At 72.7% G+C, this 102,156-nt stretch carries 50 protein-coding genes and 2 pseudogenes (1 of these 52 only partly in view); 22 read left to right on the forward strand and 30 right to left on the reverse strand.

The annotated features are described in order from the left end of the window. The 7 genes in view from AB0A63_RS34475 to AB0A63_RS34505 are tightly spaced (at most 33 nt apart) and all read right to left on the reverse strand, a layout consistent with a single transcriptional unit that may run on beyond the window. Nucleotides 1-1,409 carry the 5' portion of a DUF2264 domain-containing protein gene (locus tag AB0A63_RS34475; protein WP_360398721.1) on the reverse strand. It extends 298 nt beyond the left edge of the window, so only the first 1,409 of its 1,707 coding nucleotides appear in the window; the start codon lies at nucleotides 1,407-1,409; its stop codon lies beyond the left edge, outside the window. Beyond that, nucleotides 1,406-2,356, reverse strand: coding sequence for a hydroxyacid dehydrogenase (locus tag AB0A63_RS34480; RefSeq protein ID WP_360398724.1), 951 nt, complete (start codon nucleotides 2,354-2,356; stop codon nucleotides 1,406-1,408). Before AB0A63_RS34480 ends, AB0A63_RS34475 begins: the two co-directional genes overlap by 4 nt. Then, nucleotides 2,353-3,186 (reverse strand): carbohydrate ABC transporter permease, encoded by an 834-nt coding sequence (locus AB0A63_RS34485; RefSeq protein WP_360398727.1) that lies wholly within the window; start codon nucleotides 3,184-3,186, stop codon nucleotides 2,353-2,355. Before AB0A63_RS34485 ends, AB0A63_RS34480 begins: the two co-directional genes overlap by 4 nt. Continuing rightward, nucleotides 3,183-4,061, reverse strand: coding sequence for a sugar ABC transporter permease (locus AB0A63_RS34490; protein WP_360398730.1), 879 nt, complete (start codon nucleotides 4,059-4,061; stop codon nucleotides 3,183-3,185). The genes AB0A63_RS34485 and AB0A63_RS34490 overlap by 4 nt, the downstream gene beginning before the upstream one ends. After that, a complete protein-coding gene (locus AB0A63_RS34495) occupies nucleotides 4,058-5,356 on the reverse strand; it encodes an extracellular solute-binding protein (RefSeq protein ID WP_360398733.1) in 1,299 nt (432 codons plus the stop codon). Before AB0A63_RS34495 ends, AB0A63_RS34490 begins: the two co-directional genes overlap by 4 nt. Nucleotides 5,357-5,389: 33 nt before the next feature. Next, entirely contained in the window at nucleotides 5,390-6,421 is a 1,032-nt protein-coding gene (locus tag AB0A63_RS34500; RefSeq protein WP_360398736.1) for a substrate-binding domain-containing protein, read from the reverse strand. Between the two features lie 7 nt (nucleotides 6,422-6,428). Beyond that, nucleotides 6,429-7,619 carry an MFS transporter gene (locus AB0A63_RS34505; RefSeq protein WP_360398739.1) on the reverse strand — a complete coding sequence of 397 codons (1,191 nt, stop codon included), beginning with the start codon at nucleotides 7,617-7,619 and terminating at the stop codon, nucleotides 6,429-6,431. Between the two features lie 48 nt (nucleotides 7,620-7,667). On the opposite strand from AB0A63_RS34505, the gene AB0A63_RS34510 reads away from it, so the two are divergent. The 4 genes from AB0A63_RS34510 (at nucleotide 7,668) to AB0A63_RS34525 (ending at nucleotide 9,312) form a co-directional block, all read left to right on the forward strand. After that, nucleotides 7,668-8,111, forward strand: a complete 444-nt coding sequence (locus AB0A63_RS34510) for a helix-turn-helix transcriptional regulator (RefSeq protein WP_360398742.1) — start codon at nucleotides 7,668-7,670, stop codon at nucleotides 8,109-8,111. 89 nt (nucleotides 8,112-8,200) lie between these two features. Next, a complete protein-coding gene (locus AB0A63_RS34515) occupies nucleotides 8,201-8,452 on the forward strand; it encodes a hypothetical protein (protein WP_360398745.1) in 252 nt (83 codons plus the stop codon). Further along, nucleotides 8,445-8,729, forward strand: coding sequence for an SH3-like domain-containing protein (locus tag AB0A63_RS34520; RefSeq protein ID WP_360398748.1), 285 nt, complete (start codon nucleotides 8,445-8,447; stop codon nucleotides 8,727-8,729). Before AB0A63_RS34515 ends, AB0A63_RS34520 begins: the two co-directional genes overlap by 8 nt. Continuing rightward, entirely contained in the window at nucleotides 8,722-9,312 is a 591-nt protein-coding gene (locus AB0A63_RS34525) for a nitrile hydratase subunit alpha (protein WP_360398751.1), read from the forward strand. Before AB0A63_RS34520 ends, AB0A63_RS34525 begins: the two co-directional genes overlap by 8 nt. Nucleotides 9,313-9,320: 8 nt before the next feature. Here the strand turns inward: AB0A63_RS34525 and AB0A63_RS34530 are convergent, their stop codons facing one another. The 3 genes from AB0A63_RS34530 to AB0A63_RS34540 form a co-directional block, all read right to left on the reverse strand. Further along, nucleotides 9,321-9,869 carry a hypothetical protein gene (locus AB0A63_RS34530; RefSeq protein ID WP_360398754.1) on the reverse strand — a complete coding sequence of 183 codons (549 nt, stop codon included), beginning with the start codon at nucleotides 9,867-9,869 and terminating at the stop codon, nucleotides 9,321-9,323. A gap of 111 nt (nucleotides 9,870-9,980) precedes the next feature. After that, nucleotides 9,981-10,442: a hypothetical protein gene (locus AB0A63_RS34535; RefSeq protein ID WP_360398757.1), complete on the reverse strand. Its 462-nt coding sequence runs from the start codon at nucleotides 10,440-10,442 to the stop codon at nucleotides 9,981-9,983. A 58-nt stretch (nucleotides 10,443-10,500) separates the two neighbouring features. Then, nucleotides 10,501-12,201 carry a heme peroxidase family protein gene (locus tag AB0A63_RS34540; RefSeq protein ID WP_360398760.1) on the reverse strand — a complete coding sequence of 567 codons (1,701 nt, stop codon included), beginning with the start codon at nucleotides 12,199-12,201 and terminating at the stop codon, nucleotides 10,501-10,503. Between the two features lie 248 nt (nucleotides 12,202-12,449). Between AB0A63_RS34540 and AB0A63_RS34545 the strand changes: the two genes are divergently transcribed. Both AB0A63_RS34545 and AB0A63_RS34550 read left to right on the forward strand, forming a co-directional pair. Continuing rightward, nucleotides 12,450-12,794: an STAS domain-containing protein gene (locus tag AB0A63_RS34545; protein ID WP_360398763.1), complete on the forward strand. Its 345-nt coding sequence runs from the start codon at nucleotides 12,450-12,452 to the stop codon at nucleotides 12,792-12,794. A gap of 66 nt (nucleotides 12,795-12,860) precedes the next feature. Then, on the forward strand, nucleotides 12,861-13,220 hold the full coding sequence (locus tag AB0A63_RS34550) for an RNA-binding S4 domain-containing protein (protein WP_360398766.1): 360 nt from the start codon (nucleotides 12,861-12,863) through the stop codon (nucleotides 13,218-13,220). Here the strand turns inward: AB0A63_RS34550 and AB0A63_RS34555 are convergent. Both AB0A63_RS34555 and AB0A63_RS34560 read right to left on the reverse strand, forming a co-directional pair. Further along, a complete protein-coding gene (locus tag AB0A63_RS34555) occupies nucleotides 13,209-14,087 on the reverse strand; it encodes an NAD-dependent protein deacetylase (RefSeq protein ID WP_360398769.1) in 879 nt (292 codons plus the stop codon). The genes AB0A63_RS34550 and AB0A63_RS34555 overlap by 12 nt on opposite strands. A gap of 1 nt (nucleotide 14,088) precedes the next feature. Then, complete coding sequence (locus AB0A63_RS34560) at nucleotides 14,089-15,432, reverse strand: endoglycosylceramidase (protein ID WP_360398772.1); 1,344 nt, start codon at nucleotides 15,430-15,432, stop codon at nucleotides 14,089-14,091. Nucleotides 15,433-15,482: 50 nt separating this feature from the next. On the opposite strand from AB0A63_RS34560, the gene AB0A63_RS34565 reads away from it, so the two are divergent. The 10 genes from AB0A63_RS34565 (at nucleotide 15,483) to AB0A63_RS34610 (ending at nucleotide 29,881) form a co-directional block, all read left to right on the forward strand. Then, a complete protein-coding gene (locus AB0A63_RS34565; RefSeq protein WP_360398775.1) occupies nucleotides 15,483-18,020 on the forward strand; it encodes a hypothetical protein in 2,538 nt (845 codons plus the stop codon). Beyond that, nucleotides 18,017-18,466, forward strand: a complete 450-nt coding sequence (locus tag AB0A63_RS34570; protein WP_360398778.1) for a DnaJ domain-containing protein — start codon at nucleotides 18,017-18,019, stop codon at nucleotides 18,464-18,466. Before AB0A63_RS34565 ends, AB0A63_RS34570 begins: the two co-directional genes overlap by 4 nt. After that, entirely contained in the window at nucleotides 18,466-19,194 is a 729-nt protein-coding gene (gene grpE, locus AB0A63_RS34575; RefSeq protein ID WP_360398781.1) for a nucleotide exchange factor GrpE, read from the forward strand. The genes AB0A63_RS34570 and grpE overlap by 1 nt, the downstream gene beginning before the upstream one ends. Before the next feature lie 7 nt (nucleotides 19,195-19,201). Next, nucleotides 19,202-21,142, forward strand: a complete 1,941-nt coding sequence (locus AB0A63_RS34580) for an Hsp70 family protein (protein ID WP_360398784.1) — start codon at nucleotides 19,202-19,204, stop codon at nucleotides 21,140-21,142. 2 nt (nucleotides 21,143-21,144) lie between these two features. Beyond that, on the forward strand, nucleotides 21,145-22,566 hold the full coding sequence (locus AB0A63_RS34585; protein WP_360398787.1) for a tetratricopeptide repeat protein: 1,422 nt from the start codon (nucleotides 21,145-21,147) through the stop codon (nucleotides 22,564-22,566). Next, nucleotides 22,533-24,470 (forward strand): hypothetical protein, encoded by a 1,938-nt coding sequence (locus AB0A63_RS34590; protein WP_360398790.1) that lies wholly within the window; start codon nucleotides 22,533-22,535, stop codon nucleotides 24,468-24,470. Before AB0A63_RS34585 ends, AB0A63_RS34590 begins: the two co-directional genes overlap by 34 nt. Before the next feature lie 4 nt (nucleotides 24,471-24,474). Continuing rightward, entirely contained in the window at nucleotides 24,475-24,690 is a 216-nt protein-coding gene (locus AB0A63_RS34595; protein ID WP_360398793.1) for a hypothetical protein, read from the forward strand. Nucleotides 24,691-24,697: 7 nt separating this feature from the next. Then, nucleotides 24,698-26,251, forward strand: coding sequence for a tetratricopeptide repeat protein (locus AB0A63_RS34600; protein WP_360398796.1), 1,554 nt, complete (start codon nucleotides 24,698-24,700; stop codon nucleotides 26,249-26,251). A 389-nt stretch (nucleotides 26,252-26,640) separates the two neighbouring features. Further along, nucleotides 26,641-28,914, forward strand: a complete 2,274-nt coding sequence (locus AB0A63_RS34605; RefSeq protein WP_360398799.1) for a M4 family metallopeptidase — start codon at nucleotides 26,641-26,643, stop codon at nucleotides 28,912-28,914. Between the two features lie 220 nt (nucleotides 28,915-29,134). Beyond that, nucleotides 29,135-29,881: an alpha/beta fold hydrolase gene (locus AB0A63_RS34610; RefSeq protein WP_360398801.1), complete on the forward strand. Its 747-nt coding sequence runs from the start codon at nucleotides 29,135-29,137 to the stop codon at nucleotides 29,879-29,881. 6 nt (nucleotides 29,882-29,887) lie between these two features. Here AB0A63_RS34610 and AB0A63_RS34615 read toward each other — a convergent pair whose 3' ends face one another. From AB0A63_RS34615 to AB0A63_RS34630, 4 genes are all read right to left on the reverse strand, one after another. Beyond that, nucleotides 29,888-30,532, reverse strand: a complete 645-nt coding sequence (locus AB0A63_RS34615) for a response regulator transcription factor (protein WP_360398804.1) — start codon at nucleotides 30,530-30,532, stop codon at nucleotides 29,888-29,890. After that, nucleotides 30,496-31,797, reverse strand: coding sequence for a sensor histidine kinase (locus AB0A63_RS34620; protein ID WP_360398807.1), 1,302 nt, complete (start codon nucleotides 31,795-31,797; stop codon nucleotides 30,496-30,498). Before AB0A63_RS34620 ends, AB0A63_RS34615 begins: the two co-directional genes overlap by 37 nt. A gap of 83 nt (nucleotides 31,798-31,880) precedes the next feature. Beyond that, complete coding sequence (locus AB0A63_RS34625) at nucleotides 31,881-34,379, reverse strand: ABC transporter permease (protein WP_360398810.1); 2,499 nt, start codon at nucleotides 34,377-34,379, stop codon at nucleotides 31,881-31,883. Next, on the reverse strand, nucleotides 34,379-35,170 hold the full coding sequence (locus AB0A63_RS34630; RefSeq protein WP_360398813.1) for an ABC transporter ATP-binding protein: 792 nt from the start codon (nucleotides 35,168-35,170) through the stop codon (nucleotides 34,379-34,381). The genes AB0A63_RS34625 and AB0A63_RS34630 overlap by 1 nt, the downstream gene beginning before the upstream one ends. A gap of 316 nt (nucleotides 35,171-35,486) precedes the next feature. Between AB0A63_RS34630 and AB0A63_RS34635 the strand changes: the two genes are divergently transcribed. Beyond that, nucleotides 35,487-35,738 (forward strand): hypothetical protein, encoded by a 252-nt coding sequence (locus AB0A63_RS34635; RefSeq protein ID WP_360398816.1) that lies wholly within the window; start codon nucleotides 35,487-35,489, stop codon nucleotides 35,736-35,738. Nucleotides 35,739-35,779: 41 nt separating this feature from the next. Here AB0A63_RS34635 and AB0A63_RS34640 read toward each other — a convergent pair. The 4 genes and pseudogenes from AB0A63_RS34640 to AB0A63_RS34655 all read right to left on the reverse strand — a co-directional run. Continuing rightward, nucleotides 35,780-39,616, reverse strand: a pseudogene (locus AB0A63_RS34640) (beta-ketoacyl synthase N-terminal-like domain-containing protein); the annotation flags it as partial. Nucleotides 39,617-39,659: 43 nt separating this feature from the next. Then, entirely contained in the window at nucleotides 39,660-55,172 is a 15,513-nt protein-coding gene (locus AB0A63_RS34645) for a type I polyketide synthase (protein ID WP_360398819.1), read from the reverse strand. Between the two features lie 44 nt (nucleotides 55,173-55,216). Next, on the reverse strand, nucleotides 55,217-60,022 hold the full coding sequence (locus tag AB0A63_RS34650; RefSeq protein WP_360398822.1) for a type I polyketide synthase: 4,806 nt from the start codon (nucleotides 60,020-60,022) through the stop codon (nucleotides 55,217-55,219). Beyond that, entirely contained in the window at nucleotides 60,022-65,334 is a 5,313-nt protein-coding gene (locus AB0A63_RS34655; RefSeq protein WP_360398825.1) for an SDR family NAD(P)-dependent oxidoreductase, read from the reverse strand. The genes AB0A63_RS34650 and AB0A63_RS34655 overlap by 1 nt, the downstream gene beginning before the upstream one ends. A gap of 608 nt (nucleotides 65,335-65,942) precedes the next feature. Here AB0A63_RS34655 and AB0A63_RS34660 point away from each other — a divergent pair. Next, nucleotides 65,943-68,726 carry an AAA family ATPase gene (locus AB0A63_RS34660; RefSeq protein WP_360398828.1) on the forward strand — a complete coding sequence of 928 codons (2,784 nt, stop codon included), beginning with the start codon at nucleotides 65,943-65,945 and terminating at the stop codon, nucleotides 68,724-68,726. Between the two features lie 69 nt (nucleotides 68,727-68,795). Here AB0A63_RS34660 and AB0A63_RS34665 read toward each other — a convergent pair whose 3' ends face one another. From AB0A63_RS34665 to AB0A63_RS34710, 10 genes are all read right to left on the reverse strand, one after another. Then, on the reverse strand, nucleotides 68,796-79,256 hold the full coding sequence (locus AB0A63_RS34665) for an SDR family NAD(P)-dependent oxidoreductase (protein ID WP_360398831.1): 10,461 nt from the start codon (nucleotides 79,254-79,256) through the stop codon (nucleotides 68,796-68,798). A gap of 64 nt (nucleotides 79,257-79,320) precedes the next feature. Then, nucleotides 79,321-89,844 carry a type I polyketide synthase gene (locus tag AB0A63_RS34670; RefSeq protein WP_360398834.1) on the reverse strand — a complete coding sequence of 3,508 codons (10,524 nt, stop codon included), beginning with the start codon at nucleotides 89,842-89,844 and terminating at the stop codon, nucleotides 79,321-79,323. Nucleotides 89,845-89,933: 89 nt separating this feature from the next. Next, the gene (locus tag AB0A63_RS34675) at nucleotides 89,934-91,199 is read right to left on the reverse strand and encodes a methylaspartate mutase (RefSeq protein ID WP_360398837.1); all 1,266 of its coding nucleotides are present in this window, start codon (nucleotides 91,197-91,199) and stop codon (nucleotides 89,934-89,936) included. After that, nucleotides 91,196-91,678 (reverse strand): cobalamin-dependent protein, encoded by a 483-nt coding sequence (locus tag AB0A63_RS34680; RefSeq protein ID WP_360398840.1) that lies wholly within the window; start codon nucleotides 91,676-91,678, stop codon nucleotides 91,196-91,198. The genes AB0A63_RS34675 and AB0A63_RS34680 overlap by 4 nt, the downstream gene beginning before the upstream one ends. Then, a complete protein-coding gene (locus AB0A63_RS34685) occupies nucleotides 91,678-92,910 on the reverse strand; it encodes a type III PLP-dependent enzyme (protein ID WP_360398843.1) in 1,233 nt (410 codons plus the stop codon). The genes AB0A63_RS34680 and AB0A63_RS34685 overlap by 1 nt, the downstream gene beginning before the upstream one ends. Continuing rightward, on the reverse strand, nucleotides 92,907-94,433 hold the full coding sequence (locus AB0A63_RS34690; protein ID WP_360398846.1) for an AMP-binding protein: 1,527 nt from the start codon (nucleotides 94,431-94,433) through the stop codon (nucleotides 92,907-92,909). The genes AB0A63_RS34685 and AB0A63_RS34690 overlap by 4 nt, the downstream gene beginning before the upstream one ends. 32 nt (nucleotides 94,434-94,465) lie before the next feature. Then, entirely contained in the window at nucleotides 94,466-96,040 is a 1,575-nt protein-coding gene (locus AB0A63_RS34695) for an AMP-binding protein (protein ID WP_360398849.1), read from the reverse strand. 3 nt (nucleotides 96,041-96,043) lie between these two features. Further along, nucleotides 96,044-96,295 carry a phosphopantetheine-binding protein gene (locus tag AB0A63_RS34700; protein ID WP_360398852.1) on the reverse strand — a complete coding sequence of 84 codons (252 nt, stop codon included), beginning with the start codon at nucleotides 96,293-96,295 and terminating at the stop codon, nucleotides 96,044-96,046. A gap of 21 nt (nucleotides 96,296-96,316) precedes the next feature. Next, complete coding sequence (locus AB0A63_RS34705; protein ID WP_360398855.1) at nucleotides 96,317-97,273, reverse strand: ACP S-malonyltransferase; 957 nt, start codon at nucleotides 97,271-97,273, stop codon at nucleotides 96,317-96,319. 3 nt (nucleotides 97,274-97,276) lie between these two features. Next, nucleotides 97,277-98,233, reverse strand: coding sequence for a proline iminopeptidase-family hydrolase (locus tag AB0A63_RS34710; RefSeq protein WP_360398858.1), 957 nt, complete (start codon nucleotides 98,231-98,233; stop codon nucleotides 97,277-97,279). 314 nt (nucleotides 98,234-98,547) lie between these two features. On the opposite strand from AB0A63_RS34710, the gene AB0A63_RS34715 reads away from it, so the two are divergent. The 4 genes and pseudogenes from AB0A63_RS34715 to AB0A63_RS34730 all read left to right on the forward strand — a co-directional run. After that, nucleotides 98,548-99,789: a cytochrome P450 gene (locus AB0A63_RS34715; RefSeq protein WP_360398861.1), complete on the forward strand. Its 1,242-nt coding sequence runs from the start codon at nucleotides 98,548-98,550 to the stop codon at nucleotides 99,787-99,789. 28 nt (nucleotides 99,790-99,817) lie between these two features. After that, nucleotides 99,818-101,059, forward strand: a complete 1,242-nt coding sequence (locus AB0A63_RS34720; protein WP_360398864.1) for a cytochrome P450 — start codon at nucleotides 99,818-99,820, stop codon at nucleotides 101,057-101,059. Nucleotides 101,060-101,082: 23 nt separating this feature from the next. Continuing rightward, nucleotides 101,083-101,283 (forward strand): ferredoxin, encoded by a 201-nt coding sequence (locus tag AB0A63_RS34725; protein ID WP_360398867.1) that lies wholly within the window; start codon nucleotides 101,083-101,085, stop codon nucleotides 101,281-101,283. 302 nt (nucleotides 101,284-101,585) lie between these two features. Then, a pseudogene (locus AB0A63_RS34730) lies at nucleotides 101,586-102,156 on the forward strand (methylmalonyl-CoA mutase); the annotation flags it as partial.

The raw sequence follows: 102,156 nt of genomic DNA on the forward strand, positions 1-102,156 counted from the left end.
CCGACCACCCGGTGGATGCGCAGCTCCTGGTCGTCCCACACGGCGGTGACGCTCTCGACCCGCAGGCCGGGCACCATCGGCTGGTGCGCGTCGAACACCGGGCGGTGCGCGGAGGCGGCCCAGTTGTCCCGCGCGCCGAGCGGCTGGATGCGGCGGCGGACGCTGCGGTCGCCGTTGACCGTGAGGCAGAGGTGGTTGTCGGCGGTGTTGTGCCGCGCGGTCGGGCCCGTGGCGGTCGAGTAGGCGAAGCGGCCGTAGAGCGGGTCGTCGTCGGTCGCGTGCTCGCCCTCGAACGGGCGGACGTGGTCGCTGCCGTGGTTGTGCAGCCGGGTGATGCCGTTGTGCCGCTGGACGAGCAGCCCCGGTCCCGGGAGTGCGAGCACGCGGTCCTCCTCGTCGGCCTGCTCCTCCGGTGCGGTCCACAGCGGGTGGTCCGGTCCGGCGAGCAGGCAGACGAACGCCTTGCTGGCCCAGTACGGGGAGGCGGGACCGGAGTAGGGCTGCAGCGACGCCTCGTGCGGGCCGTGCCAGCCGAGGCTGAGCAGGCCGTCGGTGAGGGCGCCGCGGTCGAGGAAGTAGCGGAGGTTCCGGCCGATCAGGTCGCGGGACCGGCCTGGGCTCAGCGGCGTCTCGCCGGTGACCGCGCCGAGGGCGATCGCGGCCGAGGCGGCGAAGCGGTAGGTGAGCGACCGTCCGAAGTAGACAGGGGCGCCGTCCGCGCCGAACAGCAGGGCGAAGCTCTCCAGGTGCTCCCCGAGGTGGGTGGTGACCGGTGTGCCGCCGAGGTGCGCGTCCAGCGCCGGGTAGAGGTGCAGCGCCCAGCCGTTGTAGTGGTCGAACGCGCGGCCGTCGCCGTCGGAGTACCAGCCGTCGCCGACGTACCAGCCTTCGAGCAGCTCCATCGCGCGGTGCCGCGCCTGGCGGGTCTCGGCGTCTCCCCTGCCCACGGCGTCGAGGAACGACGCGACGGTGTACGGGAAGAAGTACCAGTTGTTGGCGGCGGGCACGTGCCGGAGCGCTTCCCGCAGCCACGCCTCGGCGCGGTCCTGCTGGGCTTCGCTCAGCCCGTCCCACAGCCACGGCTTGGTGAGGCGCAGGCCGAGTGCGACCGACGCCGACTCGACCATCGGCTGACCGACGTCGGTGATCGCGGGCCACTCCCCCGCCGTTCCCGCGGTGAGGCCGGCCGCGTAGCGCTCCAGCAGGTTGTCCGGGTCCTCGCCGTGGGCGGTGCGGAAGGCGGCGGCGAGGAACGTCCGCGCGTAGCCCTCCAGGCCGTCGGAGCGGACACCGCTGCGCGAGGGCCGTCCGGGCAGGTCGAGGAAGGCGTTGTCGGGTGAGGCGTGCCGCCAGGCGGCGGCCAGCAGGTCGTCAGCGGTGCGGACCCAGTGCTCGCGGCTGAGGCTCACGCGATGTGCTCCCGTCGTTCGGCCGGTACCGGTGTGGCGAAGGGTTCGCCGCCCGCCCACCTGCGGACCTCGGCGACGGCGTGCTCGGCGAGGCGGCCCCACTCGTTGCCCTGCGACCCGGCGAGGTGCGGGGTGATCAGCACGTTCTCGTTGTGCCACAGCGGGTGCTCCGGCGGCAGGACCTCGGGGTCGGTCACGTCGAGCACGGCCCGGATGCGGCCGGCCTCGTCGGCGAGCGCGTCCTGGTCGACGACGGCGCCGCGGGCGGTGTTGATGAGCACGGCGTCGTCGCGCAGGAGGCCGAGCAGCTCGCGGCTCACCAGTCCCCTGGTCTCGTGCAGCAGCGGGGTGTGCACGGTGACGACGTCGCTGCGGCGGAACAGGTCCGTGAGCGACACGGACTCGGCACCGTCCACGCAGGACACGAACGGGTCGTGCACCAGGACGTGGAAGTCGTGCGGCCGCAGCAGTTCGACCACCCGCCTGCCGACCAGCGACGCGGACAGGACGCCGACGGTGGTGCGGAAGTTGCCGACGGTGCCCGGGACGTCGTAGAGCCCCATCTGCCCGGTCTCGCGGTAGTCGCGGGCGCGTTCGAGCACGCGTTTGCCGCTCAGCAGGATCATGGCGAGCGCGTACTCGGCGACCGGCACGGCGTTGGCGGGCGCGGCGCTGGACACGGCGATGCCGCGGTCCCAGCAGGCGTCGGTGACGAAGCCCTTGACGGACCCGGCGGTGTGCACGATCGCCTTCAGGCTCGGCAACCGGCGCAGCACCTGTTCGGTGATCGGCGGGCAGCCCCAGCCGGTGACGAGCAGGTCGACGTCGGGCAGCTCGTCGAGGTCCCCGGTGACCGGCCCGAAGTCGCAGAGCTGCCGGAGCCGGTCGAGCACGGGCGCGAGGACGGCGGCCTGCGCCTGCGCCGACATCGCGGCCGCGGCCCTCACTTGACGGCTCCCGCGGTCAGGCCGGCCCGCCAGAACCGTTGCAGCAGCAGGAAGGCGACGATCAGCGGCAGGACGGCGAGCAGCGATCCCATGATCACCACCGGGAAGTACTCGGGGCTGACGGTGGCGGAGCTGTTCCACTGGTAGAGGCCGAGGCTGACCGGGTAGAGCTTCTGGTCGGACAGCATGACCATGGGGAGGAAGAAGTTGTTCCAGATCGCGGTGAGCTGGAACAGGAAGATCGTGACCGCGCCGGGGCCGAGCATGCGCAGCGCGACCTTGAAGTAGGTGCCGAGGTCGCCGGCGCCGTCGATGCGGGCGGCCTCCAAGACCTCGTCGGGAACGTAGCCCTGGCTGAAGATGCGGCCGAGGTAGACGCCGAAGGGGTTGAACAGCACCGGGATGAACACCGCCCAGAACGTGTTGACCAGCCCGGCCTCGGACGCCATCAGGTAGAGCGGCAGCGCGAGCACGGTCTGCGGCACCATGACGGCGGCGAGGACGAGGGCGAACAGCTTCTCCTTGTGCCGGAACGCGTACTTGTCGAACGCGTAGCCGGCGGCGATGGAGACGAACGCGCTGACGGCGGCACCGACGACCGCGTACAGGACGCTGTTCAGGTACCAGCGGCTGTAGAGGCCCTTGTCCATCGCGAAGAGCTCCTTCACGTTGTCAGCGAAGGAGAAGTCGCTGAGCGAGAGCAGGTCGCTCTGGAACAGCGCGTCGACGTTCTTCGTGGCGGCGAGGACGAGCCACAGCACCGGCAGCAGGGTGTAGAGGACCGAGATGCCGACGACCGCGTTGACCGCGGTGCGGCCGAGGAGGGTCATCGGGCCGCCTTCCTGTTGGTCCAGCGGGTGATGGCGTAGGACAGCGCGACCGTGAACGCCAGCAGCACCACGGACGCGGCGGCGGCGAGGCCGTAGTTGTTGCGGGTGAAGGCGGCGTCGTAGATGTACATGCTGGGCGAGAAGCGGGCGCTGATCACCGGGGTGGACTGGCTGAGCAGCACCGGTTCGGTGAACAGCTGCAACGCCCAGATGAGCGTGAACATCGAGACGGTCACGATCGCGGCCTTGACCAGCGGTGTCTTGATCCGGATGGCCTGCTTGACCGGTCCGGCGCCGTCCACGACGGAGGCTTCGAGCACCTCGCGCGGCACGGCCTGGAGCGCGGCGTAGAAGATCACCATGTTGTAGCCGAGGTTCGACCACAGGGCGATGTTCACGATGGACGGCAGGACGGTGTGGATGCCGAGGAAGTTGATCCGGACGTCGGCGTGGGCGAACAGGTCGATGATGGGGCTGAGGCCGGGGGTGTAGAGGTAGAGCCAGATCAGCGCGGCGATGATGCCGGGCACCGCGTGCGGCAGGTAGAGGCCCATCTGGGCCCAGCCGCGCAGCTTCGCGACGCCGGAGTCGAGCAGGAGCGCGAGGGTGAGCGCGCCGACGACCATGACCGGGAGGTAGATCAGGCAGTAGAGGACGACGGTGAGCAGACCGGAGCGGAAGGTGGGGTCGCTGAGCACGGCGGCGTAGCTGCGCAGGCCGACGAACACGGTGCTCTCGGGGCCGAAGCCGAGGCCGGGCTGGTCCTGGGCGAAGAAGCTCAGCCAGACCGCGGTGCCGGTGGGGATGAGGAAGACGGTGGTCAGCAGCAGGAAGAACGGCGCCATCAGGACGGCGCAGGCGAGCTTGCTCCTCACCGGTCGACCTCCTCTGTGGACAGTCCGAGCGCCTTGAGGTCGGGCATGGTGCCGCTCTGCGCTTCCCTGACGGCGTCGAGCAGGGTGCCCTCGCCGGCGCCGGCCCTGGCGAAGCCGTCCTGCATGACCTTCTGGGTGGCGGTCATCCGCGGGCCCCACACCCAGCCGTCGAGGATCTTGTCGGCTTCCTGCTTGAAGAGCCGGTAGACGTCCTGGCCACCGTAGTAGTCGCTCGGGAACGCCTTGGCGCCCGCCTCGACCAGGCCGGGTGCCACCGGGTACTGGCTGCTGGTGCCGCTCTTGAGGCGGGCGGTGAGCGCGTCGGGGTGGGTGGTCTGCCACTCGATGAACTCCATGGCGGCCTCGGGTTCCCGGCAGTCCCTGGTGACCGCGAACGTGGAGCCGCCGTGGGTGCCGACGTGCGGCCGGTCCCAGACCGGCATGGGGGCGATGCGCCACTTGCCCTTCTGCCCGGGGCGGGCGCGCATCTGGGCGCCGGCGTCCCAGGCGCCGCTGAGCCGCGTCAGCACGAGGTCCTGGCCGAGCTGGGCGTCGTGCTGCTTGCTGTCGGCGGCGTTGCGGAAGACGAGGTCCTCGTCGATGAGGCCCTGCCAGTAGCCGGCGACCTTGCGGGTGGGGCCGTCGGCGAGGCTGACCTGCCACCTGCCCGCGCTGGTGTCGAACCACTTCGCACCGGCCTGCCAGGCGAAGCAGGCGAACTGCGTCGCGCCGTCGGTGGGGAAGAGCGCCAGCCGTCGGTTCGGGTGGCCGGCCCTGACCTTCCGCGCCAGTGCGGTGAACTCGTCCCAGTCCCGCGGCGGCTGGTAACCGCTTTCCGCGAACAGGTCGGCGCGGTAGTGCAGGACCATCGGCTCGACGTCGAGGGGAACGCTGAACACGCGGTCGTCGAACGTGGTGAGCTTGAGGGCCTGGGGCAGCAGCTTCCGCTTGACGCGGTCGGTGACGAGGTCGGTGATGTCGCGGGCCACGCCGTCGATGGCGTAGCCGGGGACCTGCGGGTACTCGATGGTCGCGACGTCCGGTGCGTTGCCCGCGCGGGCGGCGTTGCTGAGCTTCGCGTAGCCGCCCTGACCGCCGGAGGGGATCTGCTGGAAGACCACCCTGATGCGGTTCTGCGAGGAGTTGAACGCGTCGACGACCTGCTGACTACCGCGCAGTGCCGACCAGAAAGTGATCTCTACCGGACCTCCGGCACCGCGGCGTTGCGGAGTGGAGCAGGCCGCCAGTGGTGCCGCGAGACCCGCCGCGAGGAGCGTGCGACGACTCAGGCGCATACGACGCATCCTGATCGCCTGATCGCTTTTGCGTCAAGAAACGGTCAAACGCTCAGTCGATGACCGGACCTTCAACTCGGGCAGCAGCTCGATCCGTTCGCCGGTCGTGCTCTCCCCGCGCAGCTTCCTCAGCAGCAACTCAGCGGCCACCCGCCCGACCTCGGTCTTCGGTGGCGCGACGGCGGTGAGCGGGATGCTGCCGAGCGCCGCGACCACGTCGTCGTAGGCGACGACGGAGACCCCGCCCGGCACGCTCACACCGGCGTCGACCAGCTGTTGAACCAGGATCAGCGCGTCCACGTCACCGTGCAGGATCATCGCGGTCGCCTTGCGGGCCTTCACGACCTCCACCAGGCCGAGCCCGGGGTCGCTGCCCATCGCGACCGCCAGGTCGAGCCCCTCGCGGGTGATCTCGGCAAACGCTTTCCGCAACGCCCGCGCCGTCGGGCTGTCGTCCCGCGCCGCCAAGACGACCCGCCGGTGCCCGAGCGCCCTGAGGTGCTCGACGGCGAGCTGCATGCCGTACCAGTGGTCCGAGCACACCGAGCTCATGGCCCGCAGCGCCCCGCCCGGCCGCCGTTCCATGAGGACGGTCGGCACGCCGGTCCCGGCCAGCCACGAGTCAGCGAGCTCCTCCTCGTGCGTCCGCCACCGCGGCGCGATCAGCAGGCCCTGCACGGGTTCCTGCAGCGCCCGTTCGACGATCGGCCGCTCCGCGCCCCTGACCTGCGGCGCGATGTGCAGCACCACCCGCAGGCCGGCCTCTTCGAGGGCTTTGCGGGCACCGTTCATCGTCTCGTACAGGTAGGTGTGCCGTTCCGGGACGACCAGCGCGACCGCGCCGTTGACCTGCTGGTGCACCACCGGTTGCGCGACCGGCACCAGTGACCGCACCACGCCGTGCCCGCGCCGCAGCCGCCCGCTCTGCGCGAGCTCCTCGACGTCGCGCCGCACGGTGACGACCGAGACGTCCAGCTCGGTCGCGAGGTCGCTCACCCGCACCGCACCGCGTGAGGCGACCACGGCCAGGATTCGCTGCCTGCGCACTTCGCCGACCTCGCGCATGGGCCTCCTACCGCGCCACTTTCCTGATCGTTTGACCGTTTGCCGGGAGCATAACCCGCGGTGTCGCGACCGCACCGGCAACCGCGCCGGCCGCCGTGACCCCGGCCGCCACGAACGCCGCCGTCCGCACGGACGTGCCCTCGGCGATCAACGGCCCCGCGACCGCACCCACGACCGTCGCAAACGCTTCCACCACCAGGAAAACGGCGCCGATCCGCCCGAGGAACCCGTTGGGCACGACTCGTTGCAGCACTGTCTGCGGCACGACCAGCGCCACCGACCCGCACACCCCGACCACCACCGCCGCCCCGGCCGCGCCCACCGTCCCGCCCGCCGTGAACAACCCGACGAACCCCGCCGCAACCCCGAGCTGCGCCACCGCCAGCACCGTCCGCGGCTGCACCCGGCCCACCCACCGGTTGACCACCGCTCCGGCGAGGAACCCGATCCCCAGCGCCGACAACACCACCCCGACCTGCGCCGCACCTCCCAGCTCCCGCACCCCGAACGGCACCAGCACGGCCGACAACGACGCGTTGGCCGCGAGGAACACCCCGCTCAACGGCAACAGCACCCGCGCCACCGGCACCCCGGCAAGCACCCTGATCCCCTCCCGCAGCCCAGGCTTCGCCGCCTCCGCCACCGACCGCGCCCTCGTCAACGCGATCGCACCCGCCGACACCAGGTAACTGGCGACGTCAACGACCACCAACGCCTCGAACCCGGCCCACAACAACAACACTCCACCCAGCGGCGGCCCCACCAACCGCACGACGCCGTCGGTGGCGGCGTTCCACGAGTTGGCACTCGTCAGCCGCTCCCCCACCCCGACCACCGCCGGCACGAAGGCCTGCGCCGCAGGCCGAAAGGCCACCGCCCCGGCACTTTCCACGACCACCGCCGCGTAGATCGCGGCCGGCGTGCCCACCACCATCCCCGCAACCGCACCGGCCCGCACAAGATCGGCCACGACCATGACCCGCCGCCGATCCCACCGGTCGACCACCATCCCGGCCCACACGCCGAGCAGCAACGCCGGCAGGTGCTCCGCCGCCAACGCCAGCCCGGTCGCGACCACCGACCCGGTCACCGCGTACACGTGCGCCGGCACCGCCACCACCAACAGCCACGACCCGAGCAGGCTCACCGCACGCCCACCCCACAACAGCCGGAAATCCCGAAGCCCCCAGGCGCTCATACTCACAAGATAGAGACAGCCCTGGAGTGTTCTGTCAAGATAGGCAGTGTGAACGCTTCTTCCGCGGACTCGTCGGACTCTCCGGGCTCTCTGGGCTCAACCCTGCGCGCCCTTCGCCAGGCCACCGGCCGCACGGTCGCGTCGGTGGCCGCCGACGCCGGCCTCTCGGTGCCCTACATCGCGAACCTGGAGAACGACCGCGGCAACCCCACAGCCGGCGCGCTGACCCGGCTGGCCACGGCGCTGGGCACCACGCTGCGGATCGAGTTCGGCGCCCCGGCCCCGGCAGCTCCGGGGCCGGCCGCCCTGCCAGCGTCACTGGTCCGGTTGCGGCGCACCGAGCGGTTCCGGCGGGCGGTGGCCGAGCTCGACGCCGATCCGGGTGACGTGATCACGGCGTTGGCGGGGCTTGCGCGGGTGGTGGACGGCGGTGAGCAGGACTGGTGGCGGGTGCTGGATGCGCTGGTGCTGATTGCGCGCCATCCGGCGTGAGCGGGTGTCACCTCGCTCGACACAGCTCCCACTTCCCCAACACGACTCCAACAGCGCAGAATCGCCCCCAAGCCCAGGAGGGAGCACAGATGCCGAGGCTCAACGACGTCGGCGGCCAGACCACGTTCGGCCCCGTCGAGGAGGAACTGGACGAACCGCCGTTCCACCACGACTGGGAGGCCCACGTGCTCGCCATGAACCGGTCGCTGATCGGGCGCGGCATCTACAACCTCGACGAGTTCCGGGACGCGGTCGAGCGGACGATGTCGCACGAGTCGTCCTACTACGAGAACTGGTTCCGGGCGATCGGGACGTTGCTGCGGGAGAAGGGCCATGTCTGAGCGGCACAGGTCTGAGCGGTACGGGATGGGCGCGCGCGTCCGCACGTCCACAGTGGACCCGGACCACCACACGCGGCTGCCGCACTACGCGCGCGGCAAGCGGGGGACGGTGGTCGGCAGTGAGGGTGCGCACCCGTTGGCCGATGACCGGGCGCGGGGGTTGGACGTGCCGCCGCAGCCGGTGTACGCGGTGCGGTTCACGGCGCGGGAGTTGTTCGGGCACGGCGATCACACGGTGACGCTGTCCTTGTGGGAGGACTACCTCAGCGATGACTGACCATCACGACGACGCCCCGATCGCGGCGCAGGTGCGCGAGCTCGAAGCGCTGCTGGAGGAGAAGGGGTTGCTGGACGCGCGGGAGCTCGACCGCGCGTTGGAGGCGTTCACGGCGAACGCCTCGCCGGCCAACGGGTTCCGGGTGGTCGCCAGGGCGTGGGTCGACGAGGACTTCAAGGCGAGGCTGCTCGACGACGCCAACGCCGCCCTGCCGGCGATCGGCCTGTCCATGAGCAGTGGTCTTCAGGTGCAGGCGCTCAAGGTCGTCGAGAACACGCCGGACGTGCACAACGTGGTCGTCTGCACGCTGTGCTCGTGCTACCCGATCGCGCTGCTCGGGCCGTCGCCCACCTGGTACAAGAGCCCGGCCTACCGCTCGCGAGTCGTCACGCACCCGCGTGAGGTGCTCGCGCAGTTCGGGTTCGTCCCGCCCGACGACGTCGAGATCCGGGTGTGGGACGCGACCGCCGAGACGCGGTACCTCGTGCTGCCGCGGCGCCCTGCGGGTACCGAGCACCTCGGCGAGGACGAGCTGCGGGCGCTGGTCACGCGCAACGGCCTGATCGGCACCGCAGCCGTCTGAAGTCCGCTCTAGTGCGACACGGGCTCGACGCAGCTGCCCTCACCGGTGGTGCCCTGCACGAACAACCGGATCACGCCCGCCGACAGGTCGCCGTTCAGGCACGTGACCCGTTGTCCCGCCCTGGTCTCCATCGAGAAGAACACCAGCGTCGGCCGCTGTTCGACGTGGGGCCGGTGCTCGGCGAGCGCCTTGCGGACGGGAGCGGCGGACAGGTCTCCGGCTGCGCAGATCGGTTCGAGTGCCGGGAGGACCCGTTTGATCAGGTCGCGGCCGGCCTGCACCCCGTCGGCGGGCAGCGACTTGCGCTGCTTCCACCTGTTGTTCTCCGCGTTGTGCGGTGCGACGTCGGGGCCGACACCCGCGGTCGGCCCGTCGAGGGGCGCGGCGGGCGGCTGCTCGACGACCGGTTCCGGGATCTGCTCCTCGACCTTGCACGGCCCGGTCACCGCCACGGTCAGGCCGGGCGGGTCCGGCGGTGGTGTCGGCACGACCTCCACCGTCGGCGCGCACGCGGCGCAGCACAGCAGTCCGACCAGTGCCCCCAGCACTTTGCCCATGACCGCAGACTCTTGCACAAAACGCCGGCGCGCGCGTCCGATCGCCGCAAAGCAGTCCCCCGGCCCGCAACGCGAGGAGCCGCCCGGCCCCTGCGGCCGAGCGGCTCCGCGTCACCGCACCCGCGAGTGCGATGAGGCGATGACCACCGCGGCGGCGACGGTCACCAGGTTCTTGAGGACGTACTGGGCCTCGAACGTCGGCTGCACCGGTCCCGCCCACATCTCCGCGGGGAAGAGCACCAGCGGTGTCGACACCACGACGACGTGACCGACGAGCAGTGCCGCGCTCACGAGGGGAACGCGGAAGCTCAGCAGCACCAGCGCGATCGCGATCTCCGTGAGGGCGGCCGTCACCCTCGCGAGGTCCCCGTGGACGATCCCGAACGTCAGTGCGGACACCGTGCGTTCAACGAGGTCCTGTGCGGGACTGCCACCGGGGAAGAGCTTCAGCACGCCGAACCAGAGGTACACGATCCCCAGTCCGATGCGCAGCAGCGGTGTGCCGGCCTCACCCGCGAACCGGGTGAGCCTTTCCTCCGCGCTGTGCCGGCGGGTCATTCCTGGACGCAACATCGATCTCCCTCTCCTGTCTGGCTGCCACCACCCGGCCAGACAGGAGGAACGAGGGGGATCAGGCGCCGGCCGGCCCGGCGACCGGGTCGCCCAGCGGGTTCAGCAGGTCCGCCTTGCCCTCGAACGCGAACAGCAGCAGGTCGACCATCCGGAACGTCGAGCTGTCCGGTCCGAGCGTGGGCCGCCAGTACGGCGAGCGCACGATCGAGATCCGGCTGCCCTCGATGGCCCGGTGGAACACCTCGGCGGTGATGCGGCCTCCGACGGGTCCCAGCCGCCCGCTGTTCAGCTCCGCCTCGCGCAGCACGTAGAACCACAGCGGCGTCGCCTCGACGAGCTCCGCCTTCTGCTCGTCGGTCAGCGCGTCGAGCGACACGCCTCCCGGTCCGCCGGTCAGGAGCTGCTCGGCGGTGAGCGGTTCGACGCCCATGAGCCCGGCCATCTGCTGGCCGCTCGCGAGGTCCATCATGCCGGCGCGGGTCAGGTTCCGGAACGCGAGGTTGCGCTCGACGTCCCGGAACTGCGTGCCGCGGCCGCCGAACGTGCCCGCCGGCAGTGCGGTGAGCGGGTTGACCAGCAGCGTGTCGATCTCCTTCGCGACGTTGCCGCCACCGATCTCCGCGGGCGGCACCAGGTCGTCGCGCCCCGCCTCGGCGAAGTCGTAGAGCCGCCGGAAGTCCGCGATCCAGTTGCTGGGCAACGTGAAGATCGGGCCCCGGTTGACGTCGTCGAGGTCGGCGGGCGTCTGCGAGCTCGGGTCGAAGTTGCCCGCCACGCCGGTGAACGTGAACAGCGCGAACAGCGTCGCGATCCCGCCGGGACCGGTCGAGTTGAACACCCGGTTCCACTGGTAGGCGCCGCGGATCATGCTGTGCCCCAGCCGGTACGACGCGACCGAGAACTCGATCGGCATCGTCGGCGTGTTGTCGCGGCCGTGGCAGCGGCCGGGCACCTCGAAGAACCGGCGACCGTTGGTGAAGACGTCGTCCACGATCGCCGGGTCGACGATGCGCGGCAGGAAGTCCGTCTTCAGCATGTACTGGTAGTGCCGCACCACCAGCTCCTTGGCCGCGCGGAACAACCGCTCCCCGGTCAGGCCGGTGAGCGCGAGCTCGTCGACCACCCGGTTGTGGAAGCGGATGAACGCCAGGTGCGTCTGCGCCACCACCAGGTTCTCGTCGTTGCGCGCGTCCGGGATCAGCGGCAGCCGCCGGTCCGCCGCCGTGCCCGCGTCCCCGCCGCGGCGCGGCAGGTCGAAGCCCTCGAACGGCACGTTGGTGCCCTCGTCCGGGAACGGCACCGGCGTCGTGGTGCCGACCTTGAGCTTCACCCCGTCCTCGGCGTAGAACACCCGGTCGTCGCGGTCACGCGGCCCCCGCCCGTAGACCGAGTCGAGGTCGAGCGCCGGCGAGCGGCCCTGCAACAGCTCGTCCAGGTTGACCTCGCTGCCCAGCTGCGCCTCGGTGCGGTCCATCGTGAGGTCGTGGTCCACGAACTGCCCGAGGTAGGTGAACCCCGCCGGCACGGCCGGGTCCTCCGAGTCGGGCTGCGCCACGGCCGGGCCGGGCGCCATCGCGGTCGCGAGCGCCACCCGCAGCTCCTCGCTCGTCCCGGTGCCCTTGGGCCCCAGGCGCGAGAACCGGAACCGCCGCAGCTCCTCCGTCGTGGAGGGCCGGCGGGTGGTGGCCTCGCCGTTCTCGCCGAATTCCAGCACACCTTCGCCCACGACGAAGAAACTGTCGCGCGAATGCCTTTTCATGTCTCCCCCTGTGTTCCCCTGATCCAGGCGACCTGTTCTCCCCAACAAGCACCTGCCCCAACGCCAGTCTCCAGACGGTGGAAAACACCGTCGAAGCTTTCGAGGAAAACCAAAACGTCGTCACGCAGCGGATACGAGGCGGTCGGAATGACTTTTTTCGAAAAGATCTTCCGACGGCCGCGCCGGGCGACCTGGAATCTTTTCAGTGAATGGGGATTGGGAGCCCGCGGCACGGGGTACCCACCAGAATGCTCTCTGTCACGACCACGGCGTCGTCCGGTGTCTCCACGCTGCTCACGGTGGCCGGGGTGCTCGACAAGAACGGCGCGGAACGCCTGCTGTCCCGGCTCGACCGGCTCCTCGACCAGGGGCACCGGCGGCTGGTGCTGGACCTCGGCGGCGTCGAGTTCTGCGACTCCAGCGGCGTGAGCGCGCTCGTCCGCGGGCACGCGCGGGCGTCCTCGGCGGCGGGCGGGCTGCGGATCTCGGAGGCCTCGCCGCAGGTGCTGAAGGTGCTGGAGATCTCCGGTCTGGCGCGGATGTTCGGACTTCAGTCCACTGTGGACGAACAGGCGGCGGCCGTCCGGTCCTGACCGCCCGGCTGGCGGGCCGGGAGCGGACCGCGCACATCGGATCGGCCGGGATGCCATGATGGCGGGGTGGAGTCCACGCGCATCGACCGCTGGCTGTGGGCGGTCCGGCTGACGAAGACCCGTCCCGACGCCGCCGCCGCGTGCCGTGGCGGGCACGTGCGCATCAACGACAAGTCGGCCAAGCCCTCCACGGTCGTCGTGCCCGGTGACGAGGTGCGGGCCCGCGTGGGCGACCGGACGAAGATCGTCGAGGTCGTGCGGGTGATCCAGAAACGGGTCGGTGCCGCGGATGCCTCGACGTGCTTCATCGACCGCACGCCGCCTCCGCCGAAGGACGTGCCGGTGGTGGCGCAGCGCGAACGCGGTGCCGGGCGGCCGACGAAGCGTGAACGCCGGGTGCTCGACCGCTTCCGGTCACAGGGCTAGGCGCTCCACCGCGTCGGCGAGCTCGGTGAGCGCTGCGCCCAGCGGCAGGTCTACCCGCACGGTGGCGTACCGGTCGCCGCGGGTCTCGCCGCGGTTGATGATCGCGACCGGCAGCCCGGTTTCGGCTGCGCGGCGGACGAACCGCAGGCCCGACATCACGGTCAGCGAGGAACCCAGCACCAGCAGCGACTTCGCGACGGCGACGAGGTCGTAGCACTGCTCGACGCGCGGGCGCGGGACGTTCTCGCCGAAGAACACGACGTCCGGCTTGAGCACACCGCCGCACGCTGAGCAGTCGACGACCGCGAAGCCGCGCACCTGCTCCTCGGGCAGGAACACGTCGCCGTCGGGGTTGATCTCGGTCGTGGTGGCGGCGAAGTCCGGGTTCGCCTCGCGCAGCCGCCGGTCGAGCTCGGCGCGCGGCGACAGCAGGCCGCAGCCCAGGCAGACCACCCGGTCCAGGCCGCCGTGCAGCTCGACGACGTCGCGGGTGCCCGCCGCCTGGTGCAGGCCGTCGACGTTCTGGGTGATCACACCGGACAGCCGCTCGCCCAGCCGGGTCACGGCGCGGTGGCCCGCGTTGGGGTGGGCGCGGGCGATGGTGCGCCAGCCGACGTGGCTGCGCGCCCAGTAGCGCTGCCGGCCCGCGGCGCTGGTGGTGAACTCCTCGTAGGTCATCGGGGTGTGCCGGCGCAGGGAGCCGCCCTCGCCGCGGTAGTCGGGGATGCCGGACTCGGTCGACAGGCCCGCGCCGCTGAGCACCAGGACCCCGCCGCGTTCGACGAGACCCACGACCTCGGTGAGGTCGGAGGTGCGCGGCAACGGAGGGCCCGAAGGCGACCAGGTCAGCGTGGGCCGTGTCCGCACGTCACCAGCTTACGTGCCACTGGCGGAGCTCGGCCTCCGCTGCGGCCGTGTTGCCCGCCGACGGGGCCGTGACCAGCGCGAACTGCCGTCCGGGGCCGCCGGTGAGGAGCAGCTTGTCCCCGTTCACCGCGGCGTTCGCGGAGCTGACCACGAGCGGCGAGCGCAGCGACTCCGGCAGGTGCACCTCCGTCGGTGCGGGGCCGCCGGTCGAGTCCCAGACCAGGACCGCGAACGGCGCCGAGCCGACCAGCGCGCGCACGGCGGGCAACGGGATCTGCTGCCAGGTCTGGTGCACGCGGTCCTCGTAGGTGAACGCGAGCGTGGTGCCCGCGACGGCCTGCGGGTAGACGCGGTCCACGACCGCGCGGTCGACGGTGAACACCGGGGTGCCGGCCGCGTCGAGCCTGATCGCCGAGAAGTGCTCGTCGTTCATGGCGTCGCCCTCGGTCTTGACCTTGTCCGGGTTGTCGTTCATCAGCTCGTGGTGGCGGTCGTAGCCGGTGTCCCAGTGCCACTGGCTGCCCGAGACCACGGTGCCGCGCGGCGCCGACCACCACTGCGCGCCCGCCGCGGTCGAGTCGAGGGCCTGGTACATCGCCTTGAGCACCGAGGCGTTCTTGTCGGAGGTGAAGCCGGCGACCGGGTGCCCGAACTCCGACACGATGGCCGTGGTGCCGAGCGCCTGCGCGCGGGAGCGGATGGTGTTGAACGCCGAAACGTACTGACCGTCCGACGCCTTGCCGGGCATGAGGACGCCGGACTGCGCTTTGCCGTCGTAGAAGTGCGAGTTGAACACGAACCGCTCACCGAGGGCGGGCACGAGCGTGAGACCGCCGGGTTCGGCGAAGAAGTCGACGTTCTGGTTCCAGAACACGAGCGGTTCGACGAACGCCGCCTTGTGCGCCCAGCCCTCGGCGTCCATCTCCGCGCGGAACCGGCGGTAGAACGGCATCAGGAGGTCGCGCTCCCACGTCTGCGAGGTCTGGCCCTGGTCGTACCGGCCCGCGTACGGCTCGTTGAGCGGGTCGACGCCGGCGACGAGCTTGAACTCGGCGGCGGGCAACGCTTCCCGCACGTGTCGCAGCGCCTCGCCAGCGGCCGCGATGAACGAGTCCTGCACGCCGTTGCGGTTGTGCCAGAAGTCGTGGATGGCGGCGGTGACCGCGGTGTTGTTCTTCATGTTCTGCCCCCAGTGGAAGCAGAGGCCGCACGACTCCTGCGGGTACCCGCTCGCGGCCCACGCCGGTGCGCCGTCGCCGGTGTACCAGCTGCCGGGGTTGAACAGGTACCGCGAGTACAGGTCCTGGTGGAAGTCGAGGTAGACCCGGCGGTAACACGAGGACATCGCTGCTGGCGGCGATCGAGGCGCTGCGCGCCCGCGACGCCACACCGGCCGTGCGGATCGCGCTGGCAGAGGCCGAGTTCCGGCTGGCCGTCGCGGAGGACACCGAACCGGCGGAGGCGATCGACCGGCTGCGCGCCGCCATCGAGCAGGACCCGTTCTGCCCCAAGCTGTTCCTGCACCTCGGTCGGTTGTTGCACAGGTCCGGCGGCGCGGTGGCCGCAGTGCCCGAGTACCGCCACGCCATCCGCCTGGCACCGAACAGCCGCCGGGCGCACCTGCTGCTCGCGCTGGCACTGCTGGACATCGGGAAGCACACCCGTGAGCTCGGCGACCGGGTGCTCGCGGGCCTGAACAGCGGCAGCCCGCAGGACCTGAAGGCCGCCGTCGCCGAGGTGGACTCGTGGCTGGAGGACCAGGGCACCCCCGGCGGTGACCGGAAGTCCCGCCGTCCCGCCCCCAACCGCGGCGTGCAGGGCGCGCCGGCCGCCTGGCGGGTCGCGCTGCACGAGCAGATCACCCGTGGCAAGACGCAGGCGAGCCAGCTTTCCGCCCTCCTGCAGGCGGGACTGCTGCGCGTGGGCGAAGCCGGTGAGGTCGGCGAGTACGCCACCGCGTGCGCGTTGCTGCTGGCGAACGGCCAGAAACCGCGTTCGGTCCGGGAGTTCGCCAAGCCCGTCATGGCCGGGCACTCGGACCACCCGGCGGTCAGGATGCTCGCCGCGGCACTGGACCTCGCCGAGGCGGGCGGTCCGGCGGCGTTCGTCACGACGGCGGCCGAGCACGTCGAGAACGGCACGCTGCCACTGGAACTGGTGTGCTGCCTGCATCTGGACCGGTACGGACCGGACCACCACAGCTCTGCCGTCGAGGCGCTCGCACTGCTGGACACCTACCCGCGGGCGCTTCGGGACTCCGACGGCTTCGACGAGCTGAGGCTGGCCGTGCTGGACGGGCACGCGCGCAAGGCGTGGGCGGCCGAACGGTTCGACGAGGCCAGGTTGCTGTGGCAGGAGGCAGGCTCGATCGACAGGTTCCGCGTCCCGGTGGCGCTCAACCTCGCGTTGCTGGCCGCCAAGACGAAGTCGGAACAGGACTACGGCCCGGCCTGGGACCGGGCGAGCGAGCTGCTCTACCTGCACGCGGCCGGCGCCGGCGACGTCCAGCTGCTGCTGGAGGAGCGCCGGTCGTTGCACTCCGCCCTGACCCAGCAGGCCCACCAGCGGCACTGCGAGCGCACCGGACTCAGGGACACACCGAGTGCCGAGGAGATCACGGCGTGGATGGCCGATCCGGACGCGCTGACCGAATGGCTGCACCAGTGGGACCTCCACTACGTCAACGCACGCCTCGGTTTCCGGTCACCGGCCCACCTGCTCGGGGTTCCCGCCGACGCCGGCCAGGAGGACCACGTGGCGGCCGAGGAGGCGTTCGTCAAGCACCTGCGGCTGGCCTTGAGCGGGCGGGACTGGGCCGGTGTCGGCGTTTTCGCGACCCTGGCCGCCGGGCAGGCCCGGCGCGCCCGCCTGTCGATCGGCGAGACCAGAGACGCCTACTACGAGCCGGAGCGCCAGGAGGCACGGTCGCTGGCCGAGCTGGCGTTGCGCCGCGGGCTGATCCTGCGGGAGATGATGAAGGAGCTGCACAGGAGACCGTCCGGTGCGCAGCTCCGGATGGGCTACGAGCTGGCACGCCGGCAGCTGGTGCTGCCCTGGCGGGCGCTGCGGCCGATCTGCGTCGCGATCGGTGCGATCGCCGACGACTTCGACCTCGTCCGGATGTTCGAACAGGACCTCGTCGCGCTGGCGACCTACTGGGACACCCCGAAGCCGCGCACCGACGAGGAGTCGGCCGATCGGTTGTCCCTCTTGGACGGTTGCGTCGAGGTGGTGCCGCACGACCTGACGCTGCGGTTGATGCGGTGCCTGGCGCTGCGCGCCGTGAACCGGCATGACGACGCGTACGCGGCCGCGGTGGCAGCACTGGAGCTCCCGCCACCGCAGGACGAGGACGACAACCGGCAGGCGACGGTCGACGAGCTGGTCGCCCTGGTCGACCTCATCGGCATGGAGGGCATCCCGCGGAGCCTGCCGAGCCGGGAGGCGGCGATCGCGGCGGCCCGGCGGGAGCTGGAACGGTTCCCGCGCTGCGGGCAGCTGCGGCGGGAGCTGGTGAAGCAGCTGTCGGCGACGGGCCGCGTGGCGGAGACGAACGAGGCGATCGCCCTGCTGAGCGAGGGCATCGAGCTGGCGCTGAGCGCGGGGCAACGGGCCGACTTCACCGAGCGGCTCGTGGCGCTGGAGCCGGTGGCGGCGGCCGCGCCGGTCCGCGCGTCGCTCCGGCAGCTGGTGGAGCCCGCCCAGGAGGCGGCCAGTGCCGCGATCGCCGAGTACGTGCGCGACACCGGCGACGAGACGAGGAAGTCGGCGCTGACGGCCGTGCGCGTGGCCGTCGACAAGGTGACCGAAGGGCTGCGGATCGCGGAGCAGGCGGGGCTCGACGCGGAACGCGCGTCACTGGACAAGGCCCTCGCCAGGCTGCGGGAGATGGCGGCCCGGCTGGCAGGCGAGCCGGAAGACGCTGGGAGATGACGATGTTCATGATCGACCTCGGGGGTGACTCCCACTACTCGCGGCTGGGGGTGTCACCGGACGCCTCCGCAGAAGAGATCCGGCAGGCCAGGGACCGGTTGATCCGCGAGCTGCGGGAACGGGTGCGCCGCGAACCGGGGCGCAAGGACGAGCTCACCGAACGGCAACAGCAGATCAACGGTGTCGCGGACGTGCTGGTCCGTCCGGCGAAGCGGCAGCAGTACGACAGGGGGCACGAGCACCTGCGGTTCTTCACGATCCGCTCCGCGGCCGCGCCGGTGTTCACCAGCCAGGCGGACCGGATCGACGTGCTGCACCGGGTGATCAGCGCTCATCTGCGAGCGGCCGGAGTCGAGCTCCGTCCGCTGTCCGATGTGGACCGCAGCGACTTCGCGGCCGACGTGACCCCGAACACCCTCCTCGACGACCTGATCGGACAGTGCTGATGGACACGGCGCCGGACACCGACCGCACGACCGAACCGGAGCTCAAGACCGACCCGGAACCCACGACGGCCCCAGAGCTCACGACGGCCCCGGAGCACACGACGGACCACACCGCTGACCCGCCGGCCGGCACCGACCCCGCTGTCGAGCGGCTGGACCGGATCGGGGCGTTGCTGGAGGAGGTCGTCGACGACAACACCGCCGTCACGACGTCGATGAACCAGCTCGGCCAGGCCCAGCGCGCGCTGGGCGCCGACGTGCGGCGGGAGCTCGGCGAGCTGCGCCGGGACCTCGCGGCCGGCCTCGCCTACCGCACCCTCAAGGACCTGTGCGTCGAGCTGATCGGCCCGCTGGGCGCGATGGAGGCGATGCTGGACAAGGCCGACTTCACCGACACCGAGGCCGTGTCCGGGCACGTGCGCAGTCTCGTGATCACGTTGCACGGGGTGCTGAGCCGGATGGGTGCGGAGCGCATCGCCGTCTCGCTCGGCGAGGAGGCGTTCAACCCCAACCGGCACCGCTGCGTCAGCCTGGTGGCGCCGGACGAGTCGCCGTTCCCGGACGCCCCGCCCCGCACCGTCGTGCGCGTGCTCGAAGACGGCTACCTGCTCGATCAACGCCTGCTCACGCCCGTCGCGGTGGAGGTGCAGGCCGACCGTCCCGCCGCCGGTACCGAGCCGGAAACCGGCACGACCACGGACACCGACACCGACACCGCAGAGGCATAGGAGAGTCATGCCATTCCACAAGGTCATCGGGATCGACCTGGGCACCACCTACTCCGCGGTGTCCATCTACGACGGCAAGGACACCGTCGTCATCGAGAGCGCGCTCGGCACGAAGACGGTGCCGAGCGTCGTGGGGCTCGACCCGGAGGGTCAGGTGATCGTCGGGGCGCCCGCGCAGAACAACCTGGCCAGCGACCCGGAGAACACCGTCATCGAGGTCAAGCGCGACATGGGCGCGTACCTCAGGGAGCCGACCGGGCCGGAGGACTCCGGCGAGCCCAAGCGGGTCCGGTTCCGCGGCAGGGACTACCTGCCGCAGGAGATCTCCGCGTTCATCCTGATGGAGCTCAAGCGGCAGGCCGAGGAGTTCGTCGGCGAGCCGATCCACGACGCCGTGATCACGGTGCCCGCGTACTTCCGCGAACCCCAGCGCGGCGCGACCGAGGACGCGGCCAGGATGGCCAGGCTGAACGTGCGCCGGCTGGTGAACGAGCCGACCTCCGCCGCGGTGTGCTTCGGCGCGGACAAGATCGAGGACGACCAGACCCACACCTACGCGGTGTACGACCTCGGCGGCGGCACGTTCGACGTGTCGATCATCCAGGTCAGCCCCGGCAACATCAGCGTCGTCGGCACCGGCGGCGACCCCCGGCTGGGCGGCGGCGACTTCGACGACCTCATCACCGGCTACGTGCTCAACCACATCAAGGAGAAGCACGGCACCGACCTCTCCGGCGACCGCGCGATCTGGCAGCGGGTGAAGCGGGAGGCGGAGATGCGCAAGCGCGAGCTGTCGGTCGCCAACGCCGCGACGCTCAACCTGCCGTTCCTCACCAAGGACCTGTCGGTGAACGTGCCGCTGACCAGGACCGTGTTCGAGTCGCTGATCAAGGACCTGCTCGACCGCTCGCTCACCTGCCTCGACGAGGCGATCGAGTCGGCGCGGGAGAGCAACGGCATCGAGCGCGACGAGATCGAGCAGGTGCTGCTGGTCGGCGGGTCCACCAGGATCGCGTGCATCCGCGGGATGCTCGCCGAGCACCTGGGCCTGGAGCTCAAGGACATCCGATCCGACATCAGCCCTGACGAGGTGGTCGCCCGCGGCGCGGGCATGGTCGCGCGGGACTACCCCGCCGCCGACGGTTACGAGGGCGCCGACATCGAGATGGCCCCGGTGGAGGACGAGAACGGCCTGGTGATCGGCGGGGCCTCGCCGGAGGGCGGGATGATCGTCCTGCAGGACGTCACCAGCCACACCCTGGGCATCCTGGCGAACAAGACGGACTTCGTGCCGATCCTGCCCAAGGACAGCCGGATTCCCGGCAGCGAGACGAAGGACCACTTCACCAACTCCGGTCCCGGCAAGCTGCTGATGGTCCGCATCTTCCAGGGCGAGAACCCGGTCGCCTACGAGAACGACCTGATCGGCAAGCTGCCCATCGAACTGCCCGAGTCGCGGGAACAGGGCTACTACAGGTTCGCCGTGACGTTCTCGATCGACGAGAGCGGGCTGCTGGCCGTCGGCGTGCGGAACCTGAACGACAACCGGTTGTGGGAAACCAAGCTGCAGTGCGACGTGCGGGCCACCCGCGAGCAGATCGAGAAGAGCGCGGCGCACCTGAAGGAAGCGATGGCCGGTCATCAGGGCGCCGGGCTGCCGGAACCGCCCGGTGGCACCGAGGTCGTGCCGGACGGGCTGCCGAAACCCCCTGGGGCACCAGGGGACCAGAGCGACGCCGCGGCGCTGCCCCCGCCGCCGGACGACACCCCGGCCGAGTTCAAGAGCGTGGTGAGGCGGTCGTACAAGCTGATCCCGCAGCTGCCGGAGGCGCGGCGGGCGGAGCTCACGTCGGCGTACCTGGCGTTCGTGATCGCCGTGCGCAACGGCTCCGCTGAGCTGGAGGACCTCGGCGACCAGCTCAGCGACGTCTTCTACCGGTACAGGTAACCGTGCAGGGACCACCGGGGGTCGAGATGGTGGCCGCGGTCGGCAGCACCGGCCGCGGCACCCTGTGGCGCGCGAGCAGGCGGCAGCCGGACGACCGGATCGTGCGCATCGTCGAGCCGCGGTTCGCCGACGGCGTCTTCCGGCAGGCCGTCGCCGCGCTCGCCAGGCGGCAGCCGGCCGGGATGGTCGCGATCATCGGGCACGACTGGACCCCCGACGGCTGCTACTACCTCGAGTACGCCACCGGTGACGCCTGGCTGACGCTGGCCGAGCGGCTGGCCGGGCTCGCGGACTGGCAGGACCGGGTGGTGCTGCTGGAACGGGTCTGCTCGCTGTTCTCCCGCTGGCAGCGCAGCCCGGTGCACCCGCTCGGGCTGAGCCTGCACGACATCGTGGTGGTGGCGGAGGACGACCGCTGGCTGCCGTGGTTGTTGCCCTGCCCGGAGATCACCCCGGCCACGCCGTGCGACCTGTTCGGAGTGGACACCCCTGCGGTCGCGGCGCTGGCCCCGGAGATCGTGCGCGGGCTGCGGCCGGACCACCGGGCGGTGGACTGCTACGCCCTCGGCACGGTGGTGGCGCAGGCTTTGTGCGACGACGACGTGCCGTCGTCCGTCGCCGCCGAGGACCAGGTCGAGGCACAGGCGCGCGGCATGCTGTGGCCCGCGCTGCGGTCCCGGACGCGGATACCGAGCGCGCTGGCCGCCGTTCAGGAGGGCGAGGACCTGTTCCGCGCGGTCGAGCACTACCGCCACGCCGTGCCGAGCGCCCGGCCAGCGGACGCGGAGGAGCTGCGGTCGGCGCTGGCGGCGCTGGCGGATCCGGTGTCGATCGCGACCCGGCTCCGCGACACCGATCCGCTGCTCGCGCTGGACGTCCTGCGGTGGGTGCGGGAGGACGGCGGAGCCGCGCACGTCCGCGCGGGCCTGCTCGGGGCGGAGATCGCCGCCGGCCGCGGTGACGACGAGACGGCCCTGCGCCACCTGAACGGGGTGGTCCGGTCCGCGCCGTACCGGTTCGACCTGCGCCGCCGCCGGTACGAGGCCGCGTGGCGGGTGTTCGCGGCACGACCGGCGGATCGCGCGCTGGGCGAGGTGCTCCTGGACGACATCGCCCTGCTCAAGCAGACGAACCCCGAGGACGACGACTCCGCGCTGCACCAGCGGGCCGCCGAGGTGCACCTGCTGCTCGGCGATCCGGGCGCGGCCGCACGGGAGCTCTTCACCGTGCTCGCCCGTGACCCGGGTGACCTCGACGCGCTGGTGGCGTACTGCCGCTGCTGGCTCGAACTGGGCGATGTCCAGAACGCCAGGCGGACCGGGGCCGAGGCACGGCGGCGCATCGAGCGCATGGTCGACACACAGCTGCTCACGTCAGGGGAGGCACAGCAGTGGTACGAGCGGTTCGCCCGGCTGTTGTCCTGATCATCGCGGTCGTGGCCGTGCTGGTCGCGGCACCGGCCCACGGCGCTCCACAGGACCCCGTGATCGTCCTGCCCAGCGGCACCGTGCTGCCGCCCGGCCGCCACCAGGCCAGGATCGACACGGGATCAGGGGTCGTGACGGCCGAGGTCGTCGTGCCCGGTGCTCCCGCGGCCGGCACGACCCAGCCCGCTGTCCCCAGTGGACAGCCGACGACGAACGGTTCGGCCGCGCCTTCGTCGGCCACCACCGGCCAACCGGCCGCGTCGTCATCCGGGTCGTCGTCGTCCGAATCGTCATCGGGGTTCTGGACGACATTGCTCGCGGTTCTCGCCGTCGTCCTGCTGCTGATCGGTGTCCTGGTCGGCTACCGCAGGCTGGTCGCGCCGCGCCGCCAGGTCCGCGAGTACCGCGACGCGGTGGGCATGGTCAAGCGCGGCGACCACGTGAAGGCGTTGCCCGCGCTCGAACGGCTCGAACACCGGCTGCCGGAGAAGCACCGGGCCGAGGCCGGGTTCTTCGCCGCCTTCGCACTGGTCAAGGCCGGCCTTCCGGAGGAGGCGGAGTACCGGCTGGCCGCGCTGCACCGGGAGAACCCCCGTGACGTCGACGTCGCGTACCTGCTGGCCTACCTGCGGGTGCAACGCCAAGATCACGACGGCGCGGAGCCGTTGCTGGAGGCGATCGAGGCGGCGGGCGGGATGGGCGAACCGCGGGCGCGCCGGCTCTACGGCATCGTGGAGTTCCACCGTGCGCTGGCGGCGTTGCGCGACGGCCGGGTCGACGCCGCGGCCATGTTGTTCCAGAAGGTGGAGAGGCTCGGCGACTTCGCCGACCGGGTGCCTGCCGACCTGCGCAACCAGCACGCCGTGCTGGGCGCGCAGGCGTTGTTCGACCGGGACCTGGTCGTGGCTCGCGGCCAGTTCGAGGACCTGGCGCGGGCGGCAGCGGACGCGGACCCCGACCGGCGGGAGTCGATGCTGGCGTCGGCGAAGATCGGCCTGGCGCTGGCGGCGTGGCTGGAGCACACGGTGGCGTCGACGGGCCAGGTGGACGAGTTGCTGGAGAGCGCGGCGAAGCACCTCGACCCGGACGCGGAGACCGAGCGGGAGTGGAGTTGCGTTCCCGACGACGAGAGCGTCACGGAGCGACTGGCCGCACTGGTCGCCCGCCAGGGCAGGGCGGCCGAGATCACCGAACGCGACATCACGTTGCGCGCCGTCCACCTGCTGCGCGCCGCTGCCGTGCTGCGCCTCTGGGCGGCGGGCAAACGCACGCGCGAGGGGGACGCCAAGCGGCTGACCGAGGTGCTCGGCCGGCTGGCGTGCGCCCGCGAGTACGACCCGGAGCTCGGTGACCCGTACCTGGTCGCCGGTCTGCTCAAGTGCTACCTGGCGACGACGGCGCGGGAACGCGACGACGGGGTCGCCCTGCTGCGGCACGCCCAGCGACTGGGCGTGCGGGAACCGGAGGTCGTGCGCATCCTCAACGAGGAGGCCCGCCGGGGCCAGGCCCGCAGGGACGCGGCCGACCGGTACCTGCAGGTGCTCGACCAGTTCATCGAGGACCCGTCGGTCCGCCACGAGGTCCGGGTCAGCCTGCTCGAACGGTTGTCGCGGTTCAGCAAGGTGCGTTCGCTGGACCGCCGGCCGGAACTGGCCAAGGCGCGCACCGTGGCGCCGACGGTGGACGAGATGAACAGCCGCACCGAGCTGCTGCGGGAACGGGTGAGCCAGCTGATGAGCGCCCAGAGCGGCAACGAGAACCTGACCGCTGCCCAGCAGCTGGTGCACAACCTGGAGGACGACAGCCGGGTGCTGGCGGAGCAGGCGCATTCCGTGGAGGCGAAGGAAGCGGACCTGCTGGTGCTCATCGGGGACTGGCTGCTCGGCGACGACGAGAGGTGACCTGATGGCGAGAAAGCACATCTCCCCCGCCGACTGCCTGGACGAGCTGCCGGAGCCGGAGCTGGAGTTCACCGACGAGGCCATGGGCGACTCGATGCGGCGGATCGAGCTGCGCCGCTCGATCCTCGCGATCGCCGAGCTGGACCACCCCGCGGAGACGGCGCTCGTGACCGCGGTGGCGAAGAACCGCAAGGAAGGCAAGGCGAAGCGACGTGGATGACAACGGCGTGGACCACGGTGAAGACGCCGGTCTCGCCTTCCAGCCAGGCGAGGACTCGGACCTGAGCTTCGTCAGGAAGACGGCCGAAGCGTTCGAGCCACTCGATCTCGGCCGCCGAGGCGCGTTCGCACCGGAGCCCGAGATCGGCCGGAAGACCCGTCTCGGTGAGATCGGCGACCGGTTCGAGCCGACCGGCGACGGCCTGTGGATCGACGCGGACGACGACCGGTTGCGCGACGACCTGGCAAAGCTCGAGGAGCACCAGGCCGACCTGAGGCTGCGCGCCCTGCTGACCAACGCGGACCGCGCGCTGCGGGCCGGCCGTGCCGGCGAGGCGTGGGAGCACGTCGAGGCGGCGTTGCGGATCGCGCCCGCCAACGTGGCCGCACTCCTGCTCGGTGCCCGCTGCCACGACGCGCTCGAAGCGTTCGACAGCGCGCTCGACCTGCTGGCGACGGCACGGCAGCACGCCACCGACGCCGACGAGGTGACCGTCCTGCTGCGCCTGCGGGACGGCTGCCGGCTCAGGCTGACCAAACACGTCACCGTCCGCGCGGACGAGCTCCTGCGCGAGGGCCGCACGCCGGAGGCGGTCGAGTACACCGGGCAGCGACGGGCCAAGCACCCGGACGTGCTCGGACTGCACTACGTCCACGGTTCGGTGCTGCTCATCGCCGACCGGCCCGCACAGGCACGCGAGGTGGTCGAGGCGGCGCTGGCCACCGCACCGGACAGCGAGATGTTCGCCGAGCTGCACCGGGTGATCCTGTCCAGGCTGTGCAAACCCCAGGTGGACCGCGCCTGCCGGTCGTTGCGGGCCGGTCAGCCCAAGGCCGCCATCGAACACCTCGAAGTCTGCGGCGACGCACTGCACAGCGAGCCCATGCACGAGTGGCTGTGGTCCTACGCGCACGAGCGGTACGCGAAGAAGGTGCCGATCATCGGCTGGCGCCGCGCACGCCGCGCGAACGTCGTGCCGCTGGACGCGGACAGCCTCCAGGAGGTGCTCGGGCGGCTGCTGACCGAGGAGTTCACCGAGGTGATGAAGGCCTTCGAGCGCGGCGACTTCGAGGCCGCCGGCGAACACTGCGAACGCGCCGAGGCCATCGACGGGCGCTACGGCACCATCGCCTACCTGCACGCCACAGCCGAGGCCCTCGCGGCCGACAAGGCACTCAGGACGATCAACCTGCGCACGCTGACGATCGCCGAACGACATCTGTCCGCAGCCGCGCGGATCGCGCCGAAGATGGCCTTCGACCCCGAGCTGACCGCCCAGCGCGACAAACTGACGGCCAGGATCGACAGCGAGCTCGCCGAAGTGGCCCGGCTCAAGAGGTTCATCACCTGCGTGTCCCGGTTCAACGACCTGATGTCGCGCTACGAACATCAGAGCATCACGAGCCGCTACGAGCTCCAGAACGTCCGGAGCGAGCTGATCTCGATCCGGAAGGCGGCCCACAGGTCCAGGCAGGAGCACCCGCCGAACTCCCCCGCCCAGCAAACACTGGACCGGGTGATCATCGCGGTCGACTCCAACCTGCGGTCGTTGCCGACCTGACGAAGCAAAATCGCCCATTCGCGGACGACCTCGCTCGACGTGGGCCAAAAAAGGAACCAGCGGGCTGGTTCAGACCGCCGGACGCCAGGATTTGAACCTGCGGCCCCTCGCCCTCAGGACGATCTGCGCCGACCGGCAAAAACAGCGAACACGCACGCCCGACATGCGGCACAAGCTGGGGCAAACCGAACAAGCACGACGACAAAGGAATGTTCGGCAGCAAGCCCTGCAAATGCGCACAAACAAGTGGGTGTGAATAAGTTAGTCCTTGTTAACGGTCGGTTCGCAACCGATCCTTGCCGTGCTCCGTAAACACATTCACCTCGACGAACGTCCGGCTCTCCCTGCAACCGCAGAGCCGGGCCGTTCGCCCTGCAACGAGGAGAACGATGCAAGCGAGACGTAGTTTTGTGCTGGCCGCGGCCGGGTCACTGGCCGTCGCCGTGCTCACCCAGACAGGTGCGCACGCGGCCCCGCAGCCCCAACCCGGCCAGACCGCTGAGGCGCTGGCGGTGGACGCGGCCGCGAGCCTCGTCGACAGCCGGCCCAGCCAGCTGCACGCCAGCGCGAGCGACCAGTTCGTGCGGCACAACGTCATCTCGTCCACCAACGGCCTCAAGTACGTCCCCTACGACCGGACCTACAAGGGCATGCCGGTGGTCGGCGGTGACTTCGTCGTCGTCACCAACTCGACCGGGCAGGTGCTGCACACCTCGGTCGGCCAGAGTTCCACGATCGACCTGGCGAACACGACCCCGGCCGTCACCAAGGCGCAGGCCGAGAAGACCGCGCGGACCGCCCTGTCCACTGTGGATGGTGTCGGCGCGCCCGAGCAGGTCGTCTACGCGCTCGACTCCACGCCGAAGCTCGCTTGGAAGGTCTCGGTCACCGGCCGGGGCTCCGAGGGCCCGAGCAAGCTCGACGTGGTCGTGGACGCGACGACCGGCCAGGTGCTGCACACGCAGGAGCACGTCCTGCACGGCACCGGCAACAGCGGGTGGAACGGTCCCTCCGTCCCCCTCGCCACCACGCAGTCCGGGTCGACGTACTCCCTGAAGGACCCGAACCTCACCAACGTCAGCTGCCAGGACGCGGCGAACAACACCACGTTCACGAAGTCCTCCGACTCGTGGGGCAACGGCAACGCGACCAACCGCGAGACCGGCTGCACCGACGTGCTGTTCGCAGCGCAGACCGAGTCGAAGATGCTCACGCAGTGGCTGGGCCGCAACGGTTTCGACGGCAACGGCGGTGGCTGGCCGATGCGCGTCGGCCTGAACGACCAGAACGCCTACTACGACGGCAGCCAGGTCCAGATCGGCAAGAACACCAACGGGCAGTGGATCGGCTCGCTCGACGTCGTGGCGCACGAGCTCGGTCACGGCATCGACGACCACACGCCGGGTGGCATCTCCGGTGCGGGCACGCAGGAGTTCGTCGCGGACGTCTTCGGCGCCACCACCGAGTGGTTCGCCAACGAGCCGTCGCCCTACGACACGCCTGACTTCCTGGTCGGCGAGACGATCAACCTCGTCGGCAGCGGCCCGATCCGCAACATGTACAACCCGAGCGCCATCGGCCACGCGAACTGCTACAGCAGCTCGATCCCGAACACCGAGGTGCACGCGGCGGCCGGGCCCGGCAACCACTGGTTCTACCTGCTGTCGCAGGGCACGAACCCGACCAACGGCCAGCCGACCAGCTCGACGTGCAACAACACCTCGATCACGGGTCTCGGCGTCGAGAAGGCCGTCAAGATCTTCTACAACGCCATGCTGCTCAAGACCTCCGGCAGCTCGTACCCCAGGTACCGCACGTGGACGCTGACCGCGGCGAAGAACCTCTACCCCGGCAGCTGCGCGGAGTTCAACACCGTCAAGGCCGCCTGGGACGCGATCAGCGTGCCCGCGCAGACGGCCGACCCGACGTGCAGCGCGACCGGCACGGTCACCGTCAGCAACCCCGGCAACCAGTCCAGCACCGTCGGCACCGCGGTGAGCCTGCCGCTGTCGGCGAGCGGCGGCACCGCGCCGTACACGTGGTCGGCCACCGGCCTGCCCGCCGGCCTGTCCATCAACTCCGGCACCGGCACCATCTCCGGCACGCCGACCACCGCGGCCACGTCGAACGTCACGGTGACCGCCACGGACAGCGCGAACAAGAGCGGCACCGCGTCGTTCAGCTGGACCGTCGGCACGGGCGGCGGCAACTGCTCCGGCCAGAAGCTCGCCAACCCTGGCTTCGAGTCCGGCAACACCTCCTGGACGGCGACCTCCGGTGTCATCGGCCAGCACGGCAGCAACGGTGAGCCCGCGCGGTCCGGCACCTGGTCGTCGTGGCTGAACGGCTACGGCTCGTCGCACACCGACTCGCTGACCCAGTCGGTGACGATCCCGGCCGGCTGCAAGGCGACCCTCACGTTCTACCTGCACATCGACACCAACGAGACCGGCAGCACCGTGTACGACAAGCTGACGGTCACGGCCGGGAGCACCACCCTCGGCACGTTCTCGAACGCCAACGCGGCCTCCGGCTACGTGCTGAAGACGTTCAACCTGTCCTCGTTCGCGGGTCAGACCGTGTCGGTGAAGTTCAACGGCACTGAAGACGCCTCCCAGCAGACCTCGTTCGTCATCGACGACACGGCGGTCACGCTCAGCTGACGCGTGGTGCGGTTGCCGGCGCTGGAACATCAGCCCGGCAACCGCACACCCGTTTTGCGGTGGTGGGGAGCGGTCCACAAGCCGTGGACGGTCGCTTGGTCATCGCCGATGTCGACGGGCGATTGGAGAAGTCACCGGCCTCCGCCCGCGGACTGAAGCGTGCACTCGGCAGGGGGTGCCAGGGGTAGCCCCTGCCGAGACACGTTGCGAGATTCGTGGCATGAGCTCAGCTATCACCTCAAATGCTTGGTTGCGGCGGTTCCGGCCGCGGGACAGCGCCCCCGTGCGCCTGGTCTGCCTTCCGCACGCCGGAGGTTCGGCGACCTACTTCCTGCCCGTGGCAGCGGCGCTGGATCCCTCGGTGGACGTCCTGGCGGTCCAGTACCCCGGCCGCCAGGACCGGCGTACCGAGCCGTTCGTGCGCACCATCGACGAGCTCGCCGAGCTCGTCACCGAGCAGTTGAGCGGCTGGACGGACCGCCCGCTGGCGTTGTTCGGGCACAGCATGGGCGCGACGCTCGGCTTCGAGGTCGCGCGCAGGCTGGAGCGGGCGGGCACGGTTCCGGTGGCGTTGTTCGTCTCGGGCAGGCGGGCGCCCTCGTGCTTCCGCGACGAGCGCGTCCACCAGGAGGACGACGAGCAGCTGCTGGCCGATGTGCGCGCGCTCAGCGGCACCGACGCACGGCTCTTCGGCGACGAGGAGATCATGCGGATGGTGCTGCCCGCGCTGCGCGCCGACTACGAGGCGGCGGAGACCTACCGGTACGAGCCGGGAGAGCCTCTGCGGGCACCCGTCGTCAGCCTGGTCGGAGACGCCGACTCCAAGGTGACCGTGGACGAGGCGCGCGCGTGGGATCGGCACACGAGCGGGGAGTTCGACTTCCACGTGTACCCCGGCGGGCACTTCTTCCTCGACGAGCACGCCACCGCGGTGATCGGCATGATCAAGCGGCGGCTGCTCGGCTGAACGAGCTCAGGTGTTGAGGTAGGCCAGCACCGCGAGCACCCGGCGATTGGTGTCCCCGGTCGCCGGGAGCACCAGCTTCGTGAAGATGCTGGAGATGTGCTTCGCCACGGCGCCTTCGGTGACCGCGAGGTGCTGGGCGATCGAGGTGTTCGAGCGGCCCTCCGCCATCAGCTCGAGGATCTCGCGCTCGCGGGCGGTGAGCGCGGCCAGCGGTTCGTCCTTGGAGTGGCTGACCATCAGCTGTGCCACCACTGTGGGGTCCATGGCGGTTCCGCCGCCGGCGACCCTGCGCACCGCGTCGATGAACTGCACGTCGTCGAGGACACTGTCCTTGAGCAGATAGCCGATCCCTCCCTTGCCGTCGCTGAGCAGCTCCCGTGCGTACATCTGCTCCACGTGCTGCGACAGCACGAGGATCGGCAGCCCGGAGTGTTCACGCCGCACCCGCAGCGCGGCTTGCAGGCCCTCGGTGGTGAAGGTGGGGGGCAGGCGCACGTCCACGATCGCCACGTCCGGCCGATGCCGGGCGACGGCGGTCACGAAGTCGGCGCCGTTGTCGACCGCCTCCAGCACCGTGCACCCGTGCACCTCCAGCAGTTGAACAATGCCTTGTCTCAGGAGGAAGAGGTCCTCGGCGAGAACAACGCGCACGGCACCTCCATCTTTGTTCTCGTGGGACCGCCGGGCGGGCTGTCCAGGTCGAAACTTCCGTCGAACGCGGCAAGTCTGCGCCGGATCCCACCGAGTCCGCCCTCCTCGGTGAGGACCGCGCCGCCACGGCCGTCATCGGTGACCGTGACGTGGAACGTGCCCTCGTCGTACCCGCCGACGATGTCCACGTGGCGCGCATCGGAGTGCTTGAGCACGTTCGCCAGCAGCTCCGAGATCGAGAAGTACACCGCCGACTCCACCGGGTCGGGCAGCTTCCCCGGCAGGTCGAACGTCACCTCGACGGCCAGCGGACTGGCCAGCCCGAGCGCGCGCACGGCGTCGGCGAGGCCACGTTCGGCGAGCACCGGGGGGTGGATACCGCGCACCAGGTCGCGGAGCTCCCGCAGCGCCTGCACGGACGACGCACGGGCCTCGCGCAGCACCTGCCGCGCTTTCTCGGCGTCGTTGTTGCCGACGTGGCGGTCGGCCACGCCGAGCTGCAGGCCGAGGCTCACCAGCCGGGCCTGCACGCCGTCGTGCAGATCGCGCTCGATCCGCCGCAGCTCCGCCGCCTGGGTGTCCAGCGCGCCGGAACGCGTCTCGGCGAGGTGCCGCACGCGGGAGGCGAGCCGGCTCCGCTCGGTGGGGCCGAGCAGCAAGCGGACGAAGTGCGCATAGCCCGTGACGATCCACGGCGACAGCGTCAGCCACACCACGAACCCCACGACCGCGAGGCCCGCCACGGCCGCCGCGGAGCCCCAGCTGCCGACCTGGAAGAAGGCGTACCAGGTCGGAGAACCGTCCTCGGCCAAGGGAATCCAGAGGCCGCTCGCGAGCACGAGCCCGTGACCGACGTAGTAGAGCAGCGCCGCGGGCAGCACGGCCACGAGGCCGGCCACGCAGTTCAGCAGCAGCCACAGCAGGTCGCGCCAGGTCGCCGGGTCGGCGAGGATCCACTTGCAGCGGCGCGTCCAGCCGACGATGTCGCGCTCCACCTGCTCCGGCTGCGGGCGGTACGGGCGCTCGACCGGCACTCCGAGCCGGGTGGCCGCGCGGCGGTTGAGGTCGCACAACCACCGCACGGCCGCGGTCAGGTGCGGCAGCACGACGAAGCCGATGCCGATCAGGCACAGGATGGTGAAGTACGTCGTCGAGATGAACAGGACGATCGAGAGCAGCGCGCCGGCTCCGGCGGCCGCACCGATCGCGGTGTGCAGGACGGCACGGCGGAGCCAGGGGCGCCAGGAGGCCGCGATCGTGTGCACCCGAACATGATCCCATTCCCCGAGTGCGGCAGGCGGATCGCCCCAGTTCTGGAACGGGGGCGATCCGTGACCGGTGGTCGCGGTCATCCTTCCTTGACCGCCTCCACCGCCGGCGAGCGCATGCCCCGCCAGGAGGACGTCAGCGTCGCGCCGAACACCAGCAGCAGCGAGCCGGCGACGATCGCCAGGTAGATGCCGATGGAGCCGGACGGCAGCCAGTCGCCGGTCTTCACCAGGCTGTAGGGCACGATCGTGGTGGCCGACGCGATCGTGCCGAGCAGGATCGCCACCACACCGACCAGCACGCCCTCGGCCGTCAGCATCCCGAGCACCTGCCGCTTGGTCGCGCCGACCAGCTGCTGCAGCCCGAACTCGGCCTTCCGCTTGCGGGTCACCGCGATCAGCGTGTTGAGCACGGTGATCGCCGCGTAGCTCACGATCATCGCGACGATCGTGTAGTTGGCCGAGGCGAGGATCTGCTGGATCTGGTTGTTGCGAGCGGCCAGCGCGGAGCTGTCGACCAGCTCGGTGCCGGGCACGCCGGCGGCGAGGGTCGAGAGCCGGTCGCGCACCGCGCCCACCTGGCCCTCGTTGGAGCGAACCAGGATCTGGCTGACCACGCCTTCGGTGGTGTGCCGCGCGAGGGTGTCCGCGGGCAGCGTCAGGTAGTTCTGGTCGGGGTTGTCGGCGTACAGGGCGACCACGGTGGGCCGGACGCCGGTGCCGTCGCCGAGCTGCAGCGGCAGCCGGTCGCCGACCTTGACGCCCTGCTTCTCCGCGGTCTTGTCCGACAGCGCCACCGCGTCACCGGTCAGCCGGTCCAGCGAACCCGCGACCAGCGGCAGGTCGAGGTTCCGCGCCACGCCGTCCGCGGAGACACCGCGCAGCTCGACCGAGTCGCCGCCGCCCCCCAGGTAGCCCGTGCTGGTGACGAAGTCCGTGGCCGCCGCCACACCCGGTGTGGTCCGCACCCGGTCGAGCACCTCGGGGGCGAAGCCGCCGGAGGAGGAGACGAGCAGGTGGTCCGCGAGCACGTTCCGGTCGTACGAGGCCTGCGACACGGTGTCCTCGGTGGCCTGCATGTACAGCGTGCCCGTGGCGATGCCGACGAGCAGGATGATCGGCGCGATGGCACCGGCCGTCCGCACCGACGAGGTCATCGCGTTCCGCACCGCGAGCCTGCCCGACAGCCCGCTGAGCAGCCGGACCGGCCACCACAGCACGGCGATCAGCGCCTTGGTGATGCCGGGGGCGAGCAGCGCGATGCCGATGCAGAACAGCACCGAGGCGGGTCCCGCCGTGCTGGCCAGCGTGGGACCGTTCTCCATCAGCGTCGCGGTGGCCACGGCGAGCCCGATGCCGTTGGCGAGGAAGAACAACGCGAAGATCAGCCGCCACTTGCTGAACCACTTGGCTTCCGACGCGCTCTCCGCTGCGGCCACCACCGGTTCGGTGCGCGCGGACTTCCGCCCGGCGAAGCGGGTCGCGAGCGCCGCGGCCAGGACGGTGACCAGCGCGCCGACGGCCATGGGCGCCCAGCCCGCGTGGTAGACCACCGAGGAGGACACCACGCCGCTCGAGGACAGCACGGCGAAGAGCGCGTTGCCGAGCCAGTACCCGGGGAAGAGCGCCAGGAGCACGGCCAGCACCGACAGCACGGCCGTCTCGGACCCGATCATCCGCCGCAGCTGCCCCGGCGTGGCGCCGACGCCGCGCAGCAGTGCCATCTCGCGCACCCGCTGCTGCAGGGACAGCCCGAACGTCGAGGCGACACCGAACATCACGATGAGCACGACCGCCGTGCCGAAGACCGCGGCGAGGATGACGATCGTCTCCCGGCTCGCGAGCGTGCCCGGCAGCTCGGCGAGCCCGCGGGTGTCCCCGGTGAGGACTTCGGCGCCGGTACCGACCTTGGCGCTGATCGCGGCGGCGACCGCGGTCACGTCGGCGCCCGGAGCGAGCACGACGGCCACGGAGTCGATGCTGCCGCCCGCGAGCCGGCGTGCGGTGTCGTCGGTGAAGAACAGTGCGCCCGCGGGGTTCGCGTCGCCGTTCTGCCCGGCGACACCGGTGACGCGGAAGGTCTGGGTGACGCCGCGGACGGCGACCCGCACCGACGCACCCGGCTTGACCCCCGCGGCCGCTGCCAGACCGGAGTCGAGCACGACGTCGTCACGACCGGCGGGCGCCTTGCCGTCGGAGAGGGAGTAGGGCGTCAGGCCCGCACTCCCCCAGCCGTGGCCGTAGGAGGTGCCGCCCACGGCCTTGCCGTCGCGCAGCACGGCCGACTGGACCGAGACGTCGGGAACCACGCCTTCGACACCGGGCACCGACGCCACGGTAGCGGCCAGCTTCGGATCGAGGTGGCGGCGCTCGGTGAGCGCCCCCGCGTCGCCGGACTGCTGCCCGGTGACGACGATCGGCGCACCGCCGAGCCGCTGGGGCTCGGCGGACATCCGGATGCCGGTCTCCATCAGCGCGCCGCAGGCGATCACGATCGCGGCGCCGAGGAACATCGCGAGGAACGTCGCGACGAAGCTCGCCCTGCGGAACTTGAGCGTGCTCAGTGCCAGCCGGAACATCAGAACCCACCCCTCATGGGCGCGGCCGCCGTGTCGTCCTGCCAGGCGCCGAGCCGGGTCATCCGCGCCGCGACCGCGTCGGCCGTCGGCGACACCAGCTCACCCGCGATGGCGCCGTCGGCCAGGAACACCACGCGGTCCGCGTAGGACGCGGCGACCGGGTCGTGGGTGACCATGACGAGCGTCTGGCCGGCCTGGTTGACCGACTGGCGCAGCAGGGCGAGCACCGAGGAGGCGGTACGGGTGTCGAGGGCGCCGGTCGGCTCGTCGGCGAACACCACGGCGGGCCGGGTCACCAGCGCCCGCGCGATGGCGACGCGCTGCTGCTGACCGCCGGAGAGCTCCGACGGCCGGTGCTTGAGCCGGTCGGCCAGACCGACGCGGTGGACGACCTCGCTGATGAGCGCCTTGTCCGCGCGCTTGCCCGCCAGCTGCAGCGGCAGGGTGATGTTCTCCATCACCGTCAGCGCGGGCATCAGGTTGAAGGACTGGAAGATGAAGCCGATCCGGTCGCGCCGCAGCTCGGTGAGCTGGGTGCTGTCCAGACCGGACAGGTCGATGCCGCCGACGGTCACCCGGCCCGAGGTCGGCGTCACGAGCCCCGCCGCGCAGTGCAGGAAGGTGCTCTTGCCGGAACCGGAGGGTCCCATCACGGCGGTGAAGGTGCCGTCGCCGAAGTCGAGGCTCAGACCGCGCAACGCGGCGACCTGGCTGTTGCCCTTGCCATAGGTCTTCGACACGGACTCGAGCCGGACCGCCTTCGTGCGGCCGCGGATGGCAGTTGTGGTCACTGCGGTCTCCTGACTGGATTCCCGCGCTCCTAGCACGGCGTCTGGATTCGAGATTAGTGATCGGGCCGGGAGGCCACATTGGCTCTAACCCGCCGATTGAAGGTAGACTTTTCTCCACCTCGACACGCTCAGTAGCCGCGCGGGGAGGAACCTCCCCGTCGAACCTCCAGTTTTCTCCACTGTTTCCGCTCCGGTTCGTACCACCGCATGAATTGACCTCAGCACCAATGCATTCGCACTTCAGGTCCGGTAACCTCCAGATGTCAAGATCAGTGCGGAATCCGCGGCGACGGCCGCGGACTCGGAGGTTCACGCCATGACGGCGCATGATGAGGAATTCATCGCACGTGTGCTGCCCGACGGATGTCTCGAACTCTTCTGCCAGAGCGAGCAGACCTGGCACAAGTGCAGCCGGCGCGGTACCGCGATGTGGATCGCACTGCGGCGCAGCGACTGGCGGCCGGATCTGGCAGCACACGAAATTGCGTGGCAGTTGAATGTGGACGCCGACTCCGTGCGGTGTGACGCGGAAGCCTGGCTGGCACATTTTCGCATGAAGACGAACTGAGCAACCCCGTCGCCGTTTCCCGTCACTTCCGGCCGCTGCTCTCACCGGCTGACTTCACGGGACGTGCGCACCCAGCGGTCGACGGCTTCGGCCGTCGACGTGGCGAAATCCTCCAGCACGGTGAAATGCGTTCCGGGAACCTCGGTCAGCTCGTGGTCGCCGGGCCAGGTCGCCCGCCACTCGGAATCCCCCTCGGCGAAGGACTCGGAAGGCCGCACGAACAGGACGGGCGCGGTCAGCGCGCCAGGGGGGCAGTGCTGGATCAGGTCGCTGTAGCGGCTCATCGCCGCGAGCCGGGAGGTGCCGAACCCGCCGAACGCCGACTCGCGGTCCAGCATCCCGCCGAACATCTGCTGCCACAGGTCGTCCCTGCCCTCGCCGCCGGGCAGGTACGTGTCCACCAGCACCACACCGCCGGCAGGCAGACCGGCCCTCTCCAGGGCTTCGGCGGCGGCGTGCGCGAACTGCCCGCCGGAGGAGTAGCCCACGAGCACGTAGGGCCGGCCGTCCTCACAGGCGGCGCGAACGCCCTCGACCACCACGTCCACCACCGCGGCCACCGAAGCCGGCAGCGGCTCACCGGCACCGAAACCGGGCACGGCGGGCACGAGGACGTCGCGCACGCCGTGGAAGTGCCGGGCGAACCGCGCGTACTGGTGCGCGCCGCCGAGGGCCATCGGCGAGGGCACGCACACCAGCCGGACGGGGGCGTCCCCGGTGGAGAGCCGGACCGGCGGCGGCACCACGCCGAACTCCTCGACGCCGTCGAACGCGGGCAGGACGTCCGCGACGCAGCGCAGCAGGTCGATCGCCGCGGACATCCGGCCGTCCGCCGCGGCCCTGCGCACCAACCCGGCGACCGACTCGTCCTCGGTGAGACCGCCGGAAGCAGGCTGCTCCCCCGCGACCAGCTGCTCCTGCAGGTGCGCGGCGAGCGCGTACGGGGTGCCGTGGTCGAACACGGTGCCGGCGGGCAGCGTCGTGCCGAGAGCGCCGGCGAGGGAGTTGCGGAGCTCGGCGGCCGAGACCGAGTCCATGCCGATCTCCAGGAACACCGCGTCCTCGTCGACGTCGCCGGGACCCGCGTGACCGAGCACGGCGGCGGTGTGCGCGCGCACCGCGTCGGTCAGCCGCGCCAGCTGTTCCTCGCGGGGCAGTCCGGAGATCCTCGCCCACAACGCCTTCTCGGGCGGGGCGTCGTCGACGTGACCGGGCAGCGTGTCGAAGGTGAGCTGCGCCTGCGAGGCCAGCCAGTAGCGCTCGCGCTGGAAGGCGTACGTGGGCAGCGCCGCGCGGCGCGTGCCGGGGAACAGCCTCCGCCAGTCGAGCGCCACTCCGCTGACGTGCAGCCGCGCGAGACCGGCGGCCAGTGCCAGGGGTTCCTCGACCTGGCGACGTCCGAGGGCGATGAGCCCGGTCTTGCCGTCCTCGTCCAGACACTCGCCGGTCATGCCGGTCAGCACGGCGTCGGGGCCGAGCTCGACGTAGCGGGTGACACCGGAGGCGCGCAGGGTCGCCACCGCGTCCGCGAACCGCACGGTCTCGCGCACGTGGCGCACCCAGTAGCCGGGGTCGGTCAGCTCGGCCGCGGCCGCGCGGCCGGTGAGCGCCGAGACGATCGGGATGCGCGGCTCGTGGTACGTGAGCTTTTCCGCCACCACGCGGAAGTCGGCGAGCATGTCGTCCATCAGCGGGGAGTGGAAGGCGTGCGAGACGGTGAGCCGGCGGGTCTTCGCGAACCGTCCCGCGACCGCCAGCACGGCCGCCTCGTCGCCGGAGAGCACCACCGAACCGGGTCCGTTGACCGCCGCGACCGCCACGCGGCCGGGAGCGTCCGCCAGCAGCGGGAGGACGTCGTCCTCGCTCGCGGCCACCGCGACCATCACGCCGCCTTCCGGCAGCGCCTGCATCAGCTTGCCGCGCGCCACGACGAGCGCGCACGCGTCGGGCAGGTCGAGCACCCCCGCCACGTGCGCGGCGGCGAGCTCGCCGATCGAATGTCCCGTCAGGGCGGCCGGTTTCACCCCGAGCGAGGTGACCAGCCGGAACATCGCGACCTCGAAGGCGAACAACGCCGGTTGCGCGTACTCGGTCCTGCGCACCAGCTCGGGGTCCTCCGAGGCCAGCACCTCCGCGAGGCCGAGGCCGGACACGGCGTCGATCTCGTCGAACGCTTCCGCGAACACCGGGTGGTGCGCGCGCAGGGCCAGCCCCATGCCGGGGCGCTGGGCGCCCTGGCCGGTGAAGAGGAACGCCGTGCGGCCGCGGTTCTGCGCACGGCCGCTGACGGCTGCCGCGCTCGGTTCGCCCGCCTCGAACGCGCGCAACGCGTCGAGCAGCTGTTCCCCGGTGGAACCGAAGACGGCCGCGCGGTGCTCGAACGCCGACCGCGCCGTGCCGAGCGTCCGCGCGACGGCGGTGATCGGCTCCGCCTCCCGCTCCGCCAGGAAGGCGTGCAGCTTGCCGGCCTGCGCGGCGAGTGCGCAGGGCGACCGTGCGGACAACGGCCACACCACGACGGGTGCCGGGGGCTCGTCTCCCGGCTCGGGTGCCGCGGGAGGTGCTTCGAGCACCACGTGGGCGTTCGTGCCGCTGATGCCGAACGAGGAGATCCCCGCGCGGCGCGGACGGCCGGTCTCCGGCCACGCCCGTTGCCGGGTCAGCGGCCGCACGGCTCCCGCCGACCAGTCCACCCTGGTGGACGGGGTGCCGACGTGCAGCGTCCGCGGCAGGACCCCGTGCCGCATGGCGAGCACCATCTTGATCACGGCCGCCGCACCGGCGGCGGCCTGGGTGTGCCCGATGTTCGACTTGACCGAGCCGAGCCACAGCGGTTCGCCGCCCTCACGGCCCTGGCCGTAGGTGGCCAGCAGCGCCTGCGCCTCGATCGGGTCACCGAGGGTCGTTCCGGTGCCGTGCGCCTCCACCACGTCCACATCGGACGGTGCCAGCTCCGCCGCGGCGAGGGCCTGCGCGATGACGCGCTGCTGTGACGGCCCGTTGGGCGCGGTGATGCCGTTCGACGCGCCGTCGGAGTTCACGGCGGAGCCGCGCAGGACGGCGAGCACCTCGTGACCGCACCGCCGCGCTTCCGACAGCCGCTCCAGCACGACGACCCCGACGCCCTCGGCGAAGCCGGTTCCGTTGGCGTCGTCGGAGAACGACCGGCAGCGGCCGTCCGGGGACAGTCCTCCCTGCCTGCTGAACTCCACGAAGGTGCCGGGGGTGCCCATCACCGTCACACCGCCTGCCAGCGCCCGGTCGCACTGGCCGCCGCGGATGGCCTCGGCGGCGAGGTGCAGCGCGACGAGCGACGAGGAGCAGGCGGTGTCCACCGACATCGTCGGGCCTTCCAGGCCCAGCACGTACGACACGCGGCCGGAGACCATGTTGCCGGTGCCGAAGCTGCCGAAGTAGTCGTGGTACATCACGCCCGCGTAGACGCCGGTGCGGCTGCCCTTGAGCGAGTGCGGGTCGATTCCCGCGTCCTCCAGGGCCTCCCAGGAGGCCTCCAGCAGCAGCCGTTGCTGGGGGTCGAGCACGGCGGCCTCGTTCGGGCTGATGCCGAAGAACGCGGCGTCGAACTCCCCCGCGTCGTGCAGGAAACCGCCTTCCCAGGTGTAGGTGTGCCCTGCCTTCCCCGGTTCCGGGTCGTACAGCGCGGGGTCCCAGTCGCGGTCGGAGGGGAAGGCGGTGATGCCCTCCCGGCCCTCCACGACCAGCTGCCACAGCTCGTCCGGTGTCGTGACCCCGCCGGGGTACCGGCACGCCATGCCGACGAGCACCACCGGGTCGTCGGCCACCTCGGTGAGGGAGCGGTTGAGCTCGCGCAGCCGCTCGTTCTCCTTCAGCGAGGCACGCAGGGCCTCGACGAGTCTGGCGTCCGGTTTGCCGGCGTTGTCAGCCATCCGTGCCTCCATGTCACAGCCCTTCGCCGGCGAACTCGTCGCCGGTCTCGCCGAGGGCGAGACTGATGAGGGCTTCGGTGTCGAGATCGTCCAGCGCGTCGGCCACCGGGGCGTTCGTCCCGGTGGCGGCGGGACGGGGCTCGGCGAGCGCGAGCAGGGTGTCGAGCAGACCGGCCTCGCGGAGCCTGCCCACCGGGATCGACGCGAGCACCGCCCGGACGTCCGCTTCGGCGCCGTCGCCGCCACGCGGAGCGGGCGTCACGGGCTCGAGCTGTGCCGCGAGGTGCGCGGTCAGCGCGTCCGGGTTCGGGTAGTCGAAGACGAGCGTCGCCGGCAGCCGCAGACCGGTGGCCTCGTTGAGGCGGTTGCGGAACTCGACGGCGCTGAGCGAGTCGAAACCGAGGTCCTTGAACGACAGGCCCTCCTCGATCCGCTCGACGCCGAGCGCGTACCGCACCTCCTCCTCGACGAGCCGCACCAGCCGTTCCGCGCGGCCCTCCTCGTCCAGCGCCGCCAGCTCGCGCCGCAACGCCGCCGCCGCACCGGAGCCGGACGCCGCCGCCTGCTGCTTCGGCACCCTGACGAGCCCGCGCAGCAACGGGGCCACGTGAGCGGCATCGCGCGGAGCCGAGGTGTCGAGCACGGCGGCGAGCAGCAGCGCGGACTCCCCCGCCTCCCCGGCCGTCGCGGTGTCGAACAACGCGAGCGCGGCCTCCCGGGCGAGCGGGAGCACACCACCCCTGCTCATCCGGCCGGCGTCGCCGTCGTCCAGCGAGGCGGCCATGCCGGCCCCCTCCCACGGTCCCCAGGCGAGCGACACGGCGGGGAGTCCGAGCGCACGGCGGTGTTCGGCGAGCGCGTCGAGGAACGCGTTGCCCGCCGCGTACCCGGCCTGTCCCGGGCTGCCGAGCAGACCCGCCGCCGAGGAGAACAGCACGAACCGCCTCAGGCCCCGGTCACGGGTCAGCTCGTGCAGGTGCCAGGCCGCGTCCAGCTTCGGGCGCAGGACCTCGCTCAGCCGTTCGGCGGTCAGGGAGGTCAGCACGGCGTCGGCCAGCACACCCGCGGTGTGCACGACGGAGGACACCGGGTGTTCGTCGAGCACCCTGGCCAGCTCCGCGCGATCCGCGGTGTCGCAGGCGACGACGGTCACCTCGGCACCAGCCCCGGCCAGTTCGTCCCGCAGCGCGAGCGCTCCGGGGGCGTCGGGACCGCTGCGGCTCACCAGCACGAGCCGGTCGGCACCGTGCGCGGTGACCAGGTGCCGTGCGACGGCGGCGCCGAGCGCACCCGTGCCACCGGTCACCAGCACACCCCCGGACCAGTCGGCCGGGTCCGCGGCCCGCTTCGGGGCACGCACGAGCCGGGGGATGGCGACGTGGCCCTCGCGCACGACGAACTGCGGTTCGCCGGACGCCACGGCACCGGGCAGCGCTCGCCAGGAGCTCCCCGCGGTGTCGGGTGCTTCGAGGTCCGCGAGCACCACGCGGCCGGGGTTCTCCGTCTGTGCCGAGCGGAGCAGCCCCCACGCGGCCGCCTGACCAGGACGGGTCGGGTCCGGCCCCGCCGCGCCGTGCGTGACCACCACGAGCGTCATGTCGGCGAACCGGTCGTCCGTGAGCCAGTCCCGCACCAGGGCGAGCAGCCGTTCGAGGGCGGCACGCGCGGAGTCAGGACCGTCGCCGCCGGGCTCGGCGAGCACGACGAGCGTGTCCGTCGTGCTGTCCAGCTCGCGGAGGTCCCTGGCGAGGACCACCTCGGCGACGGCCTCCTCGAGCACGCTCGCGACCTCCTTGCACCGCGAGTCCGGCACGTCGCCCTGGCCGAGCACGGTCCACCGTCCCGCGCTCGGAGCGGACGGCACGGCGAGCGGCGTCCACGCGAGCTGGAACAGGTGCTCGTGCCCGCCGGACGCCGCCGCGGAGAGCTGCTCGGGCCGGATCTCGCGCAGGGCGAGGGAGTCCACGGTGAACACCAGGCGGCCGGTCGCGTCGGTGGCCACGACCCGCACGGCGTCGCCACCGCTCGGGCTGATCCTGACGCGCAGCGCGGTCGCTCCCCGCGTCGCCAGCTCCACGCCGTTCCACGCGAACGGCAGCCGGATCCGCTCCGGCTCCTCGCCGGAGCGCAGGCCGATGCCGTGCAGCACCGCGTCCAGCAACGCCGGGTACAGCAGGAACGGCTCCGGGGCGACCGGCTCGCGCGGCACCTCCACCTCGGCGTAGACGTCCTCGCCGCGCCGCCAGGCCGAACGCAGGCCCTGGAAGCGGGGACCGTAGTCCGCGCCCAGCTCGGCGAAGCGTTCGTACACGCCGTCGAGCGCGACGGGTTCCGCGGCCGGCGGAGGCCACGCACCGAGGTCGGCCGTCTGCCCGTGCGCGGGCCGCAGCAGGCCGGACGCGTGCAGCGTCCACGGCTCGCTCCCGACCGCCGCGTAGCAGCGGAACTCACGACGTCCGGCGTCGTCGGGCTCCCCGACGGTGCACTGCACCCGCACCGCCGCGTGGTCCGGCAGGACCAGCGGCTCGGTGACCAGCAGCTCGTCGATCCGCGCACAGCCGAGCCCGGCACCGGCGGCCAGCGCCAGCTCCACGAACGCTGCGCCCGCGAGCAGCGGCACGCCGCCCACGGCGTGCTCGGCGAGCCACGGCTGCTCGGCCAGCGACAGCCGTGCCGTGTGGACCACGCCCTCGCTGCCCGCGAGGTCGACGGCGGTGCCCAGCAGCGGGTGCCCGCCCCCGGACGAGGCCGCGGCGCCGCTGGTGAGCCAGAACCGCCGGTGCTGGAAGGCGTACGTCGGCAGGCCCGCGCCGTCGCGGTGCGGCAGCAGCGCCGTCCAGTCGACAGCGGCACCGTGCACGTGCAGAGCGGCGAGCGCGGACACCACCGACGCGGCCTCGTCGGAGTCCTTGCGCAGCAGGGGAACGACCGCGCTGCCGTCCTCCGGCAGGCATTCGACCGCGGCCGCGGTGAGGGCGTTGCCGGTGCCGACCTCGGCGAACCGGCGCACCCCCGCGTCGTGCAGCGCGCCGACCGCGTCGGCGAACCGCACCGCTTCGCGCGCGTGGCGCACCCAGTACTCGGGTGAGGCCAGGTCGGCGCCGGTGACCGCCGTCCCGGTCAGGCTGGAGACGAACGCGATGCGCGGCGTTCCGAAGCTCACCGACTCGGCGATCTCGCGGAACTCGGCGAGCATCGGGTCCATCAGGGACGAGTGGAAGGCGTGGCTGACCTTCAGCTCCCGTGTGCGGCCGAACCGCGCCGCGATCGCCCGCACCGGTTCCGCGGGGCCCGCCACGACCACCGACGACGGGCCGTTGACCGCGGCGATGCTCACGTCCCGGGTCAGCAGTGGCGCCACCTCGGCCTCGGTGGCCTTGATCGCGATCATCACGCCGCCCGCGGGCAGCTCCTGCATGAGCCTGCCGCGCGCGGCGACGAGGCGGCACGCGTCGGGCAGGTCGAGCACACCCGCGACGTGCGCGGCCGCGAACTCCCCGACCGAGTGCCCCGCGACGGCGTCCGGCCGGACGCCGAGCGCGGTGAGCAGCCGGAACAACGCCACCTGGTGCGCGAAGAGCGCGGGCTGCGTGTACCCGGTGCGGTCCAGCGCGGCGGCGTCGTCGAGCACGTCGTCCAGCGGCCGTTCGAGCAGCGGGTCGAGGTGCGCGCGGACCTCGGCGAAGGCCTCGGCGTAGACGGGGAACACCTCGCGGAGCCGCTTGCCCATGCCCGCTCGCTGCGACCCCTGTCCGGAGAACAGGAAGGCGAGCTTGCCCTCGGTGGCGGCGCCCGACGCGCCGGTGCGCGGCGACCGGCCTTCGGCGACCTCGCGCAGCCCGCCGGTCAGTTCCTCGACGGTGCCGCCGAGCACGGCGGCACGGTGCCGCAGCCGGGTGCGGGCGCTCGCCAGTCCACCCGCGAGCACCGCGATCGGTTCCCCGGTACCCCCGGTGACGTGGTCCAGCAGCCGGGCGGCCTGCGCGCGCAACGCCTCCGGTGTGTGGCCGGACAGCAGCCACGGGACGACACCGGTGTCCGGCGCGGCCGGTTCGATCGCCGGTACCTCGTCTTCCGGCGCGGCTTCGATGATCACGTGCGCGTTGGTGCCCGAGATGCCGAACGAGGACACACCGGCGCGGCGGGGACGGCCGGACGCGGGCCACGGGCGCGACTCGGTGAGCAGCTGGACGTTGCCGCCCTCCCACTCCACGTGCCGGGAGGGGGCGTCGACGCCGAGGCTCGCCGGCATCGTCCCGGCACGCATCGCCTCGATCATCTTGATCACCCCGGCGACGCCCGCCGCGGCCTGCGTGTGACCGAGGTTGGACTTCACCGATCCCAGCCACAGCGGCGTGTCCGCGGACCGGCCGGCGCCGTAGGTGGCCTGCAGGGCCTGCGCCTCGATCGGGTCGCCCAGCGTCGTGCCCGTGCCGTGCGCCTCCACCACGTCCACATCGGACGGTGCGAGTCCTGCGGCTTCGAGCGCCCTGCGGATCACGCGCTGCTGCGCGGGCCCGTTCGGAGCGGTGATGCCGTTGGACGCGCCGTCGGAGTTCACGGCGCTGCCCCGCACGACGGCCAGCACGCGCCTGCCGTTGCGCCGGGCGTCGGAGAGCCGTTCGAGGACGAGCACGCCGGAGCCCTCGCCGAAACCGGTGCCGTCGGCACCGTCGGCGAACGGCCTGCACCGGCCGTCCCGCGAGAGCCCGCGGTGCTTGCTGAACTCCACGAAGGTTCCCGGCGTCGCCATGACGGTCACGCCACCGGCCAGCGCCAGCGCGCAGTCGCCCTGCCGCAGCGACTGCACGGCGAGGTGCAGCGCGACGAGCGACGACGAGCACGCGGTGTCGATCGACAGCGTCGGCCCTTCGAGTCCCAGCTCGTACGCCACGCGGCCGGACACCACGCTGCCGGAACCGGCACTGCCGACGTAGTCGTGGTACATCACGCCCGCGAACACACCGGTGTCGGAGCCGCGCAGGGTCACGGGGTCGATCGACGCGCGTTCGAGCGCCTCCCACGAGGTCTCCAGCAGCAACCGCTGCTGGGGGTCGGTGGTGAGCGCCTCCTCGTCGTCCATGCCGAAGAAGCCGGGGTCGAAGTCGGCGGCGCCGTCGAGGAACGAGCCGTGCTTCGTGTAGCTCGTGCCCGGCCGGTCGAGGGTGGGGTCGTACAGGTTCGCGACGTCCCAGCCGCGGTCCTGCGGGAACTCGCCCACCACGTCACGGCCTTCGGCGACGACCCGCCACAGGTCCTCGGGAGAGCCGATCCCGCCGGGAAGCCGGCAGCCGATGCCGATGACGGCGATCGGCTCGTCCGAGGCCCCGCCCGCCTTCGGGCGCGGCGCGCTGACCGCCGTGGCGATCGTGCCCGCGAACTCGTCCAGCAGGTGCCGCCCGAGCGCGGCGGACGTCGGGTGGTCGAACACGAGCGTCGCGGGCAGCCGCAGGCCCGTCGCCCTGGACAGGCCGTTGCGCAGTTCCACCGCGGCCAGGGAGTCGAACCCGAGCTCGCGGAACGCCAGCGTGCGGTCGACCTCCTGCGCCGACCGGTAGCCGAGGATGGCCGCCACGTGCTCGCGGACCAGGTCGACCAGCAGTGGTTCGCGGTCCGGCTCGGCCACGGCGGCGAGCCGTTCGCGCAGCCCGCCGGCGCCGGTCGTGCTCGCCCTGCCCGCCGCGACGCGGCGGACCGGCACGAGGCCGCGGAACAACGGCGCCAGGTCCTCGCCCTGAGCGCGCAACGCGGCCAGCTCCAACCGGACCGGGAGCACGACGGGCTCGCTGCCGCGCAGCGCGGCGTCGAACAGCGCCAGACCGTCCGCTGTGGACAGAGGCGCGACACCCCCGCGCGCGATGCGCGAGCGGTCGGTCTCGTCGAGCGTGCCGGTCATGCCGCCCGACTGGTCCCACAGGCCCCACGCGAGGGAGCGCGCGGGCAGTCCGAGTCCGTGCCGGTGCCGCGCGAGCGCGTCGAGGTAGCTGTTCGCCGCCGCGTAGTTGGCCTGTCCCGGCGATCCGAGGGTGGCGGCCGACGAGGAGAACACGACGAACTCCGCCAACGCACTGCCCGCCGTCAACTCGTGGAGGTTCCACGCGGCGTCGACCTTGGGCCGGAACACCGCGTCCACGCGCTCCGGCGTCATCGACTCCAGCACGCCGTCCGCGAGCACGCCCGCGGCGTGGATCACCGCGGCCAGCGGGCGCTCCGGGGGCAGGCCCGCCAGCACGGCGGCGAGCGCGGCGCGGTCGGCGACGTCGCAGGCGACCGACGTCACCTCGGCACCGAGCGCGGTCAGCTCGTCGACGAACTCCGGCGCGGCGCCGCGCCGGCTGAGCAGCAGGAGGTTCCGGACGCCCCGCGCGGTGACCAGGTGGCGCGCGATCGCCGTGCCGAGTGCACCGGTGGCGCCGGTGAGCAGCACGGTCCCTTCCGCGAGGGACGCCGGTTCGGTGTCCTCGATCGTGCTCCTGGTGAGCCGCGGCGCGAACCACGCGCCGTCCCGCAGCAGCACGTGCGGTTCACCGATCGCGACGGCCTGGCTGATCCGGTCTTCCGTCACGTCCGCGCCGTCGCTCTCCACGAGCAGCACGCGGCCGGGGTTCTCCGACTGCGCCGAGCGCACGAACCCGGCGACCGCGGCGCCCACGGGATCGGACCCGGTCACGACCGCCAGCAGACCGTCCGCGGCGAGGGCGTCCCGCAGCTGGGCGCACACCTGGTTCACCGCGGCGCGCGCTTCGCCCGCACTGCTGCCTTCCGCCGCCCGCAGGACCGCCGCGACGGGTTCGCCGGTGGCGTCCGGTACGGCCACGGGTGTCCAGCCGACGCCGTACAGGGCGCCGTTCGCACCGGCCTGCTCGGCGGCGGCGAGTGCGTCGGTGCGCAACGGCCGCAGCGTCAGCGACTCGGCCGTCGCCACGACGCTGCCCGCGGGATCGGCGAGCACCAGTGAGACCGCGCCTTCGCCCAGCGGGCGGATCAGCGCGCGCAGGGCCGTCGCACCGGTGGCGTGCAGGCGCACACCGGACCACGCGAACGGCAGCATCGGGCCGGACCCGGAGCCGCCGAGCACCTCGCCGGCGAGCGCCACGGTGTGCAGTGCCGCGTCGGACAGCGCGGGATGCAGGCCGAACCCGTCGGCGGTGGCGCCGCGACCGTCGAGCACCAGGTCCGCGCAGAGGCCGTCCGCCGTGCGCCACGCGGCGCGCAGGCCGCGGAACAGCGGTCCGTAACCCAGCCCGATCTCGGCGAGCTCGTCGTAGAACCCTTCGAGCGGCAGCGGTTCCGCGTTCGCCGGTGGCCAGGCGGCCAGGTCCGCACCGGGGACGGCGGGCAGCGTGCCGGTCGGGGCGAGGACACCTTCGGCGTGCCGGGTCCAGCTCACCTCGTCCTCGCGGTCGGCCGGCCGCGAGTAGACGCCGACCTCGCGCGTGCCGTTGCCCGGGTCCGCGGCGCCGACCACCACCTGCAGCTGGACCGCGCCCTCGTCGGGCACCACCAGCGGGGCGCCGAGGGTCAGCTCGGCGACGTCACCGGCGCCGACCTGCTCTCCCGCGCGCAGGGCGATCTCCAGGTGCCCGGTGCCGGGGAACAGCAGCCGGCCGGCCACGCGGTGGTCGTTCAGCCAGGGCTGCAACGCGGGCGAGAGCCGTCCCGTGAACACGGCGCTGTCCTCGTCCGCGCGCAGGACCGCCGCACCGAGCACGGCGTGCTCCGTGGGCGCGAGGCCGAGCGAGGTCACGTCGGCGCCGGCGGCGGTGCTGTCGAGCCAGTACCACTCGCGCTGGAACGCGTAGCCGGGCAGCGCCACCCGCTTCGGACGCCCGCCGTGACCGTCGGCGACGGCGGCCCAGTCCACGGCGGCACCGTGCGCGAACGCCTCACCGAACGAGGCGAGGACCCGGTCGAGGCCTCCGTCGTCGCGGCGCAGCGAGCCGACAGCGGCCACCGCGGCGTCGGTCTCCTGGATTCCCACGGTGAGAACCGGGTGCGGGCTCGCCTCAACGAAGAGCGTGTGCCCGGCGTCGACCGCCGCGCGCACGGCCTGTTCGAACAGGACGGTGCCGCGCAGGTTCGTGTACCAGTAGCCGGCGCCCATCGTGGCGGTGTCGATCGGCTCACCGGTCACCGTCGAGTAGAACGGCACGCCGGTCGAGCTCGGCCGCAGGCCGTCGAGCACCTCGGCGAGGCGTTCGCGCAACGACTCGACGTGCGCGCTGTGCGAGGCGTAGTCCACCGGGAGCCGTTTCGCCCGGACGCCGCCGGCCACCAGCTGCTCGTACAGCTCGTCGAGCGCGTCACCGTCACCGGAGACCACGGTCGAGGCGGCACCGTTGACGGCGGCGACCGACAGCCTCCCCTCCCACGCGCCGAGGCGTTCCCGGACGTCGTCCACCCCGGCACCGACCGACATCATGCCGCCGGTGCCCGCGAGCACCTCCGCGATGGCGCGCGACCGCAACGCCACGACACGGGCGCCATCGGCCAGCGACAGCGCGCCCGCGGCGCACGCGGCGGCGATCTCCCCCTGCGAGTGGCCGATGAAGGCCGCGGGGGTGACACCGGCCGCCTGCCAGGTGTGCGCCAGCGACACCATCACCGCCCACAGCAGTGGTTGCACCACGTCCACGCGGTCCAGCGCGCCGGAGAGCTCGGAGTCGAAGTCCCAGTCGGTGTACGGCTTCAGCGCGGCCGCGCAGTCGGCCATGCGCGCGGCGAACACCGGTGAGGAGTCGATCAGCTCGGTGGCCATGCCCCGCCACTGCGACCCCTGGCCGGGGAAGACGAACACCGGTTTGGCCCTGCCCGCCGCGGTGGCGGAGGTGAGCGCGGCGTGGGTGCCGCCGGCCGCGAGCGCGGCCAGGGCCTCGCGCCGTTCCGCGTCGGTACCGGTGATGGACGCGCGCTGCGCGAAGCGTGCCCTGCCGTGGGCGAGCGACCAGCCGACTTCCGGCGTGCCGAGCCCGGGATGCGCGTTCAGGTGGTCGCGCAGGGCGGCCGCCTGGCCCGCGAGCGCGTCCGGCGTCTTCGCGGAGAGCAGCCAGGGCAGCCGCGCTCCTTCCCCGGCGGCGCTCGCGGCGGGCACGGCGGGCGCCTGCTCGACGATCACGTGCGTGTTGGTGCCGCTGATCCCGAACGAGGAGATCCCGGCGCGGCGCGGACGGGACAGCGCGGGCCACTCCCTCGCCTCGGTCAGCAGCCGCACCTCGCCCGCCTCCCAGTCCACCTTGGACGAAGGGGCGTCGACGTGCAGGGTCTTCGGCATGATGCCGTGGCGCAGCGCCTGGACCATCTTGATGACGCCGGCGACACCGGCGGCCGCCTGGGTGTGACCGATGTTCGACTTGATCGAGCCGAGCCACAGCGGTTCGCCGTGCTCGCCGCGTTCCTGCCCGTAGGTGGCGAGCAGCGCCTGCGCCTCGATGGGGTCGCCCAGGGTGGTGCCCGTGCCGTGCGCCTCCACGACGTCCACATCGGACGGTGAGAGGCGCGCGTTCGCCAGCGCGTCCAGGATGACGCGCTCCTGCGACGGCCCGTTCGGCGCGGTCAGGCCGTTGGAGGCGCCGTCCGAGTTCACCGCGGTCCCGCGGACCAGGGCGAGGACCTCGTGGCCGTTGCGGCGTGCTTCGGAGAGCCGTTCCACGACCAGCACGCCGACGCCCTCTCCCCACACCGTGCCGGACGCCGAGTCGGCGAAGGCGTGGGTGCGGGCATCGGCGGCGAGCGCGCCCTGCCGGCTGAACTCCACGAACGTGTCCGGCGTCGCCATCACCGCGACACCGCCGACGAGCGCCAGCCCGCACTCGCCCTGCCGCAGCGCCTGCCCCGCGAGGTGCAGCGCCACCAGCGAGGAGGAGCACGCGGTGTCCACGGACAGGCTCGGGCCCTCCAGTCCGAGGGTGTAGGAGATCCGGCCGGAGATGATGCTGCCGGTGCCGAAGCTGCCGAGGTAGTCGTGGTACTGCACACCGGCGAACACGCCCGTGCGGCTGCCCTTGAGGGACTGCGGGTCGATGCCCGCCGCTTCCAGCGCCTCCCAGGAGGCTTCGAGCAGCAACCGCTGCTGCGGGTCCATCACCGCGGCCTCGTTGGGGCTGATGCCGAAGAACGCCGCGTCGAACTCGCCTGCCTCGTGCAGGAAGCCGCCTTCGCCGACGTAGCTGGTGCCGGGACGCCCGCCGGTCGGGTCGAGGACGCGGTCGACGTCCCAGCCGCGGTTGCGCGGGAACGGGGTGATCGCGTCGGAGGCGTCGTGCACCAGCCGCCACAGCTCGTCGGGCGAGGTGACACCACCGGGGTACCGGCAGGCCATGCCGACGATCGCGAGCGGCTCGTCCGCGGGGGCGGTGGAGGTGCGGCCGCGACGCTTGCGCCCTCCGCCGGTGACGAGGGTGCCGAGGTAGCTGCTGAGCACCTCGGACGACGGGTGGTCGAACACGAGCGTCGCCGGCAGGCGCAGCCCCGTCTCCTGGATGAGCGCGTTGCGCAGCTCGATCGCGGCGAGCGAGTCGAAGCCGAGGTCGTTGAACGCGCGGTCGGCCTCGATCCCCTCGGGTGAGGCGTGCCCCAGCACCGCGGCGACGTGCGTGCGCACGAGCTGCAGCAGCGCCTCGGCGCGTTCTTCGTCCCCGAGGGCGGCGATGCGGTCGGCGAAGGCCGTCCCCGTCTCGCCCGCGGCGGCCCTGCGGCGCTCGGTCCGTCCGGCGAGCGCGCGGAACACGGGGGCGAGCGACTCACCCTGCGCGCGCAACGCGGTGAGGTCGAGCCGCACCGGTGCGAGCGCCGGCACGGCGGTGCGCAGGGCGCGGTCGAACAGCGCCGTGCCTTCTTCTTCCGTCAGCGGCGTCATGCCGCCGCGCGCGATCCGCGCGTGGTCGGCCGCCTCGATCGTGCTCGTCATCCCACCGGTGGGCACCCAGGGTCCCCATGCGAGCGACAGCGCGGGCAGACCGCTCGCGGCGCGGTGCGCGGCGAGGGCGTCGAGGAGGGCGTTCGCCGCGGCGTAGTTGCCCTGGCCCGGTGCGCCGGCGGTGCCGGCGATCGAGGAGAACAGCACGAACGCCGAGACCTCGCCGGCCAGTTCGTGCAGGTGCAGCGCGCCGAGCGCCTTCGGCCCCAGCACGGTGTCGAGCCGTTGCGGTGTCAGGGAGTCCACGACGCCGTCGTCGAGCACGCCGGCCGCGTGCACGACGGCGGTGAGCGGGTGCCCGGCCGGGATGGCGGCGAGCACGGCGGCGAGCGCGGCGCGGTCGGCCACGTCGCAGGCGGCGCTCGTCACCGCCGCGCCGAGATCGGTCAGCTCCGCCACCAGCTCCGCACCCGCGCCGCTCCGGCTGACCAGCAGCAGGTGCCGCACGCCGTGCTCGGTGACGAGGTGCCGGGCGAGCACCGGGCCGAGACCGCCGGTGGCACCGGTGAGCAGCACCGTGCCTTCGGGGTCGAACGCGGGCCGGTCGTCGTCCGCGGCGCGGTTCGCGCGCAGGAGGCGGGCCGCGTAGGTCCGGCCGTCGCGGACGGCGAGCTGCGGTTCGCCGGAGGCGAGAGCCGCCGGGACGAGCTCGGCGAGGTTGTCGGCGGCGCCGGGTTCGAGGTCGACCAGCAGGAACCGGTCCGGCTGCTCGGACTGGGCGGACCGCACCAGGCCCCACACCGCGGCACCGGCCAGGTCGGTGACACCTCCGGCGCCGGTGTGGTCGACCGCGCCGCGCGTCACGACCGCGAGCGGCCGCGCGTCGTCCTCCTGGAGCGCGGCCAGCGCGGCGTGCGTCGCCATGCGGACCGCCTCGGGCGTGGTACCGGGTGTCGTCATCAGCACCCGGTAGCCGGAGTCGCCGCCGGTCTCGCCGAGCGTCACCGGCTGCCAGCCGAGGGCGTACAGCGCGTCGGCGGTCGCGTCGTGCTCCCGGCGCAGGTTCGCCAGTGGCCGCGAGACGAGCGAGGCCGCGGTGGCGACCGGTGCGCCCTCGCTGTCGGCGAGCTCCACCGCGAACTCGCCGTCGGACAGCGGCAGCAGCCGCGCGCGCAGCACCGCCGCACCCGTGGCGTGCAGCGCGACTCCGGTGAACAGGAACGGCAGCCGCGCGCCGTCACCTCCCGGGGTGTCGCCGCCGAGCAGCGCGAGGGAGTGCAGTGCGGCGTCGAACGCGGCCGGGTGCAGACCGAACCGGCCGGCGTCGGCCGCCGGGCCGTCCGGGAGGCGGACCTCGGCGTACACCTCACCGGTCGCACCGCGCCACGCCGCCGTGAGCGCGCGGAACGCGGGGCCGTAGTCCAGCCCGGACTCGGCCAGCCGCTCGTAGAGGCCGGTGACGTCGAGCGGTTCGGCGTCCTCGGGCGGCCAGACGTCCAGCCCGGCCGGCCGCTCAGTCCGCCCGGAGCCGAGCAGGCCCGACGCGTGCAGCGTCCAGGGCTCGTCCGGCGCCGCCTGCTCGGGACGCGCGTACACCGCGACCTCCCGGAGGTCGTCCTGTCCCCCGCCGACGACGACCTGGATGCGCACGGCCCCGTCGGGTGGGAGCACGAGGGGCACCTCGAGCGTCAGCTCGTCGATGCTCCGCGCGCCGACCTGGTCTCCCGCGCGGACGGCGAGCTCCACCATCGCGGTACCGGGCAGCACCACCGCGCCGCCCACGACGTGATCGGCGAGCCACGGGTGCGTGCGGGTGGAGAGCCTGCCCGTGAGCACCACCCCGCCCGAACCGGCGACCACCGTCACCGCGCCCAGCAGCGGGTGCTCGGCCGCGTCGACACCGAACGCGGCGACCGAACCCGTCGAGCCCGTGTCCCCGACCGTCTCCGGCCAGAACCGGTCGCGCTGGAACGCCGTCGGCGGCAGGTCGACCGGACGTGCGCCGCGCACCAGCTCCGTCCACTCGGGACCGGCGCCGGAGACGTGCAGCCCGGCCGCGGCGGTCAGGAGCGTCTCGGCCTCGTCGCGCTCACGGCGCGCCGTCGCGACCAGCACCACGTCCGCCTCGGTGCCGTCCTCGGCGACCAGGCACTCGCGCGCCATCGCGGTGAGCACCGCGTCCGGGCCGATCTCCAGGAAACGGGTGACGCCCGCGTTGTGGAGGGCGCGCACGCCGTCGTGGAAGCGCACCGCCTCACGCACGTGACGTACCCAGTACTCCGGTGCGGCGAGCTCTTCGTGCCCGGCGAGCGCGCCGCTGACGTTGGAGACGACGGGAACCGTCGCGCGCCGGTAGGTCAGCGCGGCGGCGACCGCGCGGAACTCGGCCAGCATCGGCTCCATGAGCGGCGAGTGGAAGGCGTGGGACACGCGCAGCTGCCGGGTCTTCTCGAACTGCGCGGCAACCGACCGCACGGCGTCGGTGTCACCCGAGATGACCACGGACCGCGGTCCGTTGACGGCCGCGATGCCCACCCGTCCGCCGGTCCTGTCGAGCAGCGGCAGGACCTCGCTCTCGGTGGCGCGCAGCGACACCATGGCGCCGCCCTCCGGCAGCGCCTGCATGAGCCTGCCGCGCGCGGCCACCAGCCGGACGGCGTTGTCCAGGTCGAGCACCCCGGCGACGTGCGCCGCGGCCAGCTCGCCGATCGAGTGGCCGCCGACGTGGTCCGGTGCCATGCCCCAGGACTCGACCAGCCGGTACAGCGCGACCTCGAAGGTGAACAACGCGGCCTGCGTCACCGCGGTGCGGTTCAGCGGTTCGGCATCGGTGCCGAACATGACGTCGCGCAAGCCGGACAGCGCCGCGTCCTCCTGTGCGAAACGCGCGCACAGCTCGTCGAACGCCGCCGCGAAGACCGGGAAGCCGGCGTGCAGCTCCCTGCCCATGCCGGGCCGCTGCGAGCCCTGTCCGGTGAACAGGTACGCGGTCTGTCCTTTCCGGACACGACCGGCCACGGCGGCGGGTCCGCCCTCGGCGACGCGCGCGACGGCGGCCAGCAGCGCGTCGCGGTCCGCGCCCAGCACCACCGCGCGGTACTGCTGGGCGGTGCGCGTCCCGGCGAGCGACCAGGCGACGTCCAGCGGGTCCAGGTCGCGAGCGTGCTCGGCCAGTCCCGCTGCCTGTGCGCGGACCGCCGCCGGCGTGCGACCGGACAGCACCCACGGCACGACCGCCGGCACGAGGCGGTCCGCCGGCGTTTCCCCGTCGCCCGCGGGCTCCACGACCGGGGCTTCCTCGATGATGGTGTGCGCGTTGGTGCCGCTGGCGCCGAACGACGACACGGCGGCCCTCCGGGGACGGTCCGCCTCCGGCCACGGCCGGTTCTCGGTCAGCAGCCGGATCTCGCCGCCGCTCCAGTCCACCTTGGACGTCGGCTCTTCGCCGTGCAGCGTCTTCGGCAGGGTGCGGTGCCGCAACGCCATGACGACCTTGATGATCCCGGCGACGCCCGCGGCGGCCTGGGTGTGCCCGATGTTGGTCTTGACCGAACCGAGGAACAGCGGGGCCTCACGGGTGTGCTCCGCGCCGTACGTCGCCTGCAGGGACTGGGCTTCGATCGGGTCGCCGAGCGTGGTGCCGGTGCCGTGCGCCTCGACCAGGTCCACATCGGCCGGGGTGAGCCTGGCCGAGTCCAGCGCCGCGCGGATGACGCGCTGCTGCGACGGTCCGTTCGGGGCGGTGAGGCCGTTCGAGGCGCCGTCCTGGTTCACCGCGCTGCCGCGCACGACGGCCAGCACCTCGTGGCCGTTGCGGCGCGCGTCGGAGAGCCGTTCGAGCACGAGCATCCCGGCGCCCTCGCCCCAGCCAGTGCCGTCCGCGGAGTCGGAGAAGGCCTTGCACCGGCCGTCCGCCGACAGCCCGCGCTGGCGGCTGAACGCGATGAAGGCGTTCGGCGTGGCCATGACCGTCGCGCCGCCCGCGAGCGCGAGCGTGCACTCCTTGGCCCGCAGCGCCTGGATGGCGAGGTGCACCGCGACGAGCGCGGACGAGCACGCGGTGTCGACCGTGACCGCCGGGCCTTCGAGCCCGAGGGTGTAGGAGATGCGGCCGGAGAGCACCGCGGCGAGCACACCGGTCCCGAGCGCCGCCTCCCGGTCGCTCGGCATCCGGGCGAGCAGGTCCTTGTAGTCCTGCCCGTTCGTGCCCGCGAAGACGCCGACGCGCGCGCCCCGCAGGGTGCCCGGCGCCACCCCGGACCGCTCCAGCGCCTCCCAGGAGGTTTCGAGCAGCAACCTCTGCTGGGGGTCCATCGCGAGCGCCTCGCGCGGGCTGATGCCGAAGAAGTCCGGCTCGAACCCCGCGGCGTCGTCGAGGAAGGCGCCGCGGGTGAGGTAGGTCTTCCCCTCGGCGTCGGGGTCCGGGTCGAAGAGCTGCCCGATGTCCCAGCCGCGGTCGGACGGGAACTCGTCCACCGCGTCGACCCCACCGGTCACCAGCTGCCACAGCTGTTCCGGCGTGGTGACACCGCCGGGGAACCGGCAGCCCATGCCGACGATCGCGATCGGTTCGGCGTCCTGCGTCTCGACCTCGCGCAGCCGCTGCCGCGTCGCGTGCAGCTCGCCCGAGACGCGCTTGAGGTAGGCGAGCAGCTTCTCGTCGTTGGTCATCGGTGTGTCGCCACTCCTGTGCGAAGCCGAGGGCCGCGGCCGGATCAGGCCGAGCCGAGTTCTTTGTCGATGAAGGCGAAGACGTCGTCCGCCGACGCCTCCTCCAGCCGTCCGGCCAGCACAGCCGCCCCGTCACCGACGAGGGCCTCGTTCAGGTCGGTGAGCAGCGCCTGCAGCCGCATGGTGATCCGGCCCTGCTCCAGGTCGGACGGGCTCATCGCGGTCAGCCGGGCGGCCATGCCCTCCAGTTCGGCCACCACGCCGTCCACGGTGCCCGCCGCGTCCGCGGCCGCGCCGCCGCCGATCTGCTCGTCCAGGTGCCGGGCGAGGGCCAGTGGCGTGGCGTAGTCGAAGATCAGCGTCGCGGGCAACGGGACGCCGGCCGCGCTGCTGATCCGGTTGCGCAGGTCCACCGAGGTCAGCGAGTCGAAGCCGAGGTCGCGGAACGCGGTGCCCGGCTCGATCGCGGTACCGCTCTCGTAGCCGAGCACCGACGCGGCCTGGGTGCACACGAGGTCCTGCAACGCCCGGTCGCGCTCACCGGCGGTCAGGCCGGCGAGGCTGTCGGCGAAGCCCGCGAGCTCGGCGGTGCCGGCACCGCCGCCCGCGCTGACGGTGGCCCCGGGAAGCTCCGCCAGCAGCGGGCTCGGCCGCGTCGCGGTGAACGCTGGGGCGAAGGTGGACCACTCGACGTCCGCGACGGTCACCGCGCTGTCGCCTCCGTCGAGCGCACGGCGCAACGCCACCAGCGCTTTGCCGGGGTCGAGCGCCGTGATGCCCATGGCGGCCGTCGCGGAGCGCACCGCGCCGTGTGCCGCCATGCCCTCGCCGCCCCACGGTCCCCAGGCCACCGACGTCGCCGCGAGTCCCATGCCACGGCGGTGCTCGGCGAGCGCGTCGAGGTAGGCGTTGGCCGCCGCGTAGTTGGCCTGGCCCGCGCCGCCGACCGTCGCGGTCAGCGAGGAGAAGAGCACGAACGCCGAGAGGCCCTTGTCCTTCGTCAGCTCGTGCAGATGCCTCGCGGCGTCGGCCTTCGGCGCGAAGACGCCGCTGAACCGCTCGGGCGTGAGCGAGTCGAGCACGCCGTCGTCCAGCACGCCCGCGAGGTGCACGACCGTCGAGAGTGGACGGTCTGCGGGGATGCCGTCGAGCAGTGCGGCCACCGCGTCGCGGTCGGCCACGTCGCAGGCGACCAGGCGCGCCTCGACACCCGCCGCGGCCAGTTCGGCGACGAGCTCGTCCGCACCGGGTGCCTCCGCGCCGCGCCGCGAGATCAGCAGCAGGTGCTTCGCACCCTGGTCGACGAGCCAGCCGGTGACGGCGGCGCCGACCGCACCGGTGGCGCCGGTGACCAGCACCGTTCCCTCCGGCTCCCAGCGGGACGCGATCCGCGCGGGCGCGGGTTCGAGCCGCCTGCCGTAGGCGACGGACTCGCGGACGAGCAGCTGGTCCTCGTCTCCCGGGTCGGCGAGCACGGCCGCGAACCGCGCCACGGCGGCGGTTCCCAGCTCGGCGGGCAGGTCCACGACGCCGCCCCACCGGTCGGGGTGCTCCAGCGCGGCGACCCTGGCGAGGCCCCAGACCGCCGCCTGGTCGACCCCGGTCACCGCGGATGAGGCGCCGTGGGCCACCGCATCCCGTGTGACGCACCAGAGCGGTGCGCCGTGGCCGGCGTCGCCGAGGGCCTGGACGAGGGCCGCGGTCACCGCGGCCGCCTCCACCGCGGTGCCGGCGGCCGGTGCGAGCAGCGACAGCACTCCGTCGGCGCCGGGGCCGGCCGAGGCGAGCAGCTCGGCGAGCGCGGTGCGGCCGGCGCCACCGGGCACGGCGAGCACCTCGGTCCGCATCCCGGCTACCGCGAGACCGTCGAGCACCGCGCGCGTCCAGTCGTCGGGGTCCTGCGGTGCCAGGACGAGCCAGGAGGCCGCTCCACCGGGCGTCGCGGGCGGTGCCAGCGGAGCCCACGTGACCCGGTGGCGCCAGGCGTCGGCGGCCGCGTCGGCGCGCTGCCGGTCGTACCACGAGGCGAGTGCGGGAAGCACCGGCGCGACCGAGTCCTCGCCGACGCCCAGCGTCGCGGTGAGAGAGGCCAGGTCCCCTTCGGACACCAGGTCCCAGAAGGCGGCGGTCACGTCGCCGCGGGTGCCTGCGGACCGTTCGGCCTGCAGGATCGGCGCGTCCTCCCAGTAGCGGTCGCGCCGGAACGGGTACGTCGGCAGGTCCACCTTGCGCCCGCCGGCGAACACGGCCCTCCACTCAGGACCTCCGCCGGTGGTGTGCAGTGCGCACAGGGCTTCCACGAGGGTCTCGTCCTCGGGCCGGTCGCGCCGCTGCGTGCGGAGGACCGCGACCGTCTCGCCCACCACGGCCAGTGCCATGGTGGTCAGCACCGAGTCCGGCCCCACCTCGAGCAGCCGCGTCGCGCCTTCCTCGACCAGCGTGGAGACACCGTCGCCGAAGCGCACGGCCTGGCGCACGTGCCGCACCCAGTACTCCGGTGAGGTCAGCTCCTCCGCCGTGGCGAGCACGCCGGTGACGTTGGAGACCACCGGCAGCGAGGGCTCGTGGAACGTCAGTCCGGACAGGACTTCCCGGAACTGTCCGAGCATCGGGTCCATGCGGTGCGAGTGGAAGGCGTGCGAGACGGTCAGGCGGGTGGTCTTCTCGAAGTGCGCGGCCACCGCGGTCACGGCGTCCTCGTCACCGGAGATCACGACCGAGCGCGGTCCGTTGACCGCCGCGATGTCGACGCCCTCGGTCAGCAGCGGGACGACGTCGGCTTCGGCGGCCAGCAGCGACACCATCGCACCACCGGACGGCAAGGCCTGCATCAGCCTGCCGCGCGCGGCCACCAGCGCGACGGCGTCCTCGACGCTCAGCACGCCCGCGACGTGCGCGGCCACCACCTCGCCGATCGAGTGACCGCCGACGTGGTCGGGACGCACGCCCCAGTGCTCCAGCTGGCGGTAGAGCGCGGTCTCGAAGGTGAACAACGCCGCCTGCGTGTAGGCCGTGCGCGCGAGCGCCGTCACGGCGGCCGGGTCCTCGGGGTCGGCGAACATCAGGTCGCGCAGCGGTTCGTCGAGGTGCTTGCCGAACGCCAGGCAGAGCTCGTCGAAGGTCTGCGCGAACACGTCGAACCCGGCGTGCAGCGTGCGGCCCATGCCGGGTCGCTGGGAACCCTGGCCCGAGAAGAGGACCGCGAGCCCGCCGGGCGCCCCGGCGACGACGGCGGGAATGTCCCCGGACGCGACCGCGCGCAGCGCCTCCAGCAGTTCGGCGCGGTTCCTGCCGGTCACGGCGGCGCGGTGGGAGAACGCCGCGCGCGTGGTGGCGAGCGAGAACCCGATGTCGAACGGATCGGCGTCGGCGTCGTCGCCGAACCTCGCGCGCAGCCGGTCGGCCTGACGCCGCACGGCGTCGGACCCCTTGCCCGACAGCACCCACGGCACCACCGGCAGCGCGGCGCGCTCCCGCTCCTGCCCGGCGGCGGGCTCGGGTGCCTGCTCGACGATCACGTGCGAGTTGGTGCCGGAGATGCCGAACGACGAGACACCGATGCGGCGCGGGTGGTCCTGCTCCGGCCAGTCGCGGGTCTCGGTGAGCAGCCGGACGTTGCCCGCGGACCAGTCCACGGCCTTGCTCGGCTCGGTGACGTGCAGCGTCTTCGGGAGCACGCCGTGCCGGATCGCCTGGACCGCCTTGATGATCGAGGCCACGCCCGCCGCCGCCTGCGGGTGACCCATGTTCGACTTGATCGAGCCCAGCCACAGCGGCGCCTGGCGGTTCTGGCCGTAGGCGGTGATCACGGACTGCGCCTCGATCGGGTCCCCGAGCGTGGTGCCGGTGCCGTGCGCCTCGACCGCGTCGACGTGGTGCGGTGCGAGCCGCGCGTCGGCGAGCGCCTGCTCGATCACGCGCACCTGCGCCGGGCCGCTGGGCGCGGTGAGGCCGTTGGAGGCGCCGTCCTGGTTGACCGCGCTGCCGCGCACGACGGCCAGCACCTCGTGCCCGTTGCGCACGGCGTCCGAGAGGCGTTCGAGCAGCAGCATCCCCGCTCCCTCCGACCAGGCGGCACCGGCCGCGTCGTCGGAGAAGGAGTGGCAGCGCCCGTCCGGGGACAGCGCGCGGCGCTCGCTGAACTCGAGGAACATCTCCGGGCTCGCCATGACCGCGGCGCCGCCGGCGAGGGCGAGCGTGCACTCCCCGCGGCGCAGCGACCCGATCGCCGAGTGCAGTGCGACCAGCGAGGACGAGCACGCGGTGTCCATCGTGACCGCGGGCCCCTCCAGTCCGAGCGTGTAGGCGATGCGGCCGGAGACGATGCTGCCGGAGATCGTGCCGCCGACGTAGTCGTGGTGCATCAGTCCGACGAAGACCCCGGTCGGGGTGCCCTTGCAGGCCCCGGGGTCGATTCCCGCGCGCTCGAACGCCTCCCACGTGACCTCCAGCAGCAGCCGCTGCTGCGGGTCGGTGCCCGGAGCGTCCTTGGGGCTGATGCCGAAGAACGCGGGGTCGCACTCGGCGGCGTCGTGCAGGAAGCCGCCCTCGCGGACGTAGGAGGTGCCGGGCGGGCCGGGCTCGGGGACGTAGAACGACTCGGCGTCCCAGCCCCGGTCGGACGGGAACTCGCTCACCACGTCGACGCCGTCGGCGACGACCTCCCACAGGTCCTCCGGCGTGCGCACCCCGCCGGGGTACCGGCAGCCCATGCCGATGATCGCGATGGGCTCGCGGTGGCGGTCCTCCAGCTCGCGGACGCGGCGGCGGCTGCGCTCCAGCTCTGTCGTCGCCCGCTTGAGGTAGTCGCGGAGCTTGTCCGCAGTCGCCGAATCTGCCGTGGCATCCATCAGAGGGCTCCCAGTTCGTTGTCGATCCTCGCGAAGAGCTCGTCGTCGCTCGCCTCGCCGGCATCGGGCGAGGCGGGTTCGGAGCCGTCCGTGCGGCCGTCGCGCCAGGCGTGCAGCAACGCCTCCAGCCGTGCCGTCACGCGGGCCTGCCCGTCACCGTCGCCGTGCAGCGCGCGCAGGGCCGCTTCCAGGCCGTCGATCTCGGTCAGCACCGCCTGGGCGAGGTCCTCGGGGCCGGGCACGAGTGCGGCCTTGAGGTGCGCGGCGAGCGCGATCGGGTTCGGCTGGTCGAACACCAGCGTCGCCGGGAGGGTCAGTCCCGTCGCCGCGGCGAGCAGGTTGCGCAGCTCCACGGCGGCGAGCGAGTCGAACCCCAGCTCCTGGAACGCGCGGCCCGGGTCGATCGACTCGGCCGACGGGTGGCCGAGCACAACGGCCACGTGAGTGCGCACGAGGTCCAGCAACGCCTTGTCCCGCTGCGCTTCGGTGAGCGACGCGAGTCGCTCGCGCCAGCCCGCGCCGTTCGCGGCGCCGGCACCCGGCTCGGCTGCGCGCCGCGGTGCGCGCACGAGACCGCGCAGCAACGGCGGCACACCGCCCGCGCGGTGCCGCACGGCGGCCGCGTCGAGCCGAGTGGGGACGAGCACCGCCTCCTCGCCACCGACCGCGGCGTCGAAGAGGCGCAGGCCCTGCTCGGCGGTCAGCGGCGGGAACCCGAGGCGCCGCAGGCGTTCGGTGTCCGCCTCGTCCATGTCGTCGCTCATGCCGCCGGTGCCCGTCCACAGGCCGTAGGCGAGTGAGACGGCGGGAAGTCCCAGCGCGCGGCGGTGCTCGGCGAGCCCGTCGAGGAAGGTGTTCGCCGCGGCGTAGTTGCCCTGGCCGCCCGGTACCAGCGTGCCCGCGGCCGACGACAGCAGCACGAAGGCCGACAGGTTCCGTTCGCTCGTGAGCTCGTGCAGGTGCCACGCGGCGTCCACCTTCGGCCGCAGCACCCGGTCGACGCGCTCGGGGTCGAGCCCGGCCAGCACACCGTTGTCCACTACGCCGGCCGCGTGCACCACGGCGCGCACGTCGTGCTCGGCGAGCAGCGCGGCGAGCGCCGCGCGGTCCGTCACGTCGCAGCGGGCGAGCGTCACCGACGCGCTGGCCGCCTCCAGCTCCGCGCGCAGCTCCTCGGCGCCGGGCGCGGCCGCTCCCCTGCGCCCGGCCAGGAGCAGCCGCCGCACACCGCGTTCCGCGACGAGGTGCCGCGCGAGCTGCGCGCCGAGGCCACCTGTGCCGCCGGTGATGAGCACAAGTCCGTCGGAATCCCAGGACAGCGGTTCGGCCGACTCGGCCCGTGCGAGGCGCGGCACCCACAGCTCACCGCCGGCGACGACGACCTCCGGCTCGCCGACGGTCAGCGCCGCGCGGACCGCGTCGTCGGCGGCGACCTGCTCGTCGGTCGCGGCCAGATCGGTGCTCACGACGAGGAACCGGCCGGGGTTCTCCGCCTCCGCGGCGCGGATCAGCCCGCGCACGGCCGCGTGGGCGAGGTCGCCCGTGCGCAGCACCACGGCCAGGCGGCGTCCGGCGGACAGCGGGTCGTCCAGCCACCCCCGCACCCGGTCGAGCGTCGTGTGCACGCGTTCCCGCACCATTCCCGGCACCTCGTCACCGGCGTCGGGCACCGGCGGGACGAACACGGGGTCGGTGTCGGAGCGGTCGGCCGCACCGGACGCCGCGACCAGTTCGATCCGGTACAGCGGCAGGTCCGCGGAGCCCGCGAGCGCCTCCGGGGACACCGGGCGCGCGACGAGGCTGCGCACACTGGCCACCGGGTGCCCGTGCTGATCGGACAGCTCGAGCGACACCGCACCCGTCCCGTCCGGCGAGAGCCGCAGCCGCAGCACGTCGGCTCCGGCGCGGTGCAACCGCACCCCGCCCCACGCGAACGGCAGCACGGCACGTCCGTCGGGCAGGTCGAGCAGGTTGACGTGCAACACGGCGTCGAGCAGCGCGGGGTGCAGGCCGAACCCGGCGGCGGTGCCCCGGGCGGAGTCGGGCAGCGCGGCTTCGCCGAACAGCTCGTCGCCGCGGCGCCACATGGCCCGCAGGCCCTGGAACACCTCGCCGTAGCCGTAGCCGGTGCGCGCCAGCCGCGGGTACAGGTCGGCCAGCTCGACCGGCTCCGCTCCCTCCGGCGGCCAGACCTCCGGCGCCGCGGCCGCTTCCCCCGCACCCGCGGCCAGGGTGCCGCTCGCGTGGCGCGTCCAGGAGCCACCTTCGTCGGCGGCGTCACCCCGGCGGGACCAGATGGTCAGTTCACGGCGGTCCGGCGCGTCGTCGCGCGCACCGCCGACGACCACCCGGACGGCCACCGCGCCGTCGCCGGGGAGGAGCAGCGGTGCGTCGAGGGTCAGCTCCTCGACGGTGTCGCACCCGACGTGCTCGCCCGCTCGCAGGGCCAGCTCGACGAACGCCGTACCGGGCAACAGCACCGCGCCGTGCACCGAGTGGTCGGCCAGCCAGGTCTGCGCCGTCGGCGAGAGCCGTCCGGTGAGCACGGCGGCCCCGCTTTCGGGCACGTCGGTCGCCGCGGGCACCAGCGGGTGCCCGGTCGAGTGCTGGCCGAGCCCCTCCGGGTCGCCCGCCGGCGTCGTGCTCTCCTCCAGCCACAGCCGTTCGCGCTGGAACGCATAGGTCGGCAGCTCCACCCGCTGGGCGTTGTGGGCGGCGAAGAAGCGCTCCCAGTCGACTGTGCCCCCCGCGGCGTGCAGGGTCGCGGCGGCGCTGACGACGTCCAGTTCCTCGTCACCGTCGCGGCGGAGCCCGGCGATCGCCACGCTGTCACCGCCGAGTGCGTCGGCGGCGAGCGCGGTGAGCGCGGCGTCCGGTCCCAGCTCGACGAACCGGCGCGCGCCGAGCGCGTGCGCAGCCGCCAGCGCGGGGGCGAAGCGGACCGGTTTCACCACGTGCTCGACCCAGTACTCCGGTGTGGTCAGCGCGGTGGTCGCGAGCTCACCCGTCATCGTCGAGACGATCGGCACCCGCGGCTCCGCGTAGGAGCACCGTTCCGCCACCTGCGCGAACTCCGCGAGCATCGGACGCATCAGCGGCGAGTGGAAGGCGTGGGACACGGTGAGCCGCTTGACCTTCCCGAACCGCGCGGCGAGCTCGTCGACGGCTTCGGCCGTGCCGGAGACGACGACCGACCGCTCGCCGTTGACGGCCGCGAGTGCCACCTGGCCGGTGAGGAACGGCGCGACCTCGGCCTCGGAGGCCCGCACCGCGGCCATCGCGCCCCCGGACGGCAGTGCCGCCATCAGGCGACCCCGCGCACCGGTCAGCGCGACCGCGTCCTCCAGCGAGAACACACCGGCGACGTGAGCGGCGGCCAGCTCACCGACCGAGTGGCCGACCAGGTGGCCGGGCACGATCCCCCAGGACTCGAACAACCGGTACAGCGCGACCTCCACGGCGAAGATGGCGAGCTGCGCGTAGTCGGTGCGGTTCAGCAGCTCGGCGTCGCCGTCGATCACGGCAGCCAGCGGCTCGTCCAGGTGCCGGTCCGCGAGCACGCACACGGCGTCGAAGGTTTCGGCGTACACGGGGAACGCCGCGCGCAGCGCGCGGCCCATGCCGATCCGCTGCGAACCCTGGCCGGTGAACAAGAACGCCGTCGAACCCCTCTTGCCGGCCAACGGGGACGCGAGGGCGAGCCGGTCGAGCAGCTCCCCCTCGTCCCTGCCGACGGCGATCACGCCGTGCTCGAACCTGGACCGCGTGACGGCAAGGGACAGCGCGACGTCCGCACTGCGCAGCTCGGGGTGTTCGGCGAGGTGTGCTCGCAGGCGGGCACGCTGGTCCTCGAGCGCGCGCGGCGTGCGCGCGGTGACGATCCACGGCACCGCGGAACTCGCCGCTTTCCCGGCTTCCGGGGGCGGTGCCGGCGCGGGAGGCTGCTCCAGCACCACGTGCGCGTTGGTCCCGCTGAGCCCGAACGAGGACACGGCGGCCCTGCGCGGCCGGCCGGTCTCCGGCCACGGCTGCCGCTTCACCGCCAGCTCGACGGCGCCCGCGGTCCAGTCCACCTGGTCGGTGGCGGTGTCGGCGTGCAGCGTCGGCGGAACCTCGCCGTGCTTCATGGCCAGCACCACCTTGATCACGCCCGCGATCCCGGCCGCGGCCTGGGCGTGACCGATGTTCGACTTCACCGAACCGAGGAGCAGCGGGTGTGCGCGGTCCTGACCGTAGGTGGCCAGCAGCGCCTGCGCCTCGATCGGGTCGCCCAGCGCCGTACCGGTGCCGTGCGCCTCCACGACGTCCACGTCCGACGGCTTCAGGCCGGCACTCGCCAGCGCCTGCCGGATGACGCGCTGCTGCGACGGCCCGTTCGGTGCGGTCAGCCTGCTGCTCGCACCGTCGGAGTTGATCGCGGAACCGCGGATCACCGCGAGCACGGGGTGACCGTTGCGCTGAGCGTCGGACAGGCGTTCCAGCAGGACCATCCCGGCGCCTTCGCCCCAGCCCGTGCCGTCCGCGTCGGCCGAGAACGCCTTGCACCGGCCGTCGGGAGCAAGTCCGCGCTGCCGTGAGAAGTCCACGAACGTCTCGGGAGTCGACATCACCGTCACGCCGCCGGCCAGCGCGAGTGAGCACTCGCCGGACTGCAGCGCGCGCACCGCCCAGTGCAGCCCGACCAGGGAGGAGGAACAGGCGGTGTCGACGGTGACGACCGGGCCTTCGAGCCCGAAGGTGTAGGCGACGCGACCGGAGGCGATGCTCGCGGCGCTGCCGTTGGAGAGGTAGCCGTCGAGGTCTTCCGGGACCGAGGTGATCCTGGTGGCGTAGTCGTTGTACATGACGCCCGCGAAGACTCCGGTGCGGCTGCCCCGCAGGGACGACGGGGCGATGCCGGCGCGCTCGAACGCCTCGAAGGACGTTTCGAGCAACAGCCGCTGCTGCGGGTCCATGGCGAGCGCTTCACGCGGGCTGATGCCGAAGAAGTCGTGGTCGAACTCGGCGGCGTCGTGCAGGAATCCGCCCGTGCGGGCGTAGGTGTGCCCGCGGCGCGACGGATCGGGGTCGTACAGCGCCGAGATGTCCCAGTTCCGGTTCGACGGGAACTCCGAGATCGCGTCGACACCGGAGGAGACCAGGTCCCACAGGTGTTCCGGCGCCGTGACGCCGCCGGGGAACCGGCAGCCGATCCCGATGATCGCGACCGGGCCGCGTTCCCGCTCTTCCTGCTCGCGCAACCGCTTCCGCGCCTCCCGCAGCTCCGCCGTGGTCCGCTTGAGGTAGTCGAGAAGCTGATCTTCGTTGTTCACCAGCGCGCCATCCGATCACGATCGCCGTGCCTGTTCGGCCGTTGGCTTCCGCCCGCGGACCCCCTTGGCCGCTCTGCATCGGAGGCTAGGGAGACGGCATTCACGTCAGGTACCCCTAATGCCCCCAGGAGGGCGTCCTGCAGTGCAGGGGTCAGACGTGGGGACAGGCCGGCACACCCTGGCGCAGGTCGCTTGCCGGAGAGGGCCGGATGAGGCCGGCACACACGCGCGACCAAGTGGTTTAGGAGAATTCCCAGGACGGTTCCGCGTTGATCCGCGAGTCAGTTAACAACGGTGTTACCGGCAGGTTCACCGTCCGGAAAGGATCTTGAACGGCCGGGCGCGAATTGAGACATGTGCCCTTCGTACACCGGCGAAAGTATCCCGAATCGTGCTAGCTTGGACCCATGCCGGGCAACACCGCTGCATGACATGAGCGACTCCGGAAGCAGTCATTGCGGAGTCGTTCCCCGTGAGGTCGGAGTGACCGCGGACGAACGGTCATCACCCTTCTCACCGGCGGTGGCTTCGCACCAGGGCGCGGCCGCACACAACGGCGAGTGCGAGTTCCCCGGCTCCCTGCGGGTACTGGGACGGAATACGAGGCGATGGCGCGCATATTCGGTCGAACGAGAGAACTGGCCAGTCTGCACGAAGCATTCGTCGAGAGCACCAGAGGAAACGGCCTGCTCGTACTGGTGAGCGGCACACCCGGTTCCGGAAAGACCCAGGTTCTCGACGAGTTTCTGATCAGCGTCCGGGAATCGGGTGCGCGGATACTGCACGCCACGGCAGACCCCGCCTCCCGGGACAGACCGCTGAGCCTCGCCCGGAATTTGCTGAAGAACAGCGGAACCGCCTGCCCGGAGCTGTGGAGCGAAAAGCACGACCACATCGTTTCCGACCGCGTTCACCCTCCGCGAGAAAAAAGTGAAGAAGTCGATTTCCCCACGGCCGAGCTGGAAGCCTCTGCGGAGGCTCTGCTCGGCCGCGCGGACGAGGACTGCCCGCTGGTGCTCGCGGTGGACGACGCCCACCTGATGGACGCCTGGTCCACCACGAGCATCGTGCACCTGCTGCAGCGCGGCCGGTTCCGCAAGCTGCTCGTCGTGTGCACGCTCGGGATCGAGGACGACGCCTCGCGCACCGTCTCCTCCCGGCAGCTGAACCGCCATCCGCACCGGCGCATCCGGCTGGCGCCGCTGTCCGCCGCGGAGCTCGCCGAGCTGCTCGCCGCGGACGCCGGAGGACCGCCTTCCGAGGAACTGACGACCGGGTTCTCCCGGATGACCGCGGGTGTCCCGCTGCTCGCGCACGCGCTCCTGGACGACTGCAAGACGCGCGGCGCCCTGGTCGAGCGGCCGGTCGCGGGAGCCGCGTACCGCAACGCGGTCCTGCAACTGCTGCACCGCAACTCGTCCGAGAAGATCCACGTGCTGCGGCTGCTGGCGTTGTTCGGCGAGTCCGTCCAACACCTCAGCGACACCATCGACAGCGTCAACCTGTCCGAGACCATGGGTGTGAGCGACGAAACGGTCAGCAACGCCGTCGACCGGGGCAACTCGACCGGCCTGCTCACCGGTCGCCGTTTCCTCGACCCGGCCGCCGCGGCCGCGGTGCGCGAGGACATGAGACCGGACCTGCGCACGACCCTGCACTGCAGGATCGCCGAAGCGCTCTACAACTCCGGCGCGCCGGCCGAGGTGGTCGCCTCACACCTGCTCGCCGCCGAGCTCGTGCCGGCGGGCTGGGGCACGAGCACGCTGCGCAGCGCCGCGGAGGCGGCGCTCGGGCGGGACGACCTCGAACGCTGTGCCGCCTGCCTCCAGCTCGCCCTGCGCGGCTGCTCCGGCACCGCGGAAAGCCACGAGATCACCGCGGCGCTCGCCAGGGTCGAGTGGCTCACCAACCCGGCCGCGGCCGGCAGACGCCTCGACCCGCTGCGGCAGGCCGCCGAGAAGGGCGAGCTGGACCTGCGTGATGCCACCACGGTGCTCCGGCACGTGCTGTGGCAGGGCGACACGGAGCTGGCCGGCCGGATCGCGGAAGCGCTGCCGCCGCCGGTCTCCTCGGCCGACGAGCTGGTGCGGCAAGAGGTCGACATGATCCGGCAGTGGTTCTACGGCGCGGGCGAACCCGCCGGCCCCTCCCGTTCGAACGGGCACCCCGACAAACGGCGCACCATGTACGGCATCATGGCGCCGCTGAGCGCCCTGCTCAACGGGGTGGACACGGCGGAGTCCACCACCGCGCTGGCGCAGTGCCTGCAGGGCCACCGGCTGGACGACCTCAACCTCGAGATCGTGGCGATGTCGCTGCTGGCGATCGCGTACGCCGGCCAGCCGGCGCTGGCCGGCGCCGCCTGCGAGGGACTGCTGGAGTCCGCCGTCGCGCGGCGTGCCAAGACGTGGCAGGCGATCCTGGGCAGCGTGCAGGCCGAGGTCGCACGATTACAGGGAGACCTGCCGGCCGCGCTGACAGGGGCGAGGGAGGCGGTGGAGCTGCTGGCCCCGCAGGGGTGGGGTGTGCTCATCGGCCTGCCGCTGTCCACCGCGTTGTTCGCCAACCCCGGGCTGGGCGCGATCGCGCACAACGAGCAGCTGCTCAACCTCCCCGTGCCGAAACCGATGTACCGCACCGTGTTCGGCGTGCAGTACCTGCGCGCGCGAGGGCACCACTACCTGGAGACCGCGCAGCCGTTCGCCGCACTGAACGACTTCGAGACCAGCGCACGGCTGATCCGGGAGGGCAACTCCCAGCTGCAGCGCGGCATTCCGTGGCGCACCGACCTCGCCATGGCGTACCTGCGGCTGGGCAAGACGCGCACGGCCCGCACACTGGCCGAGGAGGAGCTGCGACGTTCGCGGACCAGCAGCGCGAACGCCCAGGCCCTCGCGCTGAGGGTGCTGGCGGCGACCAGCAAGCCCTACCAGCGCGCACCGCTGCTCCACCAGTCGATCGACCTGCTCAAGGCTTGCGGCGACCGGCAGTCCCTCGCTCACGCGTACGCCGAACTGGCGTCCGCGCACTACGAGTTCGGCGAGTTCGCCCGCGCACGGCTGGTCGCCAAGCACGCCGCGCGCGAGGCGGAGGCGTGCCGGATGGTCTCCCCCGTCGACCAGCACCTGCTCGAGGACGCGGAACCGACGGCCTCCGACTCCGACCAGAGGGGGACCGTCCTGCTCAGCGACGCCGAACGCCGCGTCGCGCACTTCGCCGTGCTCGGCTACACCAACCGCGAGATCAGCGACCGGTTGCACGTCACGATCAGCACCGTCGAACAGCACCTGACCCGCGTGTACCGCAAGCTCAACGTCGCCAAGCGCTCCGAGCTCCCGTCGGACATCATCGTCGGTGAGCAGGCGCAGCGGCAGAAGACGGCGGTGGACTGACAACCGCCCGGGGGACGAGCCCAGACGTGCCGAAGCGGCCCGCCACAGGATGGCGGGCCGCTTCGCGCGTCAGATGTGGCTTCCGAGCTCGTCGTCCAGGATGCCGAGCAGTTCCTCCACGGTCGCGGTCTCCAGCGCGCGCTCGTCGCTCACGACCGGTACGTCCACGCCGTAGGTGGCGGCACCGTCCCAGCGCGCGCTCAGTGCGCGCAGCCGGGCGCCCACCCTGGCGCGCTGCTCGTCGTCCACCGAGGCCGGGTCCGCGGTGGTGTCCAGCAGCGTCTCCAGCCGGACCACCTCGGCCTCCAGGTCCACCACCCCCGCGGCCGCTGTCGCCCCGCCCAGCTCGGTGAACAGGTGCTCGGCGAGTGCGTCGGCGGTCGGGTGGTCGAACGTGAGCGTGCTCGACAACCGCAGGCCGGTGTCGGCTCCGAGCCGGTTGCGGAGCTCGAGCGCGGCCAGTGAGTCCACGCCGAGGTCACCCAGGGAGCGGTCGGGTTCGACCGCGGCCGCGGAGGTGTGGCCCAGCACGCCGGCGACGTGACCGCACACCAGTTCGGTGAGCAGCTTCCTGCCTTCGGCCGCCGGGAGCTTCGGCAGCCGTGCGGACAGCGGCTCGGCCACGACCTCACCGGCGGCGTTCGCCACCCGGCGAACCGGTGCCGCCGCGGCGTGCCCGGACAGCGCGCGGACGAGGGCGGGAGCGTCGTCGGTGACGCGCACCCGCACCGGCAGGACGGCAGCGTGGTCGGCACCGAGCGCGGCGTCGAACAACTCCAGCGCGCGACTCACCGGCAACGGCAGGATGCCGTCGCGGGCGAGCCTGCTCCGCTCCGCCTCGTCCAGGCTCGCGCCCATGCCTCCCGCGCCCGCGGTCTCCCACAGGCCCCACCCGAGCGAGTGCGCCGGCAGGCCCAGGGAACGGCGGTACGCGGCGAGGGCGTCGAGGAAGGCGTTGCCCGCCGCGTAGTTGGCCTGTCCCGCGGCTCCCAGGGTGCCCGCCGCCGACGAGAACAGCACGAACGCCGCCAGGTCCAGGTCCTTCGTCAGCTCGTGCAGGTGCCACGCCGCGTCCGCCTTGGGCCGCAGCACCGTCTCGAACCGGTGCGGGGTGAGGTCGGTGAGCAGTCCGTCGTCGAGGACGCCCGCCGCGTGCACGACGGCCGTCAGCGGGCGGTCCGCGGACACCGATGCGACCAGTCCGGCCAGCGCGGCGCGGTCGGTGACGTCACAGACCACCACCTCCACCCGCGCACCGAGCTCGTGGAGCTCCGTCAGGTCCGGCTCGCGGTGACCGCGCCCCACCAGCACCAGGTGACGGACCCCGTGGTTCGCCACCAGGTGGCGGGCCAGCAGCAGACCGAGGCCACCGGTGCCGCCGAGGACGAGCACCGTGCCCGCCGGGTCGAGCGGCACGGGCGTGCCCGGACCGTCCACTTCGGACAGCTCGGGGACGTGGGCCACCCCGGCGCGCAACGCGAGCTCCGGAGCCCCGGTCGCGACAGCGGCCGCGAGGACGGCGTCCGACTCGGCCGTGCCGTCGGAGTCGAGCAGCACGAACAGGCCGGGGTGCTCGACGGCGGCCGCGCGCACCATGCCCCACACCGCCGCCTGCGCGAGGTCGGGGGTCTCGTCCGCGGTGACCGCCACCGCACGCCGGGTGCGGACCACGAGCGGACCGCTCGCGGTGCCGCCGGCCTCGCGTTGCAGCACCGCGAGGGTGGCCGCCACCGTCGCACGCGTCGCGGCCGTCACCTCGCCACCGGCGTGGTCCACGGTGTGCACCCGCGGTTCGGCGGTCGCGGTTCCGACCGGCTTCGGCGTCCAGTGGAGGCGCAGCAGGTCACCGGGCTCGGTCGTCCGCAGCTGGCCGGGGTCGATCTCGCGCAGGCTCAGCGCGGCGACGTCGGCGACCGGAGCGCCCACGCCGTCGTACAGGCGCACGCCGAGCCGGCCCTGCTCCAGCGGCGTCAACCGCACCCGGAGCGCGGTCGCCCCGGTGGCGTGCACGTCGACGCCCTCCCACGAGAACGGCAGGGCCATGACGTCCGGGTCCTGGCCATCGAGGAGGTCGAGCAGGTGCAGTGCCGAGTCCAGCAGTGCCGGGTGCAGGCCGAAACCGGTGCCCTTGCCGTCCGGCAGCCGCACTTCGGCGCACACGTCGGCACCGTCGCGCCACGCGGCGCGCAGCCCGCGGAACAGCGGCCCGTAGTCGTAGCCCTGTGCCGAAAGCCGGTCGTAGACGCCGCTGACGTCGATCGGCTCCGCACCCGCGGGCGGCCACTCGCCCAGCGCGGGCGGTTCCTCCGCCGAGGCCGTGCCGAGGACACCGGTGGCGTGCCGCGTCCAGGCCGCGTCCGTCCCTTCCGGACGCGAGTGCACGGCGAGCGCGCGACTGCCGTCCGATCCTGGTGCGGCAGCGGTCACCTGCAGCTGCACGGCCTCACCGGCGGCGAGCGTCAGCGGCCGTTCGAGCGTCAGCTCGGCCACGTGCGGGCAGCCGGCCTGGTCGCCCGCGCGCACAGCGAGCTCCACGAACGCGCTGCCGGGCACGAGCACGGTCCCGGCGACGACGTGGTCGGCGAGCCACGGGTGCGTCGCGATCGACAGCCGCCCGGTCAGCGCCACGGTGTCGTCGCCCGCGAGCGTCACGGCAGCGCCCAGCATCGGGTGCGCCGCGGGGGTCTGGCCGAGGCCGCGGGCGTCCACCACTGCGCCGGGCTCGTCGTGCAGCCACAGCCGCTGGTGCTGGAAGGCGTAGGTTGGCAGGTCGATCGTGCGCGCGCCGGTGCCCTCGAACGCCTGCGCCCAGTCGACGTCGATTCCTCGGACGTGGGCGGTGCCGAGCAGCGTGGCGAAGGTGCGCACCTCGTCGTGCCCGCGTCGGCACACCGGTGCGAAGGCCGGCGTGGCGTTCTCCGCGTTCCCGACGACCTCGCGGCCCATCGCGGTGAGAACCGCGTCGGGACCGACCTCGATGAAGGTGCTCACCCCGGCGTCGGCGAGCGTGCGAACGCCATCGGCGAAGCGCACGGCCTCGCGCACGTGCCGCACCCAGTACGCCGGCGAGCACAGCTCCTCGTCGGTCGCGCGCTCACCGGTCACGTTGGACACCAGGGGAATCGACGGCGCCGCGAACTCCAGCCCGGCTGCGACCTGCTCGAACTCCGCGAGCATCGGTTCCATCAGCGGCGAGTGGAAGGCGTGGCTGACCCGCAACCGCTTCGTGCGGCGGCCGGTCAGCTTGTCCGCCACCGCGGCCACGGCGGCTTCGGAGCCGGACACGACGACGGCGCTCGGCCCGTTGACCGCGGCGATCGCCACGTCGTCGGCCGTCAGGTACGGCAGCACGTCGGTTTCCGCCGCGTCGACGGCGAGCATCGTGCCACCGGCGGGCAGGGCGGCCATGAGCCGTCCGCGTGCCGCGACGAGACGCGCGGCGTCCCGCAGCGACCACACGCCCGCGACGTGGGCCGCGGTCAGCTCGCCGATCGAGTGGCCCGCCACCCAGTCCGGCCGCACGCCGTAGGACGCGAGCAGCCGGAAGAGCGCGGTCTCGACGGCGAACAACGCGCACTGGGTGTAGTCGGTGCGGTCGAGCAACGCGCTCATGTCGTCCGCATCGGCCCACACGACCTCGCGCAGCGGTACGTCGAGGTGCTCGTCCAGCGCCTCGCAGACCTCGTCGAAGGCGGCGCGGAACACGGGGTGGCTCTCGTACAGCGCACGCCCCATGCCGAGTCGCTGGGCGCCCTGCCCGGTGAACAGGAACGCGACCTTGCCCGCCACCGGACGCCCGGTGACGACCGCCTCCGACGTGCGTCCCCCGGCGAGCGCCTCGAGCGCCGCGTCCAACTCCCCGGCGTCGCACGCCACCACGGCGGCGCGGTGGCCGAACGTGCTGCGCGTCGTGAACAGCGAGTAGGCGAGGTCCGGCAGCGACGCGCCCGCGACCTGCCGCAGTCGCGCGGCCTGCGCGGCGAGTGCGTCCGGTGTGGTCGCGGAGACCACGAACGGCAGCAGGGGGGCCTCCGCCGCAGGTTCCGGCGCGGGAGGGGCGGCCGGGGCCTGCTCCAGGATCAGGTGGGCGTTGGTGCCGCTGATCCCGAACGACGACACGCCCGCACGACGCGGGTGGCCGGACTCCGGCCAGGCGCGCTGCTCGGTGACCAGCCGCACGGCACCGGCGTCCCAGTCCACCTCCGCCGACGGCGCGGTGACGTTCAGCGTCGCGGGCAGGACGCCGTGGCGCATCGCCTGCACCATCTTCACCACCCCGGCGACGCCCGCCGCGGCCTGCGTGTGCCCGAGGTTCGACTTGATCGAACCGAGCCACAGCGGTTCACCGCGGCCCTGGCCGTAGGTCGCCAGCAGCGCCTGCGCCTCGATCGGATCGCCGAGGGTCGTGCCGGTGCCGTGCGCCTCCACGGCGTCCACATCGGACGGTCCGAGGCCGGAGACGCGCAACGCCTCCCTGATCACGCGCTGCTGCGACGGGCCGTTGGGCGCGGTGAGGCCGTTCGACGCCCCGTCCGAGTTCACCGCGGAGCCGCGGACGACGGCCAGCACGTCGTGGCCGTGGCGCCGGGCCTGCGACAGCCGTTCCACCACGAGGACGCCGACGCCTTCGGACAGCGCCGTGCCGTCCGCGTCGTCGGAGAAGGCCTTGACCTTGCCGTCGGCCGCGAGGTTGCGCTGCCTGCTGAAGTCCACGAACGTGTCCGCGGTCGACATCACGCTCACGCCACCGGCGAGAGCACGGTCGCATTCGCCCCGTCGCACGGCCTCAGCGGCGAGGTGCAGCGCGACGAGCGACGACGAGCACGCGGTGTCCACGGAGAGCGTCGGGCCCTCCAGTCCCAGCGCGTAGGCGACGCGGCCGGAGGCGACACTGCCGAGACTGCCGTTGCCGAGGTAGTCGCGCACCTCCTCGGGCACGGCGCGCAGCCTGCTGCCGTAGTCGTGGTACATCACGCCCACGTACACACCGGTCCGGGTGCCGCGCACGGTGTGCGGGTCGACGCCCGCGCGCTCCAGCGCCTCCCAGGAGACCTCCAGCAGCAACCGCTGCTGCGGGTCCATGGCGAGCGCCTCCCGCGGGCCGATGCCGAAGAAGTCGGGGTCGAACCGGTCGGCGTCGTGGAGGAACCCGCCCACGGCCGTGCTGCAGTGCCCGGCCTTGCCCGGCTCCGGGTCGTAGAGGTGCGCGAGGTCCCAGCCGCGGTCGGTGGGGAACCCGCCCATGCCGTCGCGGCCGTCGGTGACGAGCTGCCACAGGTCCTCCGGCGTGGCGATGCCGCCGGGGAACCGGCAGGCCATGCCGACGATCACCACCGGATCGTCCTGCGCGTCCACGGTGACCGGCGCGGCCGGCACGGGCTCGTCCGCCTCGGCGCCGAACAGCTCCGTGCTGACGTATGCGATCAGCGCGTCGGCGTCGGGGTAGTCGAAGACGAGCGTGGCGGGCAGTCGCAGGCCCAGCGCCGTGCCGAGGCGGTTGCGCAGTTCCACGGCGGTCAGCGAGTCGAAGCCGGTCTCCCGGAACGGGCGGCGCGGGTCGAGCACGAGGTCGTCACCGAAGCCGAGCACGGCGGCGACGAGCGTGCGCAGGAGCTCGCGCAGCTCGGTGTCGCGTTCGGCGGGACCGAGGGCGGTGAGGCGGTCGACGAGCGACGACCGCGCGGCGGCGGCGAGGCCGGTCGCGGCGCGCTTGCCCGAGGGCACGAGGCCCCGCAGCAGCGGTGCCACCTCTCCCGCCCTGCGCAGAGCGGGGAGGTCGAGAGCGATCGGCACCAGCCGGGCGTCCGGCGCGGACAGCGCCACGTCGAACAACCGGAGTCCGTCGGCGGTCTGGATCGGGCGCACGCCCGCGCGGGCCATGCGCTCGACGTCGGCGTCGGTCAGGTGCTCGGTGAGCCCGGTGCGCTGGTCCCAGAACCCCCAGGCGAGGGAGTGCGCGGGCAGGCCGAGGGACCGGCGGTGCGCGGCGAGCGCGTCGAGGAACGCGTTGGCCGCCGCGTAGCCGGCCTGTCCCCCGCCGTCGACCGTGCCGGCGGCCGAGGAGAACAGCACGAACGCCGCGAGGTCCAGGTCCTTCGTCAGCTCGTGCAGGTGCCACGCCGCGTCCGCCTTGGGCCGCAGCACCGCGTCGAGGCGCTCGGGGGTCTGGTCGCTCACCAGGCCGTCGTCGAGCACACCCGCGAGGTGCACCACGGCGGTCAGCGGGTGTGCGGGGTCCACGGCGGACACCACGCGGGCGAGCTGGTCGCGGTCTGCGGCGTCGCAGGCGACCACCGACACGTCGGCGCCGAGGTCCGACAGGTCGTCCGCCGCCACACCGCGGCGGCCGGTGAGGACGAGCCGCCGCACACCGTGCTCCTGCACCAGGTGCCGGGCGACCAGGCAACCGAGGACACCGGTGCCCCCCGTCAGGAGCACCGTGCCCTCCGGGTCGAGGGTCACGGTCCGCGCGGTGGCCGGCACTCGCGCGAGGCGTGGCACGGACACGGTGCCGTCGTGCACGGCGAGCTGCGGTTCGGTGGTCGCGCCCGCGGCCGCGACCGCCGCCTCCACCCCGTCGCCGGAGTCGACCAGCACGAACCGGCCGGGGTGCTCGTCCTGGGCCGCGCGCACCAGGCCCCACACCGCGGCGGCGGCCACGTCGCGGACGGGTTCGGTGACTGCGCCCCCGGTGAGCACGAGCAGCCGCGCGGAGGGCTCCTCGGTGATCCAGCGCTGGATCGCGGCGAGCGCGAGTCCCGTGGTGCCGCGTGCCGCGGCAGCGGGGTCGAGAGCGCCTCCGGTGGTCCCGTCGATCGGCAGGACCACCCACTCGTGTGCGCCATCGGGCAGTGCGGAGTCACCGTCCCACACGACGAACGAGCCGGGTTCGGTCCTGGGTACCGGCAGCACCGGCCAGCTCAGGCGGTAGAGGTCGTCGGTGCGGGTGGCGACGGCACCCCGGTCGACCGGGCGTGCCACCAGCGCTTCCACCTCCGCCACCGGCGCGCCGGTGGGGTCGGCCATGCGCAGCGACAGGGTCTCACCGCGCCGGATCGCCACTCGCAGGGCGGTCGCGCCGGTGGCGTGCAGGGAGACACCGGTCCAGGCGAACGGCAGGCTCGTCTCGTCGGCACCGTCGGCGGCCAGGCCGTCCACGTGCAGGGCGGCGTCGAACAGCGCCGGGTGCAGGCCGAAGCCCGCCGCCTCGACGGGCAGCTCCACCTCGGCGAACAGCTCGTCACCCCGCCGCCAGGCCGCGCGCAGCCCCTGGAAGGAGGGACCGTAGTCGTAGCCGAGCGCGGCGAGCCTGTCGTAGGCGTCGTCGACGACCAGCGGTTCCGCGCCGCTCGGCGGCCACACCGCCAGGTCGAAGGCCGCGGCCGCGGGCTGGGGAGCGAGCAGGCCGGAGGCGTTGCGCGACCAGGGTTCGCCGGGATCGCCGTGCGGTCGCGAGTGGACGGTCAGCGCGCGGTGCCCGGTCTCGTCCGGCGCGTCGACGCGCACCTGCAGCTGGACGCTCCCCCGCCCGGCCAGCACGACCGGCGCGTGGAGGGTGAGCTCCGCGAGGTGACCGTGCCCGAGGTCGTGGCCCAGCGACAGCGCGAGCTCGACCAGCGCCGTGCCGGGGAGCAGCACCGTGCCGGCCACGGCGTGATCGGCGAGCCACGGCAGCGCCGACGTCGAGAGACGGGCGGTGAAGACCACCGCTCCCGCACCGTCCTCGTCCTGGGCCACGGGGACCGCGGCGCCGACGAGCGGGTGCGCGACGGTGTCGAGGCCGGCCGCCGTGACGTCGCCCGTCGCCCCGGACCGGCCCAGCCAGTAGCGTTCCCGCTGGAACGCGTACGTCGGCAGATCGGTCACGCGCGCGCCGGAAGCGCTGAACACCGCGCGCCAGTCCACGGGGACCCCGGCGACGAACGCCTCGGCCAGCGAGGTGAACAGCCGTTCGGGACCGCCGTCGTGCCGGCGCAGCGACCCGACCCCGGTGACGTCGACTCCGGCGGCGTCGGCCGTCTCCGCGATGCTGTGCAGCAGCACCGGATGCGGGCTGCACTCGATGAAGGCACCGTACCCGGCGTCGAACAGCTCGCGGGTCGTCTGTTCGAAGAGGACGGTCTGCCGCAGGTTCTCGTACCAGTACTGGGCGTCGAGGACCACCGTGTCGATCCGGCCGCCGGTCACGGTCGAGTAGAACGGCACGTCCGCCGTGCGCGGCCGGATGCCGGCGAGGTCGGTGAGCAGCCGCTCGTGGATCGCCTCGACGTGCGCGCAGTGCGACGCGTAGTCGACCGGCACGAGCTTGGCCCGGTGCCCGTCCGCGATCACCGCCGCGCGCAGTTCGCCGAGCGCCTCGGGGTCGCCGGAGACCACCACCGACAGCGGGCCGTTCACCACGGCGATCTCGAGGAGGCCGCCGTGGGCCGCGAGTCGTTCGCGCACCTGCTCGGCCGGGAGCGCGACCGACAGCATCCCGCCGCGGCCGGAGAGCTCGTCGGCGATGGCCTTCGCGCGCAGGGTCACCACCTTCGCACCGTCGGCGAGGCTGAGCGCGCCCGCCACGCACGCGGCGGCGATCTCGCCCTGCGAGTGGCCGATGACCGCCGCGGGCTCGACCCCGTGCGCACGCCAGAGTGCCGCCAGCGACACCATGACCGCCCACAGCACCGGCTGCACGACGTCGACGCGGCCCAGCTCACGCCGGGCGCGGACGGTGTCGAGCAGGTCCCATCCCGTGATGGGGTCGAGCACCGCCGCGCACTCCGCCAGCGCGGCGGAGAACGCCGGTGAGGAGTCGAGGAGGTCGGCGGCCATGCCGGCCCACTGCGAGCCCTGGCCGGGGAAGACGAACGCGACCCGCGACTCGGGGGCGCGGGCACCGCGCACGACACCGGTGGCGGTGTCGCCCGCGGCCAGCGCGGTGAGCCCCGCCGTCAGCGCGGCGAGGTCGCTCCCGACGACGACGGCGCGTTCGTCGAGCACCGCACGCGACGCCACGAGGCCGTACGCGATGTCGGCCGGGGAGTCCGGGGTCGCGGCGAGGTGGTCGAGCATCCGGCGGGCCTGCGCCGCGAGGCCGCGTCCGCTCGCTCCCGACAGCACCAGGGGCACCGGGCCCGACCACGGCTCTGCCGGTTCCGCGACGGGCTCTTCCGCCGGCGGTGACTCGAGGATGACGTGGGCATTGGTGCCGCTGATGCCGAACGAGGACACGGCGGCCCTGCGCCGCCCGTCGCGCGCCGGCCAGTCGCGCGCCTCGCGGAGCAGCTCGACCGCGCCCTCCTCCCAGTCGACCTTCGAGGTGGGCTCGCCGGCGTGGAGGGTCCGGGGCAGCCTGCCGTGCCGCATGGCCTCGACCATCTTGATGATCCCGGCGACACCCGCCGCGGCCTGGGTGTGCCCGATGTTCGACTTGATCGAACCGAGCCACAGCGGTTCACCGCGGTCCTGGCCGTAGGTCGCGAGCAGCGCCTGCGCCTCGATCGGGTCGCCGAGCGGCGTGCCGGTGCCGTGCGCCTCCACGACGTCCACATCGGACGGTTCGAGTTCCGCGTCGGCCAGCGCCGCCCGGATCACGCGTTGCTGCGACGGGCCGTTCGGCGCCGTCAGCCCGTTCGACGCGCCGTCCTGGTTGATCGCGGAACCGCTCACCACGGCCAGCACGCGGTGCCCGTTGCGCCGCGCGTCGGAGAGGCGTTCGAGCAACACCATCCCGGTGCCCTCGCCCCAGCCCGTGCCGTCCGCGCCCTCGGCGAACGACTTGCAGCGCCCGTCCTGCGCGAGACCGCGCTGCTTCGAGAAGTCGATGAACGTGTCCGGGGTGGACATCACCGTCACGCCGCCCGCGAGCGCCAGCGAGCACTCGCCTGACCGGAGCGCCTGCACCGCGAGGTGCAGCGCGACCAGCGAGGACGAGCACGCCGTGTCCACCGTGACGGCGGGGCCTTCGAGTCCGAGCGTGTACGACACCCGCCCGGACGCGACGCTGCCCAGGTTGCCGTTGCCGAGGTAGCCCTCGACCTCCTCGGGCACCTCGGTGAGCCAGGTCCCGTAGTCGTGGTACATCACGCCCGCGTAGATGCCGGTCCGGGTGCCGCGCAGGCTGTGGGGGTCGATGCCCGCGCGTTCCAGGGCCTCCCAGCAGACCTCCAGCAGCAACCGCTGCTGCGGGTCCATGGCGAGCGCCTCCCGCGGGCTGATGCCGAAGAAGGCGGGGTCGAACCACGCGGCCTCGTGCAGGAACCCGCCTTCGCGCACGTGGGTCCTGCCCGGTGCGTCGGGATCGGGGTCGTAGATGTTGTCGACGTCCCAGTCGCGGTCGGCCGGGAAGTCACCGATCGCGTCGGTGCCTCCGGCGACCAGCTCCCAGAGCTTCTCCGGGGTGTCGGCGCCACCGGGATACCGGCAGCTCATCCCGACGATCGCGACCGGTTCCCTGGCCGCTTGGGCGTTCTGCGCGCGCAGCCGCTCGTTCTCGATCAACGACTGGCGCAGCGCTTCGACGATCTGTTCGACGGAAGTTTCCATGCTCGGTGTCGCTCCCCTGCTCGCTCGGCTTGGCCCTGCTTCCCCGGGTGGCCGGGCGGGCGGCTCAGGTGCCGCTGCGGTTCAACGCGGCGCGCACGAGGTCGGCCACGTCCATGGACTTGATGTCGGTGCCGGGTTCGCCGTCCGCTGTCCGCGGCACCTGCGGTTCGGCCGGCGGTTCCGGGGCCAGGCGGCCGAGGAGGTAGCCGGCGAGTGCGGCGGGCGTCGCGTAGTCGAAGATCATCGTGGACGGCAGCCGCAGCCCGCTGACGGCGTTGAGCCGGTTGCGCAGCTCCACCGCGGCGAGCGAGTCGAACCCCAGCTCGGTGAAAGCGCGCCGTGGTTCCACGTCGGCGGGCCCTGCGTGGCCGAGCACCCCGGCCACCTCGGTGCGGACGGCGGTGAGCACGACGTGCTCGTGGTCGGCCTTCGGCAGCCCGGCGAGCCGGTCGCCGAGGGTGCGGGCGTGCTGGGCGGGTGCCACGGCGACGCCGGCGAGCGTCCGCAGCGGCGCGGGCACCTCCTCGCCTCGCCGCCGCAGCGCCCGGAGGTCGAGCCGGACCGGCAGCACGGCGGGCAGGCCGGTCGTCACGGCGGCGTCGAAGAGGGCGAGCGCGTCGTCCGGTTCGAGCACGCCGACGCCGGAACGCTCGATCCGGGCGAGCTCGCCCTCGTCCAGCGACGCGCCCATGCCGCCGCCCGCCCACAGGCCCCACGCCATCGACGTCGCGGCGAGCCCGAGGTCCGCCCGGTGCGCGGCGAGCGCGTCGAGGAACGCGTTGGCCGCCGCGTAGTTGCCCTGGCCGGAGGCGTCGATGGTGCCCGCGGCCGACGAGAACAGCACGAAGTGCGCCAGCTCGCGGCCGAGGGTCAGCTCGTGCAGGTGCCAGGCGGCCTCGGCCTTCGGGCGCAGCACGGTGTCCACACGCGACGGTGTCAGCGCCGTGATGACGCCGTCGTCCAGCACACCGGCCGTGTGCACGACGCTGTCGACCGGCGTGAGCGCGAGCAACGCGGCGACGGCCGCGCGGTCGGCGACGTCGCAGGCGACGACCTCGGCCTTGGCGCCCAGCGCGCTCAGCTCGCCGAGCAGGTCGGCGGCACCCGGCGCGTCCGGCCCGCGCCTGCTCGTGAGAACGAGCCTTTCGACGTCGTTGCGCCGTGCGAGGTGCTTCGCGACGAGCGCGCCGAGCCCGCCCGTCCCTCCGGTGATGAGCACGGTGCCCCACGGGCGCTGCGCCGTGCGGTCCACCGCGTCCGGTGCGCGGACGAGACGCGGTGCGTGCACTTCGCCGTCCTTGAGGCGCACCTCCGGCTCACCGGTGTCGAGTGCCGCGCCGAGGGACGCGAGGTCCGGCCGGGCGTCTCCGAGGTCCACGAGCACCACGCGTCCGGGTTCCTCCGCGTACGCGGCACGGACGAGACCGCGCACCGCCGCGCCGGCGAGATCGTCGCGGGTCAGCACGACGAGCACCGCCTGCCGTTCGTCGGCGAGCCACGCCTGCACGACCCGCAGGGTCTCGGCGAGGGCTGACCGCACGGCGTCCGGCACAGCGGTGCCGTCCGGCACCGGTGCGGCGTACAGGACCGCGTCGGCGGTGCCCAGTGCGGCGGGCTCCGGTGCGACCGGGACGCCGAGTCCGAGGTCGTCGTCACCGAGCACCGCCCAGTTCCGGTGTGCCCGCACGACGGGCTTCGGCACCGGCTCGCCGGCCACGACGTACAGCTCCCGGGCCGGGGCACCCAGCCGGTCTGCGGCGACGGGCCGCGTCACGTACGACGCCACGGTCGCCAGCGGTGCTCCGTCCTCTGTGGAGAGTTCGATCCGCAGGCCGCCGGTGCCCGCGCGGGTCACGCGCACCCTGGCGGCGAGCGCGCCGGAGCCGTGCTGGGTGACCCCGGTCCACGCGAACGGCAGCTCGACCACGCCCGCGCCGGCATCGGCGGGTTCGGCTCGCGGGTCGAGCAGACCGGTGACGTGCAGCGCCGCGTCGAGCAACGCCGGGTGCAGGCCGTAGCGGACGGCGTCGTGCCTGGCCTCCGCGGGCAGCTCCAGCTCCGCGAGCACGGTGTCCTCGCCGGCCCGCCACGCGGCGCGCACGGCGCGGAAGACGGGCCCGTAGTCGTAGCCCTCGGCGTGCATCCGCTCGTACAGGCCGCTGACGTCGAGCCCGGTCGCGCCCGGCGCGGGCCACTCGGCGACCGGCGCCTGACCGGACGCGTCCCCGACCACGTCGAGAACGCCCGTGGCGTGGCAGGTCCACTCTCCGGTCGCGTCGTCGGGCCGCGAGTGGATCTCGACGGTGCCGTCGGCGGCGGCCGAGACGTGCAGCCGCACGGCCGACTCCCCCGGCACGACGAGCGGCGACTGCAGGGTCAGCTCGGTGAGCGCGGGGCGGCCGGTGAGGCGGCCGGCGTGCAGGGCGAGGCCGACCAGCGCGGCACCGGGTACCAGCACGGTGCCGAGGACGGCGTGCTCGGCGAGCAGCGGGTGCGTGGCGAGCGAGACGCGTCCGGTGAGCAGCAGGCCGCCGGCACCCGGCAGGTCCACGGCCGCGCTGACCAGCGGGTGGTCCACTGAGGACAGTCCGTGCGCGGTGACGTCGCCGCCGGTCGCGGCCAGCGGCAGCCAGTGGTGCCGGTGCTGGAACGGGTAGGTCGGCAGGTCCACGTGCGCGCCGGTGAAGTCGCCGTAGAGCTGACGCCAGTCGACGTCGAAGCCCCGCACGTGCACCTCGGCGAGCGAGGTCAGCAGCGCGCGCACCTCCCCGGTGTCCTTGCGCGCGGTGCACGCGAAGGCCGGTTCGGCATCGCCCTGGGCCTCGACGAGGCAGTCGGGTCCCATCGCGGTCAGCACGGGGGCGGCGCCGAGCTCCAGGAACGTGTCGACGCCGCGGTCGGCGAGCGCGCGCACGGCGTCGGCGAAGCGCACGGTCCCGCGCACGTGGTCCACCCAGTAGCCGGCCGAGCCGAGCTGGGCGGCGGTCGCGGGCTCGCCGGTGAGCGTGGACATGATCGGCACCGCGGGCTCGTGCGCGATGAGCCCGGCCATGACCTCGCGGAAGCCGGCCAGCATCGGTTCCATGCGCGGCGAGTGGAAGGCGTGCGAGACCCGCAGCCGCCGGGTCGTGGCGAACCGCGCGGCGACCGCCTCCACGGCGTCCTCGTCACCGGACACCACGACCGCGCGGGGCCCGTTGACCGCGGCGATGCCGCACCGCTCGCCGAGGAGCGGGGTGACCTCCTCCTCGGTGGCCTGCACGGCGATCATGGCCCCGCCGGCGGGCAGGGCCTGCATCAGCTCGCCCCGCGCGGCGACCGCGGTCACCGCGTCGGACAGCGACCAGACACCCGCCACGTGCGCGGCGGCGAACTCGCCGATGGAGTGCCCCGCGAGCCACGCCGGACGCAGCCCCGCCGACTCGAGCACCCGGTAGAGGGCCACCTGCGTGGTGAACAGCGCGGCCTGCGTGTAGGCGGTCTGGTCGAGCAGCGCGGCCGCCTCGCCGTCGCCGAACAGCACGTCGGCGAGCGGGTGGCCGAGGTGACCGGCGAACTGCGCGGCGATGCGGTCGAAGTGCTCCGCGAAGACGGGGTGGGTGCGGTACCAGTCGCGTCCCATGCCCGGTCGCTGGGCACCCTGACCGGAGAACAGGAACGCCAGCGTGCCGTCGGTGACCGAACCGGTCACGACGAGCCCCGGCGCGTCGGCGGCCAGGGCGAGCGCGTCGAGGCCCGCCGTGACGTCGTCGGAGGAGTCCGCGCCGGCGAGGACGACGGCGCGCTCGTCGTGCGCCGCGCGCGTGGTGGCGAGGGCGAAGCCGAGGTCGGCGGGGGCGGTGGTGGACGCCGCGGTGACCAGGTTGCGTGCCTGGTCGCGCAGCGCCGCGGTCGTCCGCGCCGAGACCGGCAGGGCGACGACCGGGGGCGCTTCTCCCCCGGCCACCGCCTCCTGCGCGCCGGGCTCCTCGATGATGACGTGGGCGTTCGTGCCGCTGATGCCGAAGGACGACACGGCGGCACGGCGCGGCCGGGCTCCGGGTTCCCACGGACGGGCCTCGGTGAGCAGCTCGACGGAGCCCGCCTCCCAGTCGACCTTCGAGGACGGCGCGTCGACGTGCAACGTCTTCGGGAGGACGCCGTGCCGCATGGCCTCGACCATCTTGATGACACCCGCGACACCCGCCGCGGCCTGCGTGTGCCCGATGTTCGACTTGATCGAACCGAGCCACAGCGGTTCACCGCGGTCCTGACCGTAGGTCGCCAGCAGCGCCTGCGCCTCGATCGGGTCGCCGAGGGTCGTTCCGGTGCCGTGCGCCTCCACGGCGTCCACATCGGACGGTGCCAGGCCGGCCGCGGCGAGGGCCGCGCGGATGACCCGTTGCTGCGACGGGCCGTTCGGCGCCGTCAGCCCGTTCGACGCGCCGTCCTGGTTGATCGCGGAACCGCTCACCACGGCCAGCACCCGGTGCCCGTTGCGCCGCGCGTCGGAGAGCCGTTCGACGACGAGCACCCCGACGCCCTCGCCCCAGCCCGTGCCGTCCGCGCCGTCGGCGAACGACTTGCAGCGGCCGTCGGCGGCGAGCCCGCGCTGGCGGGAGAAGTCGATGAACGTGTCCGGTGTGGACATCACCGTGACGCCGCCGGCGAGGGCGAGGTCGCATTCGCCCTGCCGCAGCGCCTGAGCGGCGAGGTGCAACGTGACCAGGGACGAGGAGCACGCCGTGTCGACGGTGACCGCGGGGCCCTCGAGACCGAGCGCGTACGCGACGCGGCCGGAGACGACACTGCCCAGGTTGCCGTTGCCCGCGTAGGCCGCGAGGTCCTCCGGCAGCTCGGGGAGCCAGGCACCGTAGTCGTGGTACATCACGCCCGCGTAGACGCCGGTCCGGCTGCCGCGCACGGTGGCGGGGTCGATCGACGCCCGTTCCAGCGCCTCCCAGGACACCTCCAGCAGCAACCGCTGCTGCGGGTCCATCGCGGTGGCCTCCCGGGGGCTGATGCCGAAGAAGCCGGCGTCGAACCGCGCGGCGTCGTGGAGGAACGCGCCTTCCCGCGTGTACGTGCGGCCGGGCGTGCCCGGCTCGGGGTCGTAGAGCGCGTCGGCGTCCCAGCCGCGGTCGGCGGGGAACCCGCCCACCGCGTCGACGCCGTCGGCGACCAGCCGCCACAGGTCCTCGGGCGAGGTGACGCCGCCGGGATAGCGGCAGGCCGTGCCGACGATGACGATCGGATCGGTGGTGGTGCCGGGGTCGCGCACGACGACGGGAACCACGGGCTCGGCGCTGCCGAACAGGCCCTCCTCGACGTGCTTGGCGAGCGCGCGCGGCGTCGGGTGGTCGAACACGAGGGTGGCGGTCAGCCGCAGCCCGGTCACCGCGTTGAGCCGGTTGCGCAGCTCGACGGCGGCGAGGGAGTCGAACCCGAGCTCGGTGAACGCGCGCGCCGGGTCGATGGCGGAGGCTCCGTCGTGGCGCAGCACGTCGGCCACCTCGGTGCGCACGAGGTCCAGCACCACGCGTTCGCGCTCGGCGACCGGAACGGTGGCGAACCGGCCTTCCTCGGTGGTCCGCGCACCGCCCGCGGCAGCACGGCGCACGGCGGGACGCACGAGCTCGCGCAACAGGTGCGGCACGCCGTCGGGACGGCGTCGCACGGCGGCCGCGTCCACCTCGACCGGCACCGCGGTGGACCGTCCTGATCGGACGGCGAGGTCGAACAGCCGCAACGACCGTTCCGCCGGGAGTCCCGGCAGCCCGGCGGCGGCGATGCGGCGCAGCGCGGCGGCGTCGAGTGCGGCACCCATGCCGGTGCCCGTCGCCCACAGGCTCCAGGACAGCGCCGTGGCGGGCAGGCCGAGTGACGCGCGGTGCTCGGCGAGCGCGTCCAGGTAGGCGTTGGCGGCGGCGTAGTTGGCCTGGCCCGGCGCGTCGAGCACCGCGGCGAGCGAGGAGAACAGCACGAACCGCTTCAGCGGGCGGTCGAGCGTCAGCTCGTGCAACAGCCAGGCGCCGTGGGCCTTGGCGTGGAAGACCTCGTCGACCATCTCGTCGGTGAGCGAGCCGAGCAGACCATCGCGGACGACTCCCGCCGCGTGCACCACCGAGTCGGCGGGGTGCTCCGCCAGCAACCGCGTGACGGCGTCGCGGTCGCCGATGTCGCAGGCCACCACGGTCACCTCGGCGTCCAGGTCCCCGACGAAGCCGGGCACCTCTCCGCGCCTGCCGGCCAGCACCAGGCGGCGGACGCCGTGCGCCTCGACCAGGTGCCGCGCCACGAGCGACCCGATCCCGCCGGTGCCACCGGTCACCAGCACGGTGCCCCAGTCGTCGGCGGCTGCGGTGGCCGGGACCGAGACCGGAGCGGAGACCAGGCGCGGGACGAGGAACTGCCCGCCGGTCAGCGACAGCTCCGGCTCACCGCTGGCGAGGGCCTGGGCCAGTTCGGTCTCGGAAGGCTCGGCGTCGTGCTCGACGAGCACGAAACGACCGGGGTTCTCGGCCTGCGCCGCGCGGACGAGCCCGCGGACCGCGGCGTGCGCGGGGCTCGCGGGTGGGGTCACCACGACGAGCGGTGCGGTCGTGCTGTCGTCTTCCAGCCACGTGCGCACCAGGCGCAGTGCCGTGCCGGCGTGCTCGCGGGCGTCCCGCGCGTCCGCGCTCGCGGCACCGCCGAAGCGGTGCACGACAGTGCCCTGTGGAACTGCGGTGGGTGCCGGGGCACGGTGTGGCACCCACCGCACAGCGTGCAGGACCTCCTGGTCCTGCACGAGCCGGGAAACCAGTCCGCCGATGTCGGCCACCGGTGCACCGGTGACGTCGGCGAGCCGGAGCGAGATGCCGCCTCCGTCGCCGCGCGTGATCGCGACGCGCACGGCGGTCGCGCCGGTGGCGTGCAGCGTGACGCCGGTCCAGGCGAACGGCACGCTCACCTCCGACGGAGGCGCGTCCAGGTCCGCCGCGTGCAACGCCGCGTCGAGCAACGCGGGGTGCAGGCCGAACGCACCCGCGCTCTCCGCGATCCCCTCCGGCAACGCGACCTCGGCGTACACGGTCCCGCCCTGCCGCCACGCCGCGCGAAGACCCCGGAACGCCGGCCCGTAGCCGTACCCCTCGTCAGCCAGGCGCTCGTAGAGGTCGTCCGTGTCCACCGGGTCGGCACCCGGCGGCGGCCACTCGCCGAACGGCGCGGGATCGGCGGCGTCGGCCGGGGCGAGGACACCCGCGGCGTGCTCGGTCCACGGGCCCGCCTGGTCGGCGCGGCTGTGGACGGTGACCTGACGACGACCGTCCTCGTCCGCCACGCCGACCGCCACCTGGACGGAGACCTCCTCGTCGCCACCGAGGACGAGCGGTGCGCTCAGGGTCAGTTCCTCCAGCTGCAGCGGCGGGCCGGCGGGTACGTGGTCGGCGGCGCGCAGAGCGAGCTCCACGAACGCCGTGCCGGGGAACAGCACCCTGCCGCCGATGACGTGATCGGCGAGCCACGGCTGGGTGCGCGTGGAGATCCGTCCGGTCAGCACCGCGGCGTCCGCGCCCACGCCGGCGACAGCGGCGAGCAGCGGGTGATCGGCGGGCAGCTGTCCGAGCGCGCCGGCGGACGTGCCCTGGTCGAGCCAGAAGCGCCGCCGCTGGAACGGGTACTGGGGCAACTGGACCGGAGCGCCGCCGAACCCGGCGAAGTGCCGCCGCCAGTCGACGGGGACGCCGCGCGAGTGCACGGCCGCGAGCCCCGACATGGCCTCGTGCGCTTCGGGCCGGTCCCGGCGCAGCGCCGCGATGAAGGCCACTCCGCCGGCGTCCACGCACTCCGGTCCCATCGCCGACAGCGTGGCGCCCGGTCCGAGCTCGAGGAACGTGCGCACGCCCGTGTCGGCGAGCAGCCGCAGCGCGTCGTGGAAACGCACCTGTGCGCGGACGTGGCCGACCCAGTACTCCGGATCGCACATTTCGCCCGACACCGGCTGCCCGGTCACGGTCGACACGATCGGCAGGCGCGGCTCGCGGAAGTCGAGCACGCGCACGACGCGGCGGAACTCGTCGAGCATCGGCTCCATGAGCGGCGAGTGGAAGGCGTGGCTCACGCGCAGACGCCGGGTGTCGCGACCACGTGACGACAGCTCCGCGGCGATCCGCTCGACGTCGCCGAGCTCGCCCGACACCACGACCGACTCGGGGCCGTTGACGGCGGCGATCCCGGTTCCCGCGGTCAGCAGAGGGGTCACTTCGGCCTCGGACGCGCGAACGGCGAGCATCGCGCCCCCGGCGGGCAGCCGCTGCATGAGCCGGCCGCGCGCGGCGACGAGGATCGTCGCGTCCTGCAGCGTCAGCACGCCCGCGACGTGCGCGGCCGCGATCTCGCCGACGGAGTGGCCCGCGAGGTGGTCCGGCGTGAGGCCCCAGCTCTCGAACAGCCGGTACAGCGCGACCTCGACGGCGAACAGCGCGGGCTGCGCGTACTCCGTCGTGTCCAGCAGGGCGGCGTCGGCACTGCCCGGCTCGGCGAACATCAGCTCGTCGAGCCGGCGCGGCAGCTGGAGGTCGAAGTGGGCACAGGTCGCGGCGAGCGAGTCCGCGAAGACGGGATAGGCGGCCGCCAGCTCGCGGCCCATCCCCGCGCGCTGGCTGCCCTGCCCGGCGAACAGGAACGCGATCTCGCCCGGCACCCGCTGCGGCACCGCGGTGGCACCGTTCGCGAGTCCCTCCAGGGCAGCGCGCAGCTCGTCCCGGCCGGTCGCGACGAGCACCGCCGAGTCGCGCAGCGCGGCACGCGTGGTGCCGAGCGCCTGTGCCAGCTCCACCGGTTCGACGGTGTCGACGAGGGGCAGCAGGTCACGGGCACGCGCGCGGAGCGCGTCCTCGCCGCGCGCGGACAGCGGGAACGCCAGCGGGCGGGCGCCGGCCGGGCTCGGCGCGGAGGTGTCCGGTTCCTGCTCGGGGCGTTCGAGGATGACGTGCGCGTTGGTGCCGCTGACGCCGAAGGACGACACGGCGGCGCGGCGCGGGCGGCCCGTCTCCGGCCACGGACGGGACTCGACGGTCAGCTCGACCTGGCCGGAGGACCAGTCGACGTGCGGCGTCGGTTCGTCGACGTGCAGCGTCGCGGGAACCTCGCCGTGCTGCATCGCGAGCACGGCCTTGATCACCCCGGCAACGCCGGCGGCGGCCTGGGTGTGCCCGAGGTTGGACTTCACCGACCCGAGCAGCAGGGGCCTCGCGCGGTCGCGTCCGTAGGTGGCCAGCAGCGCCGTCGCCTCGATCGGGTCGCCGAGCCGGGTACCGGTGCCGTGCGCCTCGACGACGTCGACGTCCGCCGGCGTGAGTCCCGCTGACGCGAGCGCACTGCGGATGACCCGCTGCTGCGCGGTGCCGTTGGGCGCGGTGAGGCCGTTGGACGCGCCGTCGGAGTTCACCGCGGAGCCGCGCACCACGGCGAGCACCCGGTGGCCGTTCTTCCGCGCGTCCGACAGCCGCTCCAGGACCAGGACGCCCACGCCTTCGGCGAAACCGGTGCCGTCCGCGGCCGCGGCGAAGGGTTTGCAGACCCCGTCCGGCGCGAGGCCGCGCTGCCTGCTGAACGCGGTGAAGACACCCGGTCCACCGAGCACGGCCACACCACCGGCGAGCGCGAGCGTCGTTTCCCCCGCGCGCAACGAGCGGCACGCCAGGTGCAGCGAGACGAGTCCCGCGGAGCACGCCGTGTCCACGGTGAGCGCGGGACCTTCCACACCGAGCACGTACGCGACCCGGCCGGACACGACGCTGGAGGCGTTGCCCGCCAACAGGTACGCGTCCATGCCGTCGGGTGCCTCGTGCAGGTGCGGGCCGTAGTCCAGCATCTCCGCACCGACGAAGACACCGGTCGCCGTGCCGCGCAACGCGGTGGGGTCGATCCCGGCGTTCTCGAGCGCGTGCCAGGTGGTCTCGAGCACGAGCCGCTGCTGCGGGTCCATGCCCAGCGCCTCGCGCGGGCTGATGCCGAAGAACTCGGCGTCGAAGCCGGTCGCGGTGCCGAGGAACCCGCCCTTGCGCACGTAGGCGCTGCCCGGCGTCTCGGGATCGTCGTCGAACAGGGCGCCGAGGTCCCAACCGCGGTCGGAGGGGAAGTCGGACAGCACGGTGCCGCCCTCGGCGAGCAGCTGCCACAACGCCGCCGGATCGTCGATGCCGCCGGGGAAGCGGCAGCCGATGCCCACGATCGCGACCAGCTCGTCGTCGATGGTGGCGGGGGTGGCGGGGGCTGCGGGCACGTCCGCGGCGTCGTCGGATCCGTCGGCCGCGCGCAGCAGCCGGTCCACCAGCTCCGGCAGCGTCGGGCAGTCGTAGGCGAGGCTCACCGGCAGGGGAATCCCGGTGCGCTCGGTGAGGACGTGGTGCAGGTGGACGGCGGCCAGCGAGTCGAGCCCCTGCGCCGCGAAGGACTGCTCGGCGTCGAGCGCGGCACCGGCGGCCGCTGCGTCCGGCCGCGCCTGCGCGATGGCCTCCGCCACGGCGGCGCGCACCAACTCGGTGACCACCCGGCGGCGTCCGCCCGGCGCGGCCTGCGCCAGCCGTGTCGCCAGTGCTGATTCGGCTACGAGCCCGTTCATCCGCGCATCTCCCGACTGACCGGCGCGATCTCTGGTCCTTGCTTGGAACGTAACGAGAGCAGGAGGAGGGACCCCACCCTTAAAAGCCCCTAAGACACACCGGCGGCGGCCATGCCGTCGTAGCTGCGGCGCACGAAGGACAGCGACCGCAGCAGTTCCGACGACGTGAGTCCGCGCGCCGCGCGGCTCTCGGCGATACCGCGCAACGGCATCCGCCCGATCCGCGACCAGCGCAGGCTGCCATCGGTGTCGATGTAGCTCCTGCTCTCCCCCGCGTTGTCCGGGTGCAGGCAGTACGGCACGTCGAGCAGGCCCGTCGCGAACGCCGTCAGGAACGCCTGGCCGAGGTCGTCGTTCAACGCCAGCACGGCCTCCACCAGTGCGCGGGCTTCGGCGTGGACGGCGTTGCCCTCCAGCGGGGCCGGCGCGTACGGCGTGCGGGCGGCGACGTCGGAGGCCAGCTCCAGGGCGGCCACGTTCTCCTCGATCGACGGGATGCGTTGCGACTCCGCGACCGTCTTGACGATGATCCGCTCCGACCCCGTGCGCGACGCCAGCCCTGCCGCCGCGCCGAGCAACGCACGCGCGCCGTCCTCGGTCTCCGGGAACACTCCCATGTAGGCGTAGATGACGACGTGCCAGTCGACGTCCGGCAGGAGCATCGAGCACAGCGCGCGCAACGCGGCGACGGCTTCGGCGTCCTGGGCCTCGTTCGTCTGCTGCGCATAGCTGACCGAGATGCTGCGTATGCCCAGCCGCCGGAAGAACACCGCTTCCAGCACGCTGATCGCGACGAGCAGGCTCGGCGGGCACAGCTGCCCGAGCATGCACCCGCCGAACGTCTCGAGGTGCGGTTCCACGCCCGGCCCGCGCGCGGCCGCCATCAGCTCGGACGCCGCCGTCCAGTGCGCCACGGACTCCCGCAGCGACACCCGCCCGTAGGGCAGGCAGTAGGAGATCGGCCCGCCCTCCGAAGCGTCCAGCCCGACCTCGAGCAGAGCGCGGATGATGTCCTCCGGTGCCGCCGAACCGTGCCGCACCTGGACCGGGAAGTCCGGTCCGCAGACGCCGTCGAGCACCGCCTCGGTGGTCCGGCGCTCGTGGCTCACGATCGGGTACCCGTTGAGCGCGGCCCCTTCGAGCAGGGCCAGGCGGGCCGACTCCAGATCACCGACGCGCGTGTAGCTGTCGATGGTCAGGGTGCCGACCGTGGTCGCGTCGGCCTTCCTGGTGGCCCGCAGGCCCGCGCGCATCCGCTCGGGATCGCTCATCCCCATGCGCGGTTGCACGACGAGCCTGCCGCGCTCGTGCGCCTCGCGGACGAAGGCGCCGAAACCGGTTCTTGCGCGGGTCATACCCGCAGCCGCTGGGGCAGTTCGAACAGCAGGCGGCTGAACTCGTCGATGCCCCCGCTGTCCACGCCGTCGGCGAACACCGCGTCGTAGCCCGCCGCCTTCAGCTCGGCGACCTGTTCCGCGGACGAGCTGCCGGTGATGCCGAGCTTGCCCCCGATCACCGCGGGGACGTCGGCGAGCTCCTGCCGCGCGCGCAGTCGTGTGACCATCCGGATGCCGTCGTGGAAGCCGTGGCCGTTGACGCTGCTCACGACCACGAGCGCGGGCTGCTCCGCCACCGCCTCTTCGACGAGCAGGTCCTCCGGCACGCACGGGCCGAGGTTGACCACCCGCCTGCCGTGCTCCTCGATCAACAGCTGCAGGTAGACGAGGTTCCAGGTGTGCGAGTCCGACGTACCGCCCGCCACGAGCACGGGCTGGTCGCCCGCGTCGCCGGGAAGGAGATCGACGTTGTCGCGCTGCGGCGAAGAAATGGTCATCAGAGTGCCTCTCCGTGTTCATATGCTCGTGAGTGCTCGATGCGGGAGGCGGAGACGACATCGGCACCGCGGACGACGACTTCGGTGGGCGCGGGCCTGCCGAGGAACATCAGCAGGCTCGCGGTCGGGCCGTAGGACCCGGCGTTGGGCACGGTCAGCAGTTCACCGGGCTCCAGGTCGGGCAGCCGGACCCCCCTGCCGAGCAGGTCGCCGGGGGTGCACAGCGGGCCGGCGAGGTGCGCGCCGGCGCCCTCGGCGACGGCCTCGTGCGGCTCGACGGAGATCGGCATGATCCGCCCGAGCCCGGACATGCCGCCGAAGGTGTTGATCCCCGCGTCGAGGACCAGGTAGCGCTGTCCCCTGCTGTGCTTGACGTTGACGACCGAGGTCAGCAGCGTGCCGCTGTCCGCGACGAGGTACCGGCCCGACTCGCAGGCGATCCGCGGCGCGCCGTCCCGCCAGCCGGGGAAGTGCTCGTCGAGCGCCTCCGACATGGCCTTGCCCAGGTACTCGTAGACAGGGCGGTGGCCCTGCACGGCGTACGGCGCGGCGAAACCACCGCCGATGTCGACCAAGCGGAACCGGACACCGAGAACGTCCTGCAGCCGTGCGGCGCTGGTGATGGTGTGCTGGAACTCCGCGATGAGGCTGTCCTCGTCCTGGGTGTTGCTCAACGGGAAGAAGTGCAGCCCGGCGATGGTCGTCCCGGGCACCTCGCGCAGAGCCGGGGCGAGGTCGGCCAGCGTCTCGCTGTCGAACCCGAACTGCGACGGCACACCGGTCATCCGGATGCTCGTCGCCGCGGCCCCCGTGGCGTTGTTGACGCGCAGGAGGCAGTCCGCGGTCGTGCCCGCCTCCAGCGCCACCGCGCCGACGCGGCGCAGGTCCCCGATCGACTCGACCGAGAACAGCCGCACGCCGTGCGCGATCGCCGTGGCGAGTTCGCCCGCCGTCTTGCCGGGGCCGGTGTAGAGCACCTCGTCACCGCGGAAACCGGCGCGCAGCACCGCGTCCAGCTCGCCGGTCGAGCTGATCTCCGCGCGGACGCCGCGTTCGCCGGAACGCAGCTCGCGCAGCAGCTCGGGGTGGGGGTTGGCCTTCGCGGCGTAGTACAGCACCACCTGCTCGGGCAACGCCGCGAGCAGGTCGTCCCTGGCCGCCACGACGCGGTCGAGGTCGTAGACGAAGGCAGGCGTGCCGAAGCGGTCCGCGATCTCCCGGTAGCCGGTCACGGTGCGACTCCTTCCAGGAGCTTGGTGAGGCGGGCCCTGTCGTACTTGCCGTGCTGGGTCAGCGGCAGTTCTTCGACGATCCTCGCCACCGAGGGCACCTTCGCGGGTTCGAGCCGGCGCGCGAGCTCCCGCAGCAGTGCGTGCGGTTCGATGTCGCCCTCCACGAACACGGCGAGCGCACGGCCGTCCTCGGGCGGCACCGCGGCTGCCGCGCGCACACCGGGCACGTCGGCGGCCGCGGCCTCCAGCTCGGTCGTGCTCATGCGCACGCCCTTGTGCTTGAACATGTCGTCGCGGCGGCCCTCGTAGTAGAGGAACCCGTCCTCGTCCACACGACCGAAATCGCCGGTGTGCAACCGAAGCCCGCCATCGGACCCGACGCGGAAGGAACGCGCGGTCTGCTCGGGGGCGCGCCAGTAGCCCGGCATCACGTGCGGTCCTTCGACCACGATCTCCCCGATCTCTCCCGGCGGCAACGGCTCACCGTGCTCGTCCACGACGAAGGCGCGGGTGCCGGGCAGTGGCCTGCCCACCGAGTCCGGCTTGCTGCCGGCGAGCTCCGGCGGCAGCACGGACACCCGCTTGCACTCGGTCTGTCCGAACTGGATGATCACCTCGGCGCCGGGGAAGGCCGCGCGCAACGCGTCGGCGGTGGGCTTCGGCAGCGCGGCACCGGTGTTGGTGAACATCCGCACCCGCGCACCCTCCGGGACACCGCGCTCCGCGAGCGTGCTGATCATGGTGGCCAGCGAGGGCACGATCGGCACGACGGTCGCGCCGGTGTCCACGATCCGGCTCAGCAGCAGCAGGTCCGACTCGCCGTCGGCGAGCACCAGCTCGCTGTGGCCGGCTGCGGTGAGCAGCACCTTGTAGAGCCCGTAGTCCCAGGAGATGGGGAACCGGCAGAAGACCACGTCGTCGGGCCGGTAGCCGAGCTCGGCGTTGATCGCCCCGGTGACGAACACCATCTGCCGGTGCGGGCAGATCACCGCCTTGGGCGCCGCGGTCGAGCCCGAGGTGTAGACGAGCACGGCGACGTCGTCGGGGTGCACGTCGGTGCCGGCGCCCCGCGCCTTCATCCGGTACAGGTCCTCGATCTCGGCCCACACACCGGAGAAGCCGCGCACGGCCACGCCGCCGGAGAACGCGGCGACGCGGTCCACCGCCTCGTCGGGCACGATGATGAGCGCCGGTTCGGCGTTCTGCACCACCGCGCGGAGGTGGAAGTCCTTCATCCCGGTGTTGACCGGCACCAGCACCGCGCCGCAGCGCGACGTGCCGTACAGCAGGGCCGCCAGTTCGCGGTTGCTCGGCAGCTGGACCAGCACGCGGTCGCCGCGGCCGATGCCGGAGAGGGCCAGCCAGGCGTCGACGGCGTGGCTGTGGCCGGCCAGCTCCTGGTAGGTCCACCGGCCGGCGGAGTCGCTGATCGCGAAGGAGTCGGGGTGGCCGGCGAGGGCTTCGTCGAGCAGGTCGTGGACCAGGGCGCCGGTGCGGGCCCCGGTGGTCTGGGTGGAGTTCACTTGTGGCTCGGGCCTTTCGTGCTGGTTCCCGGTCACCGGCCGCCGCGAGGGCGGGGCCGGCCTCTGACCGCGGCCCCGCTCGCCTCGGAGGTGAGCTTCGAGCGGTCGATCTTGCGGTTGCTGTTCAACGGGAACGCGTCGATGTGGTAGTAGGCCCGCGGCACGACGCCGGAGGGCAGCCGGTCGCGCAGGTGCCGCGCGAGCCGCGCGGGCGAGAGCGGTTCCCCGGTGTGGAACACGGCCAGCTCGACCGTGCCCTCCATCTCCAGCGCCACCGTGACGGCCTGGTCGACGCCTTCGCAGTCCCGGACCGCCGCGTCCACCTCGGCCAGCTCGACGCGGATGCCGTGCACCTGCACCTGGGAGTCCCTGCGGCCCAGGTACAGCAGCCCCGCGCCGTCGGTGGCGAGCCGCACGCGGTCGCCGGTGCGGTAGAAGCGCTTTCCCTCGTGCACCAGGAAGCGGTTCACGTCGTCGGCCGGGTCGAGGTAGCCCGCGGTCAGCTGCGGGCCCGCGACGCACAGCTCGCCTTCCCCGGTCCGGCTCGGCCTGCCGTTGTCGTCCAGCAGCACCAGGTCGTGACCTTCGTGGAGCTCGCCGATGGGCACGACGTGGTGCCGCCGTTCCTCGTCGCACCAGCGGTAGGCGCTGACGGTGATCGTCAGCTCGGTGGGCCCGTAGAGGTTCTCCAGGGTGGACCTGGACGCGGCCTGCGCCCAGTCGGCGGCGTCGACGTCGTGCAGCGCCTCACCGGCGAAGAAGCTCCAGCGCAGGGTGCTGAGGGACCCCTCCTGGAGACCGCCGGTCTTGCGCACCAGGGAGATCGCGCTCGGCGTGGAGAACCACACCGTGATGCCGTGCTCGCTCAAGAACTCGGGGAGCCGCGCGTAGGCTTGGGGCGGCAGCGGAACCACCGGCGCGCCCGCACCCCAGGCGCAGAACAGGTCGAACATCGCGCAGTCGAAGTTGAGGTCGAAGGTCTGCGAGAAGACGTCCTCGGGACCGAAGTCGTAGCGCTTGTCCTGCAAGGCGAAGTAGTGCGCCGTGTTGGCGTGCGTGACCGGGACGCCCTTGGGACGTCCCGTGGACCCCGAGGTGAACAGCACGTACGCGACGTCGTGCGGACGTGTCGGCATCGGGGCCGTCAACGCGCTGCCGGGGTCGATCCGCAGACCCGGCGCCGGGTGGCCGCCCGGCGCGAACAACGTCGGCAGCTCGACCCCCTCGTCCGCCAGCGCGCGCAGCGCGGGCAGGGAGTCGTCGTCGGCGAGAAGTGCCTGCACACCGGCCGCCTCGATCATCTGCCGGGTGCGCGCCGCGGGGAACGCGGGCTGCAGCGGCACCACGGTCAGTCCACTGTAGAATCCCGCGAGCAGGGTCGCGTAGGCCGAGGTTCCCTTGCCCACCAGCACCCCGAGCGTCCGGGTGTCCTCGGCGAGGCCGGCGAGTGCGGAGCCGGCGAGCAGCAGTGCCCGCTCGTGCAGCTCGCGGAAGGTCGTCACGCCCCCGTCCGCGCGCACGGCCGGCCGCTCCGGTGACAGGGCGAGGCCGCGGGAGAACCGTCCCGCCAGGGTGCTGTCGGTGATCTGGACCAGGTTCGCCGTCATGGCTCAGCGCGCCGCGTGGTCGAGTGTGCGCTCCACGGTCGACCACAGCATGCCCGCCGTGCGGAAGGTCTCCATGCTCAGCGCGCTGTCGTCGAAGCGGACGCGGTAGGCGTTCTCCAGAACGCTGAGCAGGTGCACCGCGTTCAGCGAGTCGAGGCCGAGCTCCTTGAGGTCGGCCTCCGGTGCCAGGTCCTCGGTGTCGGGAAGGAACGGCAGAAAGCCGCGGACCAGGTCCTCGAAGTCATCGTTCCACATGGTTTCCTCCATCTGTCTGGCTCAGGCCGCGAGCACGCGGCGCCGGGGTGTCATCGCGAGCCGCGGCTGGGCGGCGACGACGTCGAACCGCTCCGCCGCGCACGGAACGCGGCCGAACAGGCTGTCCGGCCCGGCGACGCACAGCCGCCGCACGCCGGAGTCGCGCAGCGCGTCCGTCACGCTCGGCCAGTTCATCGGGTGGTCGAACCCGTCGAGCAGCATCGTGCGCAGCTGCTCACCGGTGTGCAGCAGCGAGCCGTCCTGGTCGGCCACGACGGGCAGCGAGGGGTCGGCGAACCGGTAGCGCGAGACGACCTCGCGCTCGGCCTTGTCGCGCAGCCCGCGGAAGAGTGAGGCGTGCATCGGCGGCCGCATCGTGTAGAGCGGCATCCCGCCGATCCCGCGCACCCGTGCCGCCAGCCACTCGACCTCGCTCTCCGCGATCGACACCATGAAGAACCCGTCGTCGACGTAGCAGGAGATCTCGTGCCACTCGCCGCGTTCGGTGAGCTCGGCGAAGATCGGCTCGATCTTCGCCATGGGGGCGCGGACGAAGGACAGCGTGACGACATCGGTGTGCTCCTCGGCGAAGTACTCGTCGAGGCACCGGGCGATGTCGGCGGTGAGCCGCACCGCGTCAGGCAGTTCGAGCACGCCGGTGTAGGCGAGCACCGCCTTCTCGCCGAAGCTGGGTCCCGTCACCACGTCCGGTGTCACGCCGAGGTCCGCCTCTGCCCACCGCGCGCAGGCGAGGCAGTTCACGAAGAACGCCACCTGCGCGGCCTCGGTGTAGTCGCCGGGGTCCTCGCGCAGCGAGTCCACCAGCGAGTAGCCGAGCACGTCGTCGGCCACGGCGACCAGTTCCCGCGCGAACGGGTTGGCCACCATGAACCGGCCGATGTCGCGGAACGGCACCGGTCCCATGCCGGGGAAGACCATCGCCGTGGTGAACCCACCGCCGCCACTGGGCGCGCCCACCGTTCAGAGCCCCTTGAGGAAGTCGACGAGCACCTCGTGGAAGAGCTCGGGCTCTTCGAGGTGCGGAAGGTGCGCGGAGTTCTCGAAGATCTCCCAGCGCGCGCCCTTGACGTGCTCCTCGTAGGGCCGCATCACGGTCGGCGTCGCCTCGTCGTAGCGGCCGCTGAGCAGCAGCGTCGGGGTGTCGATCGCGGGGAGGTCGTCGATGACCGAGAAGTCCTTGAGCGAGCCGATCACGTGGAACTCGTTCGGCCCGTTCATCGCGTAGTAGACGGTGGGGTCGTTGTAGATCTCCATGTACGAGGAGACGAAGTCGCGCGGCCACGGCCGGGCCCGGCAGACGTGCCGGTCGTAGAAGACCCGCATCGCGGCGAGGTACTCCCGGTCGTCGTAGGTACCGGCCGCCTCGTGGCGCAGCAACGCTTCCTGGGTCTCCCTCGGCAGGTCGGCACGCAGGCGCGCCATCTCCTGCAACCAGATCGGGTACGAGGCCGGCGCGTTGGCCACCACCAGCCCGCGCAGCCCTGCCGGGCCGGCCGCGGCGTGCTTCGCGCACAGCGGACCGCCCCACGACTGTCCGAAGAGGACGTAATTGTCGGCGATCCCGAGGCTGGTCAGCAGGTTGTCCAGCTCCTCCAGGAAGAGCTCGACCGTCCAGAACGCCGGATCGGCGTCGGGCAGGTGCGTCGACCCGCCGTTGCCGAGCTGGTCGTAGTGCACCACCGGCCAGCCGTCGTCCGCGAGCCGCGCCAGCGGCAGCAGGTAGTCGTGTGTGCTGCCCGGTCCACCGTGGACCGCGACCACGGCCGGCCGGTCGCCGCCGAGCTCACCGGTCACGCGGTACCAGGTCCGGTAGTCGCGGAAGGCCACCGTTCCCTTGGTGCTGGCCAAGGGGACACGGGTTCCGAACGGCACGAAGACCACCTCCTCGGGCAGCACTCGCTGGAACGGCAGCGGCACCGGCAAAATGGCGCGCTGACCGTTGGGGACCGAACTTCCAGCCGAAAGCTATCGCCGACCCCGACCCCTAAAAGCCCCTACGCGGCGGGGCCGGGTTCCGGTGCTCCGTGAGGTGCGTCCCCTGTGTGGTTCGCTTCAGAAATGAGAACGCTCACAACGGAAAGCTCGCACGGCACAACCGAAAGCGTCTCACTACGGACAGCGGTTTCTAGGGGCGATTAGGGGTGGGAGCGCTCTCCCCCTCTCCCTAGGTTGCGGACAGTGGCGTGCACCGCTGCCATCCCGTCCGTCTACCCCAGCGACGAGGACTGCCCATGGCTACCCCCGACTCCCCTTCCGCACCGGTCGGTGACTCCGATCTCCCGGACTTCCCGATGCGCAGGGCCTGTCCGTTCAGCCCGCCCGCCGAGTACGCGCGACTGCGCGAGACCGAGCCCGTCTCCAAGGCGAAGTTGAAGGTCAACGGCAAGCACACCTGGCTGGTGACCCGCCACGACCTGTACAAGAAGCTGCTGTCGGACTCGAGGGTGAGCTCGAACCTCAAGCTGCCCGGCTACCCGCTCCAGGTCCCGGTGCCCGACGAGATCCTCCAGCAGGTCCCGCACACCTTCCTGTCGCTGGACCCGCCGGAGCACTCCGTGCAGCGGCGCATGCTCACGCCGGAGTTCAGCGTGCGCAGGATGCGCCAGCTGCGCACGCGCGTGCAGGAGATCGTCGACGAGCGGGTGGACGAGCTGCTGGCCAAGGCGGGCGACGGCCCGGTGGACCTGGTGTCCGTGCTCGCGCTGCCGGTGCCCTCGCTGGTGATCTGCGAACTGCTCGGCGTGCCCTACGCCGACCACGGTCGCTTCGAGGCCTGGGCGTGGGCGATCATGAGCCACGAGCTGAGCGAGGAGGAACGCGGCCGCGCGCACTACGAGCTGGACCGCTACGTCGACGAGCTGGTCACGCTCAAGGAGTCGGAGCCGGGCGACGACATGATCAGCCGGCTGATCGCGTTCAACCGGGAGACCCCGTCGGTCACGCACTCCGAGCTCTCCAGCATGGCCAAGGTCATGCTGATCACCGGGCACGAGACGACGGCCAACATGATCGCCCTCGGCGTGCTCGCCCTGCTGGAGCACCCCGACCAGCTCGCCGCACTGCGCGCCGAGCCGGAGCTGATGACGACCGCGGTGGAAGAGCTGCTGCGGTACTTCTCCATCTCCGACGCGGGTACCGCGCGCGTGGCGATGGAGGACATCGAGCTCGGCGGGGTCACCATCCGCGCCGGTGAGGGCATCCTGCCGCTCAACCACGCCGCGAACCGCGACGTGAACGTCTTCGAGGACCCCGACAGGCTGGACGTGCGGCGCGAAGCGCGCAGCCACGTCGCCTTCGGCTACGGGGTGCACCAGTGCGTCGGGCAGAACCTCGCCCGCATGGAGCTGGAGATCGTGTACTCGACGCTGCTGCGCCGCGTGCCGGGGTTGCGCCTCGCCGCACCACTGGAAGAACTGCGCTTCAAGGACGACGCCATCGTCTACGGCGTCTACGAGCTGCCCGTCCACTGCTGAGACCGCCCACGCCTTCCGAGAGGCAGTCATGACCGAATCGCTCCAGTCCCCCGGCACCGTCGGCGCAGAGCCAGAGCTGCCGCAGTTCCCGATGCGCCGCGAATGCCCGTTCAAGGAGCCGGCTGCCTACTCGGAGCTGCGGGAACGTGAACCCGTCTCACGGGCGACGGTGAAGGTCACCGGACGACCCGCGTGGTTGGTCACCCGGCACGCCGACGTCAAGCAGGTCCTCGGCGACCCGCGCGTCAGCTCGAACCTCAAGCTGCCCGGCTACCCGCACCAGTTCCACATCCCACCGGAGCTGCTGGCACAGGTGCGGCTGATGATGCTGTCGATGGACCCGCCGGACCACACCGCGCAGCGACGGATGCTGATCCCCGAGTTCACCGCACGGCGCGTCCGCGAGATGCGCCCGCGCATCCAGCAGATCGTGGACGAGCGGATCGACGCGATGCTCGCGGCAGGCGGTCCCGCGGACCTGGTCACGGCACTCTCGCTGCCGGTGCCGTCACTGGTGATCTGCGAACTGCTCGGCGTGCCCTACGCCGACCACGCGCAGTTCGAGGAGTGGTCGGCGGCCATGATGAACCACGAGCTGAGCCCGGCCGAGTACGGTGCGGCCGTGCAGGCGTTGGACGCCTACCTCGACGGGCTGGTCACCGCCAAGGAGAAGGAGCCCGGTGACGACCTGATCAGCCGGTTCCTGGAGAAGAACCGGGTGGAGCAGGTCGCCGACCACCTCGACGTGGTCACGATGGCCCGGCTGATGCTCGTCGGCGGGCACGAGACGACGGCGAACATGATCTCCCTGGGCGTGCTGGCGCTGCTGGAGCACCCCGGGCTGTCCGAGGAGCTGCGCGCCGACCCGTCCCTGCTGCCCGGCGCGATCGAGGAGCTGCTGCGCACGTTCTCGATCTCCGACTCCGGCACCGCCAGGGTCGCGCTGGAGGACATCGAGGTCGGCGGCGTGACCATCCCGGCCGGCGACGGCGTCCTCGCCCTGAACGGCGCGGCGAACCACGACGCGTCGGTGTTCCCCGACCCCGGCGTGATCGACCTCCACCGCAAGGAGGCCCGCAGCCACCTGGCCTTCGGTTTCGGCATCCACCAGTGCATCGGCGCCAACCTCGCCCGCGTCGAGCTCGAGGTCGTCTACGGAACGCTGCTCCAGCGGATTCCCGGGCTGAAACTGGCCGTACCCGCCGACCAGCTGCGCTACAAGGACGACGCGATGGTCTACGGCGTCTACGAACTTCCCGTCACCTGGTGAGGAACGGCAAGAGGAGCACCCTGATGCACGTCACCACCGACAGCGCCCGCTGCGTGGGCGCGGGTCAGTGCGCCATGGTCAGCCCCGAGGTGTTCGACCAGGACGACAACGGTCTGGTCGTCGTGCTCCAGGACCACCCCGCCGAGGACCTGCACGACTCGGTCCACCAGGCGGCGGACCTGTGTCCGGCGCGCACGATCGTCCTGAACACCGCGAGCGTCTGAGATCTGGCGGCCGGGCGCTGTTCGAGTGGTTGTCCCAGCCACTCGAACGGTTCCCGCGCTCCTGTCCGCACTGGAGGCGGTGACCACCCCGCCGCCGCTCGCCTGCGGGTGTGGCATGGCGGCTTTGTGCATCGCGGCGAACGTGCGTTCATTGAGTCCATAATGGACATATTGATCTCAGCGAAAGTTGTGGGGACTCGGCTTTCCCGCACCGCACGCCGCTCGCGCTGACCGGCCCCGGCACCCCTAAGCGTTGTGGGATAGGGGTTGTCGAAGCCCGTAGTCGTGGAAAGACTCGACACATGATGGAGCTGGCAGCAGAGTTCCCAGCAGCGTCGTACGGACAGTGGCGCGATCTGGTCGACGCCGTGCTCCGCAAGTCGGGAGCGGACTTCGACTCACTGATCACCCGCACGCCCGACGGCATCGACGTTCAGCCTCTCTACACCGACGCACCGGCGAGCTTTCCTTGCCTGGCGCCGGTGAAGCAGGGCTGGGACATCCGCCAGCGGCACTCCGTTCCGGACCCGATCGCCGTGCTGAACGACCTCGAAGGCGGCGTCACGTCGTTGTGGCTGTCCGTACCGGCCGATTCCCTCAAGACCGTGCTGGCGGACGTCCACCTGGACCTGACGCCGATCGTGCTGGACGGCTCGCCGGAGGTGGCCGTCGCCATGCTGCGGCTGTGGGGCCGGATCGCTCCGGAGTCCGTCCGCGGCACCCTCGCGCTCAGGCCGACCGGCGACGCACTCGACTTGATCACGCGGGTTTCCCGCACGTTCCCCGGTCTGCGGACGGTCGTGGTGGACGCGTTGCCGTTCCACGACGCGGGCGGGTCGGACGCGGAGGAGCTGGGTGCGTCGCTGGCCTTGG

Origin of the sequence: Lentzea sp. NPDC042327, from assembly GCF_040647275.1 — a bacterium.
Classification (GTDB): domain Bacteria; phylum Actinomycetota; class Actinomycetes; order Mycobacteriales; family Pseudonocardiaceae; genus Lentzea.

What these genes read in the sequence shown, in the direction of transcription:
- AB0A63_RS34485 (WP_360398727.1), bottom strand. Translation starts at nt 3,186, where the DNA reads ATGACCCTCCTCGGCCGCACCGCGGTCAACGCGGTCGTCGGCATCTCG.
- AB0A63_RS34495 (WP_360398733.1), bottom strand. Translation starts at nt 5,356, where the DNA reads ATGCGCCTGAGTCGTCGCACGCTCCTCGCGGCGGGTCTCGCGGCACCA.
- AB0A63_RS34500 (WP_360398736.1), bottom strand. Translation starts at nt 6,421, where the DNA reads ATGCGCGAGGTCGGCGAAGTGCGCAGGCAGCGAATCCTGGCCGTGGTC.
- AB0A63_RS34505 (WP_360398739.1), bottom strand. Translation starts at nt 7,619, where the DNA reads ATGAGCGCCTGGGGGCTTCGGGATTTCCGGCTGTTGTGGGGTGGGCGT.
- AB0A63_RS34515 (WP_360398745.1), top strand. Translation starts at nt 8,201, where the DNA reads ATGCCGAGGCTCAACGACGTCGGCGGCCAGACCACGTTCGGCCCCGTC.
- AB0A63_RS34520 (WP_360398748.1), top strand. Translation starts at nt 8,445, where the DNA reads ATGTCTGAGCGGCACAGGTCTGAGCGGTACGGGATGGGCGCGCGCGTC.
- AB0A63_RS34525 (WP_360398751.1), top strand. Translation starts at nt 8,722, where the DNA reads ATGACTGACCATCACGACGACGCCCCGATCGCGGCGCAGGTGCGCGAG.
- AB0A63_RS34530 (WP_360398754.1), bottom strand. Translation starts at nt 9,869, where the DNA reads ATGGGCAAAGTGCTGGGGGCACTGGTCGGACTGCTGTGCTGCGCCGCG.
- AB0A63_RS34535 (WP_360398757.1), bottom strand. Translation starts at nt 10,442, where the DNA reads ATGTTGCGTCCAGGAATGACCCGCCGGCACAGCGCGGAGGAAAGGCTC.
- AB0A63_RS34540 (WP_360398760.1), bottom strand. Translation starts at nt 12,201, where the DNA reads ATGAAAAGGCATTCGCGCGACAGTTTCTTCGTCGTGGGCGAAGGTGTG.
- AB0A63_RS34545 (WP_360398763.1), top strand. Translation starts at nt 12,450, where the DNA reads ATGCTCTCTGTCACGACCACGGCGTCGTCCGGTGTCTCCACGCTGCTC.
- AB0A63_RS34560 (WP_360398772.1), bottom strand. Translation starts at nt 15,432, where the DNA reads ATGTCCTCGTGTTACCGCCGGGTCTACCTCGACTTCCACCAGGACCTG.
- AB0A63_RS34570 (WP_360398778.1), top strand. Translation starts at nt 18,017, where the DNA reads ATGACGATGTTCATGATCGACCTCGGGGGTGACTCCCACTACTCGCGG.
- grpE (WP_360398781.1), top strand. Translation starts at nt 18,466, where the DNA reads ATGGACACGGCGCCGGACACCGACCGCACGACCGAACCGGAGCTCAAG.
- AB0A63_RS34580 (WP_360398784.1), top strand. Translation starts at nt 19,202, where the DNA reads ATGCCATTCCACAAGGTCATCGGGATCGACCTGGGCACCACCTACTCC.
- AB0A63_RS34595 (WP_360398793.1), top strand. Translation starts at nt 24,475, where the DNA reads ATGGCGAGAAAGCACATCTCCCCCGCCGACTGCCTGGACGAGCTGCCG.
- AB0A63_RS34605 (WP_360398799.1), top strand. Translation starts at nt 26,641, where the DNA reads ATGCAAGCGAGACGTAGTTTTGTGCTGGCCGCGGCCGGGTCACTGGCC.
- AB0A63_RS34610 (WP_360398801.1), top strand. Translation starts at nt 29,135, where the DNA reads ATGAGCTCAGCTATCACCTCAAATGCTTGGTTGCGGCGGTTCCGGCCG.
- AB0A63_RS34625 (WP_360398810.1), bottom strand. Translation starts at nt 34,379, where the DNA reads ATGTTCCGGCTGGCACTGAGCACGCTCAAGTTCCGCAGGGCGAGCTTC.
- AB0A63_RS34635 (WP_360398816.1), top strand. Translation starts at nt 35,487, where the DNA reads ATGACGGCGCATGATGAGGAATTCATCGCACGTGTGCTGCCCGACGGA.
- AB0A63_RS34645 (WP_360398819.1), bottom strand. Translation starts at nt 55,172, where the DNA reads ATGACCAACGACGAGAAGCTGCTCGCCTACCTCAAGCGCGTCTCGGGC.
- AB0A63_RS34650 (WP_360398822.1), bottom strand. Translation starts at nt 60,022, where the DNA reads ATGGATGCCACGGCAGATTCGGCGACTGCGGACAAGCTCCGCGACTAC.
- AB0A63_RS34660 (WP_360398828.1), top strand. Translation starts at nt 65,943, where the DNA reads ATGGCGCGCATATTCGGTCGAACGAGAGAACTGGCCAGTCTGCACGAA.
- AB0A63_RS34665 (WP_360398831.1), bottom strand. Translation starts at nt 79,256, where the DNA reads ATGGAAACTTCCGTCGAACAGATCGTCGAAGCGCTGCGCCAGTCGTTG.
- AB0A63_RS34670 (WP_360398834.1), bottom strand. Translation starts at nt 89,844, where the DNA reads ATGAACGGGCTCGTAGCCGAATCAGCACTGGCGACACGGCTGGCGCAG.
- AB0A63_RS34675 (WP_360398837.1), bottom strand. Translation starts at nt 91,199, where the DNA reads ATGACCCGCGCAAGAACCGGTTTCGGCGCCTTCGTCCGCGAGGCGCAC.
- AB0A63_RS34680 (WP_360398840.1), bottom strand. Translation starts at nt 91,678, where the DNA reads ATGACCATTTCTTCGCCGCAGCGCGACAACGTCGATCTCCTTCCCGGC.
- AB0A63_RS34695 (WP_360398849.1), bottom strand. Translation starts at nt 96,040, where the DNA reads ATGACGGCGAACCTGGTCCAGATCACCGACAGCACCCTGGCGGGACGG.
- AB0A63_RS34700 (WP_360398852.1), bottom strand. Translation starts at nt 96,295, where the DNA reads ATGTGGAACGATGACTTCGAGGACCTGGTCCGCGGCTTTCTGCCGTTC.
- AB0A63_RS34715 (WP_360398861.1), top strand. Translation starts at nt 98,548, where the DNA reads ATGGCTACCCCCGACTCCCCTTCCGCACCGGTCGGTGACTCCGATCTC.
- AB0A63_RS34720 (WP_360398864.1), top strand. Translation starts at nt 99,818, where the DNA reads ATGACCGAATCGCTCCAGTCCCCCGGCACCGTCGGCGCAGAGCCAGAG.
- AB0A63_RS34725 (WP_360398867.1), top strand. Translation starts at nt 101,083, where the DNA reads ATGCACGTCACCACCGACAGCGCCCGCTGCGTGGGCGCGGGTCAGTGC.